This window comes from Enhydrobacter sp. (assembly GCA_025808875.1).
GTDB lineage: Bacteria > Pseudomonadota > Alphaproteobacteria > Reyranellales > Reyranellaceae > Reyranella.
This window is the reverse complement of record CP075528.1, coordinates 1-111852: the sequence shown is the minus strand read 5'-3', so window position 1 is coordinate 111852 and position 111852 is coordinate 1. Positions and strand designations below refer to the sequence as shown.

The following is a 111852-nucleotide window of genomic DNA, read 5'->3' as shown; positions in this document are numbered from 1 at the left end:
TGCGCTGATCAGGACATTGGCCATCAGGTCGTCTCCTCGAGGCAGGCCGCGAGGGTGACGATCACGTCGGCCTCGGCGCTCCAGAATTCGCCCGTCGAGGTCCGCGCAATGGCGACGATCTTCTGCGAATCGCCAAGCTTGATGCGTGTGCCGACCGTCGCCGTGCCGTTGCGCGGACCGAGCACGGCATTGAAGACGTGAGGCTGCGGGTTCTTCTCGTTGAAGACATGAATGGCGGTGACGTGATCGGCCTCGCTCATCGGGCCGTCGACCGTGACGGTGAGCGGCACCGTGTTGCCGTTCTCGACCAGCGGCGGCACGTCGATCCTGACCTTGCCGGCGCGCAACGGCGCTGCGCCGACCACATCCTTGATGGCCGCAGCCATCGTCTCGGGCGTCGCGCGGGCGGACAGCGGTAGCAGCGTGACCGCCGCCCCTGCCAGGAATATCCGTCTTCGCGTCATGCCTTCACTCCTTCAACGTGACCAGATAGGCCACGACGTCCTCGATCTGCTCGGCGGTCAGGATAGGCTTGCCCGCCGCGCTCCGCGCCACCCGTCGCAGATTTTCCGTTCGATAATAGGGCGGCATGATGGTGTCGGGATTGAGTCTCGACGCATCCATCAGGCGCAGCCGAAGCTCGCCCTCCGACCACCGCGCGCCGGTGCCGGCCAGATCCGGCGCCAGGTTGCCCTGGAACCGCTCCTCGGCGATCGGCGCGGTATGGCAGAGCAGACAGAGCCCGACGGTTCGATTGGCGACGATCGCCCGACCGCGCACAGCGTCGCCCGCGACGCCGGTGAGCGACGCCGGCAAGGACTGGGCGGCGCCCTCGCCCGCCATCAACGCCGCGATCGCGGCCAAGGCTGCCTGCTTCATCAGCCGAAGACCTCGGCAGTGAGCGTGCGGAACCAGCCCTCGGCGTAGAGCGCCTCCTGGGCGCGAAAGCCCGCGTCGGCGTCGAGCGGACTCACGCCGCCGGCCCCGGGAATGTCGGCGAGTTGGCCGTTGGTGGGCTTGTAGACGCCGGCCACGGTGATGCCGTAGTCGGGCGCCACCAGACTGTAGCAAGTGTTGATCAGCCGCGGCTCGATCGGCTCCTTGCCGGCGAGACGGGCGACGATGGCAGCGGCACACACCTTCGCCTGGGCGTTGGCGGAAAAGGCCGACTTGGGCATCGCCCCCATGATGGCGGCATCGCCCAGCACGTGGATGCCGGGCCGCAAACGCGATTCGAACGAGACCGGCTCCACCGGGCACCAGCCGCTGCGGTCGGCAGCGCCGGCCTGGCGCGTGATGGCGCCGGCCCTCTGCGGCGGAATCACGTTGGCGACGTCGGCCTTGTGGCGGGCGAAGTCGGTGACGAGCGTGTTGGTCGCGGCATCGACCGACGTCACCTTGCCGCCCTCGCCGAGCGGCACCCATTCGATCAGGCCGGGATAGAGTTGCGCCCAGGCGTTCTGGAAGAGGCGCTGCTTGGAAAAGGCGTCCTTGGCGTCGAGAATCAGCAGCTTGGACTTGGGCTTCCTCGTCTTGAGATAGTGCGCGATCAGGCTGGCGCGCTCGTAGGGACCCGGTGGACAGCGGAAGGGATTGGCGGGCGCCGACATCACGACAAGACCACCATCCTCCATCGCCTCGAGCTGGCGGCGCAGCAGCAGCGTCTGCGATCCCGCCTGCCAGGCATGCGGCATCCTCTCGGCGGCGTCCTCGCCGTAGCCCGGCAGGCCCTGCCAATCGATGTCGATGCCCGGCGCCAGCACGAGGCGGTCGAAGGCCAGGCGATTGCCGTCGGCGAGCGTGACCGACTTCGCCTCACCGTCGATCGACACCGCGGCGGTCTGCGCCACGACCACGCCGTCGCGCCGCACGCCGTCGTAGCCGAACTGCTGTGCCGAGAGCTCGCGCAGGCCGCCGATCACCGCGTTGCTGAACGGGCAGGCGGCGAAGGTCGGGTTGGGCTCGGCGAGGGTCACCGAAAGGCCGGACGCGAGCCTGCGCAACGCGCGCGCGCAGGTCGCGCCGGCGAAGCCGCCACCGACGACGACGATCCGCGCCGCGCTCCGAGCGGAGACGATCGAGGGGGCGGTGACCGGCGCGAGCGCCGCCGCGGCCGCGAGCTTGAGGATCGAGCGCCGGCGCGTCACGGCCGCGCTCCGAACCAGGCGGCGATGGCGTCGATCTCGGCGTCGCTGAACCCCTTGGCGATGCGGCCCATCACGGTGGCGTGCCGCGCACCCGACTTGAACTCACGCATCGCCGTCGCGAGTTCGACCGGCGGACGACCGTCGATCCGCGGCACGGCGGTATCGACGATCTTCGATGCGGCGTGGCAGCCGGTGCAAGCGCTCGCGCCGGGCGGTGCATCGGCCGCTCGCGCCGTCCCGGCCTGCAATGCCAGGCAGACCGCCGCCGGCCAGAGCCAGCGGCGCATGCTCATGCGCCCTTCAGCTCGTGATGCATCAGCGGCAGGTCGCGAATGCGCTTGCCCGTCGCCTTGGCGATGGCGTTCAGCACCGCCGGCGCCGCAACGGCGATGGTCGGCTCGCCGACGCCGCCCCAGAAATCGCCCGTCGGCACCAGCACTGTCTCGACCTTCGGCATCTCGTCGATGCGCATCAGGTTGTAGCTGTCGAAGTTGGTCTGCTCGACAGCGCCGTCCTTGACGGTGATCTCGCCGTAGAGCGCCGCCGACAGGCCATAGGCGAAGGAGCCGGCGACCTGGCGCTCGACCTGCGCAGGGTTGACGACGTGGCCGCAGTTGGTAGCCGCGGTGATCTTGTGGATCTTGAGCACACCGTCGGCGCTCACCGAAACCTCGGCGACGCCCGCGACATAAGAGCCGTAGCCCATCACCTGCGCGATGCCGTGGTAATGGCCCGCCGGCAGCGGCTGGCCGTAGCCGGCCTTGTCGCAGGCCGCCTTCAGCACGGCCGCCCATTTGGGCTTCAGCATCTTCAGGCGGAACTCGAGCGGGTCCTTGCCGGCCGCCTCGGCCAACTCGTCCATGAAACATTCCATATAGACCGCGTTCTGGTTGGTGTTCACGCCGCGCCAGAAGCCCGCCGTGACGTGCGGATTGCGCATCGCATGATCGATCAGCAGGTTCGGTACCTCGTAGCCGTAGGCGGCCTCGACACCCGAGGCCATGACGCCCTGGAAAACGACCGGGTCCATGCCGTCGCGTAGATTCTGGGGCAGCAGCGAGGCCAGGATCGACTGGCCGGAGATTCGCATGTGCAAGCCGACCAGGTTGCCTTGGGCGTCGAGACCGCCGACCAGCCTGCACATCGTCGTCGGGTGATACTGGCAGTGCGTCATGTCTTCCTCGCGCGACCAGATCATCTTGATCGGCGTGCCGGGCATCTGCTTGGCGATGAGCACCGCCTGCCGCACATAGTCCGAACGGCCGCGACGGCCGAAGCCGCCGCCCAGCAGCATCTTGTGCACGTCGCACTTCGCCACCGGATGACCGGAGGCCTCCGACGCGGCGGCCAGCGCCGCCTCGCCATTCTGCGTGCCGCACCACACCTCGCAATTATCGGAGGTGTAGAGCGCGGTGGCGTTCATCGGCTCCATGGTGGTGTGGTGCTGGTAGGGGAAGCTGTAGGTCGCCTCGACCTTCTTCGCGGCGCCCGCGAGCGCCGCCTTGGCGTCGCCCGCCTTGTTGCCGACGAACGCCTGCTCGGCCGTCAGTCCCTCCTTGAGCATCGCCATGATGTCGTCCTGCTGCACGTCGGCGAGCTTGCCGAAGTCCCAGCGCACCGGCAGCGCAGCGAGCGCCGTACGCGCCTGCCAGTAGGTGTCGGCGACCACGGCGACGGCATTACCGTCGACCGAGACGACCTTCTTCACGCCCGGCATCTTTTCTACGCGGGCGCCGTCGAAGCTCACGAGCCTGCCTCCGATCACCGGACTCGCCTGGATGGCAGCGATCAGCATGCCGGGCAGGCTGACATCGATGCCGTAGAGCTGCTTGCCAGTAACCTTGTCGAGCGTGTCGAGGCGCTTCACCGGCTTGCCGGCGACCTTCCAGTCCTTCGGGTCCTTGAGCTTCACCTCCCTGGGCGGTTCGAGCCGGGCCGCTGCCGCGGCGACCGCGCCGAACCTCACCGTGCGGCCGGACGGACGGTGCGTGATCGTGCTGTCGGCGGCGCTGCATTCGCCGGCCGGCACACTCCATTGCGCCGCCGCCGCCGCGATCAGCATCTCGCGGGCGATGGCGCCGCCCTCGCGCACATACTGGTTGCTCTCGCGGATGCCGCGGCTGCCGCCGGTCGAGAAATTGCGCCATACGCGATTGCGCGCGACGTTCTGGGCCGGCGTGGGATATTCCCAGCTCACCTTGCCCCAGTCGCACTCAAGCTCTTCGGCGACGAGCTGCACGAGTCCGGTAAGGGTGCCCTGTCCCATCTCCGAGCGGGCGATGCGCACCACCACCTTGTCGTCGGGATGGACCACGACCCAGGCGTTGAGTTCCTTCACCTCGGCCGCATGGGCCGCCTCGAAGGGAAAGGAGAAGCCGAGCGAATAGCCGCCGGCGACGGCGGAGGCGCTGACCAGGAACCTGCGGCGTCCCAGCGGAGAATGGATCGTCATGGCGCGTCCTCCCTCAGGCCTTGGCCGCGGCGTGGATCGCCTCGCGCACCTGCTGATAGGTGCCGCAACGGCAGATGTTGGTCATCGCCGCATCGATGTCGGCGTCGGTCGGCGACGGCTTGGCGGCGAGCAGCGCCGTCGCCGCCATGACCATGCCGGTCTGGCAATAGCCACACTGGGGCACGTCGTTGTCGACCCAAGCCTGCTGGATCTTGTTCAGCTTGCCGTCTGCCGCGAGACCCTCGATCGTTGTCACCTTGCGGTTGCCGACCGCGTTTAGCGGCACTTGGCAGGAGCGCGTGGCGACGCCGTCGATGTGCACGGTGCAGGAGCCGCACTGGGCGATGCCGCAGCCATATTTCGTGCCGGTCAGTCCGAGCGTGTCGCGCAGCACCCAGAGCAGCGGCGTGCGCGGATCGACGTTGGCCTGCACCGACTTTCCGTTGACGTTGAGGACGGACATGGCGGGACCCCTGTGTATGTGGGAGGCGCCGAGCCTATCGCGTGAGGGTCGGACCGCCCAGTGATCGAACCGCTCTCACGCAGGTGTGATGGCCTGCGCCGGACGCATGGTCATGCGAATTTGCCGTGGCGAATTTGCCGTGACGGTTCTGTGGCGCTTCAGCCGAGACGCGCCTCGACCACACGTCATACATTGCTGCCGAGCAGATTCGACGTCTCGTCGGCGTTGAATCTCGGCTGCAGGCTGCGACAGATCCTCCTGGCTCGGCCCCGCCATGCCGGCCAGCCTGCGATCTCCACCATCTTGCCGTCGGCCTTGTTGGCACGAACCGTCCCGAGATAGTTCAGGCGCATCGTCTCCCTACAGCCTGGCCGGCGGATAGTATGGGCGATCGCCCAGCGCCTGCACCCTCTTCCAGAAATCCGGGCCCGACGCCTTGCCGACCTCGTCGAGGTCCGCCGCCTGTCTCCACAGGCTCCATGCGTCCGGGTGCAGGCGACTTGCCTCGGCCAACTGGCGATCACCGTCCGCGATACGACCGCGGGCCCGCAGCCAGACACCGAGGCGGAAACGTGCACGCGCCTCGGCGATCTCGGGCGTGACTTTGGACAGCGCGGCGCGCGCCGCGTCGGCCGGCAGGGCGTGCCTGCCGCTTGTCACCCAAGCACGCACGGCGTCGAGATAGGCTTGGCGGGCGGCGAGCCGCGCCGCCTGATCCTCGGGCGACATGGTACGTGTCTTCAGATCCATGCGGCGGAAGTGGTCGGTCGAGCCCGCGGTCTCGGGCGGGCGCGCGATCCTGCCCTGCTCATCGATCCAGATGGCCTGCGGGACGTTGACCAGGTTGTAGAGGTCCTCGAGGCGGTGCTCGGCGTCGATCAGCTGCCAGTAGTCCGACTTGGCCGCCTCGATCCAGGGCCGCGCGTGTTCGGCGCCCCGGCTTTCCTCCGCGACCGCGACCACCATGAAGTTTCTGTCCTCGAGTTCGGCGTAGAGTTGCTGCCACACGGGCAAGTCGAACCGGCAGCCTCACCAACTGGCCCAGGTCGCGAGGAAGACCTTCTTGCCGCGAAGCTCCGACAGCCGCCGCGGCTTGCCATCGATGTCGGGCAGAGTGAAGTCGGGCGCGACCAGGCCTTCGAGCTGGGCGTTGCGTTCCTCGGCCGGCGCGCCGAGCGCGAAGACGGCACGCCCGTCGTCGGCGACGACGGGACCGCCGAGCCTCCTCCAGAATGCCTCGACGTTCACCTCCATGCCGCGCACGGCGTCGGCAGGCAGCGCCACGCACGCCTCCGCGCGGCACATGCCCTCGGGCTTCAAGGTCCAGCCGGTGACGCGCTCGGCGTCGGTGGCCGGCATCCAGAGCCCGTTGCTGGTCTCGACGTCGAACTCGTCGGTCGGGGTGAGGATCGTGGTCACTTCGGCACCGAGATCGTCGTTTCCTTGGAGGTGATGAACTCGAGCAGGACCGGCACGCCCTTCTTCGTCTGCTCGATGCCGCGCTTGATCGCCGGCACGATATCCTCGGGTTTGGTCACGCGTTCGCCGTAGCCTCCGAAGGCGCGCGCCATCGCCGCGTAGTCGCCCGAGATGTCGGTCGAGCGATACTTCTCGGTCGACACCTTCATGATGTGCAGCTCGATCGCCATCGAGAAGTTGTTGAGCAGGACCGACATGATGGGGATGCGCTCGCGCACCGCCGTCTCGAAATCCATGCCGGTGAAGCCGATGGCGGCGTCGCCCCAGACGTTGATGCAGAGCTTGTCCGGGCAGGCGAGCTTGGCGCCCATGGCGAGGCCGAGGCCGTAGCCGAGCTGGGTCGTCTTGCCCCAGCCGATATAGGTGTGCGGCGCCGTCGTCTTCCAGAACGGCGAGAGCTGGTCGCGCGGACTGCCGGCGTCGTGGGTGATGATGGTGTTGGCGACGTCGACGGTGCGCTGCAGATCCCACAGCACACGATAGGGATTGAGCGGCGCCTCGTTGTTGGTGAGCTTGGGCATCCACTCCTTGAGCCACTCGTCGGAGATCTGCTTGATCTCCGCGGCGACCGGGCCGTCGTCGCGTCTGGCAGTTCCCTTGCAGGCATCGAGCAGCGCGCGCAGCGTCAGCCGGGCATCGCCCACCAGGCCGTACTTGATCTTGATGTCCTTGTTGAGGTGCGCGGGATCGAGCGTGGCATGGATGATCGTCTTGCCGCCCGGCATGGAGATGCCGAAATTGGTCTCGGTGAAGGAGCAGCCGATTCCCAGGATGACGTCGGACTGGTCGAGGAAGTGGCGCACCGCCTTCGGGTAGGCGCGCCCGCCCGAGCCGAGCGACAGCGGATGGGTCTCGTCGAAGCAGCTTTTGCCCTCGAGGCTGGTACAGACCGGGATCGCCAGCAGCTCGGCGAGCTCCTTCAGTTCCGCATAGGCCTCGGCCCAGTGCACGCCCTGACCGGCGTAGATCACCGGCCGCTTGGCGGCCAGCAGCACCTTGGCCGCCTCGGCGACCGCCGCGGCGTCGGGCGCATACTTGGCGACGACCACCGGTTCGTAGACCAGAGGATCGGGCGCGTCCTCGGCGTAGGCATCGTTCGGCAGCTCGACGATCACCGGCGAGCCGCGACCGTTGCGCAGCAGGCTGAAGGCTCGCCGCATGATGTTGGCGATCTCCCGGCCGTTGGTGACCGGCTCGCAATGCTTGGCAACGTGCGCCATGGCGAGCGTCGAGTTGAAGTTGGGCGGCACGTGCGCGATCCGGCGCGGATAGCCCTGCGGGATCACCAAGAGCGGAACCGACTCGCCGAAGGCCTGCGCCACGCCGCCATAGGCGTTCTCCGAGCCGGGGCCGCTCTGCATGCAGAACACGCCCATCTTGCGGCCCTTGGTGAGGCGCGACATGGCATCGGCCATGTGCAGGCCGATGCGTTCCTGGCGGACGATGATGGGGCGGATGTCGATGGCCGCGCAGGCCTCGATCAGATGGTTCACCGGGTAGGCGAAGAGGTATTCGACCCCTTCCTTCTTGAGTATCTCGGCGATCGCCGGCCCGGTCTTCATCTGGTTCCCTCCTATTTGTTGAGCTCCCTCATTGCGCTGTCCAAACCGCCCAGGGTCAAGGGGAACATGCGGCTGGAGGTGAGCTGCTGCAGCAACTGGATCGAGGGTGTGTAGCTCCAGTGCCGCTCCGGAACGGGATTGAGCCACACCATCGATCTGTAGGTATCAGCCATGCGCTGGATCCAGACCTGGCCCGCCTCCTCGTTCCAGTGCTCGACCGAGCCGCCGGGGTAGGCGATCTCGTATGGGCTCATCGAGGCATCGCCGACAAAGATGATCTTGTAGTCGGGCGGAAAGGTGTTCATGAGCTGCGCCGTCGGATAGGTGTCGACGTGGCGCCGGCGGTTGTCCTTCCACAGCTTCTCGTAGAGGCAGTTGTGGAAGTAGAAGAACTCGAGGTGCTTGAACTCCGAGCGCGCCGCCGAGAACAGCTCCTCGCAGACGCGGATGTGCGCGTCCATCGAGCCGCCGATGTCGAACAGCAGCAGCAGCTTCACCTTGTTGCGCCGCTCCGGGATCATCTTGATGTCGAGGTAACCTGCATTGCGCGCCGTCGAGCGGATCGTGTCGGGCATGTCGAGCTCGACCTCGGCGCCCTCGCGCGCGAACTTGCGCAGGCGGCGCAGCGCAATCTTGATGTTGCGCGTGCCGATCTCGACCGTGTCGTCGAGGTTCTTGTACTCCCGCTTATCCCACACCTTGACGGCGCGGCCCTCGCGGTTCTTGTCCTGGCCGATGCGCACGCCCTCGGGGTTAAAGCCGTAGGCGCCGAACGGCGAGGTGCCGGCCGTGCCGATCCACTTGCTGCCCCCCTGGTGGCGCTTCTGCTGCTCCTCGAGACGCTTCTTCAGCGTCTCCATCAACTTCTCCCAGCCGCCCATCGCCTCGATCTGCTTCTTCTCCTCCTCGGTCAGAAGCTTCTCGGCGAGCTTGCGAAGCCACTCTTCGGGGATCTCGGCGGCGACGCCCTCGGCGCCGATCGATTCGAGGCCCTTGAAGACGTGCCCGAAGACCTTGTCGAACTTGTCGAGGTTGCGCTCGTCCTTCACCAGGATCGAGCGCGACAGATAGTAGAAGTCGTCGACGCTGTAGTCGGCGACGTGCTTGTCCATCGCCTCCATCAGGGCGAGGTACTCCTTGATGGAGACCGGCACCTTGGCCTGGCGTAGCTCGAGGAAGAAGTTGGTGAACATCCCAAGGGTCTCCCCTTACTGGCGCTGTTCCCTGCGCGCCATGAAGGCGAGCCGCTCGAACAGGTGCACGTCTTGCTCGTTCTTCAGGAGAGCGCCGTGCAGAGGCGGGATCAGCTGCTTGGAATCCTTGGAGCGCAGCGCGTCGGGCGGCATGTCCTCGACCATCAGGAGCTTCAGCCAATCCAGCAGCTCCGAGGTCGAGGGCTTCTTCTTGAGGCCGGGCACTTCGCGGATATCGTAGAAGATGTTCAACGCCTCACGCAGCAGATTGCGCTGCAGGTCGGGGAAATGGACGTCGACGATCTGCGTCATGATCTCGCGATCGGGGAAACGGATGTAGTGGAAGAAGCAGCGGCGCAGGAACGCGTCCGGCAGCTCCTTCTCGTTGTTCGAGGTGATCATGACGATCGGCCGCTGCGAGGCCTTCACGACCTCCTGCGTCTCGTAGACGTAGAATTCCATGCGATCGAGCTCAAGCAGCAGGTCGTTGGGGAACTCGATGTCGGCCTTGTCGATCTCGTCGATCAGCAGCACCGGCCGCTCGGAATGCGTGAAGGCGTCCCACAGCTTGCCGCGCTTGATGTAGTTGGCGATGTCCTTGACGCGGCCGTCGCCCAGCTGTGAATCGCGCAGTCGGGACACCGCGTCATACTCATAGAGGCCCTGCTGGGCCTTGGTCGTCGACTTGATGTGCCATTCGATGATCGGCGCCTTCAACGCCTTGGCAACCTCGTGCGCCAGTACAGTCTTGCCGGTGCCCGGCTCGCCCTTGATGAGCAGCGGCCGCTGCAGCGCGATCGAGGCATTCACCGCCACGCGCAGGTCGTCGCTGGCCACATACGAGTCGGTACCGGTAAATTTCATGGTGCAAAATCCAGGTTCACGAGAGTGTCGCCCCACCCTAGAGGCGCCCTACCCTGCCAGCAAGACCGGCCCTCGTCCGTCAGCGCACGACGAAATAGACGATCGCTGCCGCTACAATCAGCAGCGAGAGGGCGAGCCTGCCCGGGGCGAACCAAAGAACCGGCTCGGGCGCGTCGGGCGCCACGGCGTGGTGACGCGGCTTGCGACCGGTGAACATGGCGCCGATCAGGTTCTGCTTCTTCCAGACGAGATAGATCGCCGCAGCGAGCACATGGAGCGCCACCAGGACCAGGATCACATCGACCCAGAATTGGTGGAACGACGTCAGCCGGTCGACCCAGGCATCGGCGACCTTCAACGCGAGCGGCCCGTTGACCGTGCCCATGTCCGTGTCGGCCGAGAACAGGCCGCTGCCCGCCTGCAACAGGACAGCCAGCAACAGGGCGACGACCATCAGCCCGCCGAGCGGATTGTGCCCCACCTCGCGCGCAGGGCCGCGCAGTAGTTCGCGCAGATGGTGCAAGGCGGCCGCGGGGCCCTTGATGAAGTGGGCGAAGCGCGCGGTGGTGCTGCCGACGAAACCCCAGGCAATGCGAAACAACAACAGGGTGAGGATGGCGTAACCCGACCAGAAATGCAGATCCATCCAGTCGCCGCCGGCGCGTCCGCTGAAATATGAGGTGGCAAGAAGAACCACGAGCGCCCAGTGGAACAATCTGACGGGAAGATCCCAAACGCGAATCGTTCGCGGCTTGTCGTCGGCCATGTCGCTTTATCGTCCGCCCGGGATTGACTGACAACCCGCGCCACCACACGCAGTCGTGATGATGGATTTCGCATGCGGCCTGTTCGCTTCGGCCGCAAGCTCTGCGACAAATGCCGGACCGGGGGCCGCGCCCTTCGGTCCACGTGAACTCAACAGGGGATGGCTGATGAGGAAGAAATTTTGGGCAATCGCGGTGATCGGCGCCCTCGCCGCCGGTGGCATCGTCGGAGGAACGACGATGGCGCTGGCTCAAGGGGATGCCATCAAGCAACGGCAGGACAATCGCAAGCAGGCAGGCGCGCAGATGCGCGCCATCAAGGGCATCATCGACGCCAAGGGCAACGTGGCCCCCGTGGTGCAGCACGCCGCCAAGCTCAAGGAACTCGAGTTGGCGTTCGTGAAGATGTTCCCTGCCGGCTCCGACAAGGGCGAGACCAAGGCCCTGCCGGTGATCTGGACCAACCGGGCCGGCTTCGACGCCGCCAGCAAGGCGGCCGACGCGGCCTACGACAAGCTTGCCGTCGCGGCTGGCTCTGGCGACCTCGCGGCCGTGACCGCGGCCTATGCCGAGGTCGGCAAGCAGTGCGGCGCCTGCCACAACACGTTCCGCGCCAAGGCCAACTGAACCGCATCGCCCTCAAGGCAGACAGGCGGCGGGTCGACCCGCCGCCTTTTTCTTTGTCGAATTGGAAAGGCCGGTCGTGGGGAACGACCGGCCTTTCTGTTTCGCCCGTGGCTGGGGTGGGAAGGAATGCGACGAAGCCGTGGGGTTGTGGGAAGGGGCTTCGACGCAGGTGGCCGGTCAGGCCACCGCCACGGGCTGTGTGGGAACCGTGAGTGCTTGCTGCACGATCGCTTCGGCGGTGAAGCGCCAGGTCCGCGAGGCGTGCACCGGCGAGAGGCGAAGTTGCTCGCGCATGTTCATCCAGCTGTCGAGGCCGAAGGCGACATCGAGCGAATCGAGCACGAGATCGCGTGCCGACGGATCGAGATTGCCGAGCTCGGCGGCGAACCAGCCGGCGAGGCGTTCGCGCAGGAGCTTGCGAAGTTGCGATACGCCGAGCCCGACCGCCGGAGCAACCGAGCGCACGCGCTCGGCGAAGTGCCATACCGGCAGCCATTCCTCGAAGAGCTCGGACCGATCCGACACCAGCAATTCGATGCGGTTGGCCAGCGGCGCTTCGGAGTCGACCGGCCGGCTGCGGTCGAACGCACGGCTGACCGCCAGGTCGAAGGCCGCGGCGTAGAGATCGGCGAGATTGGTGAAATGTTGGAAGAGCGCCCGGCTGGACACACCCGCGATCGTGGCGATGGCGGCCGATGTCGGCTCGACATCGCCTGCCTGGATCAGGTCCAGCGTGGCCTGGATCAAAGCTTGACGGGTCCGCAGGCCGCGCACGATGCGGCCATCCTGCGACCGCGACACATCAATCGGGAATCCGACGATTTTCATATTAAAACCAATAGAATAAGAATTTCTTTAATGACGCTACTTTAGCATGCGAGGTTTCCGTCGTAATCTGCAAAATTGCATATCTCAGATCCCTTCACCCTCTGATTTCTCCTACATTTTTCTTTCGAGATAGGCATTTTTGGGAGATCTAAAACTGCACCGAGAACGCGACATGATGCCGACGTTTCCGTAACGCGAGTGATTTCCACGGTCAAACACCCGCCTGTGGATGACGGGCCGGCCAAGAATGCAAAGGAGCTGGAATACGAAAGGCCGGTCGCTTGGGGAACGACCGGCCTTCCTTAGGAGCCCGCCTGGGTGTGGGGTGTATCGAAGCCTTAGGGTGTGTGGGAAGGGGGCTTCGAAGTGCGGCTTGGGGGGCCGCTGGCGGGCTAGGGCGAACTTGGTGGGTTTAGGGCCTGCTCGAGTGGAAGCTGGCCAATCTCGCTGCAAAAACCTTCCAGCTATGAATTGCGATTACGAACGACGTCTCAATGTGGCGACCTTAGCAAAGAGCCTCGCCGTTCGTTATCTGCAAAAATGCATATCTCATTTAGAAGAAATCTTGTGATTCCTAGGAATTACCGGTCCTCTTTGAAACTAGATAGTCAAAAATGGGTATCCAACTGGTCGTCCAATCGTGTCATTCGGAGTAATTTATCGTTCTTTTACAACGGTTTACCAGCCCACTCTTCGCTATGGACCGGTATCGGAAAGTGCAAATTCCACCGTCGAGGATCCTTCGCCCGCTGTACTCCTTTGGAAGGCGGCACCAGCCTCACCTTTGAAAGGCGGCGCCAGCCTCACCGCGCACGAGGGGTGGCACTCGGCGGCCTCCTTGGGAACGCCCCATTTTCCATGCTAGACGGTGCGCGCCTTTCGGCTCTTCCTTCACGAACGGGAGTTCATCAGTGTCGTTCTTTCGCCGTGGTCCCGTTGCCATCTCCCTCGCGCTCGCGCTGCTCTTGTCGTCCACGTTGCCGGCCAGCGCAGGCCTCGAGGAAGGCGTCAAGGCATTGCAGGCAAACGATGCCGCGACTGCCGAAAAGGAGTTGCAGCCGCTCGCCAAGGAACGCGACCCTCGCGCCCAGTTCCTCCTTGGCCTCTATGTCTACGGCAATCCCCAATCCAAGCTGTTCGATCTCGGCAAGGCCGCGCCGTTGCTTCTCGATGCATCCGAGCGCGGCTACACGCCGGCGATGATCCCGCTCGCGGGCATCTACGCCGAGGGCAAGGGCGTTCCGAAGAGCCTGACCGAATCCTACAAGTGGCTCGCCATAGCTGACCGCTGGAACGTACAGAACGCCGCGCAACTCGCCGAGCAGGTGGCCAGAGAACTGAAGCCCGACGAGGTCGAGAAGGCAAAGGCGGCGGCTGTCGCCTACCGCTTCAAGACGAAATGACCCGTCTCCGCGCGGCGCTGACTGCGGCCCTTCTGGCTGCAAGCTCGCTCGCGCACGCACAGTCGGACGACGCAAACGACGTTGCCGCATCGCTGCGCCTCGGCGTTAGCGCCTATCGGACGGGCGACATCGCCGCCGCCGAAGCCGCCTTCCGCAGCCTGGCGCCAGGCAATCCCGACGCCGAGGCGTGGTTGGCCGTCGTACTGCTCGACCGTGGCGATCGGCAGGAGGGGTTGCGACGTTTGCAGAGTTCGGTGGATGCCGGCTCGAGCGAAGGCACACACAGGCTCGGCCTCGTCTTCGCCCAGGGGCTTGCCGGCATACCGCGCAACGACCAGCGCGCAGCCGAACTCTTCGAGCTGGCGGCCAATGCCGGCCATCGCCGCGCCCAGGTCAATATCGGCATCCTCTACCTGCGCGGCCAAGGCGTACCGCGCGATCTCGTCCAGGCTCGGGCCTGGCTCGAGAAGGCCGCGACCGACGGTGATCCCACTGCCCAGTACGCGCTCGGTCGTGCCATGGAGGAAAGCCAAGGCGCCGCCGCTGCCGACTCGATTCGGGCAACGGACCTCTACCGCCGCGCCGCCGAACAAGGACACGCGCTGGCGGCACTGCGTTATGCGCTGGCCTTGGCCGACGGCGTCGGCATCAAGCGCGATCTCGCCAAGGCCCAGGAACTTCTCGTCCGGGCATACGAGAGCGGCGTGCCGGAAGCCGCACTGGCGCTCGGCGACATAGCCGCACGAACGCCGCTGTCGCGCGACAAGGACGCCAACGCGAATCTCCTGCAGGCCGCCGTCAGCTGGTATCGGCTCGCGGCCCACGCCGGCGTGCCATCCGCCCAGTTCAAGCTCGGCACCGCCTATCTCGGGGGGGCGGGTATCGAGCGCGACCCGATGCAGGCGCAGCTCTGGTACGGCCGCGCCGCCCTTCAGGGCTTGCCGGCAGCCCAACACGGACTCGGCATGCTGCTGCTGGGCGGCGTAACGGGAGTGCAGGATCCGGTCGAAGGTTACAAGTGGCTGATGCTCGCCGAGCGCAACGGTTATCTCGAAGCGGGTACCGTGCGCCAAAAGGCGAGCGAGCGGATTTCCGTGTCCGATCGCGAGCGTGCCGCAGCCCTTGCTCAGGCGTTCGTGCCGTCCTACGAGCGCACCGCCGACGACATCGCCCCGCGCCTCACTCCCGCCAAACCCTAGGACCCGCCGCGATGGAGCCTCTGGCCCCCGCCCGGCCGCCGCGGCCGGAAACGACTTTGGCCGTCTGCCGCGGCGCCTGTCGGCTGATGCGCCAGGCCGGCCATTCCGTCCTGCTCGAAATGCCGCTGCCCGACGGCCGACGGGCCGACATCTTCGCGGTGAGCCGTGGCGGCGACTTGACGATCGTCGAAGTCAAGTCGTCGGTCGACGACTGGCAGGTCGACACGAAATGGCCGGACTACCTCAGCTGGTGCGACTTGCTCTATGTCGCGGTGCCGGTCGCGTTTCCTCAAGTCCTCATCCCGCAAGAGCTCGGCCTCATCGTCGCCGACGCCTATGGCGGCGAGATCGTCCGAGCGCCGCCGCGCCGGCCGATCGTCGCGGCACGGCGAAAGTCGCTTTTGATCGATTGCGCCCGACTCGCGTCCGAACGGCTGGCGCGGTTGAGCGACCGCGATTTCGACGACGTCACTTGAGGCGGCTGGCCTCGGACATGCGGATGCGCGCATAGGCCATCACCTCGGCGGGTGGCCCGACGCGTTCGACGCGCCCATCCATCACCAAGGCGATACGATCGGCGATCGACAACGGTGCCAGTCGATGGGTGATCATGACGACGGTGCGGCCGCGGGCATTGGCCTTGAGCTGCCGCAGGAGCCGTTCCTCCGTACCGGGATCGAGCGCGCTGGTCGCCTCGTCGAGGATGAGGATGCGCGGGTTGCGGATCAGCGCGCGGGCGATGCAGATCAATTGGCGCTGCCCGGTCGACAGGCGGCCGCCGCGTTCGCCCACTTGGGTATTATAACCCTCCGGCAGGCGCTCGATGAAGCCGTGCGCGCCGACAAACTTGGCCACTGCGACGACGCGCCCGGGATCCTTCTCGGTCACGCCGATGGCGATGTTGTCGCGCACCGACCCGGTGAACAGCTGCAGCTCCTGCGGCACGATACCGAGCTGAGCGCGCAACTGGGCCGGCGGTATGTGCCGGATGTCCGTGCCGTCGAACAGGACTCGGCCCGCCGACGGCGGCACCAACCCCTGAAGCAGATGGGCGACGGTCGTCTTGCCGGAACCCGACGGGCCGACGATGCCGAGCACCTCACCGGCCGCGATCTCGAGATCGATGCCGTCGACGATCGGCGGCGAACGCCCGTCCGGCCGATAGCCGACCCGTTCGAAACGTACGTGCCCGGCCAGCGGCGGCATCGGCGCGAGGGCCCCGGGCGCGCTCTCCACCTCCTCCGCCATCAACTCGTCGACCCGCTGGAAAGCCGCGCGCACGGCCTGCAGCTGATGCCAGGCGCCGACGAGCTGGCGCATCGGCGTGAGCGTGCGCATCGCCAGCATGTTGACGGCGACCAACCCGCCGACCGCCAGCTTGCCCTCGTCGATCTCCGATACGCCGACCACGATCACGGCGAGCGAGACGATGAGCTGCATGGCACCCGACGCGCTCGCCGCGACATTGGCGAGATGGCCGGCGCGGAAGCTGGTCCGGGCCGACTGGTCCACGCGCGCGCGCCAGCGGCGTTCGACCTCGGTCTCGAGCCCCAGCGCCTTGATGGTGACGGCGTTGTTGACGGTCTCGCCGAGGGTCGAGGCCTTGGCGGCCAGGGCCAGGAAACTGTCGTCGGCGAGGCGGCGCTGCGCGCGATGGCCGGCGAGGGAAACGGCGATCAGCAGTGGCAATGCCAAAGCGACGATCATACCCAGCGTCGCGCTCAGCGCGAAGGCGGCGGTGAGGAAGAGGAAGACGAAGGCGAGGTCGATGGCGAGGACCGGCACTTGGCCGGCAAAGAAGCCGCGCAACACATCGAGCTGGCGCAGGCGCTCGGCGATAATGCCCGACGGTGTGTTCTGGAAGTGGCGGTACGGCAGCTGCACGAGGTGGTGCACCACCTCGCCGCTCATCACCATGTCGAGCTCGGCGCCGGTGCGCGCCGACAGCCAGCCGCGGCCGACCCGCAGGCCAAAGTCGAGCGCATAGGCGGCGAGCATGCCACCGCACAATGCGGCCATCAGCGTGCCGAAACCCGGGAGCCCGCCGTCACCAACCAGCCGATTTACGACCAGCATCATGAACAGCGGCGTCGCGAGGCCGAGCAGGTTGATGAGGAACGACAGGCCGGCGAGCTTCAGCATTACCGGCCTGAGACGCGCCCATAGCGGCGCGTACCACGTCGCCGGGCCGCGTTCGACGACCGGCTCGCGCGCCGTGAGGGCGCGCGAGCCGAGCGCTTTGATCTCGTCCTCACTCAGTACGGAAACCCGCCCTTCGACGACGTCGAGCACCGTCCAGCCGGACGGCGCGCGGGCGACCACGACGTGGGCGGGACGGCCCGTGCCCCAGACGGCGAACGGCGTCGGAAGCCGATCGAGCCGGACGAGATCGACGGCGGCGGCGTCCAGACCGAGACGGCCGACCGCCGCGACAAAGGCAGCTTCGTCAAGGAGACGGTCTGGCGTGGCGGCGAGCCGACGTACGTCGGCCTCGCTCACGGGATGACCGATCTGCTGGGCGATGTATAGCAGCGCCCGCATCAAGGAATCGATCGGAGGTAAGCGGGTCGGCCGGCCCGGGCCGAGCCCGCTGTCTTCGAGAGGGGCCATCCGTCGTCTGCTTTGGACGGCGTTGTTGCCGACCGCAGCAGACTATCAGAATTTCCCTTAGATTCAATCGTTTAGAGGAAGACTCTCAGCGAGCACCGAAGGCGCGCTTCAGTTCGGGCACCAGATCGAGGCGCTCCCAAGAGAACCCGCCGTCGCGATCAGGCTTGCGGCCGAAATGGCCGTAGGCCGCCGTACGCTTGTAGATCGGCTTGTTGAGCTGCAGGCCGCGACGGATGTTGGTCGGCCGCAGTGGGAAGATGTCGGAAAGCACCTTCTCGAGCTTGCGCTCGTCGACCTTTCCCGTGCCCTCGGTGTTGACATAGAGCGACATCGGATCGGCGACGCCGATGGCGTAGGCGACTTGGATGAGGCAACGGTCGGCGAGGCCCGCCGCCACGACGTTCTTGGCGAGGTAGCGCGCGGCATAGGCCGCCGAGCGATCGACTTTCGTCGGGTCCTTGCCCGAGAAGGCGCCGCCGCCATGCGGGGCGTAGCCGCCGTAGGTGTCCACGATGATCTTGCGGCCGGTCAGGCCGCAATCGCCGTCGGGACCGCCGACGACGAAGTTGCCGGTCGGATTGACGAAGAAGTCCGCGGCCTTCTTCGGCATCCAGCCCTGCGGTAGCGACTTCACGACGTGGCCGGCGATCATCTCCTTGACCATGCCGGAGTTGTATTTCCTGCCCTTGGCCGTGGCCTCCTTGTGCTGGGTCGAGACGACGACCTTGGTGGCACCGACCGCCTTGCCGTTGGCGTAGCGCACGGTCACCTGGCTCTTGGCGTCGGGCAGCAGGTCGGGCAGCTCGCCCGAGCGACGCGCCTGACTCAGCACTTCGAGGATCCTGTGGCTGAAGTAGATCGGCGCCGGCATGAAGGAGTTCTTCTCATACTCCTCCGAGTCGCGGCAGGCGAAGCCGAACATCAGGCCCTGGTCGCCCGCGCCTTCCTGCTCGCCGAGATTGCCGCCCTTTTTCTTGGCGTTGACGCCCATCGCGATGTCGGGCGACTGCCCGTGCAGCAGCACCTCGATGTCGGCGCCGTCGTAGGAGAAGCCATCCTGCTCGTAGCCGATGTCGCGCACCACGTCGCGCGCCACATTGGCGATCAGCTCGCGGTTCATCACCGTCTGGCCGCGATACTTGCGCATGAACGGATCCTGGCCGCGGCACTCGCCGGCGATGACGATCTTGTTCGTCGTGGCGAGCGTCTCGCAGCCCAGCCGCGTGTTGACCAGGCTCTGGTCCTCGATGCCGAGCTTGATGTCGTTCGCAATGAACGCATCCAGGATCGCATCCGAGATCTGGTCGCAGACCTTGTCCGGATGACCTTCGGAAACCGACTCAGACGTAAAAATGTAGTCTTTGAGCGCCACTGCACCCCTCCACAGATGTCACTGGACCTCCGGGCAGGGCGGCAGGGCCACCAACGTCCGGCTTAGCCTTTGTTTTCGCGGTGGCAAGTCGTCCAAATCCATCCGCGGCAATACCGGGATATCGGTATCGCGTCGGCTAAAAACTCCAAAAGGCGATGGAAATCAAGCGTCCTGAGGACGCTGGCCGGAACCTTCATCGACCCTTGCGGCCGCCCAGGACCTCGGCATGGCTGGCGGCACCGACCGCCTTTACCATCTCAAAGATGCGCTTGCGCACGCGACCTTCGCGGATCTTGTAGTAGGCGCGGACGAGCTCCAGCGTCTCTCGCTTGATCAGCGGATCCTTCTCCTGCTCGAACGGCGTGGCGGCCTCTCCGAAGCCACCCTTGCGGCCGCGCCCCGACATCGGCCGCCCAGCCAGCACATTCGACGGCATCTCGTCGAAGAAATAGGAGACCGGCACGTCGAGCACCTTGGCGAACTCGAACAACCGGCTCGACCCGATGCGGTTCGAACCGCGCTCGTATTTCTGAATCTGCTGAAAGGTGAGGCCGACCGCAGTGCCAAGCTTTTCCTGGCTCATCCCGAGAAGCGTGCGCCGCTGACGCATCCTGGCTCCGACGTGGACATCGACGGGATGAGATCTTGCCATGTTGTGGGATCCTTTTCGGTCTTGGTTTTCTTACTACGTCGCCGTTGAGCAGGTCAGATGTCCGACATCTTCAGATTGTGTCGGCGTGACTTCCGCAGCTCTGCAAAAATGCATATCTACACGCCAGACTTGCATAGGACATTAGCCGCTCCTCCAGTGAATGCAAGCTGAACCTCATGCCCTTGAAATCGTTTGCAGAACACAAACGAAAAAGATCAGGCGCGTGGCCTTCCGGCGACCATCGCCAATGCAAAAACCACAAGGACCGCCAGCAGCATGCCGTCGCCCCAGCGGCTGTAGGGCGTGGCGGCCCGCGCGGCGGGGAGGCGGTGGTCGATGACACCCTCGACCTCCATGGCAAGCGAGGCCAACACCCGGCCATAGCCGTCGATCATCGCTGACACGCCGGTATTGGCCGCGCGCACCATCGGCAACCCTTCTTCGATCGCCCGCAGGCGTGCACTGGCCAGATGCTGGTAGGGACCACTCGACACGCCGAACCAGGCGTCGTTGGTCACGTTCAGCAGCCAGTCCGGTCGTGTGCCGGCCTTGGTGACGGCTGCGGGAAAGATCGCCTCGTAGCAGATCAGCGGCGAAAAGGGCGGCAGCCCCGGCAGGACGACCAGCGCGAAATCCTCGCCGGCCTCGAACGAGCCGCGACCGATCATGCCGCTGATCGGCGGCAGTTCCTTGTGGAAGGGGATGTACTCCCCGAATGGAACGAGATGGACCTTGTCGTAGTACGCGACAATGCGGCCTGCGGTGTCGACCGCGATCAGCGAATTCCATACCGCCTCCGACGGCGGCCCCGCCGTGCGCGGCACGCCGGTCAGCAGATAGCCTCCCGGCGGCGCGGCGGTCGCCAGCATGGGCAGGACGGAGGATCGGGGCGAGACGCCAAACGGCACGGCGGTCTCCGGCCAGATGACGGCGGCAACCCCTTCGAAACCGGGGCCACGACTGAGTTCGACCAGCAGAGTGAGCTGCCTGTTTCGGGATTCCGGCCGCCATTTTTCCGCTTGCTGGATGTTGGGTTGGACGATGCGCAGCAGCGGGCCATCGGCTGCAACGTTGGCATCGATCATCGCCATCTGGCCGGCGAAACCGGCCAGACTGGCGAAGGCCAGCGCTCCGACCGAGGCCCGCCATCCAGCCGCAGGCGCCGCCAGCAGCAGGAAGGTGAAGGCGCCGAGACCGTACACGCCGAACAGCGACGCACCCTGTAGCAAAGGTGTGGCGAACGCCCATACATGGGCCAGTGGGTTCCACGGATAGCCCGTGAAGACATGCCCGCGCAGCCATTCGGCCACCGCCCAGCAGATCGCCAGCAGCAACAAGCGCCGGTAGCGTCCCGCGAGACCCGGCCAACGCACGATCAAGGCGCGCGCGCCGGCGGCCGCAATCGCAGGAAAGAAGCCGAGGATGACGGCAAGGCCGAGCACCATGGGCGGCCCGAGCGCGGCAAAATCCGCCGGCGGCACGAAGAAGGCCTCGACGATCCAGTAGGAGCCGACGACGAAGTGGCCGAGCCCCCAGGCCCAGCCGCGCATCAGTGCCGCCTGCCAAGTCGGCGCGGAGTCCCAGAGCCAGACGAAGCCGACGATGCCCAGCACAGCCAACGGCAGCCAGAAGAGGGGCGGCATCGCCAGGGCCGCGAGTGCGCCGGCAAGGGCGCCCGCACCCAAGGCCCATCCTCCTTGGAGCTTCATCGGCCCGACCGACGATCAGGTCGCGACCGGCGAGACCGTCGCGGGTCTTACGCGCAGGCGGCGAATACGGCGCGGGTCGACGTCGAGCACCTCGAACTCCACGCCCGACGGATGGCTCACGACCTCGCCGCGCTCGGGGATACGGCCCAGCAGCGAGAAGATCAGGCCGCCCACCGTATCGACCTCACGCCGCTCGTCTTCCGACAGCACACGGCCGATTTCCTGCTCCAGCAGTTCGACGGGTGTGCGGCCGTTGACATCGATCGTGCCGTCGGGCCGGCGCGCCAGGGTTGGAGGCTGGGCGACATCGTGCTCGTCCTCGATCTCGCCCACGATCTCCTCGACCAGATCCTCGATGGTAAGCAGGCCGTCGGTGCCGCCGAACTCGTCGACCACCAGCGCCATGTGCGTGCGCTGACGACGCATGTCGAGCAGCATGTCGAGCACCGGCAGGGTCGGCGCCACGAACACGACGCGGCGTAATATGTCGCGCAGGTTGAACTTCTTCGACGTGCCCCAGTAGGCCAGCACGTCCTTGATGTGGATCATGCCGATCACGTCGTCGAGCGATTCGCGGTAGACGGGATAGCGCGAATGGGCCTCGGTCTGGATGAGCCGCACGACGTCGTCGAGGGAGGTGTTGGCGGCGATGCCGACGATGTCCACCCTCGGCACCATGACATCGCGCACCGTCTTGTCGCGCAGCTTCAGGATATTGGCGAGCAGGATGCGCTGGTCGTCGCTGATCGGCGTGTCGCTCTCGGGCGTCCCCTCGATCAGCTCTTCGATCGCTTCGCGTACCGCCTCGTTCTTGTCCCGCCGCCGCAACCGCCGCAACAGGGCACGCAACAGGCCGCCCGTTGAGGGAACGTCGCCGGCGTCCGGCCGGGCTGGTTGGTGCGGTTCACCCTGGGTCGCCGGGCCTTCGGAGCCCGGCTGCGTACCTCGCGATGTGGAATCCAGCATGACTGCTAGGATAGGCTAACGGCCCCGTGATGCAATCGCCCATGTTCCCGATGTGTTCCCATAAATTGCCCTCAGGGGCAGTCATGCCCCTCCTCGGTTTGGGGACCTGGCGCATGGGTGAGATCAGCCGCAAGCGGGCGCAGGAACTCGACGCCATCCGCCATGGCCTGGATCTCGGCTACGCGATGATCGACACGGCCGAGATGTATGGCGAGGGCGGCGCCGAGGAGATCGTCGGCGAGGCGATCGCCGGCCGCGCGGTACGACCCTTCATTGTCAGCAAGGTCTATCCGCACAACGCCACCCGCGGCGGTACGGTCGCGGCCTGCGAACGCAGCCTCCGGCGCATGCGCGTCGAGCGAATCGACCTCTACCTCCTGCATTGGCGCGGCGGGGCCCGGCTCGAGGAAGCCTTCGAGGCGTTCCACCGGTTGCGCGAGGCTGGAAAGATCGGCGATTTCGGCGTCAGCAACTTCGACGTCGGCGACATGGAGGATGCCGCCCGCCTCGACAGGGGGCTGAACGGGTCTAACCAAGTGCTCTATTGCCTGAGCCGGCGCGGCCCCGAGTTCGACCTGCTGCCCTGGATGCGCGACCGATCGATCCCGCTGATGGCCTATTCGCCGCTCGACCAGGGCGCCCTGCTGGGCAAGCCGGCGCTGAGGAAAATTGCCGCCGACGTCGGCTGCACGCCGGCCCAGCTGGCGCTTGCCTGGCTGTTCGCCCAGCCGGGGGTCGTGACCATCCCCAAATCGGCGACCCGCGCGCGCGTGACAGAAAACTTCGAGGCGCTGCGGGTCGAGCTGTCGGCCGAAACCCTGGCCGAGCTCGACCGGGCCTTTCCGCCGCCCCGGCGCAAGCAGGCGCTGGAGATGCTCTGAGCGCCGTCAGGCGTTACCGCCCTCGCGCAGGACGGCGGTGATGTCGGCGGGATCCTCCTTGATCGTCACCCCTGCCCGCTCCTTCTGCAGGATCATGGACGAGCGTGAATCGCGGGTTTCCCAGCCGCGGGCCAGCGCCTCGGTCATCTCCTCGAGCGTGAGGTTGGCCAGCCGCATCGGTACGCCCAGCTCGCGCCCGACCTGGGTGGCGAGCGACACGTCCTTGTGCGCGAGCTTGAGCGCAAAGCGCGCCGGATCGTAGATGTCGGGCAGGAAGTGCTCGGCGAGCCCGTCGAAGGTGCGGCGACGGCCGGTGACGCCGTTGCGCACGGCCTTCCACAAGGTCAACGGATCGACCCCGGCCTTCACGCCCATGGTGAAGGCTTCGGCAAGCGCCGTCTGAATCATGTAGCCGCTGAGATTATGCACCAGCTTGGCGACCGACGCAGCGCCGATCGGACCGATATAGGCGACCTGGTCGCCGGCGCCGTCGAGCACGGGGCGGTAGCGCTTGAACACCGCTTCGTCGCCGCCGACCCAGATCGCCATCTTGCCCGAGGCGGCACCCGCCGGCCCACCGCTCACCGGACTGTCGAGCAGGAACGCGCTGCGCTCGGCGAACTGCGGCGCCAACGCACGCACCAGGTTGGGCGAGTTCGTCGAGAGGTCGAACAGCGGTTGACCACGTTGCATGCCGGCGAGCACGCCATCCTGCCCTTTCACAACGGCTTCGAACTGCGGCGGCCCGGGCAGCGATGTGAAGACGATCTCCGTCGCCGCGGCCACCTGGCGTGGCGTGTCGGCCCATTCGGCGCCCGCCGCGCAGATCTTCTCGGCCGCCTGCCGGCGCGCGTCGTGTACCACCATCTCGTGGCCGGCCTTCTTCAGGTTGGCCGAGATGCCCGAGCCCATCATGCCAAGGCCAATGAATCCCACACGCATTGCTTTCCTCCCTAGTAGGGGTCGGCGATCCCCATCCTCGCGAGGATGCGCCGCTCCAGCGCCTCCATGCGCTCGGCTTCCCCATTCTCCTCATGATCATAGCCCAGCAGATGCAAGGTGCCGTGCACCACGAGATGGCTGACATGCGCCCGCGGCGTCTTCTTCTGCTGGCGCGCCTCGCGCAGCACGGTTTGGCGCGCCAGCACGATGTCGCCCAGGAAGACGCGTTCGCCCGACGGATAGGACAGCACGTTGGTCGGCTTGTTTTTCCGGCGGTCGCGGGCGTTCAGGAGCTGCACGCGCCGGTCGTCGGCCAGGGCCACGGTCAACGACACCTTGCCGCGGCCAGCGGCCGTTCGCGCCGCCTTGCGCACGATGCGCTCGACATCGGGCACGGCCTCGAGCCATCTGCTGTCGAGCACGACGACGTCAACGCGCGTCGGGCTTGGTCTTTTTGTCGCGTAGGTCATAGGCCTCGACGATGCGAGTCACCAGATCGTGCCGCACCACGTCCTGCGAAGAAAGCCGAACGAAGCGCACGCCCTCGACGTTCTTCAGCGTGTCGACCGCGTCGAGCAGCCCCGATCGCTGCCCGCCTGGCAGATCGGTCTGGCTGGGATCGCCGGTGATCACCATGCGCGAGCCCTCGCCGAGCCGCGTCAGGAACATGCGCATCTGCATCGGCGTCGTGTTCTGCGCTTCGTCCAGGATGACGAAGCAGTGTGCCAGCGTGCGCCCGCGCATGAAGGCGAGTGGCGCGATCTCGATCTCGCCCGATTCGAGCCGATTGGCGATCTGCTCCGCCGGCAGCATGTCGTGCAGCGCGTCGTAGAGCGGCCGCAGATAGGGATCGATCTTCTCCTTCATGTCGCCGGGCAGGAAGCCCAGCCGCTCGCCGGCCTCGACGGCAGGCCGCGACAGCACGATGCGTTCGACCTTGCCGGCCAGCAGCAGCGACACGCCCATGGCGACGGCGAGATAGGTCTTGCCGCTGCCGGCCGGCCCCAGGGCGAACACCATGTCGCGTTCGCGCAGCGCCTGCAGGTAGCCGCGCTGGCCGGGTGAGCGCGCCTGCACGGTGCGGCGGCGGGTGCGGATGCCCTCGCCGTCGCCGCTCTCGGCGCCGCTCCGCGCGAACCGCACGGCGGCATCGACATCGGCGGCCTCGACCGACAGCCCGCGCTTCAGCCGCTCGTAGAGGCTGGCGATCGCCTTGTGTGCGATCGCGGCGTCGTCCGGCGTCCCGGAAATCGCGAGCTGGTTGCCGCGCGCGCCGAGCTGCACGTTGGCGAGTTGTTCCAGGCGCACCAGGTTGCGGTCGTGATTGCCGTAGAGCGCCGCCGTGAGCGCGTTGTCGTCGAACGTCATGCGGCGCACGTCGGTCGGGCGGCCCGCGACCCCGGTACCTGCGTCGCTCACGCCGCCGCCTCGAGTGCAGACACGATCTCGCCCGCCAGGCTGTTGGCGTGGCCCTCGACCAGCCGCGTCTCGACGATGCGGCCGATAAACCGAGGCGTGCCGTCGGCATAGACCGATTGCAGCCAAGGTGTCTTGCCGACCACCTGGCCGGGCTTGCGTCCGGCTTCGGCGAACAGGACCGGCACCGTTTGCCCGACCTTGGAGTCGTTGAACGCCCGGGCTTGGCGCCCGAGCAACGCCTGCAATGCCGCCAGCCGCGCCGACTTCACGATCTCGGGCAGCTGGTCCGGCAGCGCCGCGCCCGGAGTGCCGGGGCGGCGGCTGTACTTGAACGAGAAGGCCGCGGCAAAACCGACCTCCTCGACCAGGCGCATCGTGTCGTCGAAATCGGCATCGCTCTCGCCGGGAAAGCCGACAATGAAGTCAGACGACAGGGCGAGATCAGGGCGGACTGCGCGCAGGCGGTCGACGAGGCGGCGGAAGAGGTCGCGGCCATGCCCGCGATTCATCGCCTCGAGAATGCGGTCCGAGCCCGACTGCACTGGCAGGTGCAGATAGGGCATGAGCTGCGGCACCTCGCCGTGGGCGGCGATCAGCTCGCCGTCCATGTCGCGCGGGTGGGAGGTGGTGTAGCGGATGCGCATCAAGCCATCGATGTCGGCCAACTCGCGAATCAAACGCGCCAGCGACCAGATCGATCCACCGACGGAACCCGGCGGCGCCTCTCCGTGGTAGGCGTTGACGTTCTGGCCGAGCAGCGTGATCTCGAGAGCGCCGGCGGCCACGAGATGGCGCGCCTCCGTCAGCACCGCCGCCGCCGGCCGCGAATACTCGGCGCCGCGCGTGTAGGGCACGACACAGAAGGTGCAGAACTTGTCGCAACCCTCCTGGATCGACAGGAACGCCGAGCCGGCCCGGATTCCGGCCGGCGCCGGGAGATGGTCGAACTTGCTCTCGGCGGGAAACTCGGTGTCGAGCACGCCGGCGCCCGGCAAACGCTTGCCGGCGCGGCGCAGCGCCGCCTTGCGCTCGGCCTCGGCCAAGAGCTGGGGCAGGCGATGATAGGCCTGCGGGCCGACGACGATGTCGACGGCGGGCTGGCGCTTCACGATCTCCTCGCCTTCGGCCTGGGCGACGCAGCCGGCCACGGCGATGGTGAGGTCGCGGCCCGCGGCGCGGCGCGCCTGCTTCTCGTTGCGCAGGCGACCGAGCTCGGAATAGACCTTCTCCGAGGCATGCTCGCGGATGTGGCAGGTGTTCAGCACGACGAGATCGGCCTGCTCCGGGCGATCCGCCAGCGCATAGCCGAGGGGCCGCAGGACGTCGGTCATGCGGTCGGAGTCGTAGACGTTCATCTGGCACCCGTAGGTGCGGATGAACACGCGCTTGCGCTGCCCGGTCATCGGGGCATTGCTCATCTATCCTCGTTGCTGGAACGGCGCGGTTTTATCACCGTCTCACGACCGGCGCCAGACCGGCGGCCGCTTGGCCAGGAAGGCCTCTACGCCCTCGGCGAAGTCCGCGCCGTCGGCCAGGCCAGCCACCGCCTCCAGCTCGTAGGCCAGCCCTTCCTCGAAGGTCATGCCACCCCCCAAGGTCACCGTACGCCGGATGGCGGCGAGCGCCTCAGGCGACTTGGCGGCGAGTTCCTCGCCGTAGGCCTGGACCCGCGCACGCAGGCCGGCAGGCTCCACCAACTCGTCGACCAGGCCCCATTGCAACGCCTCGGCCGCCGGAACGAGGCCGCCGTCATAGAGATAGCGGATTGCCCGCGGCCGGCCGATCAGCCGTGCCAGAGCCTGTGTCGTGGCGATCGGCGGAATGAAGCCGAGCTTGATCTCGGGCTGGCCGAGCTGGGCATCGGCGGCGGCGAAGCGCTGGTCGCAGTGCAGCGTCATCTCCAGCCCGCCGCCGACGGCCGTGCCGTGGATCGCCGCCAGCAACGGCTTGGGCGAATGGCGCAGCAGGCGGACGATGTCGTGGCAGCGCAGCGCCCAGGCACGCATGCCGTCGCCCTTCATGCCGCGGAAGGCGTGAAGGTCGGCGCCGGCGCTGAAATAGCCCGTCACGGCGCTGGCCAGCACCAGGACACGCACATCCGGATCGGCAAGGCACGCGGCGATGGCGTCGTGCGTGCGGTCGACCATCTCGCGCGTGAAGGCGTTGACCGGCGGCCGGTCGAACTCGACCCAGCCGACGTGGCGTGCGACGGAGGCGCGGATCACGTCAGGCTGCCCTCGCCGGTGGGGGCAGCAATTCCGGCCGCCCGGAATTGGCGGCCTGCACACCCGACGACACCTGCCGGAAACAATACTCGGCGAGCTTCTTGCGGTCGCCGAGCTGGTCGATGTCGACGGGTGGGAAGAACGTGATGACCGCCTCGGTCTCGCCCAGGCACACCATCTGCCAAAGGTGCGGCACCAGATCGAGGTCGCCGAACCAGGCGAACAGCGGCCGCCAGTAGCGGCCGAGCGGGATGCCGTCGAGGCGCGTGTAGGCGATCGACACCGACTGCACGACGATCGGCTTGCCGTCGCGCCTGAGCTGGGCGACGCCGAACAGCGCGCTGCGGAACGGCAGCACGCGCGTACCGTCGCTGCTGGTCCCCTCGGGGAAGAGCAGCAGGTTGTCGCCGGTATCGAGTCGCCGCATCATCTCGTCCCGGCTGGCGCTGGCGCGGCCCGAGCTACGCTCGACGAAGATCGTGCGCTGCGCCTTGGCGAGTGTCGAGAAGAACGGCCAGGTCGCGACCTCCGCCTTGGCGACGAAGCTGCCCGGCACCAGCCCGCCCATCACCTCGATGTCGAGATAGGAGACGTGGTTGCAGACGAACAGCGTCGGCGTGACCACCGACGGCTTGCCGTTCACGCGCACCCGGATGCCGAGGATGACGCAGACGATCCGGTGGTAGACGACCGGCATCCAGCGCACGATCGGCGTGATGCGCAGCGGCAGCAGCGCAAGGTAGACCGGCACCATGACCACGGTGAGCAGCAAATAGCTCAGCAGCCGGAAGGCGCCGCGCAGGGGAGACCCGATCCACATCGTGCGAAGATACGGCCCGAAGCCTACTCGTGCATTCCGCGTTCGTAGTGGCGGATGTACTTCTCCGTCACCAGCTCGGTCTTGACGATGATGAAAACATCCGTCGTGTTGAACTCGGAGTCGATCACGGCACCGTCGCCGACGAAGCCGCCGAGCCGCAGGTAGCCCTTGATGAGCGGCGGCACGCGCGCCATCGCCCTGCGCTCGTCGTAGCTGCCGCGCTCGAGCACATCCATCTTGACGTAGCGGTGGTCGAGGGCGCGCACGCGGATCTCGGGCGGCGCGAGATGATGGTGATGAAGGTAGCTCAATGCCTGGGCGTGCTGGGCCGGATCGGTGCCCGGCAGACTGGCGCAGCCGAACATCACCTTGATATTGTAATGGTAGGCATAGAGCGCGATGCCGCGCCACAGCATCTGCATTGTCGCGGTGTTGCGCGCATCCTTGGCAATGCAGGAACGACCGAGTTCGAGTACCTCGCCGGGGTAGTCAATCATCTTCCGGATGTCGTACTCGGCGGACGAATAGAAACGGCCCATCCGCGCCGCGGCGGCGCGACGGATCAGGCGATAGGTGCCGACGATTCCCTCCGGGCCCTCGCCGCGACGGCGATCGAGAACCAGAAGATGGTCGCACACGTCGTCGAAGGCGTCGAAGTCGCGCTGACGCGCCGCCACTTCCGGCGACGGCTGCGCCTTCATCTCCTCGTAGAACACGCGATAGCGCAAAGCCTGGGCGGCATCGATCTCGGCCGCCGTCGCGGCCAATCGAACCTCGAAGTCGCCGGCGACAACCTTGACGATCTCCCGATTGGAGACGGGAGGGCCAAGCAGTTCGGCTTCGCTGTCAGCGCGGTCTATGCGCATGATTCATCCGCAGGGGGCCGCCCCGATCATTCGCCCATTATCGGGTTGGCGCCGGTGGCGTCCACTCATTTTTGGCGATCGGATTTGCCGGTCAACGGTATGCCGTACAACTCGAGCCGATGGCCGACCAGGCGATAGCCGGCCTTCTCGGCGATCTTGCGCTGCAGTTCCTCGATTTCGGCGTTGTGGAATTCCACGACCTTGCCGCTCTGCATGTCGATCAGATGGTCGTGGTGCTCGTCGGGTGTTTCCTCGTAGCGCGCCCGGCCATCGCCGAAATCGTGCTTGGCGAGAATGCCCGCCTCCTCGAACAGCCGCACCGTGCGATACACGGTGGCGATCGAGATGTTGGAATCGATCGCCGTGGCGCGCCTGTGCAATGCCTCGACATCGGGATGATCCGACGATTCCGACAGGACCCGCGCGATGACTCGACGCTGCTCGGTCATCTTCAGGCCGCGCTCGGCGCACAGCATTTCGAGTTTGGATTTCTGGTCGGGCATGCCGCGCCACCCTACACCGGCTGGCGAAAGCGGTATAGTTGGGGACATGTCCATGGCCCCACACCAGGAAATCGACATCACCGCGGAAGTGTGCCCGATGACGTTCGTGCGCACCAAGCTCAGGCTCGAGCGCATGCAGTCGGGCGATGTGTTGAAGGTTCGCCTGCGCGGCGTCGAGCCGTTGCGCAACGTGCCGAAAGCGGCGCGCGAGGAGGGCCACATCATTTTGGGTATTGAAGCGCAGGGCGATGACCATATCGTGACGATCCGCCGGGGTTGAGCGTCAGCTGAGAGCGAATCGCATCACGACGGCGTCGGCGGGCGGCGCATCGCCGCGCCGATAGTAGCCAGGCCGCCGACCCGCATCGGCAAAGCCCCTCCGGCGATAGAGGTGTTGTGCCGCGAGGTTGTCGGCACCAACCTCGAGATAGAGCGTGCGCACCCCGGCGGCCCGCACCCAAGCGAGGACGGCGTCGAGCAACGCGCGTCCGGCGCCGCGGCGGCGCCAGCGGGGATCGACGGCGAGCGTCAGTAGTTCCGCCTCGTCCGCAGCGAGCCTCGCCAACACGAAACCCGTCGCCTCGCCGTCCTCCATCGCCACGAATCCACTCACGCCAGGCGTCGCCAGCAGCCCGGCGAAGTCGCCGCGCGCCCAGCCGCGCTCGCCCATTGGCTCGAATGCCTGTCGATGCAGGCGTTCAGCAAGGTCGAGATCGCGATCACCCAGCGGCCGCAGCACCAGGGACATCGCGGATTCACTCCACGGTCTGGCGAGCGCCATCGGGCAGCGTGATGTTCACACCGCGAAGATAGAGCGGCCGCGGCAGGCCGTCGGCGCGGTTGCGCGCGCGCCAGGTCTCGGCGCCCTCGGCCTCGGCCAGCGCGGCGAGCACCATCGGGTCGCAATCGACCTCGTGCGCCTGCGCATCGGCGAGTCGGGACGCGAGTGCACCCGCCTGCGGGCCGACGATCAGGCCGGGGCGCCCGGCGAGGCGGCCCGCCACGTCGTCCGACGTCGCCACGAACGGCCGGTGCGGATCGTCCTGCGCGGCGACGAACCAGTCGCCGAGGCGGCTGTCGATCGCGGCGATGACGAAACGCTCGGTGGACGGCGCCTGCGCGAGAAGGAGCCGCGTCGTGGCGACACCCGCCAGCGGTACGCCGAGGCCGGCGGCGAGGCCGCGCGCCGCCGCCAGCCCGACGCGCACGCCGGTGAAGCTGCCGGGGCCGACCGTGACGGCGATCATCGCGAGGGTGTCGCGCGCCACGCCGGCCTCGTGCAACGCCGTGACGACGGCGGGCAGCAGCGTGGCGGCCTGGTCCCGCCCCGCTTCGCGGTGGCGCGCGAGGCAGACGCCGTCGCGCGCCACCGCGACGTGCAGTCCGGCGATCGCGCAGTCGAACGCCAGCACCAGGCTCATGCGCGGCTGGCGCGGCGGCGATCGGCTCGGCATTGTGCGGTCATGGTACTCGATCTGGTTGCGATCCGGCCACCCGACTTCGACGTCGATGTGGCGCTGGCCTATGCGACGGATGCCAATCTAACGGGCAAACCGGTGTACCGGAACGCCGAATGCTGGCTGCATCGCGAGGCGGCGGACAAGTTGCGCGCCGCCGTCGCGCACGCGCGGCCGCTCGGCTATCGCCTGAAGATCTTCGACGGCCTGCGGCCGGTGGAGGCGCAATGGGCGCTGTGGAACGCGCGGCCCGACCCCGATTTCCTCGCCGATCCGAGGCGAGGCTCGCCGCATTCGCGCGGCGTCGCGGTCGATCTCACGCTGGTCGACGGCAGCGGCCGCGAACTCGACATGGGCACCGCCTTCGATGCCTTCACGCCGCTGTCCCATCACGGCCGAACCGACGTTTCCGTCGAGGCTCAGCGCAATCGCCTGCTGCTGATGGGACTGATGACGACCGCGGGCTGGGATTTCTACGGCAACGAATGGTGGCACTATCAGCTGTTCGACGCGCGGCGCTTCCCGCTAGTGAGCGACGGTGATCTGCCACGTCGGATGATGTAGCACCTCGACGTCCGAGAGCCTCGCGTCGTCGAAATCCGCCAGGCTGTTCTCGCGCATGATCCGCCGTACGAAGCGAACATATTCCTGGCCGAGTTCCGAGTAGCGCAGCAGCGTGCCGATCAGGCGGTAACCGTCGGGCGACTTGCCCAGCTCGCGCATCGCTGCGCGTTCGGCCCGGAAGCCGGCATAGGCGGCATGCGTATTGAGGTTGTACACGTAGGCTGCGGCCGCCTCGCCTACGCTCTCGAACGGCTGCGGCATGGCCGGGCCGGGCTTCCATGGCACCTTCACGGCATGATGGCCGATCGACTGAATCTGCCCGAACAACGCGTTGCCCATGCGGGCGGCGAAGGACGTGCCCCAGCCCGATTCGACGCCGGCCTGCGCGATGGCCATCGACGGCGGCACGATGTCGACGCGATTGAGGAGCTCGTCGAGCTGGTCGGCAGAGACCTGGTAGCGCTCGGCGAGTTGCTCGAGCCAGATCGTCTCGAACGGCAGGAGGCCGTAGCCCGAATCCAGCTTGGAGCGCAGGTCGAGCAGGTGTTCACGGTCCTCGATCACCCGTTGATTGGCCTCGAGCACAACCGGCAGCAGGGCGGTGATGAAAAGCGTCTTGCGCTCGTTGCCTTCCTTGTTGACGAGATCGGCCGGCACGCGCTCGACCTTGATGGGCGGAACCGCTTCGCCCAGCCGCACGTCGGTGAGGGTGTAGGAAACCTCGCGGAAGAAGCCCGCGAGTTCGTCGGCTGTGACGGGATTGATGGCGCGCAGCTTGACGCGCCGCGCCGCGTTGCCCGGCGCGGCGAATCGGCCATGCCCCTGCACGCTTGAGTTGACCTGCAATATCGCTTCGGGCACCGGCAGGATGTCGTCGGCGACGAACACCAGCGCCGGCGGTTCGGGATCGAGCGACGGCGACGCCTCGGCCCTCAGCGTAAAGAACTCGGCGATGTCGACCGGTGCGGCCGGCTCGTGCAGGCTCACGCCGGCCGCGAGCATGAGCGTCAGGGTGGTCGGAAAAGCGTATCTACGTCCGCTATCGATGACAGTCGAAATCGGCAAACTCGATCCTGGTCTGGTTGCTCGAACGAAACGTCCCGCCGTGCGCGGCCACGAGGGCCGCGACGCTACACCCACGCATTACGCTTGAGCGTCAGGCCGCCTACTGGGCGGCCTGTACCTCCACGACTTCCGGCACGTAGTGCTTCAGAAGATTCTCGATTCCCATCTTCAGCGTGGCGGTCGAGCTGGGACAGCCCGAGCAGGAGCCCTGCATGTGCAGGTAGACCACGCCGTCACGGAAGTCCTGGAACACGATATCGCCGCCGTCCTGGGCCACCGCCGGACGCACGCGCGTTTCGAGCAACTCTTTGATCTGCGCGACGACCTCGTCGTCGTCATCCGCCTCGGCTTCGGCACTGCCTTCGCCAGCGGCCACGACGGGCTCGCCGGATGTGTAGTGCTCCATGATGCCGCCCAGAATGGAGGGCTTCAGCACCTGCCAGTCGCGATCGGCAGATTTGGTCACGGTGACGAAGTCGGCGCCGAAGAACACCCGTTCGACACCCTCGATCGAGAACAGGCGCCGGGCCAACGGCGAGGTATGCGCGGTGTCGGGTCCGGCGAAATCCAGCGTGCCCCTCTCCATCACCACCCGGCCGGGCAGGAACTTCAGGGTCGATGGATTGGGCGTCTGCTCGGTCTGGATGAACAAACCTGCCTCCTTGGTCGGAGCTGCGCCAAAGCGGGCGAGCCCTCTCGAAGTTCGGAACGGGACGTCGCCGTCCCCTGAAGCGGGAATTCAGGTAGGAACCGGCGTCGAGTCGATCAAGACGATTTTTGTGTCGCTCTGTATAGATATTATGGAATATACAGTTATATGAGCTTAGTGGGAACAGTTTACGGCAGATTCGGCGGGTCAGAGACGAATTCGCAGAGCACGATGCAAAGCGCGGTTCCCCCACATCTCTTTGAAAAAGCGCCGCACCCTGTCGGTGCACGGGTCATGAAATGGCGTCGATCTCGGCCTCGTTGAGGGCGCCCGGGACGATGGTGAGGGGCACGCGCAGCTGGCCGCCGAACTTGCCGGTGAGCGCCGTCACCAAGGGCCCCGGCCCCTCGCTGCCCGAGGCCGATCCCAGCACGAGGACGGAGATCGAGCGGTCCTCGGCGATGAGCTTCAGCAACTCCTCCCGGCTCTTGCCCTCGCGGATATAGATGGCTGGCGGATGGCCGGTGAGCGACGACGCGACCTCGGCGTAGCGCGCCACCACTTCTTCCGCATGCTGGCGGGCCTCCTGCCGCATCAGGTCGACGACGGCACCCCATTGCTGCCCCTCGGGCGGCTCGGTCACGAAAAGCATGGCGACCCGTCCGCCCGTGCGCTTGGCGCGCCGGCAAGCATAGCGCAGGGCATTGCGCAGCTCCGGGCTCTCGTCGACCACCACCAGGAAGACGCGTTCGCCGCTCGCCACAGCTTGTTCGCTCATGGTGGATGTCCTCCCGTTCCTAGAGTCGTCGCATCACGGCGCCGCCGATCCACCCGACCAGCAGCGCCATCAGGATGGCGCCCAGCCCGTAGAGCGCACCGTCGTGGCTCGCCCAGCCGGCGAGCTGGGCACTGAACCCGACCTTGCCGACCGGCAGGGGGCGGGAGACCGCCGCGACGATCTTGCCGTCGCGCAGCAGGTAGGTCCGCACCTCGTAGATGCCTTCGGGCAGCCGAGACGGAAACGGCAATTCGACCCGGAACAGGCGGTTGGCCTGTACGGTCACCTGGCCGATGGCGGCGGGATAGAGCCCCTCTCGCCGCTTGACCTCGACGAGGCCGCTGCGAAACCGGGACATCTCGTCCTGCGGCCGCGCGCCGACCGAGCGCACCGTCGACATACGGTCTTCGAGCGACAGGATCTCGCCTCCCACGCCGCGGGCCAGCAGGCGCTGCAGCGGCTGGCTGGCGGCGATGAAATAGTAGGCCGGGACTTCGTCGAAGGCTTGCCGGCCCGTGTTGAGCCACAGGCCGAGCACGCGCTGCTTGCGCAACACGGTCTCGCGCGCCGCCGGGCCCTGAACCACCACCACCACTTCGCCCGGCGGATCGAACATGCCGAACAGCAGAATCCTGGCGCCCTGGAAGGCCTCGGTGATGGCGACCCGGGGCTGGCTGAAATCGACGATGAGGTCGGGCGTCGCGGGCGTGATCGGAACGGACGGCGGCAGGCCGGGGAGAACGGCGCCTGGCGGCTCGGCGATCGGACCGCGCGCCTGCCCCAGCGCCGCGCCCGTAGCGAGCACGACGCCGAACACGGCCGCGAGGACGACCGAGAGCGCGGCGGCAGCCCGGATCACGGCAGCACCTCCCTCTCGCCGAGCGAATAGGGCGACGCCGGCGTGCGCAGCAATTCGGTGAGCAGCTCGACCGCCACGCCCAGGATCAGGACCGCCATCAGCCCGCGCAGCGCCACGCCCGGCAGCTTGGCCGCCACCCGCGCGCCGATGGGCGCGCCAACCACGCCACCCAGGATCAGCAGCAGCGCCAGCACGACGTCGACCGTGCCGTTGGTGGCGGCCTGCAGGAAGGTGACGTTGGCGGCGACGAACAGGATCTGGAAGTTGGAGGTGCCGATCACGACGCTGGTCGGCATCCCCAACAGGTAGATCATGGCCGGCACGAGCACGAAGCCGCCGCCCACGCCGAGGATCGCCGACAAGATGCCGATCAGGAAGCCAAGTCCCAGCGGCAGCAACGCACTGATGTAGAGCTTGGACTTGTAGAAGCGCAGCTTGAGCGGCAGGCGATGCACCAGATAATGCTGGTGCAACTTGCCGCGCGGCGCCTCGGGGTTGCGTCGGCGACTGAGCCAGGTGCGCAGGCTCTCGACCATCATCAGCAAGCCGATGGCCGACAGCATGACCACGTAGAGCACGGCGATGACGAAGTCGATCTGGCCGATCTTCTTGAGGTAGGTGAAGAGGCTGACGCCGGCCGACGAGCCGATCATGCCGCCCAGCAACAGCACCAGCCCCATGCGCAGGTCGACGTTGCCGCGCCGCCACTGCACCTGCAGCGAGGAGATCGAGTTGGACACCACCTGGTTGGCCTGGCTGGCGACGGCGACGGCGGGCGGGATGCCGACGAAAATCAGGAGCGGCGTCGCCAGGAAGCCGCCGCCGACGCCGAACATGCCGGCCAGCAGGCCGGCCGCCGCGCCCAGCCCCAGCAGCACGAAGATGTTCATCGACTGCTCGGCGATGGGTAGGTAGATCTCCACTTCGCGTCCTATTTCAGCAGGATCGAGCTGATTTCGCGTAGCTGGGTGCGCGCGCGTAGCAGGTAGAAGCCCTGCGCCGCGAGGTGATTGGGGATCAGCAGCGCATCCGGCCAGCCGTTCCACACCACCCACGGATCGAGTGCCGAGGCGACACGGAAGGTCTCGACCATGCCGTTCCAGGCGTTGCCGAGCCCGCGGTCGCGGATCACCGCCTCGAAATCGCGCCCGAGTTCGCGCAGCAGCAGGTAGTTGGCGTAGAGCCGACCCTTGTTGAAATAGAAGATGTCGTCGCAGCGGCCGTCGAACAAGTCGCCGGCGCGTTCGACGATCTGCTGGTCGATGACCGCCGAGTCGGAGCCGTGGTCGTTGGCGATGCGGTCGATCAGGGCCTGCAGATTGTCGGCGCGACGCTCGAACACCGCCTGTCCCGAGGCCAGGCGTTTGTTGTAGGCAATCAGCCGGTCGCGGCCGGCGCGATATTTCTGCGCCGAGGTCGTGGTCGGCAGCAGCGAGACGCTGGGCTGCCAGATCCAGAGATTGGGCTGCTCGTTGAGGAAGCCGCGCGCCTGCTCGAGGTCGCGATCGACCTGGCTCGAGCCGCGGGTGCGGCCGATCTGGTCCATCAGCTCGGTCGAGAAGCGGCCGAGCGCAGCGACGATGCCGCGCTGGAAGTTGGGCATGTTGTCGAGGATTCCGGCCGGCATGAAGAACGGCTGCATCGGCGTCCAGGTGTTGACGTCGACCTCGCGCGTGATGAGGTCCGCCATCGTCGCCACGGCGTAGCTTTCGCCCGGTGCCACGTTGCGCGGGCCGAATTGGGGATCGTCGTCGATATTCTCGACCACCATCGCGCCCACTGGATAGTAGAGCAGCAGCAGCACGACGACGACTTTCCAGCCCCAGCTCCAGGCCGTCGCGACCTTGCCGCGCGACGGGGCGGGCGCGCCCGCGCGACCGAAGTGCGGAACGCGAATCCTGCGCCACCATGGCGGCCGCACCGACGGCCCCGCGCCCTCGTCCGGATCGAATGTCATGGATGGACAGTAGCACGGTGTCATCCCGAGGCCGAAGGCCGAGGGACCTTTGCCGGTTCAGAAAGGTCCCTCGCTGCGCTCGAGATGACACACCCGTTGGTCACCGACGGCGGAGTGCTACAGTGTGCCCATGGCACTCGATCCCGAATCCCGACGACTCCTCGATCTGATGGCGGCGGCCAACCGACCGGCCTGGAACACGCTGACGCCCAAGGCGGCGCGCGACCTTTATCTCTCGCTGCGTCCCAACGCGCAGGGGCCGCGACCGAAGGACGTGGCGGTCGTCGACCGCACCATTCCCGGTCCTGCCGGTGAGATCCCGGTGCGGCTCTATCGTCCGTCCGACCGGCCCGAGGGCGAGAAGCTGCCGGCGCTGGTGTTCGCCCACGGCGGCGGCTGGGTGTTCGGCAATCTCGACAGCCACGACGTGCTGGCCGCCCAGCTCGCCCTCGAGGCGGGCATCGCCGTGTTCGCCGTCGACTACCGCCTGGCACCCGAGGCGCGCTTCCCCGGTGCCTTCGACGACGTCGTGGCGGCGCTGCAATGGGTGGCGAACAACGGCGCCTCGGTCGGCATCGACGCGACCAAGCTCGCGATCGGCGGCGACAGCGCCGGCGGCAATCTCTCGGCCGCGGTGGCACTCTGGGCACGCGATCACGACGGCCCCAAGCTCCGCCTGCAGCTCCTCTGCTACCCGGTGACCGATGCGGTGGCGCGCTCGGACTCCTACCGCGCCTTTCACACCGGCTACGGGCTCGATGCACCCACCATGGAATGGTTCTTCGACCACTACACGCCCGACAAGAGCGCGCGTGCCGACTGGCGCATCTCGCCGCTGCGCGCCACGTCGCTCGCCAATCTGCCGCCCGCGCTGGTGATCACGGCGGGCTATGACACGCTCCGCGACGAAGGCCGCGCCTACGCCTTCCGCCTGCAGCAGGAAGGCACGCTCGCCGACCTCGTGGAGTTCGGCGGCATGCTGCACGGTTTCCTCTCCTCGCCGATGCTGCTGCACGGCGCGAGGCGCGGCACCAGCCTCGCCGCCGCCGCGCTCAGAGAAGCGCTGGTGCTGCGCGCGCTGTGAGCGCGGCCGTCCCGTCGCCGATCGCCTCGCGCCGCACCGTAGCGCTGTCGGGGGCGGTGATCGGAGTCGGCCTGCTGGGCGACACGCTGATCTACGCCGTCCTGCCGCTCTACCATGTCGAGCTCGGCCTCAGCCTCGCCATGGTCGGCCTGTTGTTGTCGCTCAATCGCTGGACCCGCCTGATCGCCAATTCGGCGATGGCCCATCTCGGCGAACGCGTCGGCGCGCGCAAGCTCATGATCGGCGCGGCGATCGGGTCGGTGATATCGACGACCTGTTATGGCCTCGATGGCGGCGCGGCAGTTCAGATCGCCGCCCGCATCCTGTGGGGCATCTCGTTCGCAGCGCTCAATCTCGGCTCTCTCGCCTACGCCATCGCCGACCGCGCCAATGCCGGCAAGCGAGTGGGAACGAGTCGCGCCATCATCGGGCTCGCCCAGACGAGTTGCTTCGTCGGCGGCGCGCTCCTGGTCCTGGCGGTCGGTCCCCGCCACGTGTTCCTGATTCTGGGCGCGTTGACGACGCTCGCCATAGTCGCGGCCGCGGTGCTGCCGACCTTGCCGCGCGAGCCTTCGGGACAGCGCGGCTTCCGCCTGCCCCGACCGCACCGGCTGGAGATCTGGGGTTTCCTGCTCGGCTTCTCGGGCGACGGCGTTTTCCTGCTCACGCTCGCTTTCCTGCTCAAGGACTCGGTGACGTCGGTCGAACCGATCGTGGCGACGTGCCTGGTGCTGGCATTGCGCTGCGCCGTCGAGGCGGGCGGCGGGCCGGTGGGAGGCTGGATGAGCGACCGCTTCGGCGCGCGGCCTGTCGCCGTCGCCACCGGCGCTGCCCTCGTCCTGGGCTACACTCTCATCTCCTGCCGGATCGACCTGATCGGCAGCATCGTGATCGTGCTGGCGCGCGGACTGTTCAACACCCTGATCCCGGTCATGGTGATGGAGCGCGCCTCGGCGGCCTACCTGAGCTCTCAGGCCTCCTACTCGACCTGGCGGGATTTCGGCGCGGCGGTGGGTCCCCTGACCGCACCCTGGCTGTTCCTCAACCTGTCGCAGGACTGGTTGTTCGGCGCGCTGGCGGCGATGATGGCGGCCGGCGTGATCTCATGCCTGCACCGGAAAACGGTTGCCTGAACGAACTCTGGGCTTGTTCATGTAGTACATTTACTATGCAAACACCCGCGTTTTCCGTCAATGTGTTACGACTCGAAATGCCGGAAAATTTGGACTAAATTGTACAAACCGCATGGGGCTCGCCTCACACGCGGCTCGTCACCGGAACACGTCCTTGCGATGGCGCACCTCGGCGAACACCGCAACCGGGTCGGCGCCGGCCATCCCAACGGCCTTCTGCACGCCCGGCTGGTCGGCGCGCAGGAAGGGGTTGGTCTGCTTCTCCTCGCCGAGCAGCGAGGGCACCGTCGCTTCGCCGCGGGCGCGGGCGGCGTCGATGCTGGCCGAGCGCGCCATCAGCTGCTTGTTGTCGGTCTCGATGGTGACGGCGAAGCGGGCATTGGATTGGGTGTATTCATGCGCGCAGTAGACGCGCATGTCGTCGGGCAGCGCGCGCAGGCGGCTCAGCGAGGTCCAGAATTGCTGCGGCGTGCCCTCGAACATCCTGCCGCAGCCCAGCGCGAAGATGGTGTCGCCGCAGAACAGCGCGCGCTGCTCGCGGAAGGCGTAGGCGATGTGGCCGGAAGTGTGTCCGGGGATGAAGAAGATCTCCGCCTCGGCCTCGCCGAAGCGGTAGCGCTCGCCATCGTCGACCTCGACGTCGATGCCGGGGATGCGCGCCTTGTCGCGCCGCGGGCCGACGATGATGCAGCCGGTAGCCGCCTTGATCTCGCGGTTGCCGCCGACATGGTCGCCGTGATGGTGGGTGTTCAGGATGTGCGTGATCTTCCAGCGCCGCTTTTCGGCCTCGGCCAGCACCGGCGCTGCCACGGCCGGATCGACTACGCCGACCGCACCGCTCTGCGGCTCACGCATCAGCCAAACGTAATTGTCGCTGAGAACGGGGATGCGGACGATTTCCAGGATGGTGCTCATGGGGCTTCCTTCAGGGGGACCGTAACACCGGGGGCGGGTTTCTGCTAACATTGCCATATGTGGACCGACGTCCTCGACCTCAACGAATTCTACCGCAGTACGCTGGGTCAGACGGCTGTGCGGCTGTTGCGCGCGCGGCTGCGCGAGGTTTGGCCGAACGTGCGCGGCGAGCGCGTGCTGGGGCTGGGCTACGCCACGCCCTTCCTGCGGCCCTTCATGGAGGAGGCCGACCGCGTCATGGCCTTCATGCCGGCGCCGCAGGGCGTGACGCGCTGGCCGCGCGAGGGCATGAGCAAGACGGCCTTCGTCGAGGAGGTCGACCTGCCACTCGCCGACCGCTCGATCGACCGGGTGTTGCTCGTCCACGCGATCGAGTGCACCGAGCAGGTGAGGCCGTTCCTGCGCGAGATCTGGCGGGTCATGGCCGATGGCGGCAAGCTCGTCGTGGTGGCGCCGGCGCGTGCCGGCCTCTGGTCGCAGCTCGACCGCTCGCCCTTCTATCACGGCCATCCCTACTCGGCGTCGCAGCTCGCCGGCCTACTGCGCGCCAACATGTTCGCGCCGATGTGCCAGATGCGCGCGCTCTACATGCCGCCGACGCGCTCGCGGATGATGCTGCGCATGGCACCGGCGGTCGAACGCTTCGGAAGGCGCTGGCTCGGCCGCTTCGCCGGCGTCAACGTCATCGAGGCGGGCAAGCAGCTCTATGCCGGCATCGCCGAACGCAGCGCGCCAGAGATTGCCGTGGTGCGGCCGCGTCTGCGCATCGCCAGCTCGCGCGACGGCAACCAGCTGCCCGGCGCCGCGCGCAAGCGCGGGGACGGCGAGGCGCCGGCATCCTGATCCGGGTTCCCTGATGTCCATCGCTCCACGTGTCATCGCCCTGCTGGGATTCGGCGAGGCCGGTTCGGCCATTGCGCGCGGCCTCGCCGCCGAGAGTGGCTGGCGTGGCGTGGCGAAGCCCGGCGACAACGATGCGCGCCGGCTGATCGCCATCGACACCGCGCTCGACAGGGACGCGCGCGGCACGGCGCTCGGCAAGGAGGCACGGCGGCTCGATGTGGCGATTTCCGGCCGCTACACCGCGGCACTCGGCGAGGCCGACCTGGTAATCTCGGCCGTGCAGGGCGAGCATGCACTGGCGGCGGCGACCTCGGCGGCGGCGCTGATCAAGAAGGGCGCGTACTTCCTCGATCTTTGCACCGTGACCGGCCGGATGGCAGACGAGGACCGCGCGGCGATCGAGGCCGGCGGCGGCCGCTACATCGACATCGCCGTGATGGGCGGCTTCTTCAAGCAGGGCATCAAGGCGCCGATGCTGGTGTCCGGCGAGGACGCCGAGTCGATGGTGGCGTGGATGAACGCCAACGGATTCGTCGCGACCTGTCTCGGGCCGAAGCCCGGCTCCGCCTCCGCGGTGAAGATGATGCGTTCGGTGATCGTCAAGGGCATCGAGGCGCTGGCCGTCGAATCGTTCGTTGCCGCCGAGCGGCAAGGCATCCTGAAGGAGGTGATGGATTGCCTGGGCGACATCGATTCGATGACCTTCAGCGGTGCGCTCGCCATGCTGGTGCAAACCCACATCGTGCATGCCGAGCGGCGCTGGGAGGAGATGGGTTTGGTGGCCCGGACCCTGCGGGAGACCGGCGTCGAGCCGCTGATGACCGAGACGATCGAGAAGAGCCACCGCCGCACCGTCGATGCGGCGATCGCGCCGGCCGACGGCAAGGTGCCGTCGCTCGACGAGGCGCTGAGGCTGTTGTCCGAAAAGGTCGTTCGTGGCCGCTGACGTCTTCGAGCGGTTGACGGCGATGCTGGCGAGCGCCAACGCCAGGTTCCGCGTGATCGAGCACGAGGCGGAGGGACGCTCGGAAAGGATCAGCGTCATTCGCGGCAACCGGCCCGAGCAGGCGGCCAAGGCGATGGTCCTGGACCTGCGCGGCGGCGGCGCGGGCAGGCGCCATGTGCTCGCCATCCTCCCGGGCAACCGCAAACTCGATTTCGGCGCCGTCGCGACGCTCTTCGAGGCGAGGAAGTGCGGCTTCGCCTCGCCCGAAACGGCACGGCAGTTGACCGGCTGCGTCATGGGTTCCGTCCCGCCGTTTTCCCTGAACCCGGCGCTGAGCGTCGTCGTCGACGAGGATCTGCTGCGGAACGAGACGTTGTTCTTCAACGCCGGCCGGCTCGATCGCTCGATGGAACTCGACACCAGGGACTGGGTCGCCGTCGCCCGGCCGCGCATCGCCAAGATCGCTGCCGGTGCGTGAGTCCTGGTCGTTCGGCACGCCGGTCGAGGCCGACTTCGAGCCCCTGCTCGCCATCCGCATCGAGGTGATGCGTGAGCACCTCGAGCGCGTATTCCGTTACAAGCCGTCGCGCGCGCGGCGCGTCTTTCGCGAGAGCTTCGACGAATCCGGCCTGCGCACCATCCTGATCGACGGCGCGCTGGCGGGCTGCGTGGGACTGCGCCGCCGCCCCGCGGAAACATACATCGATTCCTTCTACCTGGCACGCCGCCATCACAATCGCGGCCTGGGCGCGGCGATCCTCGTGGTGTTGCTGGAGGAAGCCGACGCACTGGGCCAGCCGGTGCGCCTCGACGTCCTGCAAGGCAGTCCCGCCGGCCGCTTCTACGAACGCCACGGCTTCGTGAAGACCGGCGAGGACGAAATCGAAGTGCACTACGAGCGGCGTGCCGCCGCCGTCAGTCGTCGCGGCGCAGCATGAACACCGCCTGCTCGCCGAACAGGTTGGCGAGCAACGGCGGCATGTGGATGGGGCGGCTCCTGGAATTGAGCACGATGGCACGCTCGACCATCACGCCCATGTCGCGGCAGAGCGCGCGGAAATCGTCGATGCTGCAGAGATGGATATTGGGCGTACTGTACCATTTGTGCGGCAGGGTCGGCGTCTCGGGCATGCGCCCGCCGAACACCAGGCGCAGGCGGACCTGCCAATGCGCGAAGTTGGGGAAGGAGACGATGGCGCGCTTGCCGACGCGCAGCATCTGCCGGAGCACTTCGCGCGGCTCGCGCGTGGCCTGCAGGGTCTGGCTGAGGATCACGTAGTCGAAGGCGTTTTCCGGATAGTCGCGCAGGTCGGTGTCGGCATCGCCCTGGATCACCGAGAGGCCCGAGGCGACGCAGGCATTGACCCCGGCCTGGCTGAGTTCCATGCCACGCGCATCGACGCGCTTGAAGTTGACGAGATAGGCCAGCAGCGCGCCGTCGCCGCAGCCGACGTCGAGCGCGCGGCCACCCGGCTCGACCATGTCGGCGATAAGCTGCAGGTCGACGCGGATGGCGCGATTGCCGGAGGCGACGGCGCTCATGGCAGGCCTCGCACCGTAGCAGCGCCCTTGAGGAAGCCCGCCAGCGTGCGGAACATCTCGGGCTCGTCGAGCAGGAAGGCATCATGGCCCTTGTCGGTTTCCACCTCGACGAAGGAAACGTTGGCGGCGGCGGCGTTCAGTGCGTGGACGATGGCGCGGTTCTCGCGCGTCGGGAACAGCCAGTCGCTGGTGAAGGAGATCGAGCAGAAGCGTGTCGGCGATCCCCTGAAGGCGTTGGCCAGGACGCCACCATGAGCCCCGGCGAGATCGAAATAGTCCATGGCGCGCGTGATGTAGAGATAGGAATTGGCGTCGAAGCGCTGCACGAAGGTCGAGCCCTGGTAGCGGAGGTAGCTCTCGACCTGGAAGTCGGCGTCGAAACCGAAGCCGAGCGCGTTGCGATCCTGCAGCGCGCGGCCGAACTTGCGCTGCAGCGCCTGCTCCGAGAGATAGGTGATGTGCGCCGTCATGCGCGCTACGGCCAAGCCCCGCACCGGCGACGTGCCGTGCAATCGATAGTCGCCGCCCTTCCATTCCGGATCGGCCATGATCGCCTGGCGGCCGACCTCGTGGAATGCGATGTTCTGCGCCGAATGCCGCGCGGCGCAGGCGATGGGCACCGCCGAGAAGACGCGCTCGGGATAGCTCGCCGCCCATTGCAGCACCTGCATGCCGCCCATCGACCCGCCGATCACGCAGAATAGATCCGGGATGCCGAGGTGATCGATCAGGGCGGCTTGGGCGCGCACCATGTCGGCGACGGTGACGACGGGGAAGCGCAGATTCCACGACCGGCCCGTCGCCGGGTCGCGCGCCAGGGGACCGGTCGTGCCCAGACAGGCGCCCAGCACGTTGCTGCAGATGATGAAGTAGCGGGCCGGATCCAGCACCTTGCCCGGCCCGACCATGGTGTCCCACCAACCCTCCTTGCCGGTCACGGGATTGCGGTCGGCAACGAACTGATCGCCCGTCAGCGCATGGCAGATCAGGACCGCATTGCTCTTGTCGGCGTTCAGCGTGCCGTAGGTCTGGTACGCGACACGATAAGGACCCAGTTCGACTCCGCAGTCGAGCCGGAGCGGTCGCTCGACACCCAGGATCGCGTGGCGACACTGGGCGAGCGCCTTGCTTTCGGCTTCGGTGAGATCGTCGAGCAATTGCCACTCCAACGAAAAAGCCCCCGACCGGAAGGGCGGGGGCTTTTTTCGAAGCGCTCCGACCTTTTAGCGGGGTTTAACGTGGCCGCAAGCCGGTCGGCTCAAATTCCACGGAGAAGCTTCTATAAGGAGGCAGCGCAAAGGACGCAAGCGCCATCGCGCAGTTTGCCTTTACGCCGAGTGCCCGGACGTAGTATCGCCTCGCGCTCACAGGGTTCTAGCGGGGTCATGGACGCACCCGGTCTCGAAAAGCTGCGGCAGGACATCGACGTCATCGACGGCGAACTGCACGACCTCATCCGCCGCCGCGCCTCGCTGGTCGACCGGATCTCGGCCACCAAGCCGAAGGGCGGGCTGGCGCTGAGGCCGGGCCGCGAGGCGCTGGTCATGCGCCAGCGGCTGGCCGCCCATGACGGTCCCTTCCCGGCCGCCGCGGTCTACCGGATGTGGCGCGAGATGATGACGGCCTTCACCCTGCTGCAGACGCCGGGCCTCAGGATCGCCATCTGCCGTCCGGCCGACCAGCCGGGCTATTGGGACCTCGCGCGCGATCATTTCGGTTGCCAGGTGCCCTTGTCGGCGCACGACACGCCGGCGCAGGTGCTGGCCGAGGTGCGCGCCAGCGAGACCACGATCGGTGTCGTGCCGGCGCCGATCGAGGCCGACACGGCGCCGTGGTGGCCGCTGCTCGCGAGCGGCGAACAGACGCTGCCCAACGTCGTGGCCCGTCTGCCCTTCCTGCCGATGCCGAACGCCCGCGCCCGCGGCGCCACCGCCTTCGTGCTGGCACGCATCGAGCCCGAGGCGAGCGGCGACGACAGCGCGCTGATCTCGGTCGAAACGCCCCATGGCTTCAGCCGCAACCGCATCTCCGGTGCCCTCGCCAAGGCCGGCCTGCCAGCATTCACCTCGGCGCTGGACCATGTCGTCGCCGGCGTGCATCACTACCTGGTCGAGCTGCCGGGCGTGATCGTCGACGACGATGAACGCCTGCGCCGGCTCGAGGCGGCGCTCGAGCTGCCGGCCGGCCGTGTCGCCGCCATCGGCGCCTACGCCGTGCCGGCGGAACCGCGCCACTGACCGAACGGGAGACAGCCATGTCGGCGCTCATGCCGCGTCCGGGCATCATGGACATTGCGCCCTACGTGCCGGGCAAGGATTCGGTCGAGGGCAAGGAGACAATCGCCAAGCTGTCCTCCAACGAGGGTGCTCTCGGCCCATCGCCCAAGGCCATGGCAGCGTATGCCAAGGCGGCCGCCGAGCTCCATCGCTATCCCGACGGAGCATCGGACAAGCTGCGGGCCGCGATCGGCCGCCACTACGGCCTCGACGCCGGACGCATCGTCTGTGGCACGGGCTCTGACGAGCTGATCAACCTTCTGGTCCGGGCCTATGCCGGTCCGGGCGACGAATTGCTCTACAGCCAGTTCGGCTTCCTGATGTACCCGATCAACGCGCTCGGCGTCGGCGCCACGCCCGTTGCCGCGCCGGAGAAGGACTATCGCGCCGACGTCGACGCCCTGCTTGCCAAGGTCACGAGCAAGACCCGCATCGTCTGCCTTGCCAATCCGAACAATCCGACCGGCACTTATGTCACCAAGGACGACGTGCGCCGCCTGCAGGCCAGCCTGCCGAAGGACGTGCTGCTGGTGATCGACGCGGCCTACGCCGAGTACGTCAGCCGCAACGACTACGAATCGGGCGTCGAGTTGGTCGACCAAGCCGACAACGTCGTGATGACCCGGACCTTCTCCAAGATCTACGGCCTCGGTGGACTGCGCCTCGGTTGGATGTACGGCCCGGCCGGGATCGTCGACACGATCAATCGCCTGCGCCAGCCGTTCAACGTCAACCTGGCCGCGCAGATGGCCGGCATCGCCGCGCTCGAGGACATCGCCCACACCGACGCCAGCCGCACCAACAACGACATCTGGCTGCCCTGGCTCGCGACCGAGCTCGGCAAGCTCGGGCTGAAACCGCTGCCCAGTGTCGGCAACTTCGTCACCGTGGGCTTCGGTTCGAAGGAGCGCGCCGCCGCAGCCAACGACTGGATGATGAACGACGGGCTGATCCCGCGCATGATCGGCGGTTACGGGCTGCCGGAGTTTCTGCGCATCACCATCGGCACCGAGGCCGAGGTGAAAGCCGTGCGCGACTCGCTCGCCCGCTTCGTCGCGACGAACAAATGAGTGCGGTATTGTTCGACAAGATCGCGCTGATCGGCATCGGCCTGATCGGCGGCTCGATCGCGCTCGAAGCGCGCAAGCGCGGCCTCGCCGGATCGATCGTGGCGGCCACGCGGCGCACCGAGACGGCGGCGACGGCGACCCGGCTCAAGCTCGTCGATCATTGCGGCACCGACCTCGCGGCCGCCTGCAAGGGCGCCGATCTTGTGATCGTCTGCACGCCGGTCGGCGCCTGCGGCGAGGCCGCCAAGGCGATCGCCCCGGCGCTCAAGCCGGGCTGCATCGTGTCCGACGTCGGCTCGGTCAAGCAGACGGTGATCGCAGACATGGCGCCTCACCTGCCCGGCAACGTGCATTTCGTGCCGGCTCATCCCGTCGCGGGCACGGAGAATTCCGGCCCCGAAGCCGCGCTGCTCGACCTGTTCCAGGGCCGCTGGTGCATCCTGACGCCATTGCCCGAAAGCAATCCGGCCGCCGTCGACAGGCTCGAGGCGTTCTGGCGCGCGCTGGGCAGCGAGGTCAACCGGCTCGATCCCGCCAGCCACGACCGCATCCTCGCCATCACCTCTCATCTGCCGCACCTGATCGCCTACACCATCGTCGGCACGGCCGACGATCTTGGCGGCCATCTCAACAGCGAGGTGCTGAAGTACGCCGCCGGTGGTTTTCGCGACTTCACCCGCATCGCCGCCTCGGATCCGACGATGTGGCGCGACGTGTTCCTGAACAATCGGGAGGCCGTGCTCGAGGTGCTGCAGCGCTTCCAGGAAGACCTGTTCTACCTGCAGCGCGCCATCCGTTGGGGCGAGGGCGACAAGCTGTTCGAACTCTTCGCGCGCACCCGCGAGATCCGGCGCACGCTGATCCATCTCAACCAGGCGTGAGCGCTTCCGACCCACGCTGGGTCTTCGCCTACGGCTCGCTGATGTGGCGCCCGGGTTTCGCCACGCCCGAGACGAGGCCAGCCCGCCTGCACGGCTTCCATCGCGCCTTCTGCGTCTACTCCGAGCACTATCGCGGCACGCCGCAGATGCCGGGCCTGATCCTCGGGCTGCTGGCCGGCGGTTCATGCCGCGGCCTCGCCCACCGCCTGCCCGCGGATCGCTACGACGCGGTGCGCCGCTATCTGTGGCGCCGCGAGATCGAGCATGACGGCGTCTACGAAGAGGTCGTGCGCCCGATCCACCTCGCCGACGGGCGTGCCGTGCCGGCCCTGGTTTATCTCGCCGACCGCAAGCACCGGCAGTTCGCCGGCAAGCTGCCCTTGTCGAAGGCGATAGGCCTGGTGCGCAACGGCATCGGCGCGACGGGATCGAACCGCGCCTACGTCAGGAACACGGTGGAGCATCTGCGCGCGCTCGGCCTGCGCGACCAGGTCGTCGAGGAGATCGCCATCCGGTCCGGGGCGCTCGGCCCCGCGTCCGACTAGTGGTCGGCCTGGTCGCTGAAGATGGAGTCGGCGACGAAACGCCACTCCTCGCGCGCCTGATCGACGGTCATGCCGAGTCGCTCGCGCAACACCACCCAGCCTTCGGGCGACAACACGAGCGCCAGGGCGTTGAGCGCGTTCTTGCCGCGCTCGGCCGGCATTGCCGAAAGTTCGGGCCCGAACCCGTTGGCGAGCTGGTCGCGGTTGGAGGAGTACATCTCGAGGACCTTGTCCGATGCCTCGGACGAACGGCGCTGCAGATTGGAAACGAAGGTCCACATCGGCCGAAGCTGCTCGAAATTCGTCGAGCGATGGCTGATGACCGCGCCCAGACGCTGGTCGAGCGGGGCTTGCGGATTGATCTCCGGCGCAGCGCCGACATGCGTGAGCATGCGGTTGAGCGCGGCGACATAGAGCTCCGCGGTATCGGCGAAGTGCTGGAAGACGGTCCGCGCCGAGACCCCGGCGGCCTTGGCGATGTCGCGCACGATGGGCGAGACTTCGCCCTCCTGGGCGAGATTCAGCGTCGAGGCGACGATGGCCTCGCGCGTGCGGGCGACCCGGTCACCGCGGCCGGCGGTGGCGAGAGGAGGCTGTTGGGCCACCGTTTCGACGTTCATTTTCAGTTCCCCTGGGAGCAGTCTTGCAATCGCACAAGCTGCCCCATCTCATAGCGCTTGTCGGCATGATTTCCCACTACCAACCGACTGCAAAAGCCAATCCGGTCCATTTCGGAGCGGACCTCGCTCAAGCCAAGGGCACCCGGTGACGACATGACGAAGAAAGACCTCGCAGCCGCCTCGCTCGCCGCGCAGGCCATGGGCTGGATCGACCCGGTAACCAAAGCCGTGGTCCCCCCCATCCACATGTCGAGCACTTACGTTCGCGACGAGGACAACTCGTATCGCTCCGGGCGAATCTACGCAAGGGCGGACAACCCGACCTTCGATCAGGTCGAGGCGACACTGGCCGCTCTCGAGGGCGGGGCCAGGGCGCTGGTCTTCTCGTCGGGCATGAGCGCCGCCACGGCCTGCTTCTTCGCCCTGTCGCCCGGCGATCATGTCGTGGTGCCGAAGGTCATGTACTGGGCGTTGCGGAGCTGGCTGGCGGGCTTCGGCACGCAATGGGGCCTGCAGGTCGATTTCGTCGACGCCGACAGCCTCGATGCCATCGCCGCGGCAGTACGGCCAGGCGTTACCCGGCTGGTCTGGATCGAGACCCCGGCCAACCCGACCTGGTGCCTCACCGACATCGCGGCGGCGGCCGAGATCGCGCACCGGGCAGGCGCCCTCCTCGGGGTCGATTCGACCGTGGCGACACCGGTGCTGACCCGCCCCCTGGCGCTCGGCGCCGACATCGTCATGCACTCTGCGACCAAATATCTCAACGGGCACTCCGACATCATCGCGGGAGCCCTGGTCGGGGCTCGCGACGACGGGCACTGGGCGCGGCTGCGAGCCATTCGCGCCCAGTTCGGCACGATCCCCGGCCAGACCGAGGCATGGTTGTTGATGCGAGGCATGCGCACCCTGTTCCCCCGAATGGCATGGGCGTGCCGCTCGGCGGAGGATTTGGCACACCGACTCGCCTCCCATCCGATGGTCGAGAAGGCGCTCTATCCGGGCCTGCCGGACTTTCCCGGCCACGCCGTTGCTCGCCGCCAGATGAAAGGCGGCTTCGGCGGCATGCTGTCGATCCGGGTGAAGGGTGGCGAGCGCGCCGCCGTCGCCACCGCCGCACGGGTCGAGCTGTGGAAGCGCGCGACCTCGCTGGGCGGTGTCGAGAGTCTGATCGAGCATCGCGCCAGTATCGAGGGACCGGGCACACCATGCCCGACCGACCTGTTGCGCCTGTCGGTCGGCGTCGAGGATGCCGATGACCTGTTCGATGATCTCGACCGGGCGCTGAAGCGCGCCCACAACGCCTAGAGACCGAGCGAGAAGCCCTCGCGCAGCGGATCGTCGGCATCGAAGCGGAAGCGACATTCGCCGATCTGGTGCGCCTTGCCCCCGACTTCGACGACGACCGAGCGCCGCGGCCCGACGGCCGGTGCCTCGCGCACCGCCCTGCCGGTGAAGACGTCGCCGGTGCAGCTCTCGAACCGCCGCTCCTCGCCCAGTCGCACCTGCCGTCGCGCGACCTGCAGGGCGATGCGGGCCGAGACGCCGCTTCCCGTCGGGCTTCGGTCGACCTGCCGCCCGGCGAAGACGCACACGTTGCGGCTCGGCCGATCGGATCGATCGCCGCCATCGGTCAGGATCGTGCCGTACAGAAAAGCGAGATCAGGTTCGTCGGGGTGCTCGATCGGAATCGCCCGGGCGGTCGCCGTCGCGATTTCCTCTCCGGCATCAACGATCACGCGCATCGCCGACGATCGCAGGTCGAGCCCGATCGAATCCGCCGACAGGATGGCATAGAACGCCCCGCCATAGGCGATATCGACGGCGACCGGCCCCCAGGTGCGGGTCGGCGCGAGACGGTCAAGTGCGTAGACGAAGGACGCCACGTTTTCGAAGGTCACCGCGCCGTCGACGCCGACCCGTGCCGTCACCAGGCCGCACGGGCATTGCAGGCGCACGACAGGGCCCTTCACGCGTCCGCTCTCCACCGCCCAGCGCGCCAGCGCGATCGTCGCGTGGCCGCACATGGTGCTGTAGCCCTGGTTGTGCATGAACAGCACGGCGAGATCGGCCTCGGGATGATCCGGCTCGACCAGCAGCGCGCCGTACATGCCGTCGTGGCCGCGCGGCTCGAGCATCAGGCCGCGCCGCAGGTGATCGTGCCGCTCCCTGGCCTCGCGTCGCTTGTCGAGCAGCGTGCGGCCGGAGAAGGCCGGCCATCCGTCGATGATGATGCGGGTCGGCTCGCCGCCCGTATGCATCTCGACGGTCGAGACGATCATCCGAAGACCTGGCCGAGGCCGGCACCGATGCGCTCGTTCATCATCTCGATCGAGCCGTCGGTGTAGGCCGCGATCTTGGCGCAGGCGAGATGGCGCGCCAGCGGGTAGTCGGCGCGCAGGCCATTGGCGCCCATCGCCTGTATGCAGTCGCCGATTCGCCGCAGCGCCATCTCGGTGGCGAACTTCTTGGCATGCGCGGCCGGCAGCACGGCATCGGCGCCCTCGTCGATCAGGCGCGCCGCGCGATAGGCGAGCAGGCGCGCGGCTTCCAGGTCGGTCGCGGCATCGACCAGTTTCCAGCGCACGCCCTGGTGCTCGATGACCGGCCGGCCGAACGTCTTGCGCTGCTGCGTGTAGCGAACCGCCGTCTCGAGGCTCGCCTGCAGCATGCCGCAGCACATGGCGGCGACGTAGGCGCGCGCGCCGTTGATGCCGGCCAGCGCCGCCTTGAAGCCCTCGCCCGGCGGCTTGAGAACCGCCTCGTCGGGAGCGAAATAGTCCGTCAACTCGAACCCGCCGACGCCGATCGCGTGGCCGCCGTGCAGTTCGAACGGCGTCTCGCGATGGAAGCCGGGCCGGTCGGCCTCGATCGCGAAGCAGGCGATGCCGCGATAGCCCTTGGACCTGTCCGTCTGGGCATAGGCGATCGAAAGCCCGGCCACCGCCGCATTGGTGATCCAGGCCTTGGCGCCGTTCAGCCTCCAGCCGCCATCGACCCGCTCGGCCCGCATCTCCAGCCCGCCGAAATCGCTGCCGACGCCGGGCTCGCTCAACCCGGCGCAGCCGATCACCTCGGCCGCGATCATGCGCGGCAGCAGGCGCGCGACATGCGGCGGCTGGCCGTCGCGCGCGAAGCGCGCCATGGCGTTATGATGGTTGATGAGCGCGAAGGCGAAGGCGAAGTCGTGCCGGGCGATTTCCTCGAAGGCGCGCAGCTTGCACGAGAAGCTGAGCCCCTGCCCGCCGTGCCGCTTGCCGAGCTCGATCGTGTGCAGGCCAGCCGCGCAGGCGGCCTTGATTGTTTCCAACGGGTAGTGCCGCTGCCATTCCCAGCGCGCGGCGTTGGGCGCAACGTGCGCCTCGGCGAATTCCCGCGCGCGGGCGACGACGGCCCGCTCCTCGGGAGCAAGGATCTCATCGAGCATCGCATTCCAGATACACGAATGGACCTTCGCTGCGCCAGCGGTCTAGAATGATGGCAAGGCGGGTGTAGCTCAGGGGTAGAGCGTCGGCTTCCCAAGCCGTAGGTCGCGGGTTCAAATCCCGTCGCCCGCTCCAAGATTTTGCAGGCAGGAACGGCGTTCATGAATTCGGTCGTCGCGATGCCGATTGCAGCCGGGGGCGACTTCGCCGCAGACCGCGCCAAGTTCGCCGCTTACTGGCAGCAATCCGCCGAACGCCTGTCCCGCCTGCCACCCAAGTCACGACGCGACGCCGCCGCGCACGACATCGCCGAGATCATCAAGCAGGCGGCGCGCGACGCGCGCTTCGTTTTCCTGCGCCGCCACGCCCGGGCGCTGTACGACCGACTGACCGACAATCGCCGCAAGTTCGTCCGCCTCGAGCGCCTCGTCTACGACGCCGCGGAAGTCGTGCCGGGACTCGTGCCGACGCGCCCCGAAGTCGACGCCGAGGCGTCGCTCAGGCAGGCGGACAAGGAGGCCCGGGAGATCGACCAAGGCATCCTGGTCAACCAGCTGCTGGCCGACCCCGAGTGCGGCATGCACCTCTGCCACGCCATGCTGCTGCCGCGCGAGGAATCGGCCGACGCGCTGGCGAAGTTGCTGCGCGACGGCCGGCTCGATCTCGGCGGCGCCAGGGTCGAGCGCCACGGCAAATGCGCCGTCTTGCTGCTGTCGAACCCGCGCTTCCTGAACTCGGAGGACAACGCGACGCAGGTCGCCACCGAGATCGGTGCCGATGTCTGCATTCTCGATCCCGAGAGCAAGGTCGCCGTGCTGCGCGGCGACGTGGTGCCCGAGGGCAAGTATGCCGGCCGGCGCGTCTTCAACGCCGGCATCAACCTCACGCATCTCTACCACGGGCGCATCCCGTTCCTGTGGTTCCTCATCCGCGACATGGGCTTCGTCAACAAGATGACGCGCGGGCTGGCGCGACCGGAGGTGACGCCCGACGAGGTGTCGGGCGATTCGATCGAGAAGATCTGGATCTCGGCGGTCGAGACCTTCGCCATCGGCGGCGGCTGCCAGATCCTGCTCGCGACCGACTTCAACATCGCCGCGCGCGATGCCTACATGACCCTGCCGGCGCGCAAGGAGGGCATCATTCCGGCGATGGCGAACCTGCGCCTGGCGCGGTTCGTCGGCGACCGGCTGGCGCGTCAGGCGATCATGTACGAGCGCCGCTTCGAGTGCGATTCCGTCGAGGGCCGCATGATCTGCGACGAGGTGGTCGCGCCCGAGGACGTGGAAGCCGCCATCGATCGCGTCGCCGACCGGCTGACCGGTTCGGGCGTGGTCGGCGCGATCGGCAATCGCCGCGCGCTGCGCTTCTCGGTCGAGCCGCTCGACACGTTCCGCCGTTACGCCGCGCTCTATGCGCGCGAGCAGGCCTACTGCCATTTCAGCCCGGCGCTGATCAGTAACCTCGAGCACTACTGGAACGCCCAGAACCGGCAGGCCTGACGTTCCGCCGGGGCGACTTGGAACGCACCGAGTCCCCGACATGTCCACTCCCGCTGGACGGCTCGGATGTCAATGGCATCGGCATCCGAGGCGATTCGTCCACGAATCCTCGCTGTCTTCTGGAGTCCGCCGAATCCACTCGTCCACAGGCCCATGTCCCACCGACGTCTCACCCGGTGAGACATGGCAAACCGTTGATACGATTGGATATTCGCCCGAATGTCTCACTGACACATCGAAGGGGTGGCGGGGACTCTAACCGCCCATCAGCCGCGGCAGGTCGGGATCGGCCAGCAACGCCGCGGCCGATCCCGTGCGCGCCACCTTGCCGCTTCTCAGGATCAGGCCGCGCGTGGCCACGCCCAGGGCAAGAGCGGCGCGCTGTTCCGCCAGCACGATCGCCGTGCCTTCGTCGGCCATCGTGCGCAGTCGGCGCAGGAGATCGCCGATCGCGGCGGGAGCCAGGCCAAGCGTGGGTTCGTCCATCAGCAGGAGGCGCGGCCGGTTCACCAGGGCGCGCGCCAGCGCCAGCATCTGCTGCTGTCCGCCCGACAGCAGCCAGGCACGGGCGCGGGGCCGCTCGCCCAGCATGGGAAAGAGCGCCAGCATCTCGTCGACGCGCGTTCGTCGCTCCGCCGCCGGCAGATGGCATGACGCCTCCAGGTTCTCGCGCACGGTCAGTCCGGCGAACACGCGCCGCCCTGCCGGCACGTAGCCCAGCCCGAGACGCACGCGCTTCTCGACCGGCAGGCCGGATACGTCCCGGCCGAAGAGGCTCACGGTGCCGGCGCGAAGACCGAGCACCGTCTCGAGGAGCTCGGTCTTGCCGGCGCCGTTGCCGCCCAGCACCGCGACGACCTCGCCCGCGGCCAGCTCCAGCGACCCGACGACGAGAACCGGCGCGCTCACGGCACCGCCTCGACGCCGAGAAAGCTCGCCCGCACCCGCGCATCGGCACGCACGTCGTCGGGCCGACCAGCTGCGATCACGGCGCCACGCTCGAGACAGATCAACCTGTCGCAGAGCGACGCCAGCAGATCGACGTCGTGATCGACCACGAGCACGCCGCGGCCGGAGTCGCGCAGGCGGCGCAGCAGTGCGATCAGGACCTGCCGCTCGCGCTCGTCGGCACCCGCCGCCGGCTCGTCGAGCAGCAGAAAGGCCGCGCCGCTGGCGATCGCGCGTTCCAGATCGCCTGGCTGTCGCGCCTGGAACGTGCGGGCCACGCCGGCGCGCGCGATGCGGTGCGCCGGCAGGCGTTCGACGGCGAGCGCATCGAGGCGGATCGTGCCGGTGTCGGCGCGCTCCAGACCGCTCACGACGTTGAGCAGGGTGGTCTTGCCCGAGCCGTTCGGCCCGACCAGACCGACGATCTCGCCGCGCGACAGGGACATCGACACGCCGCGCAAGGCCTCCACGCCGCCGAAGCGCTTGCCGACATCCTCGAGCGCGAGTTGCCTGGCGCCTTGCGCCGGGGGAAGCCGCTCGGGGAGCCGCGGCGCGGGCGGTGCCGGCGGACGATCGACCAGGCTTGCCAGGCCCTCCGGCAACCACAGCACAACGGCAAGCGTGGCAATGGCATAGGCCAGCAGCCAGGCGCCGCTCAGACCGCGAAACAATTCGGGCAGGCACACGGCCAGTGCCGCGCCCAGCACCGCGCCCATCGGATGGCGCGAACCGCCGAGCACCACCAACGTGAGACACAGGATCATCACCGGGAACCCCGTCGCTTCGGGCGAGACGACCCCGCTCAACGACGCCGCGCCGGCGCCGGCGAGACCCGCGAGCGCGCCGCCCGCGGCGAAGGCGATCAATCGCCAGCGATTGGCGTCGATGCCGCTGGCGGCGGCGGCGAGCGGCGATTCGCGCAGCAGCCGCGCCGCCTCGCCGAGCGGACCGGCGAACAGATGGGCCTGCACCGCGACGGCGGCGATCAGGCAGAACCAGACCACGGCCAGCAAAGTCGTGCCACGCGGCAGTTCACCGGCAAATCCCGTCAATCCATTGGCGCCGCCCGTCAATCCCTCGGCATGCACTGCGACGAGGTTGACCAGCGCGGCGAGCGCGAGGGTGGCCAGCGCGAAATAGTGCGATCGCAGGCGCAGAGTCGGCAGCGCAGCGAGAGCGGCGACGGTCGCCGATGCCAGCATCGCCAGCACCAAAGCCAGCGGCCCGGTGGACGGCGCCAGCAACGCCGCCGCATAGGCGCCGACTCCGTAGAGCGCGCCTTGCGCCAGATTGAGCGCGCCGAGCTGGCCGAACACGAGCTGATAGCCCACGCCCAGCAGAGCGTAGATCCCGATCAGCGTGACGAGGCGCTGCTCGAACGACGGCAGCGCCAGAAGCGCCACCACCGGCGGCGCGACGAGCAGGAGCCACCAGAAGCGTCGCATGTCAGGCCCTGCGGCCCACCGGTTCGCCGAGCAGGCCGTTCGGCCTCACCGTCAACAGTGCCAGCACGAAGGCGTAGAGCGCGGCCGACGCCCAGGCATCGCCGACCGCCGCCGACACGAAGGTCTCGAAGGCGCCGATCGCCAACGCGCCGACAAGAGCCCCAGGCACGCTGCCCCAGCCGCCGAGAGCCACGGCGATGTAGGCCCGCAGCATGTGGCCGCTGCCCTGCGTGGGCGACACGAGGAACTGGTGACCGAGCAACAGGCCGGCGACGCCGGCCAGCGCCCCGGCGAGGGCGAACGACAGCACGACGTAGCGGCCGACCGGGATGCCGATGGCGTGCGCCATGGTGCGATCCGAGGCGACGGCGCGCATGCGGCGCCCGACCTGCGTATGCTCGAGCAGGAACCAGACCGCGACCACCAATGCCGCGCCGACGACGATGATCGCCAGCGGCTGCCGGCCGATCACGACGCCGGCGATCTCGAAGGCGCCGGAGCCGGCGATCGCCGGTGCGGAGCGCGGCGCGGCGCCCAAACCGACCGTGAGGCCCTGCTCGACGACGGCGGCGAGCGCAATGGTGGCGACGAACGTCGCCTCGGGCGGACGGCGCACCAACGGCAGAATGGCGATGCGCGCGGCAAGGACGCCGGCGAGTCCGAGGGCCAGCGCCACCAGCGGCAGGAGCACCGGTGCCGGCAGGCCGATCGTCAGGCCCACGACGGCGGCGAAGGCACCGCCCAGGGTCACGAGGTCGCCATGCGCGAAGTTGACGGCGCCGGCCGCGTTGAGCGCCAGCACGAAGCCGAGCGCCACCAACGCATAGGCCATGCCCAGCGCCAGCGCGTTCAGGACGAGTTGGACGGTGATCAGCGCGGAGGCTTCAGTGTTCGCGCGGCGCGTGCTTGCCGAGGATGCGCTGCAACGTGCGCCGATGCATGTTGAGGCGGCGCGCCGTCTCCGAGACGTTGCGATCGCACTGCTCGAAGACGCGCTGGATGTGCTCCCATCGCACGCGGTCGGCCGACATGGGGTTGCTCGGCGGTGGCGGCAGCTTGCGGCCGTGCGCCATCAAGGCTTGCTCGATGGCGTCGGCGTCGGCCGGTTTGGCGAGATAGTCGACCGCGCCTTCCTTCACCGCCGCGACCGCCGTCGCGATGTTGCCGTAGCCGGTGAGCACGACGATGCGGATGTCGGGCCGCGCCTGGCGCAGCGGGCCGACCAGTTCGAGTCCGTTGCCGTCGCCGAGCCGCAGATCGAGCACGGCGAAGGCCGGCGGCTTGGCGGTCTGCGCCAGCGCCTCGGCCACAGAACCCACCGCGATGACGATGAAGCCGCGCAGCTCGAGGGCGCGCGCAATGCGATTGCGAAAGGCGGCGTCGTCGTCGGCGAGCAACAACGTGCGATCCTTGCTCGTCGTCGTGCCGGCGAGGGCGGGCGACAGGGGGCGATTGACACCTGTGTCCTGGCTCATGGCGGTTCCTTCGATGTGGCGCGCTATGTAGCCTTGAAGACTGGATTTGGCCAGCGTACCGCCACCGCCGCGCCGCCGCCACCGGAACTTCGGTTGCCGAACGTGACCGTGGCCCCGGTGCGTTCCAATAGCGTCTTGGCGATGAAGACGCCCAATCCCATGTGGCCCTCCTCGCCCTGCCGGGTCGAAATGAAGGGGGTCCCCAGTTCGTCGAGCAGCGCTTCCGAAAAGCCGGGTCCATCGTCGGACACCTCGACCTCGCACCACTCCGTCGTCCAGTGCGTGCCGATATGGACTTCCCCGCGGGCAAACGAAACCGCGTTCTGGACGATGTTGCCGATGCCTTGCATCAACTCGGGACTGCGCACCTGGATCGGCGCCGTCTGCGGAACGCCTTCGCCGCGCGGCCCCGCCTCGAAGGTGATCGTCACGCCGTCCCGTCGGTAGGCCTGTGCTGCAGCCTCGATCAGCGCCGGCAGCGGCACGAGCGTATAGGCGTCCGACACGTCGCCCACCGGATCGACGGAGAGTCGCGCCAGGATCGAACGGCAACGGTCCGACTCGCTAGCCAGCAATTCGACGTCCTCGCGCAGCGGATCGTCCGGCTCGACCTCCCGCAGCATCTCCTTGGCCACGACCGTGATGGTCGAGAGCGGCGTGCCGAGCTCGTGCGCCGCCGCCGCCGCCAGCGCGCCCAGCGCCGACATGCGCTGCTCCTGCGACAGCGCCGCCTGCGCGGCCGCAAGAGCATCCGTCATCTGGCGCGCTTCCTCGGCGAGCCGCCAGCCGTAGAGCGTGATGAGCAAGGTCGTGAGCGTCAGGCCGACCCACACACCTGTCTCGTAGATCTCGGGCAACTCCGGTGGCGGGCCATCCCACGGCAGCGGCTGGTGCATCACTCCCAACACCGCGATGCTGGCGATGGTAAGGAACGAGAGGGCGATGTTGCCGGCAAGCGACAGGATGGTGGCGCCGATCGCCACGGGCGCCAGCAGCAGCAGCGAGAAGGGGTTGTTCAAGCCGCCGGTCAGATAGAGCAGCAAGGCAAGCTGCAGGATGTCGAAAGCCAGGAAGATCGCGGCTTCGCGGTCGTCGATGCGCGCCGACGCCGGGCGGCCGAGGCTGACGGCGAGGTTGAGCAGCGCCGACAGGGCGATGGTGCCGCCGACCGCCAGCAGCGGCAGCGCGAAACCCAGGCCCCAGTGCACCACGGCCACGGTGAAGAGCTGGCCGGCGACCGCGGCCCAGCGGATGAGCACCAGGGCGCGCAGGCGAACGCCGCCGCGCGGCGGCAGGCCGGTGGCCGCGAGCGGCGCGGCCTCGGGCGTGGCGGCGGTTCGACCGAAGCCACGCAGCGCCATCGCTACTCCTCGATCATCAGGTGCTTGCGATGCACCGTCACGAACAGCGGGATCTTGCGCTGCTTCCGGCGATCGGGCGGCTCCTTCACCAACCGACCGATCTCGCCCAGGATCAGGCCGGTGATGGTCGGCAGCGGCAGCTCGCGCGCCTCATCGAGCCTCACCCAGCGCACGTCGCCCATTTCGCTCGAGTGACGAATCTCGCCCATCGCATCCTCGGCGCGCGCCATGAAGAAGCGCGCGTTGAACCGGCGCGGGCGGCCGGGCGGCGTGACGGCGCGCGCGATCAGGTCGAGACAATCGAGGGCGGGACCGAAGCCCTTGTCGAGAAAGCCCTTCCAGTGTTCGCCATGGTCGCCGTCGGGCGGTCCGTTCGTGAACGGCTTGGCGAGCATCAGGCCGGTCTCCTCGAACGTCTCGCGCACCGCGGCGACGCCCAGCGCCCGCGCCCGCAGCGCGGTGGCCGCCTTCTGCAGCCGCGCATCGACATGGCGATCGAGCGACGTGGCGACGGGAACACGCGCATCGGCACGATCGACGCGGCCACCGGGGAAAACGTAGCGATTGGGCATGAAGGCGTGCTTGGCATCGCGGCAGCCCATCAGCACCTCGGGGATCCTGCCGCGCTGGCGGACCAGGATCAGCGTCGCCGCATCGCGCGGCCGCATATAGGGATATTGCTGCTCGACCTTCTCGACCGGCCGTTCACCGCCGGGCTTGAGATCGCCATGGACGTAGCCCTTGTCGGTGCCGCGCACGACGGCGCCGGCCGGGATCGCTTTCCTGCTCATCTTTCAAGGATAGCACCAACCCACCGGCGTATCGGGACGGAAAACGACGATGCTCTTGTTGGCTCCCGGAACATCTATCCGTTCCGGCGCGGCGAGCGCCTTGGCCTGCAGCGTGATTCGGTCCTGGTTGGGTGGCAGTCCGTAGAAGGCCGGTCCGTTCAGCGAGGCGAACGCCTCCAGTCGGTCGAGGGCCCCCTCCTCGGCGAACACCTGGGCGTAGACCTGCATGGCCACCGGTGCATTGAAAATCCCGGCGCAGCCGCAGGCGCATTCCTTGGTGTCGGCGGTATGCGGCGCGGTGTCGGTGCCGAGAAAGAACGGCGCCGCTCCCGAGGTTGCCGCACGCCGCAGCGCGACACGGTGCTCCTCGCGCTTGGCGATCGGTAGGCAATAGAAATGGGGGCGGATGCCGCCCTTGAAGATCGCATTGCGGTTGTAGCTGAGGTGGTGCGGCGTGATGGTGCCGCCAACCCGGGGGGCGTTGGCCTCGACGAAGGCCACGCCCTCCTTGGTCGTGATGTGCTCGAGCACCACCTTGAGGCCCTGATGGCGGGCCAGCAGGGGCGCCAGCACTTTGTCGAGGAAGACCGCCTCGCGGTCGAAGATGTCGACCTCGGCGTCGGTGACCTCGCCATGCACCAGAAGCGGCATACCGACCCGTTCCATGGCCTCGAGGGCCGGCGCGATGGTGTCGATCGACGTGACGCCGTGCGCCGCGTTGGTGGTGGCATGCGCCGGATAGAGCTTGGCCGCGACCCACACGCCCTCTTTCTTGCCACGCGCCAGCTCGACCGGGTCGGCGCCGTCGGTGAGGTAGCAGGTCATCAGCGGCTCGAATGCCAGGCCATCCGGTACCGCTCTGCGGATGCGATCGCGATACGATGCGGCCTGTGCCACCGTGATCACCGGCGGCACGAGGTTCGGCATGATGATCGCACGCGCGAACTGACGGGCCGTGTGGATCGCACATGCCGCAAGCAGCGGCCCGTCGCGCAGATGGACGTGCCAGTCATCGGGGCGGCGCAACGTGATCGAGGCAGGCGAAGGCATGAGCGCTTTCTACGCTTGCTCCGGCGCGGGCTCCAATGTTGATTGCGCGCATGACCGATCTCGACGACGCCGTCGCCTTCGCCCGGGAAGCCGAATCATCCTGGCCCGCCTCCATGCACATGCCGGACGGACAGTTCGTCATGACCCACGATTCCGGCGAGAGACCGCCCGACAACGAAGTCCTCGGCCCGGTGACACCGCGCGGCGGTGCGTCGGGTCTGGTCTATCGCGGCGGCCGGTTGGTCGCCGAATGGGGCGACACGGCGCGCGCGGACATGACCTTCAGCGTCGCCAAGAGCTACCTCGCGCTGCTGGCCGGCCTGGCGCTGGGCGACGGCCTGATCAAGAGCCTCGACGACAAGGTGGCGCCCTATGCGCTGGATGACGGCTTTGCCGGCGCGCAGAACAGGGACATCACCTGGCGTCACCTGCTGACGCAGACCAGCGAATGGCAGGGCTTCGTGTTCGGCAAGGAGGACCGCATCGACCACAACCGCGTGGTCGGGCTCGCCGTCGCCGATGCGCCCAAGGGGACGCGGCGTGCACTCAAGGCGCCCGGGACCTTCTACGAATACAACGACGTGCGCGTGAACCGGCTGTCGCTGTCGCTGCTGCATGTCTTCAGGGAACCGCTGCCGTCGGTGCTCAAGCGCCGCATCATGGACCCGATCGGCGCCTCCGCCGACTGGCGCTGGGACGGCTATCGCAATTCGACGGTGACCATCGACGGCAAGCCGATGATCTCGGTGCCGGGCGGCGGCCACTGGGGCGGCGGCATCGTCATCTCGGCGCGCGACCTCGCGCTGATGGGGCTGCTGGTCGCGCGAGGCGGTGTCTGGGACGACCGCACCATCCTGCCCACCGGGTGGACGGCGGAGCTGGTGAAGCCCTGCCCCGTCGCGCCGTTCTACGGCCTGATGTGGTGGCTCAACACCGACCGCCGCCAGTTCGCGGCCGCCTCGGAGAAGAGCTACTTCGCTCTCGGCTGGGGCAGCCATATCGTCTGGATCGATCCCGAGCACGATCTCGTCGTCGTGCTGCGCTGGATCGACCGCAAGAAGGCGTCCGGCTTCGTCGAACGCCTGATCGGCGCCCTCGAGACATGACCCTCGACTACTCGGCCGTGCCGCGCATGCCCGACGGGCGCACGGCACTCGAACACATCGAGGAGATCGCCGGCCGGTCGACGGCGGTCCGCCTGCCGATGGGCAACGGCGGCCGGATGATGTGGCATGTCTGGGGCGATGCCCCGGGCAAGCCCGCGCTGCTGCTGTTCCATGGCGGCTCGGGCTCGTGGATCCACTGGATCCGCAACGTCCTGCCGTTGTCCGAGCGTTTTGCCGTCTACGCCGCCGACCTGCCCGGCCTCGGCGACAGCGATCCGCCGAACGACGTTCGCGACATCTGGTCGGTGACCCATTGCGTGAAGACGGCGGTCGACGCCCTGCTGCCGGCGGCCGAGCGTTTCGCCCTCACCGGCTTCTCGTTCGGCGGCATGGTGTCGGGCCACCTCGCCACGCTGATGCCCGAGCGCATCTCGCGCATCGTGCTGGTCGGCGCGGGTGGTCTCAAGGCGAAACGCAAGCCGACCGAGAAGCTGCGCAAGCTCGTGCCGGAAATGCCGGCGGCGGTGCTGGCGGCCGAGGCACGACGCAACCTCGAACTCCTGATGCTGCACGACCCGGCCAAGGTCGACGGCGTCGCCATCCATATGCAGATCCTGAACTCGACGCGTGCCCGGACGCGCAGCCGCGACATGAGCATCGCCGGCCGGCTGAGCGAAGTGCTGCCGCGCGTGACGACTCCGCTCGCCGGCCTGTGGGGCGAGTTCGATTCGACGACCTATCCCTATATCGAGGAACGCATCGACCTCTTTCGCGCGCTGCAGCCCGATTTTCGCATGCACGTCGTGCCGGGCGCCGGACACTGGGTTGCCTACGAGGCGGCCGAGGCGTTCAATTCGAGGCTGATCGAGATCCTACGGAGCCCGCCATGAAGACCGACGTCGCCGAGATCGCCGACCGGATCTATCGCCTCTCCACCTTCGTGCCGAACGTCGGACCCCGGGGCTTCACCTTCAATCAGTTCCTGATCGACGCCGACCAGCCGGCGTTGTTCCACTACGGCCAGCGTTCGCTGTTCCCGCTGATCGTCGAGGCGGTGAAGAGCGTGATCCCTCTCGACAGGCTGCGCTGGACCTTGTGCAGCCATGTCGAGGCCGACGAATCGGGCGCGCTCAACCAGTGGCTGGCGGCGGCACCCAACGCGACGCCGGCGCACGGACTGGTCGGCTGCAACATATGGCTGCGCGACATGGCCGACCGCGAGCCGCGCGTCCTCGGAGACGACGAGGTGCTCGACCTCGGCGGCAAGAAGGTACGCTGGCTCGACACACCACACGTGCCGCACAACTGGGACGCCGGCGTGATTTACGAGGAAACCACCGGCACGCTGTTCTCGAGCGACCTCTTCACCCAGTTCGGCGCCTGCCCGGCGACGACCGAGGGCGACATCGTCGAGCCCGCTATCGCCACCGGCAAGGCCGTGCCCTTCATGCCGGTGACGCCCCAGGCTGCGCCCACCCTGCGTCGGCTGGCCGAGCTGAAGCCCGGCACCATCGCGCTGATGCACGGCCCGACCTTCAAGGGCAACGGCGCGGCTGCGCTCGGCCTGCTGGCCGACCACTATGACGGGTGACGGATCGGCGGCGGAGACGACATTCGATGCCCGCGGCTCACTGGGACCGCAACCCCAACGACTCGAGGTAGCCTCGGCGCACGACGCCGTTCCTGAACTCGATGCCGTCGAGATACTGGGCGATGGCGCGGTCGACGGTCTCGGCGGCGGGCCTGTCGCGCCGCCTGCCGTCGGCAAAGGCGACGATCTCGTTCCAGCCCTGCGGCCGCGGGATCGAGACGACGGTCGAGGACGTGTCGAGGTTCTTGTAGGTCCAGAACGACCAGCCGATGCCGTGCGCCTCGTGCAGCTTGCGGAACTCGGCATTCCACTCGTCGGTCAGCTCGCCGGTCTCGCCCAGGAACAGGGGCACGTTGTGGCGATTGGCGAAGTTCAGGTGCCGCTGGATGGAGTCGCGCTTCGTGCTCGCCCAGAACGAGTGATAGGTGTAGGCGAGATTGTCGGCGAAGGGCGGGCCGAGCATGTCGAAGCTCGAACTCCACTGCCCGGCCGCCAGGATCACGACACGGCGCGGATCGACCGCGCGAATCGCCGCCGTCACCTGCCTGTAGAACGGCTCGAGCCGCGGGTTGAGCGTCGCCACGTCGTGATAGGGCGCGATCGGCTCGTTGAGCACGTCGTAGCCGAGGATCGTCGGGTCGCCGGCGTACCGTTCGGCGATGGCGCGCCACAATTTCACCGTGAGAGCACGGTGCCGCGGCACGTAGAACATCAGCGGATAGCCCGGCCCGTCGTCGTGGTTGATGCCGGTCTGGCCGCCCGGCGCGGCGTGCAGGTCGGGAATGACGTAGAGGCCCGCGGCGCGCGCCCAGCCGACGACCCGGTCGAGCAGCGTCCAACCCTCGCCCTCGATGGTGCCGTCCTCGGTCATGAACAGGCGCCAGTGCAGCGGGACGCGCACCATGTTGAAGCCGACCGACTTGATGAAGCGGATATCTTCCTCGGTAATATAGCTGTCGCGATAGGTCCGCCAGAACGCCGCCGCCCGCTCCGCGCCAAGCAGGCGCTCGAACGCGCCGTGGATCAGCCGCGGCGACTTGGCGACCTCGAACTTGAACATGTAGCCCTCGGGCATCAGCCAGTTGCCGAGGCTGATGCCCTTGAGCCGGAGCACGCTGCCGTCCGACGCGACGAAGTTCCTGCCCTCGGTGCGGACCAACCCCTCGGCGCCGGCCGACTGGACCCACGCCAGCAGCGTGAAGCCAACGATCAACAGCAACCGCATGACGGGACTCTAGCAGACGCATAAGGTCGCGCTCGATGATTCTCGCCGCCCTGCTGCTGCCGCTCGCGCTCGCCCTCGTCGTCCTGCTCGTCCAGCGCTTCAGGCTGCCCGCCTTTCTCGCCCTGATGGCGACCGTCGTCGCCTACGGCGTCGCCGCCGACATGACCTTCCACTCGATCGGCAAGGCGTTCGGGCTGGGCTTCGTCGCCGCCCTCGAGCAAGTCGGCCTGCTGGTGGTTGCGGGCGCGCTCGCCGGCGCGCTGCTCCTCAGGCAGCCGCTGCCCGTGGCGGGCACGGCGGTTGCCGGCGTCCTGGCGGGGCTGGGGGGCACGGCGGCGGGCGGGCTCGCCCTGTTGCAGCCGGCCGGCCGCGCCGTGGGACTCGCCCTCACCATCCTCGTCGTCCACGGCCTCGTCGCACCCTCGCCGCTCGCCGTGGCATCGGCCGCCGTGATGAAGGCCGAGCTCGCCCCGATGCTGTGGCTCGCCGTTCCCACGGCGGCCGTCGTCGTCGCCGGGATCTGGTTTCACCAGGCGCGGCGGCAGGCGCGCGACGGCGTCGCCTCGTGGGCCTGGCTGGCACTCGCCGCGCCGATCGCGCTGTTGATCGTGCAGGCCGTAGCGCAAATGCCGACCGAGCCGCTCGGCAAGGGTGGCGCGCGCGAGTTCTACACCGGCATCAGCCGGCCCCTGATCCTGCTGGCTCTCGTCGTCGTGCTGGCACTGGCGCTGTCGCGGCGCTGGCAGCCGGAGGTGCTCGCCGACACACGCTGGGCGCCGCTGCTGCTCGCGGTCGGCGCCGCCGGCGGCTTCGCGCGCGTACTGGACGAGACCGGGATGGCCGAGCTGTGGGCCGAGCGCCTGGCCGATCCGCGCCTCGGCTTGTTGGCGCCCTTTCTCGCCGCGGCGACGGTCAAGACGCTGCAGGGCAACTCGCTCAGCGCCGTGCTCACCGCTTCCGGCATCGTCGAGCCGATGCTGCCGGCCCTCGGGTTCGACGATCCCTCCGGCCGCGCGCTGGCCGCCGCCGCCGTCGGCGCCGGCTCGATCGCGATCTGCCACTTGAACGACCCGCTGTTCTGGATCGCCGCGCACATGGCCGGCCTGACACCCGGCAGGGCGCTGCGCCTGATCTCGCTCGGCAGCCTGGGGGCCGCCCTCGCCTGTCTCGTCCTGCTGTTCCTGGTCAGTCGAGTTTGACGTTCGGCGAAGCATTTCCAGGTGTCGGGCAATGCGAGGACCTCGGCGATCGCCGGCATCGCAAGCCTGGCTGCTGAACCGCGCAACACGCAACGACGCTTCGAGCGCTCCTTCCTGTTTTCGCTTTCCGCCGCGACAGCGGCGGCGCTAGCGTGACGATCCCATGAAATCGCCGGACGAAGCCGATCCCGAACACCGGTCCGCCCTGCGAGAATTGCTGGGCCATGCCGACTTCCTGCGATTGTGGCTGGTTGGCGCCTTCGCCAACGCGATGCGCTGGCTGGAATTGCTGGCCTCGGGTCTGTTCGCCTACGAGGTGACGGGCTCGGCGCTGGCCGTGACCGGCGTCGTGGCGGCCCGCCAGCTGCCGCAGCTGTTGTTCGGCGCCTTCGCCGGCGCGGTTTCCGAGGCGGTGAATCGCAAGCTGATCGTCATGCTGGCGCTGCTCGTTCCGGCGGTGGTCTCGACCCTGCTCGCGACGTTGGCAACGACCGGACATCTCGCGCTCTGGCATGTGGCACTCGGCAACCTGGTCTCCGGAACGATGTGGGCCACCGAGATGTCGACCCGCCGCCGCATGGTCGGCGAGATCGCCGGCCCCCATCGCATCGTGCCGGCGATCGCCCTCGATTCGGCGACGTCGGCGGCGACCCGCATGGTCGGTCCACTGCTGGGCGGCCTCGCCTACCAGTGGCTCCACATGAAGGGCGCCTATTGCCTCACGGCATTGGTCCAGTTCGCCGGCGCCGTCGCGATGGCGGGCCTCGTCCATCCGCAGGTGACGCGGCGGCTGGCGCTCAGCCGCATCCCGGCGGAAATCACCGAGGGCCTGGCCTTCGCGCGGACCAAGCCCACCATCCTGCTGGTGTTCGGCGTCACCATCGTCACCAACGCCTTCGCCTTCGCCTACGCCGGCCTCGTGGCCCCCCTCGGCCAGGGCGAGTTCGACGTCTCGCCCGCCTTGGTGGGCTTGCTCGCCGCCGGCGAACCGCTGGGCGCCCTGATCGGCGGCGCGCTCATTGCCGCCGGCGTGGTGCGCATGGACCGCCGGCTGACCTTTGCCGGCGGCGCCGCGCTGTTCATGGTCATGCTGATCGTGATGGCGGTCTCGCCTTCCTACTGGGTCGCGCTGGCGGCGCTGGTGATCGGCGGCTTCGGGACGGCGGGCTTCGGCAACATGCAGTCCACGCTCATGCTCACCGAGGCGCCGTCGGAAATGCGCTCGCGGCTGATGGGCATCGTCACCGTCTGCATCGGCACCGGGCCATTGGGCGTGCTGCTGGCCGGAGTTCTCTCCGACGCCTACGGCCCGCGCGGCGCGGTGGTGACGATCGCGACGGTCGGGCTGATCGCGACGGCGGCGCTGGTCGTTCTCCTGCGCCGCCGCTGATCAACCACCCACGCGCAACAGGAGCTTGCCGGCGACGTGGCGCGATTCGAGGCGACGGTGCATCTCCGGCGCGTCGGCCAGCGCGAAGCTGCCCTCGATCGGCACCTTCAACCAACCTTCCATGATGCCGTCGAGCACGTGGTTGACGCCTTCGCGCCATGCCGAGGAGTTCCGGTCGACATGCCCCAGATGCAGGCGCGTGAAAGTCTGGGAACGCGGCAGGATGCGCTCGCGGATGTTCTTGAAGGGCTGCCCTTCGGCCTCGCCGATGCTGATGATGTGGCCGAGCTTGCGCACGACGGCGAAGGTCCGGTCGAGCATGGTGGCGCCGTAGGAGTCGATCGCCAGATCGACGCCCTGCCCGCGCGTGAAGTCGAGCACGGCCTTCTCGAAATCCTCTCGTGGCATGACGACCACGTGCTGGGCGCCATACTCGAGAGCACGCTTCTCCTTGCCCGGTGTGCCCACCGTGCCCATGACACGCGCGCCCGCCCGAACCGCGAGTTGCGTGCACTGCAGGCCGACGCCGCCGCCGATGGCGTTGACCAGCACCGAATCGCCCGCCTCGATCGCGAACACGGTATGCAGCATGTGATAGGCGGTGAGCGCCTGGATCGGGAAGGCCGCCGCGACGTCGAACGGCACCGCGTCAGGCAGGCGGATCAGGCCGGCGGCGGCGGCGACGCATTTCTCGGCGTAGGCGCCGCCCGCTTCCGGAAACGCCGCCACGCGATCGCCGACCCGGACGCTCGTCACGCCCGTTCCGAGCGCCGCCACGGTGCCGGCGACTTCGAAGCCCAGCACCATCGGATAGGTCATGGGATGCGGATAGATGCCGAGCCGCACCTGCGTGTCGGCCCAGTTGCAGCCGGCGAACGCCACGTCGATCAACACCTCGCCCGGCCCGGCAACAGGATCGGGCACGTCGGCGACCTTGAGTTGATCGGGGCCGCCAGTCGCGTGAATGACCACTGCCTTCATCCCTGCCTCCCTGCGGAACTGGCCCTCGGGCCCGTGCAACTTTGACACCAGACGGCCGGCTGCCTAAAGCCAAACTTGAGGAGGAAGGGCTGCAATGGAGAGTTTCGACTACGTCATCGTCGGCGCCGGCTCGGCCGGCAGCGTGCTGGCCAATCGCCTGAGCGAGGACGGCAATGCCACGGTGTGCGTGCTCGAGGCCGGCCCGCGCGACTGGCATCCCTTCATCCACATCCCGGCCGGCTTCATGTACACCCTGGTGAATCCCACGGTGAACTGGCTCTACACCAGCGAGGCCAGCGAATGGACCGGCGGCCGCCGGATCGCGGCACCGCGCGGCAAGACGCTGGGCGGCTCGAGCTCGATCAACGGCCACATCTACAATCGCGGCCAGCGTCTCGACTTCGACGGCTGGGCACAGCGCGGCAACCGCAGCTGGGGCTATTGCGACGTGCTGCCCTACTTCCGGCGCACCGAGCGGCGCCTGGCGGCGGATGCCGACGACGTCTTCCGCGGCCGCGACGGCAACCTGCCGATCAACGATCTCGCCACCGACTGGCGCGACCCGCTGTGCGACGCCTTCATCGAAGGCGCGGTGGAGATGGGCATTCCGCGCAACCGCGACTACAACGGCGCCACCCAGGCGGGCGTCAGCTACGTGCAGCGCATCGTGCAGAACGGCCGGCGCGTCAGCGCCGCACGCGGATACCTGCATCCGGCAATGAAGCGGTCCAACCTCACGGTCCGCACCGGCGCCCACGCGACCGAAATCGTGCTCGAGGGCAGGCGCGCGGTCGGCGTGCGCTACCGCGCCGGCGGCCGCGACGGCGCTGCCGCCGAGGTGCGCGCTCGCCGCGAAGTGATCCTGAGTGGTGGCGCGGTCAACTCGCCGCAGCTGCTGCAGATCTCGGGCATCGGCCCGGCGCCCCTGCTGCGATCGCTCGGCATCGAGGTGAAGCATGCCCTTGCCGGGGTCGGCGAGAATCTGCGCGACCACTACGCGCCGCGCTTCGTCGCGCGCGTGAAGAACGCCGAGACCATCAACGAGAAATCGCACGGCCTGAGGCTGGTCGGCGAGGTGCTGAAGTACGCCCTGACGCGCCGCGGCATCCTCTCGCTCAATCCGACGCTGGTGTACGTCTTCTGGAAATCCGACGAGCGCGTCGACAACTACGACCTGCAACTCACCTTCACGCCGGCGAGCTACAAGGAGGGCGTGCAGTCCACGCTCGACGATTTCCCCGGCATGACCATCGCCTCCTGGCAGCAGCGGCCCGACAGCGTCGGCTACGTGCGCGCCAAGTCGGCCGACCCGTTCGTTCACCCGATCATCCAGCCGAACTACCTGGCCGCCGAGAGCGACCGGCAGGTTCTTCTGGCCGGCATGAAGCTGGCACGCAGGCTGCTCGCGTCTAAGGCGCTCAGCCCCTATTACGATCGCGAGGAGTTTCCCGGCGCTCACGTCCAGTCGGACGACGAGCTGATGTCGGCGGCCAAGCAGCGCGGCACGACGACCTTCCATCTCATGGGCACCTGCCGCATGGGGCCGGACGGCGATCCGACCTCGGTGGTCGACGACGAGCTTCGCGTGCGCGGCATGGACGCCCTGCGCGTGGTCGACGCCTCCATCATGCCGACCATGCCGTCGGCCAATCTCAACGCCTCGGTGCTGATGATCGCCGAGAAGGCCGCCGACATGATCCGCGGCAGGCCGCCGCTCGACTCCGTCGTCCTCCGGGAGTGAGCATGGCGGAACCCGGCAGCGAGAGCGAAGCGGCGATCGAGGCGATCGCCCGCCTGGTGCCCGCGGTGCTGCGCGGCCTGCATGCGCTCGAATTCGCCGGCCGCAACCTCTCGCCGGCCAACCTGCCGCGCCTCGTCGAGGCCCTGAAGGGCCGCGACGACGATCTGGCGCCGGCTCTCGAAGCGTCGCGCGCGGTCGCCTGGCCCGAGCACCTCGGGCCGGCGCGCGATTGCATCGAGCGCGCCGCCGCGGCCGTCGCCGGCGGCACCGCCGATCTTGTCGCCGCGCTTGAGGCGCCCGAACCTCTGCGCGCGGCATACCGGGCCTTGCGACGCCACGCCGAGGCCGCCGCCGCCATCTACCCGATGGCGGCGCATCTCGAGCCGGTGAGCCACTTCTTCCTGGAGGCGCCGGCACGTGGCGACGCTGCCTTGGCGGCGCGTCTTGCGGCGTCGAACCCGATGCGCAAGGACACCGGGGTCATTCATGTCGGCGGCCCGCCCGGAGCGCGCGGCGCCTTCTCGCTCTACGTGCCGGAGTACTACGACGCGGCGCGTCCCTGGCCGCTGGTCGCGGCGTTGCACGGCGGCAGCGGCAACGGCGGCGCCTTCCTGTGGAGCTGGCTGCGCGAGGCGCGCACCCGCGGCGCGATCGTGCTGTCGCCGACGGCGGCCGGATCGACATGGTCGCTGATGGAGCCCGAGATCGACGGTGCCAACATCGAGCGCATGCTGACCGAGGTCTCGAATCACTGGAACGTCGATCCGGCACGGCGGCTGCTGACGGGCATGAGCGATGGCGGCACATTCGCCTACGTCTACGGCCTGCGTGGCGATTGCCCCTTCACTCATCTGGCACCCGTCGCCGCGAGCTTTCATCCGCTGATCATGGAAATGGCCGATGGCGTGCGGCTGCGCGGTTTGCCGGTCCGCATCGTGCACGGCACCCAGGACTGGATGTTTCCGCCCGAGATGGCGCAGATGGCGCATCGCGTGCTGGAGTCGGCGGGTGCCGCCGTCGTCTATCGCGAGATCGGCGATCTCTCCCATACCTATCCGCGCGACGAGAACGGCCCGATGCTGGAGTGGTTTCTTTCCTGAGCCGGCTGTGGCTATGATGCCGGCCAACGACAAGACTGAAGAGTAGTTGCGTAGCGCCCCAGGCTGGGAGGAGCCGTGTACAGCTACATCGCGCGGAGGCTGGCGTTCGGCGCGCTGACCGTGATCGTCGTGTCGATCATCGTCTTCGTCATCATGCGCATCCTGCCCGGGGACCCGCTGGCCGCCATCTTCGGCCCGGAGGGCCTGACCAAGCTCACGGAGGAGCAACGCGCCAGCTACATGCGCGAACTGGGACTCGCCGATCCCCTGTGGGTCCAGTACGGCCGCTGGGTGGGCGACATCCTCAGCGGCAATTTCGGCCGCTCCTTCTTCCGCTCCGAGAGCGTCGCCGAGATGATCGCGCGGCGCGGCCCGCTGACCGCCGAGATCGCCCTCATTTCGGTGATCATCTCCTGGCTGGTCGGCATCCCGGTGGCGATCGTGAGCGCCCTTCGCCCCAATTCCGTGGCCGACAGCGTGGTGCGCTTCCTCAGCATCCTGTTCCTGGCCGTGCCGGGCTTCTGGATCGGCATGCTGATCGTGCTGGGCCTGTTGCTCTGGTTCGGCTATCGCGCGCCGATGGCCGGCGTCGGCTTCTTCACCGATCCGATCGGCAATCTGCAGATCGTCATCGGACCGGCCATCGTGCTCGGCCTCGGCCAGGCCGCCTACATCGCGCGCATGGGCCGCTCGAGCCTGCGGGAGGTGATCCGCGAGGACTATGTCCGCACCGCCCGCGCCAAGGGATTGAACAGTCGCCTGGTGATCGCGCTGCATGCCTTGCCCAACGCCCTGCTGCCGGTGATCACCCTTTCCGGCGTCCTGCTCGGCCTGGTGCTCGCCGGATCGATCCCGGTCGAGCGCGCTTTCGGCACGCCCGGGCTGGGCAACTCGATGTTCCAGGCGGTGAGCGAACGCGACGTCTTCGTCATGCAGAACCTCGTGTTCCTCTATGCCGTGGTGTTCGTCGTCCTGAACATCGTGGTCGACATCACCATCGCCCTGCTCGATCCCAGGATACGACTGCGATGACCGTCATCACGCCCGGCCAGACCGCCGTCGCTCCTCCCGGCCGCCTGCGCGCCATCGGGAGAGGATTGCGCACTTTCGCGCGCCGCTCGCCGCTATCGGCCTTCTGGGGCGTCGTCGCAGCGCTGATCGTGGTCATGGCGGTCGCCGCGCCCGCGATCGCGCCCTACCCGCCGCTCAAGTCCGACTTCCGGGCGATGCAGAAGCCGCCGAGCGAAGCGCACTGGTTCGGCACCGACCAGATCGGACGCGACACGCTCTCCCGGGTGATCCACGGCAGCCGGACCTCGCTCACGGTGGCGCTGGGGGCGGTGCTGTTCGGCACGACCGTCGGCGCGCTGTGGGGGCTTGCCTGCGGCTATTTCGGCGGCCGCTTCGACATGGTCAGTCAGCGCATCATCGAATTCCTGCAATCCTTCCCCGATCTCATACTGGCGATGGCCATTGCCATGGCGCTGGGCGGCGGGCTCGGCACGGTGATCGTGGCGATCGCCGTCACGCGCATCCCGTTCGGGGGCCGCGTCATCCGCTCGGTCGTGCTGTCGCTCAAGGAGATGCAGTATGTCGAGGCCGCGCGCGGCATCGGCGCCTCGCATGCGCGGCTGATGTTCCGCCACATCCTGCCGCAATGCGTGGCCCCCTACCTGATCCTCGCCACCACGCATCTCGGCGTCGCCATCGTCATCGAGGCGTCGCTCGGCTTCCTCGGCGTCGGCATCCCGCCACCCAATCCGACCTGGGGCAACATGCTGTCCGACGCGCTGAATGCCGGGCTCGTGCCGCCGTGGTGGCTGGTGTTCTTTCCCGGGGCCGCCATCACGCTCACCGTGCTGGCCTTCAACCTGCTGGGCGACGGCATCCGCGACATGCTCGATCCCAGGCTGCGCGGCTCGGTCTGATCACCTTCATGTTCCCCCCCTTGGGGGCGAGGCCAGGTGAGAGGGTGTGAACGTCCTTACCTCGGCTTCCACTCCTTCGCCTGTCTCTCTGCCTCCGCGATCTGGGCTTGCGTCATCTTCGCGGCGATCTCGTTGCGGCTCTTGAGGGTGATATCGCGTCGCTCGCGCTGGGACGCCTGGAAGCGCGCAGCCGCGAGGGTCCACCACTTGTAGGCCTGCACGTAGTCCCGCGGCACACCGAGACCTTGCGCGTACAGGGCGCCGAGGTTGCCCTGGGCGCTGGCCCAGCCCTTGTCGGCGGCCTTGCGGTACCACTCCGCCGCCACCGCGCCGTTCTTCGACACGCCCTGGCCGAGTTCGTGCATCATGCCGACATAGATCTGGGCGCCGCCATTGCCCTGGTCGGCGAGCGGGCGCAATAGACGCATCGCCGTCGCGTAGTCGCTCCGCGAATAGGCGGCTGTGCCATCCTCGTAGGGGCCAGCGGACACGGGCGATGCGGTACAAAGGAACACCAGCAGCAGCGAGGTCAGAAGGCGCATGGCAGTTCTCCTCACGGGCAGCCTACACCGGAGCGCAGTGTCGCGCCCCGACCGGAACCTGGCTCAGCCGACATTCCCCGGATGAACCCGCGGAACGGAGGGTCAAGCAGTACCCCCCTCACCTGGCCTCTCGCCGAAGGGGGGGAGAGGAACATGAGCTTCATCCATAATTCGTAGGTCCCAGCGGGAAGGTCACGCCGCCGTCGTGCAGATGGCAGGCGGCCAGATGCCCGGGGGCGACTTCGCGCAGGGCGGGCGCCTCCCGACGGCAGCGCGGCATGGCGTAGGGACAGCGCGTGTGGAAGTGGCAGCCGGACGGCGGGTTGATCGGGCTCGGCACGTCGCCCGTCAGAATGACGCGCTTGCGCCCGCGCGAACTCGACTTGGGAATCGGCACGGCCGACAGCAGGGCCTCGCTGTAGGGATGCAGCGGCATCTCGAACAGGCTCTTGCGGTCGGTCATCTCGACGATGCGGCCGAGATACATCACCGCCACGCGGTGGCTGATGTGCTCGACCACGGCCAGGTCGTGGGCGACGAACAGGTAGGACAGCCCGAACTCTTCCTGCAGATCCATCAGCAGGTTGATGATCTGCGCCTGGATCGACACGTCGAGCGCCGACACCGGTTCGTCGCCGACGATCAGCTCGGGATTGAGCGACAGCGCGCGGGCGATGCCGATCCTCTGGCGCTGGCCGCCGGAGAATTCGTGCGGATAGGAGTGGACCGCCTCGGGACGCAGGCCGACGCGCTCGAACAGCGCCGCCACGCGGTCGTGTCGTTCGGCCGGGGAGCCGAGTTGGTGCACGATCAGCGGCTCGCCGACGATCTCGCCCGCCGACATGCGCGGATTGAGCGAGGCATAGGGGTCCTGGTAGATCATCTGCATGCGCCGCCGGTAGGGCAGCATGGCATCGGGTTCGAGATGGGTGATGTCGTCGCCGCCGACCTTGATCGTCCCGTCGGTCGGCTCGAGCAGCTTGAGCAGCGTGCGACCGACAGTGGACTTGCCGCAGCCGCTTTCGCCCACCAGACCCAGCGTTTCGCCGGGCGCGATGGTGAACGACACGCCGTCGACCGCATGGACGTGGCCCGACACGCGCGAGAACAGGCCCTGACGGATCGGAAAGTGCTTCTTGAGGCCGGAGACCTCGAGCAGGGGCGGCGCACTCATGCCGCCGCTCCGGGATGCCAGCAGGCGACCCAGTGGCCGGGGCGGCGCTGTTCGAGCGGCGGAACGGTCGTGCGGCAACGATCGCTGGCAGCGGCGCAGCGCGGCGCGAAGCTGCATCCCGCCGGCAGGTTGAACAGCGACGGCACCATGCCCTTGATCTCGTTCAAACGCTCCCGCCGCCCGCCGTTCTTCGCCGCCGAGTCGAGATGCGGGATCGAACCCAGCAATCCGCGAGTGTAGGGATGGGCCGGATTGTCGAACAGCTCGGTCGCCGGCGCCTCCTCGACCTTGCGGCCGGCATACATCACGACCACGCGGTCGGCGTTCTCCGCGACCACGCCCATGTCGTGGGTGATCAGGACGATCGCCGTGCCGAAGGTCTCCTGCAGTTCGCGCATCAGGTCGAGGATCTGGGCCTGGATGGTGACGTCGAGCGCGGTGGTCGGCTCGTCGGCGATGAGGACCTTGGGGTTACACGACAGCGCCATGGCGATCATCACGCGCTGGCGCATGCCGCCGGAAAGCTGATGCGGATAAGCGTGGGACCTGCGCTCCGGTTCGGGAATGGAGACGCGACGCAGCATCTCGACCGCACGCTGCCACGCTTCGCGCTTGCTCAATCCCTGGTGCAGTGCAACAGCCTCGGCGATCTGGTGGCCGACCGTGTAGAGCGGATTGAGCGAGGTCATCGGCTCCTGGAAGATCATCGAGATCTCGTTGCCGCGGATGCGCTCCATCTCCGCGTCCGACAGATCGAAGAGGTTCCTGCCCTCGAAGCGCACCGAACCACCGACGATGCGGCCGGGAGGATTGGCGACAAGGCGAAGGATCGACAATGCCGTCACGCTCTTGCCGCAGCCCGATTCGCCGACCACGCCGAGCGTCTCGCCGGCCTTCACCGAATATGAAACGCCGTCGACGGCGCGCACGGTGCCAACGGCGGTGAAGAAGTGGGTCTGGAGATCCTCGACTTGCAGAATCGTGCGGGCTGGCATCGGCACCAGTTCTCCGACCGGGCCGGGCCGCGGCTGGCGAGGATTCAAGCGATGACTCCCTGAGAAAGGTCGTGTTAGCTTTTTGGTCGCACAAGAGAGGCCGGCCATCAGAGCATACCGTGCTCGAAAAGGAAAAGGCCAATCGGGAGGAAACGCGATGTCCAGCAATCACTCCAAGCGTTCCCGCGTAAACCGTCGACAGTTCGTGAAGGGCGCCGCCGCGATGGGCGGAGCGATGGCCTTTCCGTCGTGGCCCGTCCTGGCGCAGGGCGTGCCCAACGAGTTCGACGGCTCGAAGTTCCAGCTCGCCGCGCCCGAGCCCAATCCGAAATCCGGCGGCGTGCTGCGCTATGGCATCACGATGCGGCCGCCGCACTTCGACTTCCATCAATCCGGCACGATCAACAGTCTGGGCAGCCAGGGCTGCATGTTCGACAACCTGGTCCGTCGCGATCCGCGCGACAGTGGCAAGACCATCATCCCCGACCTCGCCCACAGCTGGCAGATCTCGAAGGACGGCAAGACCTACACCTTCCACCTGCGCAAGGGCGTGCAGTTCCACGACGGTGCGGAGCTCACGTCGGAGGACGTGAAGGCGACCTTCGATCGCATCCGCAAGCCGCCCGAGGGCATCAACATGCCGCGCGGCAAGCTGTTCGCCGCCGTCGAGGAGATCGCCACGCCCGACAAGTACATCGTCGAGTTCAAGCTCTCCGCGCCGCGGCCGGCGAGCTTCATCATGGGCGCCATTGCCAGCGGCTGGAACGGCATCGTCCGCAAGAAGACGCTGGAGGACAACGGCTACAACCTCCGTCGCGTCGTCGACATCCCGGGCACCGGGCCGTTCAAGAGCAAGCGGCGGGTCGAGAACGAGGTTTGGGTGATGGAGAAGCACCCGAACTACTGGAACAAGGCCGGCGGCCTGCCCTATCTCGACGGCGTCGAGTTCTACCACGCCCTGCCGTTCTCGCCGGAGCTCGGCTCCAGCCTTCTCTCGGGCCGCGTCGACTATGCGCGCCTGCTCGATCCCGGCTCGCTGCGACGCGTGAAGTCGACGCAGGGCATGTCGGGCACCGACTTCTATCAAAGCGTCATCCAGGCGACTTGGATGAACAACAGGAAGAAGCCGTTCGACGATCCGCGGGTGCGCCGCGCCTTCCACCTCGTGCTCGACAAGCCCGTGCTGGTCGACGTGGTGAAGGACATCGCGCCGATGATGGTCGGCGGCTTCATCTATCCGTTCTCCGATTTCGCCACGCCGCTGCCCGAGCTCAGCAAGCGGCTCGGCTACCAGGCCGATCCGGCCGCCTCGATCAAGGAGGCGCGCGCGCTGATGAAGGCGGCCGGCCACGAGAAGGGCATCTCCGGCCTCGACTACCTCGTGCGCGAGGTGGCCTCGTTCAAGCTGTGGTCGCAGGCTATCCAGGCCATGCTGCAGCAGACCCTGAACGTCCAGTCGACGATCCGCACGACGGTGGAGTCGGTGTGGTTCGACGACATCCGCACCGGCAAGTTCGACCTCGCCATCGGCGCGATCGTGTCGACGCTGATCGACCCGTCGGACTACTTCAACGCCTGGTACAGCAAGGACGGGCCGCAGAACTACTCGGCGTGGAACAACGCCAAGTTCAACGAGCTGCTGCCCAAGATCGACACCGAGGTCGACGCCAAGAAGCGGCTCGAGTACATCCGGCAGGCCGAGATGATCATGGAAGAAGACCCGCCGCTGCTCCCCATGTCGTGGGAGAAGATCAACGACGGCTGGTACAACTACGTGAAGGGCCATCGGCCGAACGACTATTTCGGCATCTACGACGTGGTGCGCCTCGACACGTTCTGGCTCGACAAGTAGCCGGCCGACACGCCATCACCGGAGGATGCTGACCTTCTATTTCTCCCCCGGTTCGAGCTCGATGGCGGTGCACATCGCCCTGCACGAAACGGGCGCGCCCTTCGAGGCGCGTCCGCTGTCGCTCGCCGGCAAGGACACGCGCAAGCCCGACTTCCTCGCCGTCAATCCGGTCGGCAAGGTGCCGACCCTGGTGATCGACGGCCGGCCGCTCACCGAGGTGGCGGGCTGCCTGTTCTATCTGGCGCGCACCCATCCCGCGGCGGAGCTGCTGCCCGTGAACGACCCCGAGCGCGAGGCCCAGGTCGTGTCGTGGATGTCCTACATCGCCTCGACCCTCCATCCGGCCCGGCGCGAGGGGCTCGAGCACGCACGCGAGGTCTACAAGGTCGCCGACCGCAAGCTCGGCCGGCCGGACTGGATCGTCGGCCAGTACTCGATCGCCGACATCCACCTCTTCCGCCTGTTCTGGCGCTTCCGCAATTCGCTCGAGCCCAAGCCTGGCGACTTCCCCAACATCGAGGCCCACTACGAGCGCATGATGGCGCGTCCCGCGGTGAGGAAGACGATCGGGATCGAGGAGAAGATCGGCTACTCGCTGCCGCGCTGACCGTTCAGGATCCGCCACACCTTCTCGGGCGTCACCGGCATGTCGATGTGGTGGATGCCGTACTCCGAAAGCGCATCGATCACGGCATTCATCACCGACGGCAAGGCGCCGGCACAGCCGGCCTCGCCGCAGCCCTTCACGCCGAGCAGGTTGGTCTTGCACGGGACCGAATGGTTCTCGATGGAGAAATCGGGCGCGTCGGAGGCCCGCGGCAGGGCGTAGTCCATGTAGGTGCCGGCGACCGGCTGGCCCTGCGGGTCGTAGAGCGTGCGCTCCATCAACGCCTGGCCGATGCCCTGCACCACGCCGCCATGCGCCTGGCCCGCAACCAGCATCGGATTGATGACCGTGCCGAAGTCGTTGACCATGAAGTAGCGCACCACCTCGACGATGCCGGTGTCACGGTCGATCTCGACCTCGGCCACGTGGCAGCCGTTGGGGAACGAGAAGGGCGGATTGTCGGAGACATGGCTGACGTCGAGCGACTGCGGCACGTCGGGCGGCAGCTTCAGCCCGCTGCGCAGCCGCTCCGCCAGTTCCATGACGCCGATGCCGCGGTCGGTACCGGCGATGGTGAAACGCCCGCGCGAAAACTCGATGTCGACGGCCGACGCCTCGAGCACGTGAGCCGCGATCTGCCTGCCCTGCTCGATCAGCCTGTCGGCCGCCTCGATGAAGGCCTGACTGCCGACCAGCGCCGACTTGGAGCCGCCGGTGCCGCCGCCGACCTCGAGCTGGTCCGAATCGCCCTGCAGCAGGCGGAAACGCTCGAACGGGATGCCGGTGCGCTCGCTCAGCACCTGGGCGAAGGGCGTGGCGTGGCCCTGGCCGTAGTCGAGCGTGCCGCTCAGCATGGTGACCGTACCGTCGTCCTCGAAGCGGATGCCGCCATATTCCTTGCTCGGCGGTCCGGTGACCTCGAGATAGGAGCCGATGCCGCGGCCGCGCAGCTTGTTGCGCGCCGCGCTCTGCCGGCGCCGCGCCTCGAAGCCGTCCCAGTCGGCGGCGGCGAGCGCCTTGTCGAGGATCGCGGTGAAGTCGCCCGAATCGTAGTTCATGCCCGATGGCGCCTTGTAGGGCATCTGCTCCGGCGCGATGTGGTTGCGACGACGCAGTTCGACCTTGTCGATGCCCATCTCGCGCGCGGCGGCGTCGATCAGCCGTTCCATGTAGTAGTTGCCCTCGGGACGGCCGGCGCCGCGATAGGCGGCGACCGGCGTGGTGTTGGTGAACACCACCTTTGAGTTCACCTCCATGGCCGGCGTCTTGTAGACGTCGATGATGTTCTTCACCGCATTGGTCGTGGCCGGCATCGGCGGATAGATGTAGGCGCCGGCGTTGCCGGTGCCGCTCAGCCGCACGGCGAGGAAGTTGCCGTCCCTGTCCAGCGCCAGCTCGGCGACGCGCTGATGATCGCGGCCGTGGTGGTCGCTCAGGAAGCTTTCCGAGCGCTCGTCGGTCCACTTGACCGGCCGGCCCAGGAGCTTCGAGGCGAGCAGCAGCGGCCCGTACTCGGGATAGACCTGGCTCTTCATGCCGAACGAGCCGCCGACATTGCCGGTGAGCACGCGCACCTTCGCCGGCGGCACGTTCAACAGATCCTTGGCGAGGCCGCCGCGGATGCCCATCACGCCCTGGCAGCCGACATGCAGGGTCCAGCGATCGGCCCCGGCATCGTAGCTGCCGATCGCCGAGCGCGGCTCCATCGGGCTGACGACGACCCGGTTGGAAACGATCTCGAGCCGCGTGACGTGAGCGGCCGCGGCAAAGGCCTTCTTCACCGCGTCGGCATCGCCGTAGTGGAAGTCGAGGACGAGGTTGCCCGGCGCCTCGTCGTGAATTTGCGGCGCATCGGGCCGCAACGCCTCGGCCGGGCTGGTGACGGCCGGCAGTTCGTCGATGTCGAGCTCGACGGCCTCGGCGGCGTCCCTGGCCTGGATCGCGTTCTCGGCGACGACGCAGGCGACCGGCTCGCCGACGAAGCGCACGCGGTCGCGGGCAAGCGAATGCCGCGGCGGCGTCTTCATCGGCTTGCCGTCGCGATCGGGGATGTTCATGCCGCAGCGCAGTGGGCCGAAGCCCGCCGATTCGAGATCGGCGTGCGTCAGAACCGCGAGCACGCCCGGCATGGCGCGGGCCGCCGCGGCGTCGATGCCCTTCAGGACGCCGTGCGCGATCCGGCTGCGCACCATGACGGCATGGACCTGGCCCGGAAGATCGATGTCGTCGGTGTAGCGGCCCTGGCCGCGCAGGAGCGTCGGATCCTCCTTGCGCGGCACCGGTTGGCCGACCCCGAACTTTACCAGCGCCAACTCGTCGTCGGTCAAGGCATCCATGTACGCGGACTCCTCAGGGGAGTGCGCCATCGCAGTGGCGCGCTCCGACGATCACTTGAGCGGCGAATAGTTCGTCGGCAGCAGCAGGGTCGAATGCATCTCGGCGAGATTCGGCGGACCCTTCGCGAGATAGGCCTGCCATTCGGGATCCTTCATCGCCGCGCCGCGGGCCTGGAAGCGTTCCTCGAGGTTCTTGTAGCGCCACAGGTGGATCCATTCGTTGGGCTGCGGAAACTCGCCCGTCCAGGCGCCCCAGATCCTGGAGTACTTGTCGCGCGCGGCGCGGACCTTCCTGAAATTCTCGGCATATTGCTGGGCGCCGCCCAGCACGGTGCGGTAGATGCGCAGCTCGTAGACATTGCCCGTCGTGCCGTCGTCCGGAAGGATATCGACCACCGCATTCATCAGGCGGAGATCCTGGCGCTCGATCAGCGGACGGATCACCGGCACGTAACCCTCGGTCCACGGCTTGTGCTTGGCGAGCTCGCCGCGCAGGCGGGTGCGCTCCTCGTAGCTGTCGTACTTCCACAGATGCCAGATCTGGTTCAGCGCGCCGAACTCGGACGTCCAGTAACCGTGATTGACGCCGTAGTTCTGGCCGCGTGCCGGCCGGCCGATCGTCTCGGCGGCCTTGAGATACTCCGGCATCTTGCCGGGCTTGAGCGTGTAGCAGCGCAGTTCGTAGACCATGTTTCCTCCGTTGGCGGCGCATTCTGGAGCAGGGTTCCCGCAGGCGCCAGCGTCCATTCGGCCGCGACGGGCGGGCGAGCGACAGCAGACCTTTCCCCAGATGTCGGGCCGCGAGAATTAAAAACGGCAATCAATTCACTCCTCCTCAATGTGCGGTGGTCGGCGCGGCCATCCCCCAGGTGCCTCGAGTGGAGGCCGGCCCGATCGGACGAGATCGCATGCACACGAGCAAAAACGCCGGCCGGAGTTGCCGGAGTTTCCCTGTCTCACTTTTGGGGCGCACCCCGTCGCGCAAATCGCGGAAATCGATCTCGGAAACCTCGGAAACCTCCGGCGGGGTGTCGCCGGACAATCGACGTCGCGGGCACCCGCCCGAGATGCCCTCAGGGTGGTGTGCCTGCTCTCCGCCGGAATGCGTTGCGCAAACTGCGGGAACTGCGGAAACCTCCGGTCACGGGTCGGGAGGACGGGTCGGCGGGCGGTTCGCGAAACAGAACGTCGATACGGGAAATCCCGCGCGGCCCTCGCGGCCGGAAGTGGTCATGGTGCTCATGGGCGCATTTTACCTCGACGCGCCCTCACGGACCTAATCGGGTCGATGGATTCCGTCCGATGCCGATGGCGTCTGCATCGGAAGGCGATTCGACCCCCCGATTCCGGCGTCTCGCGCGAATCCGACTCTCCGAAGCGTGTCAGGGATGCGGATTCCTGGGTGGGTGCGCGCGCACCGCTTCCTCGTTGACGTCGGCGCCCCAACCCGGACGGGTCGGCACGATCAGCTCGCCCTTCTCGATGACGGGGGGATGGGTGACGAGATCGTCTTTCCAGGGCACGTCGTCGATGTCGATCTCCATGACGCGGAAGTTGGGCATGGTGGCGCACAGATGCGCGCTCATCAGCGTCGACATGTGGCCGTAGAAGTTGTGCGGCGCGCAGTTGATCTCGTAGGCCTCGGCCATTGCCGCGATCTTGAGGCCTTCCATGAGGCCGTTCCACGGCACGTCGATGATCGCCACGTCGATCGAGCGGTTCTCGAAGAACGGCCGGAACTGGCGGCGCGTGAACAGCGATTCGCAGGAGGCGACGGCCATTGGCGCACGGTCGCGGATCAGCCGAAGGCCCTCGGGATCGTAGGAATCGATCTCGAGCCAGAAGAGATCGTAGGGCTCGCAGAGCCGCGCCACCTTTATGTAGCCCTCGGTCTTGAAGTTGAAATTGGTGTCGAGAAGGATGCCCATGTCCGGCCCAGCGCCCTGGCGAAAGGCCGCGAGGCCGTCGGCGATGGCCGCCAAGGTGGCGCCGTCCGGATTGAGCTCGGGATAGCCCGCCGTGCGCGCGAAGCCCGGCTGGTGCATGTCGGGCGGATCGAGATCGAAGCGGAAGATATTGGTCTTCAGCGCCTTGAAGCCCCTTTCCTTCACGTGCCGGCCGAGCTTCACCAGGTCGTCGAGCGAGCGCACCGGATCGACGCCCATCGCGGCGGCATGGCGGAAGCGATAGCTGCCGCAATGCGACCAGTAGAGCGGCAGGCGCGTGCGCACCGGCCCGCCGAACAGCTCGTAAACCGGCACGCCCAGCCCCTTGGCCTTGACGTCGAGCAGTGCGTTCTCGATGGCAGCCATCGCCTGCTGGTTGATGCCATAGGGCGCCTGGCGGATCTGGGCGTAGATCGTCTGCATGATGCGCTCGATCGGCCGCGGATCCTGGCCGATCAGACCCTGCGCCATGCGGCGGATGACGGCGGTGATGCCGGCGCTGCCGTAGCCCTCGTTGTATTCGGACCAGCCGACGATGCCGCCGTCGGTGGTGATCTTGACGAACGAAAAGTCGCGCCAGCCGGCGTTGCAGTGCAAATCCTCGATCTTGGCGATCTTCATCTGTTTCCTCCCGCGCAGACCGCATAGACTAAGGCCATGTCTCTGCGCGGCAAGGGAATGCTGGCTGTGTTCGCCGAGGTCAAACCGCGGGACGAACGCGACCTCAACGAATGGTACAACCGCGAGCACATCGACGAGCGGATCGGCATGCCGGGCTTCCACCGCGCCCGCCGCTACGTCGCCGTGCGCGGCTCGCCCAGGTACCTGGCGACCTACGAATGCAACAAGGTCGGCGACCTCGCCGATCCGCGCTACCTCGAGATGCTCGCCAAGCCGACGCCGTGGACCGCGTCGGTCACCGGCCGCTTCACGCAGTTCAGGCGCATGACGCTGCGGGCCCATGTCGACCTGACGCACGGTGTCGGCGGCGCGCTGACGGCGGTGCGCTTCGTGCCCGACCCCGGTCGCTCGCGGCCCTTGATCGAGTGGTTGAGGGACGATGCCCTGCCGCGCGCGATCGCGCGGCCCGGCCTGGTCGGCGCGGCGGCCCTCGAGGACGATCTCGAAACCGCCAATGCGCCGGTGCAGCAGAAGAGCATGGACCATCCCAGGACCGAACAGATCGAATGGCTGGTGCTGCTCGAGGGTTCGGATGCCGCCGCCACGGGCGCGGCGGCGCGGCTGCTGTTCAAGTCCTCGTCGCTGAAGCCCTTCGGTGCGACCCAGCCGCCGACCATCGGCACCTATCGTCTGCTCTTCGGCAACGAACGCTGACGCAAGTTTGACCGGCGCTCGAGCCGCCCCGCCCCTAGATTGGCCCGGTGACCACGCGACGAACCGTCTTCCTGCTGCGCCTCGCCACGCTGATCGGGCTCTGCCTGCCGGCGCTCGAGCTCGCGTGGCGCTGGCGGGCCGACGCGCTGGGAGCGCGCCCGGTCACCGACGCCACGCACGTGACGGGCGATTGGGCCGTCGTCTTCCTGCTGCTGTCGCTCGCCCTCACGCCGGCACGCGGCACCTTCGACTGGGCGCCGCTGGTGCAGGTCCGCCGGCGCATCGGCGTGGCGGCGGCGCTCTACGCCGTCGCCCACTTCCTGCTCTACGTGCTCGACCAGAAGTGGGACCTGCTCGTCGTCGCGACGGAGATCGTCAAGCGCTTCTACCTCGCCATCGGCTTCGTCGGCCTGCTGATGCTGGTGGCGCTCGCCGTCACCTCGACCGACGGCTGGCAGCGCCGGCTGAAGCGCAACTGGAAGCGCCTGCACCGGCTGGCCTATCCGGCGGCGTTGCTGGCGATCCTGCACTTCTTCGTCCAGTCCAAGATCAACATCGGCGAGGCGGCGGTCGCCGCGGGCCTCTTCGCCTGGCTGATGGCGTGGCGCATCCTGCCGCCGCGCCTGCGCACGCGCTATCTCGGCCTGGCGCTGCTCGCCCTCGCCGCGACGGCCTGCACCGTCGGCTTCGAGGTCGGCTGGTACGGTCTCGTCAACAAGCTCGGCGCGGAGCGCCTGCTGGCCGTGCTGTCGGCCAACCTCGATCCCGACCTGTTCCCAAGGCCGGCGCACAAGGTGCTGCTGGCCTCACTGGCGGCGATCGCGCTGGTGGCGCTGCGCCGCCTCGCCGGAACCCTCTGGACGAAGCGCTATTTCCAGTCGACTATAGCGCGCTCCTGAGGGGAAGGCCGTGCTGAGGAGACGACAATGGACCGGGCTGGCGTTCGCGCTGGCCTTCGTGCCGGGCATCGCGCGGGCGCAGGACGATGTCGTCGTGTTCGCCGCCGCCAGCCTGAAGAACGCGCTCGACGAGATCGCGACCAACTGGTCGAAGGACACGGGCAAGAGGATGCCCAGGATCTCCTATGCCGCCAGCCCGGCCCTCGCCCGGCAGATCGAGGCCGGCGCGCCGGCCGACCTGTTCATCTCCGCCGACCTCGCCTGGATGGACCATGTCGACGACAGGAAGCTGATCGCCGCGGGCACGCGCTTCGACCTGGTGGGCAACAGCATCGTTGTGATCGCGCCGAAGGACTCGAAGGTGACCTCGGTCGCGATCACGGGAGCGAACCTCGCGAAGGCGCTCGACGGCGGCCGCCTGGCGATGGCCAATGTCGCGGCGGTGCCGGCCGGCAAGTACGGCAAGGCGGCGCTGGAAAAACTCGGCGCCTGGAACGACGTCAGGGACCGCCTCGCCCAGGCCGACAACGTGCGCGCCGCGCTGCTGCTGGTGGCGCGCGGCGAGGCGCCGCTCGGCATCGTCTACGGCACCGACGCCGCGGCCGAACCCAACGTCAGGATCGTCGCCACCTTCCCGGCCGGCTCCCATCCGCCGATCGTCTATCCGGCGGCGCTGACCAGGGACAGCAAGAAGGCCGACGCCAGGGCTTTCCTCGACTACCTGCGCGGCGCCAGGGCGCGCCTGTCGTTCGAGAAGCAGGGCTTCACCGTCCTCGTCCGCTCCGGTTCGTCGACGTGACCGCGGAAGAGTGGGCAGCGGTCAGGCTGAGCCTGCTGGTCGCCACCACGGCGACCCTGGCCAGCCTGCCGCTCGGCGTCGCGGTAGCGTGGTTGCTGGCGCGCGGGCGGTTCTGGGGCAAAGGCGTGCTCGACACGGTCGTGCACCTGCCGCTGATCCTGCCGCCCGTGGTCACCGGCTACCTGCTGCTGATCTCCTTCGGCCGGCGCGGCCCGGTCGGCGAGTTCCTCGCCGACAATTTCGGCATCGTCCTCTCCTTCCGCTGGACCGGCGCGGCGCTGGCCTGTGCCGTCATGGGCTTTCCGCTGATGGTGCGGGCGATCCGCCTGTCGATCGAGGCGGTCGACACGAAGCTCGAGGCGGCGGCCGGCACGCTCGGCGCCAACCCGGCGATGGTGTTCGCCACCGTCACCCTGCCGCTCTGCCTGCCCGGCATCATCGCCGGCGCCATCCTGTGCTTCGCCAAGTCGATGGGCGAGTTCGGCGCGACGATCACCTTCGTCTCCAACATCCCGGGCGAGACCCAGACCCTGCCCTCGCTCATCTACACCTTCACCCAGGTTCCCGGCGGCGATGCCGGCGCGATGCGCCTGACGCTCGTCTCCGTCGCCATCTCCATGCTGGCCCTGCTGGCCTCGGAGCTGCTGGCGCGCCGCGCCCGGACGGCGACATGAGCCTGGACATCGACATCGACCACGCCCGCGACGCGTTCCGGCTGAGCGTGCGCTTCGCCGCGCCGCCCGGGTTGACCGCGCTGTTCGGCCGCTCGGGATCGGGCAAGACCACCCTGGTCGACATCGTCGGCGGCCTGATCCGGCCCGACCGCGGCCGGATCGCCGTCGATGGCGAGGTGCTGGTCGACACGGCGCGCCGCGCCTTCGTCGCCCGGCATCGTCGCCGTGTCGGCTACGTCTTCCAGGACAGCCGGCTGTTCCCTCATCTCAGCGTGCGGCGCAACCTGCTTTACGGCCGCTGGTTCAATCGCGGGGTCGGCGGCGCCGACCTCGCCGGAGTCGTCGAACTGCTGGGCATCGGCCATCTGCTGGAACGGCGCCCCGACTCGCTCTCCGGCGGCGAGAAGCAGCGGGTCGCGATCGGCCGGGCGCTGCTGGCCCATCCGAGGCTCTTGCTGATGGACGAACCGCTGGCCTCGCTCGACGAGGCGCGGCGCGGCGAGATCCTGCCCTACATCGAGCGGCTGCGCGACGAGATGGGCCTGCCCATCCTCTATGTCAGCCACTCGGTGGCCGAGGTGGCACGGCTCGCCACGACGGTGGTGATGCTGGCCGACGGCAGGGTGACGGCGGTCGGGTCGGTGGCCGACATCCTGCCGCTCGCCGACGACCGCGACAGCGGCAGTGTCGTGGAGGCCCGCGTCCTGCGGCACGACGAGACGTTCGGCCTCACCGTGCTCGCCTCGGCCGCGGGCGAACTGCAGGTGCCGCGACTCGCGGCGCCCGCAGGGACGGCGGTGCGTGCCTATATCCGCGCCCGCGACGTCATGCTCTCGCTGCGGCCACCCGAGGAGATCAGCGCCCTCAATGTGCTGCCGGGCCGGGTCAGCCGAATCACCCCGCAGGGCGTGCAGGCCGAGGTGCGTCTCGACTGCGGCGGGACGATGCTGGCCGCCCGACTGACGGCCAAATCGGTGCAGCGTCTGGCGCTGGCGCCGGGCCGCGATGTCTATGCTGTCATCAAGAGCATCTCGCTGGAACGCAGCTAGGGAGGGCCAATGCCGCGGCTGAGCATTCGCATCGACTTCGAGCCCGAGGGCCGACTCGGGCCCGGCAAGGTGGCGTTGCTCGAGCACATCGGCCGCGAGGGTTCCATAGCCGCCGCTGGCCGCGCCATGGGCATGTCCTACAAGCGCGCCTGGCAGCTCGTGTCGGAGATCAACGCCGATTTCGCCGAGCCGCTGGTGGCGGCGCAGACCGGCGGCAGGGCCGGAGGTGGTGCCGCGCTGACGATGCGTGGCCGCGAGCTCGTCCGCCGCTACCGCACCATCGAGCGCAAGGCATTGTCGGCAACGGTCCGCCATCTGCAAGCGTTGCAGGCCATCTGCCGAACGACCAGGGGACGATAGGAGGAGCGCCATGCCGGGTGCGAACGTCCGCAAGGGAATGCCGAGCGTGCAGCTCGACAGGCAGGAGTTCGCCCGTCGCCTGCGCGCCCGCTTCGCCGATCCCGCCTTCGACGCGGTCGCCGACGAGATCGAGAAGATCATCGACGTCGCCTGGTCCGGCTACGACGAGTACCGCAAGTCGCCGCGCACGCGGCCCGCCGGCGCCGGCCACGCCGACCCCATGCATGAACTGCCCGTCGAGTGGCTCGAGGCGCGCGATGCGATCCGGCACGCCGAGGCGCGGCAGAAGTCGGCCGGGGCGCGATCGCGCATCCTGCTCGTCAACGGCTCGCCGCGCTCCGACCAGACCTGCCCGGGCGAAATGTCGAAGACCTGGCGCCTCGCCCAGATGGCGCGCGAGATCGTCGAGGCGGAGAAGGGATTCGACTGCGAGGTGCTCGATCTCAGTCGTCTCGCCTCCGAGTACGGGCGCGTCATCCATCCCTGCAAGGCCTGCGTGTCGACGGCCATGCCGCTCTGTCACTGGCCATGCTCCTGCTACCCCAACCACGCGATGGGCCAGACCGGCGACTGGATGAACGAGATCTACCCCCTGTGGGCGGCGGCGCACGGCGTGATGATCGTCACGCCGGTGCACTGGTATCAGGCGCCCACGGCGCTGAAGTCGATGATCGACCGGCTGGTCTGCGCCGACGGCGGCAATCCCGATCCGACCTCGACCGGCGGCAAGGATCCGGCGAAGGCCAAGCAGGTCGAATTGGCGGGTTGGGACTATCCGCGCCATCTCGCCGGCCGGGTCTTCTCCGTGATCGTCCACGGCGATGCGGCGGGCGCCGAGACGCTGCGCCGGTCGCTGGCCGACTGGCTGTCGGACATGGGATTGGTCGCAGCGGGGCACGCCTCGGCGCTCGACCGCTACGTCGGCTACTACGAGCCCTATGCCTCGAGCCACGACGCGCTCGACGCCGACGCGGCGCTCCACGAGGAAACACGCAACGCCGCGCGGGCGCTCGTACGCGCCGTCGCGCTGATGCGCGACGGCAAGCTGCCGCAACCCGACGCGAAGCTGCGAGCGCCCCGGCCGAAATAGCCGCCGCCCGCCGCCCGAGCGTGTTCCTCGCCGGCGTAAACTGGTATCAGGCTCGCGGAGACCGGAGTTCGTCGTGGGGGGAGACTCGTGTCCTATCTGACGCTGCCGTTCCAGATCCGGCTGGTGCCGTTCGTGCTGGCGATCCTCGCCGTGTTGTGCCTCGGCGTCGCGCTGGTCGAGGAGCCCGAATCCTTCTGGTTGATCGTCTGCTTCGCGGTGGCGATCGTGCTGGTCGTCGTCGGCATCCACGACCTTGTGCAGAAGAAGCACTCGATCCTGCGCAACTACCCGATCGCCGCGCACCTGCGCTTCCTGTTCGAGGCGATCCGCCCGGAGATGCGGCAGTACTTCTTCGAGAGCGACAAGGACGGCGTGCCGTTCAGCCGCGACCGCCGCGCCGTCGTCTACCAGCGCGCCAAGATGGTGCTCGACGTGCGGCCGTTCGGCACTCACTACGACGTCTACGGCGAGGGCTACGAGTGGATGCACCATTCGGTGGCACCGCGGCCGGTGTCGAAGGAGCCGTTTCGCGTCCCGATCGGCGGGCCCGACTGCGCGCGGCCCTATTCGGCCTCCGTGTTCAACATCTCGGCCATGAGCTTCGGCGCGCTGAGCGCCAACGCCATCCGCGCCCTGAACGGCGGCGCCCGGCGCGGCGGCTTCGCGCACGACACCGGCGAGGGCGGCTACAGCCCCTACCATCGCGAGGGCGGTGGCGACGTCATCTGGGAGATCGGCTCGGGCTATTTCGGCTGCCGCAACCCCGACGGCACCTTCAGCCCCGAGAAGTTCGCCGCGGCGGCGTCGAACGAGCAGATCAAGATGGTCGAGCTCAAGCTCAGCCAGGGCGCCAAGCCGGGCCATGGCGGCGTGCTGCCCGCGCCCAAGGTGAGCGCCGAGATCTCACGGACGCGCGGCGTGCCGATGGGCGTCGATTGCGTCTCGCCGTCCTGCCATTCGGCGTTCTCGACGCCGGTCGAGATGATGCGCTTCATCGCCGAGATGCGCCGGCTGTCGGGCGGCAAGCCGGCCGGCTTCAAGCTCTGCGTCGGCCACGAATGGGAGTTCCTCGCCATCTGCAAGGCGATGCTGGAGACCGGCATCTATCCCGACTTCATCGTCGTCGACGGCAAGGAGGGCGGCACCGGGGCGGCGCCGATGGAGTTCATCGACCACATCGGCAAGCCGATGCGCCAGGGCCTCTACTTCGTGCACAACGCGCTGATCGGCATCGGCGTGCGCGACCGCATCCGCATTGGCGCCTCGGGCAAGATCATCACCGCCTTCGACATCGTGCGGGCGATGGCGCTCGGCGCCGACTGGTGCAACTCGGCGCGCGGCTTCATGTTCGCGGTCGGCTGCATCCAGTCGCAATCGTGCCACACCGACCGCTGCCCGACCGGCGTGGCAACCCAGGATCCGTTCCGCCAGCGTGCGCTGGTGGTGCCGGACAAGGCGGAACGCGTCCACAATTTCCATCGCGCCACGCTGCACGAGCTCGCCGAGCTCACCGCCGCGGCCGGGCTGGACCATCCGCAGCAGTTCGCGCCCATCCACATCAGCCGGCGCATCTCGGCGAGCGAGGTGGCGACCTTCGCCGATCTCTACCCGCCGCTCGGCGCCGGCGAGCTGCTCAGCGGCTCGGACAAGCCGCGCTGGACGCAGCCCTGGGCGATGGCCGACGCGCACTCGTTCCGCCCCAAGGTCTGAGCCGCCTCACCACGGCGCGACGCCGAAGATGTCGGCGAAGGTTTCGCGCGACACCTCTAGGGGCGGTGAAGCCGGGCCCGGCCGGAAGCGCATCGTCCACGCCGAGAAGCCCGACATGAAGAACCGCGCCTCGCCGCCGGCCAGGGTGTCGCCGTCCTCGGGCCCGAGCCCGATGACCTGCGGATACCAGCTGCCGTGGCGCACGATCTGCAGCGGTTCGCTTCAACCGTCGGGATCGGCGAGGTCGGTGTTGAAAGAGACGAAGACGCCGCGCTGGACCATGTCGGCGTTTCCCTCGGTCGTCCAGTTCAGCAGCATGACGAAGCGGTCGAGCGCGCGATTGTAGTGGATGGCCGGGCCCCAGAAGGCGTCGGGGTCGCGGTGACGCCAGCCGCGCCGCGCCGGGAAAACGGGCGTCGCGTCCTCCCCGGTCCGGCGGGCGCGCCAGGCGCCGTCGCGCCACAGCTCGAGACGCCGCGGCGCAGCGCGATCGGCGACGCGGTAGCGGGCGACCGCCACGCCCTGGCGGGTTTCGTCGGGCACGTAGGACGAATAGCAAAGGTAGAACCACTCGGCGGCGCGATCGGGCACGACGCAGAAATCGCCGTAGCCGCCGGCGAGGAAGCCGTTGGCATAGGCCGGATCGACGTCCGAATCGGCCGCGCGCAGCAGTTCGCCGAGAAACGACCAGGTCAGGCCGTCGTCGTCCGAGACGAGCGCGCCGACATGGGGCACGAACAGCCGGCTCGCCTCGAGGAAGACCTCGCCGTGATACCAGCCGAACAGGCGGCGATCGGGCGCGCGCCACACCGACTGGATCCACTTGCCGACGTCGGGCGAGGCGTCGTGCATCAGGCGGACCGGCGCGCAGGGTCCGGCCGGCCAGTCGCCCCCGGTCTCGCAGCGCAGCGTGTGGCCGCGCGGCAGATAGTGCGACACGAAGGCAAGCGTGCGGCCGCCGGCGCGGCGCAGCGGCGAGTTGGAATCGGTGCGCCGCAGCGGCGGCCGGTGGAGCAGCAGTGGAGGCGCCGGCGCGAAGTCGACGGCGAACGGGCAAGGCGGGCGCATCGATCGAGTATCGGGCGCCGGCGCGCATGGCTCCCTGACCTGAATCAAGGTTGCCAATCCGGCCGTCTTGGCCCAGCAATGGCGCAAAGACGGAGAGACGAGGAACCGCCGATGACCGCACCGTTCGATTTCGCACCGCTGCTGGCGCCCAACGCGCCGGCGCCTGCCGTCAAGTGGAACGGCTTTCCGAAGTACAATTTCATCGGCGGCCACAACGACCCCCGGCATGTCCCGGTCGAGGCGCTGGTCGAGGCGGCGACGGCGGTGCTCAAGCGCGAAGGCGCCACCCTGGCCACCTACGGCCTCAACAGCGGCCCGCTCGGCTACCGGCCGCTGCGCGAGTTCCTCGCCGGCAAGTTCAAGGGCCACGCCGGCATCTCCTGCTCGCCCGACGAGATCCTGATCACGTCGGGGTCGATGCAGGGCCTCGACCTGATCAACAGCCTGCTGGTCGCGCCGGGCGACACGGTGATCGTCGAACAGGAGACCTACGGCGGCGCGCTCACCAAGCTCGCCCGCTTCGGCGCCAAGGTGATCGGCATCCCGCTCGACGGGGAGGGGCTCAGGCTCGATCTCCTCGGGCAGAAGCTCGAGGAACTGAAGAAGCAGGGCATCAAGCCGAAATACATCTACACCATCCCGACGGTGCAGAACCCGACCGGTGCCATCATGGGCGAGGCGCGGCGTGCCGGGCTGATCGCGCTCGCCGCTGAGCACGGCGTGATGATCTTCGAGGACGAGTGCTATTCCGACCTGGTGTGGAGCGGCAAGCGGCCGCGCGCGCTCTACGCCATGGCGAACGGCGAGGGCGTGATCCATATCGGCTCGTTCTCCAAGTCGATCGCGCCGGCGCTGCGGGTCGGCTACATCGTCGCCAAGTGGGAGGTGCTGTCGCGCATCCTGGCGCTGAAGCAGGACGCGGGCTCGGGCGCGCTCGAGCAGATGGTGCTGGCCGAGTTCTGCACGAGGCACTTCGCCGACCACGTGCCGAAGCTCTCCAAGGCGCTGCACCTCAAGCTGCAGACGCTGCGCGAGGCGCTGGCCGAGCAGTTCGGCACGGCCGCCGAGTTCGGCGATCCGCCGGGCGGCATCTATCTCTGGATCAAGCTGCCCGACAACGTCGACACGGTGAAGCTCGGCCAGGCCGCGCTGGCCGCCGGCGTGTCGCTCAATCCGGGGCCGGAATGGTCGACCGACAAGGGCTACGCGCGCTCGCGCCTCAGGCTGTGCTTCGCCAATCCCGAGCCGGAGACGATCCGGCAGGGCGTCGCCGTGCTGGCCGAGGTCTGCCGGCGCGAGTTCGGCGTGCCGCTGCGCAGCTCCAACGTGGAGAAGAAGTAGCCGCCCAGGCCACAGGGCGCGTCAGCCGCGCCGCGCGGCCTCGATCGCGGCGACGTCGATCTTCCGCATGTCCATCATCGCCTCGAAGGCGCGCCGCGCCTGGTCGCCGCCGGCGGCCAGCGCCTCGGTCAGCACGCGCGGCGTGATCTGCCACGAGATGCCCCACCTGTCCTTGCACCAGCCGCACGCGCTCTCCTCGCCGCCGTTGCCGACGATGGCGTTCCAGTAGCGGTCGGTCTCGGCCTGGTCGTCGGTGGCGATCTGGAACGAGAAGGCCTCGTTGTGCTTGAACAGGGGACCACCGTTGAGGCCGAGACAGGCGACGCCGGCCACCGTGAACTCCACCGTCAGCACGTCGCCCTTCTTGCCGGAGGGGTAGTCGCTGGGCGCGCGGTGGACGGCGCTCACCCGGCTGTCCGGAAAGGTCGCAGCGTAGAAGCGCGCGGCGGCCTCGGCATCCTTGTCGTACCACAGGCAGATCGTGTTCTTGGCAATTGCCATGGCTGGTCCTTTCGCTTGCACGCCCTAGAGCAGTGTTCATCCAAGTTGGCGCATCTTTCCCTCCCCATCGCACATGCGATGGGGAGGTGGCCGCGTCCTACGCGGACGGAGGGGTCATGACTCGCTGACCCCTCCGTCGTCGTAAGACGACGACACCTCCCCAACTTCGTTGGGGAGGAATCGATTCGAGGTGCGCGGACTATGCTCTAGTCCGGCGTCTTTTCCGCCAGCACCATCCAGCTCACGCCGAACTTGTCGGCGACCATGCCGAAGCGGCTGGCGAAGAAGGTCTCGGCCAGCGGCATCTGCACCTGGCCGCCGTCCCGGCCGAGCGTCGCGAACAGCTTCTCGGCCTCGGCGTCGCTGCCGACGTTGATGGTCAGGGTGAAGCCCTGGAAGCTCGGCTTGCCCATGCAGTGGCCGTCCGAGGCCATGATTTGCGTGTCGCCGACCTTGAAGGCGGCGTGCATGACCTTGTTCTCGGAGCCGGCCGGGATCATGCCCGGCTTGCTCGCCTCCGGATGCTCCTTGAAGCGCATCAGGGCGTCGACCCTGGCGCCGATCGCGCTCTTGTAGAATTCCAGCGCCTCCTCGCACTTGCCGTCGAAGAACAAATAGGGCTGCACGTTCATCGTTCTCTCCTTCAGTCCCTCAGGAATCCGGCCAGGCGCTCGAGGGCGCCGGTCCAGCCGCCGCTGTGGCTCGCGCCCGCCTCCTCCGACCGGAAGGCGGCGTGGCTGAGCGTAAGGCGCGTTCCGCCGTCCAGATCCTCGAACGTCACGGTGACCAGCGTCTCGGGATCGACCGTGCCGTCGCCATACTGCGTGACGTAGGTGAAGACGAGGCGCTCGGGCGCCACGACTTCGCGATACTCGCCCCACTTGGTGATGATGCCGCGGTCGGCCCAGCGCATGCGCCGATGCCAGCCGCCGCCCGGGCGCACGTCCATGCGGCACGACACCAGGGTGCAGTCGCGCGGCACCCACCAGCGCGCGGCCAGCGCCGGATCGGTCCAGGCCGCGAACACGCGCTCGCGCGGCGCCCTGAACTCGCGCACCAGGACGAGTTCGTGCTCCTGCGGCCTGGCCATGACGTTCATGGCGCCCGCGCGAATTCGGTGTCGGCCACGATCTCGATCGGATCGCTGAAGATCGGCGGGAATCCATAGTCCTGCGGGTCGATCCAGGCACGGGCATGGACACCGAGGCGCGGGCTGCCGCCGAAGCCCTTGCCGGCGCCGATCAGCTCGACGTCGAACGTCACCGGCCGCGTCCGGCCCATCAGGGTGAACCGGCCCGCGACCTTGCCGCGCAGGGCGTCGCTGCGGATGAAGGACGTCGAGACGAAGGTGGCATCCGGGAAGGTCGCCGACTTCAGGAACGGCTCGCCCGCCAGGGTCTCTGCGAAGCCCTTGACGTTCGACGTGATCGACGCCGTCTTGATCGTGATCGAGAGCGTCGACTTGTCCGGTGCCGCCGGATCCCAGCCGAGCCGGCCCTCGGCGGTGTCGAAGCGCAAGACGCTGTAGGAGTAGCCGAGGTGCGAGACGCGGGCGAGCACCGAGGTATGGAAGGGATCGAGCGCGTAGGTGCCCGCCGTCGCCTCGCCCGCATCCTTGCCGGCGACGAAGACGCCGGGCGGCAGATCCGCCGTCTGCGCGAGCGCCGCGCCGCTTGCCGCGAGCGACAGGGCGAGGACGACTGCCTTCCGGATGGGTGCCTTCCGGATGGGGGCCTTCCAGACGGGTGCCTTCGACATGCGCGATCCCTGCAGGAAACAGTTAACCTATGGGTTAACGGTTATGGCGCCCGCGCCGCCCTGTCAACCGGACTCGAAACGACCTAAGAACTTCTCATGATCGACATACATGCCGGGCGTGTGCCCACCCGAGCGAGCAACGGCCTGGTGACGTCGCCCCACGCGCGCGCGAGCGAGGCGGGCGTTGACGTGCTGCGCGCCGGCGGCACCGCCGTCGATGCCGCGCTGGCGACCAGCGCGGCGCTGTCGGTGCTCTATCCGCACATGACCGGGATCGGCGGCGACGCCTTCTGGCTGATCTGGGACGCCCGCGCGAAGCAGGTGCGCTACATCGACGGCGGCGGCCGCGCCACGTCGCTCGGCACGATCGAGTCCTTCGCGCGCCGCGGCCTCGCCGAGGTGCCCTATCGCGGGGCCCTGCCGGGCACGCTGACCGTGCCGGGCGCCGTCGCGAGCTGGTGTGAGGCGCATGCCGCGCACGGCCGCCTGCCGCTGGCGCGCTGCCTGGAGAGCGCCATCGGCTACGCGCGCGACGGCTTCCCGATGACGGCGCGACTCACGCACTGGCGCGACACCGCGCGCGAGGAGCTGGCGAAGACCCCCGAGGCGGCGGCGATCTTCCTGAAGGACGGCGCCACGCTCGCCAACCCCGATCTGGCGCGCACCCTGCAGGCGATCGCGAGCGACGGCTGGTACGGCTTCTACGACGGCGAGGTGGCGCGCGAGCTGGTGCGCTGGTCGCAGGCCAACGACGGCTTCTTCGCGGCCGACGATCTCAGGGCGCAGCTCGCGCGCTGGGGCGAGCCGATCAAGGGGAGCTACAAGGGCGTGACGATCTACGAGACGCCGCCACCGACCCAGGGCTTCGCCGTGCTGGAGATGCTGAACCTGCTCGAGCCGCTCGACCTGGCGAACCGGCCGTTCCTCGGGCCCGACCACGTCCATCTCCTGGTGCAGGCCAAGCAGATCGCCTACCACGACCGCGACCGTCACATGGCCGATCCGCGCTTCGCCGACGTGCCGACCGCGCGCCTGATCTCCAAGCCCTACGCCGACGAGCGGCGGCGCCTGATGGATCCCGGGCGCGCGCTGCCGTGGGACCGCATCCCGTCCTACGGCAGCCTGTCGGGCGACACCGTCTACGTCGCCGCCGTCGATCGCGAGGGCAACGCGGTGTCGCTGATCCAGTCGCTCTACGGCGTGTTCGGCGCCGCCGTGGTCGCCGGCCGCACCGGCGTGGTGCTGCAGAACCGCGCGGCCTATTTCTCGCTCGATCCGGGGAGTCCGAACCGGGTCGAGCCGGGCAAGACGCCGCTGCACACGCTGATCGCCTCGCTCGCCTTCCGCGACGATCGATTCTGGGCCGCCGTCGGCTGCATGGGCGCCGACGGCCAGCCGCAGATCCACCTGCAGGCCTACCTCGCCATGATCGACCACGGGCTCGACATCCAGCAGGCGGTGGAGGCGCCGCGCTTCCTGTCCGGCCGCTTCGGCCTGCTCGAGGCGCGCGACACCCTGCACATCGAGGGTCGCTTCGCGCCCGCGACGATCGCCGAGCTGGAGCGCCGCGGCCATCTGGTCGACCGCTGGCCCGACTGGCACGAATCGGCCGGCCACGCGCACGGCATCGTGCGCGACCCCGCGACCGGCGACTGGCTGGGCGGCGCCGATCCGCGCAGCGACGGCGAGGCGATCGGGTACTGATGCATCTGACACGAATCTGACAGGGATCTGACAGCGAGGCGACGGCAGCGGACCGCGTCCCCCAATCCGGTGCCGCTCATGTTTGACAAGCATCGAATCAAACATGCCGGCACCAGCGTTGTGTTCCGGCACGAGCGTCGACTCACCTCTTCGATCTCCCGCCTGTAGCCAGACCACCTCACCCTGAGGAGCGCCCCTGTGGGGCGCGTCTCGAAGGGTGAGAACGAGCACTGTGTCTGTTGCCCACCCTTCGAGACGCATTGCTGCGCAATGCTCCTCAGGGTGAGGTGGTTTGGTGAAGCGGAGTCTGCTCCAGATGTTGTGCCGATCGCGCCGGTCTGGCGGTGCCTGACGGCGAGCCGATCAAGATCTTGCGGACGCAATTTCGTTTCAAACAAACAGGAAAATAACAGCAGTGATCCTCGCCTTGCGTAAACGTGAGGCCGGCCTGAACGCGCACCCGAAGCGTCGATCGTCGTTGTCATGCGGCGGACGCTACGCGCGTCGTCTTGCGATTTCCAATCTGGTTCACCGGGTCGGATTCGTGCCTTGATTCTCCACGCGAATTTTCGGGGCGGTGAACCAAATTCGATTCTCCGTTCGGGTTCTGCCACTTCTGTCACGCGCGCAGTCTAGGCGCACGGGATCGAGAATTCGAACCTGGTCAACGAAATCGGAATCGCCCTTTGAATCTCCACGGAAATCTTCGAGATGCTTGACCAAAATCGATTCTCCTCCCGCGCCCTGCCATTCCTGTGCGCGCTCGCACTTTCCGCGAGCAACCAACGGAGTGAGTCGAGTCATGAGTAACGAGGGATTGTTCACCAAGGGCGGACCCGGCGGTCCGGGTCGTCCCAAAGGCAGCCGGAACAAGGAAATGCACTATGCGCGCCGGCTCCACAGCGAGCACGGCCGCGAGGCGCTGCAGCGCGTGGTCGACAACATGCGCGACACCGACAAGCGGGTCAGCCAGCGCGCCAGCGAGTTCGTCCTGATGCAGGGCCCGCGGGTCGCCGAGGAGCCGATCCAGGTCGAGCTGCCGGAGGTCAACTCGCTGGCCGACGCCAAGCGCGCCCTCAACGCGCTGAACCAGGCGATGGGCGCCGGCGAGATCACGCCCGAGAAGGCCGATGTCGCCATGCGCGTGATCGAGCGCCAGTGGCGCATGCTGGTCGCGACCGAGCTCGAGCGGGAGGTCGAGGAGCTGCGCGAGGTCGCCGACGAGTTCCTCAAGCTCAAGCGCGCCGTCGAGGAGGCGGGCAAGTCATGATGCGTGCCTTGCGGCGGCGGGTGCGGCGGCTCCGGCTGGAGCTGATGGTCGATCGGCCGGCGCAGGAGCGCAATCTGATCATCCTCGCGGGCCTTGGCCTGACGGGCAGCGAGGAGGTGCGGGCCTCGCTCCGCGACATGGTCGCGGAGGAAGCGCGGCGGCGTGACGCCCTGCGGTCACCTCCGCCGGCCCCTTCTCCGGCGGCCCCTTCACGAGCGATGCCCGAGGAGGCGCCGACGGACGAGGAGCGGCCGGCCTATTGGGACCTCAAGGTCACGGGGCCCGCGCCGCCGATCATGTCCCCCGAGCAGATCGCGAAATTCTGGGACGGCGTCGAAGCGGAATACAGGCGCCATGACGCCGAGATCATGAACATGACCGCCCAGGCCGCCGAGACTCGCGCGGCGGGCGCGGCGCCTGAAGCGAAACCTCCCCGCCCCTGGCCGCCCCGCGGTCCGGCGCAGGGACTGGACTTCGATGAAATGTACCGCTGGCGGCCGCGCGGCGAGCCCGAACTCTATCCCGATCCGCCGGAGAAGCCCGACCCCGACGATCCGTTCTGATTGCAGGATGGCCAGTATTATTGAGGAGACTTCGCCATGAGCTTCGACTTCGACGGCACGGCAGCCGCCGAAAGCCAACAGGCCGATCGCCAGCGCAGGCAGCTGAGCGACGAGGCGTTCCGATGGCTGATGGACGATCCGCGCGGGCGACTGCTGGTGTGGGAACGACTGAGCGACGCCGGGCTGTTCCGAACGAGCTTCAACACGGACCCGTGCGTTACCGCCTTCGCCGAAGGCCGGCGCGACCTGGCCCTGCGCGATCTCAACCGCATCCAGCGGCTCTGCCCCACCCTGTGGGCCCGCATGATGGTAGAGGCAGCCGCGAGGGATGCGGCGCTGGGAGGGACGGCACCGCAACCTGGTTAAAGTCTTTCCGTCGAACTCTGAAGCGTGGAACCAGAGAACAACCTCATCCTGAGGAGCCGCACGAAGTGCGGCGTCTCGAAGGATGGCAACAGTGAAGCTGCTCGTGCCCACCCTTCGAGACGCGTCGCTGCGCGCCGCTCCTCAGGGTGAGGTGTTTCCGTTTCGGCCGGAAAGACTCTAGGAGCGAGCAAAGGCGGCAAGCGGCTCGAGATCATGATTGTCGGCGGCGTGCAACGCGTCGATGTAGGCACGCCTTGCATCGCCCGATGCTTGCAGATTGGCGGAACCCCATGTGAAGCGCTTGCCGCCCTGCTGTACGGCAAGAAGGTCCGCAGCCAGTCGCGACCAGCGGCCATTGCCGTTCGGAAACGGATGCACCGACACGATGCGATGATGAAAGCGCACCGCCAACTCGTCAGGGGAGTACGTCTTGTTCTCCAGCCAATATCGGGCGTCGCCAATGACCTGCATCAGGTCCGCTTGTATCCGGTAGGGAGTGACGCCGAGATTGCGCCCGGTCGTCCGATAGTCGCCGGCCCACTTCCAGACGCGATTGAACATGCGGCGGTGAAGGCCGCGCAGGAATGCCTCATCGAGAACATTGCGTTTGCGAGAGAATGCCCAGTTGTCCGCTGCGGCGATGTTCGCTTGTTCGAGCTCGTTGAGCTCGCTGCGCAGGGCGATGTGGGTGGGGATCAGTCCGTGGCGTTCTTCGGCAGCAAGGGGAGTCGCATCGTTGTCTGCCTCGAACGGACTGGTCATTTCTCATCCCAGAGGCGCGCAGGTCTTCGCAGCAGGTCTTCCATGAATTGCCGACGAAGCTCCTTGTTGGCTTGCTTGTCCCGTACGGCCTGATCCTCGAGACTCATGGTGTGGTGCACCGAGGCCAATTGCTTGTCGGCCAGTTGCTCGGCACGATCGTGCACGACCTGGGCCAACGGACGAATGGGAACGAGGGCATAGACGACCCGACAGCCCAAAGCCTCCGCCGCCCGCTGCAACGAGTTGAGCGTTACGGTCCCGCCCACCTCGGCTTTTTCGAGTTCAATAATGCGCGGTTGGGTGACACCTATACGGCGCGCCAGTTGCGCCGTCGTCATGCCGAGCGCATCGCGCACGGCGCGGAGCCAGCCCTTTGGAGGCCGGGCACTCTTCACCAGAGGGCGTAAGGCGGACAGGCGCTTGTCGAGGTGGCGGATAGCGTCTTTCATGCGATAAGTTATATCTTATAAATTCTCTAAATATCAATAAGATATATCTTATTGTAATTGTTCAAATATATAAGATATATCCAATCATTCTCCCGAGCAGATCGCGAAATTCCGGGACCGCGCGGAAGCGGAATACAGGCGCCATGACGCCGAGATCATGAGCATGACCGCCCAGGCCGTCGAAGCTCGTGCGGCCGAGGCACGCCCGGGCCCGGCGCCCGATCCAGAACCGCGCCGCTGGCCGCCCTGCGGTCCGGCGCAGGGACTGGACTTCGATCAGATGGTGCGCTGGCGGCCGCGCGGCGAGCCCGATCTCTATCCTGATCCGCCGCAGAAGCCGCCCCAACTCGACCGTCCGCTCTGACAGAAGGACGACCAAGTATTGAGGACAGTGCGCCATGAGCTTCGATTTCGAGGGCACTGCGGCGGCGGAAGGCCGACAGGTCGATCACCCGCGCAAGCAGCTGAGCGACGAGGCGTTCCGTTGGCTGATGGACGATCCGCGCGGGCGACTGCTGGTGTGGGAGCGGCTGAGCGACGCCGGGTTGTTCCGCACCAGCTTCAACACCGACCCCTGCGCCACCGCCTTCGCCGAAGGCCGGCGCGACATGGCCCTGCGCGATCTCAACCGGATCCAGCGGCTGTGCCCCACCCTGTGGGCACGCATGATGGTGGAAGCGGCCGCGAGAGACGCGGCATTCGGAGGGATGGTCGGCTCTGGTTGACTCGTCAGACTTCGACGTCAGTTCCGATAGTGACCGGTATGTCGACGACGGCCTTGATGGGCGTATATAGGTCCACGTCCACGTCTTTCGATTTGAACGTGATGATCAAAGAATATCGCGCCTGCTTGTTGACGTATTCTTTCCCGGCTCGATCGCGCCACCAGCCCAGAACGGGCTTGATGCAAAGCATATCTCGGCCGAGCAGTTCAATGGCCGGCCCGGACCACGAATCGCAATGCAGCGAGCCAGCGGACACGCTGTTTGGCCCAAGTCTCCACCGATCGTCATCCGGTTCAACGCGCGGACCTATACGTGGATCTTCTCGCTCCGCCGCATTTACCCGCTTTTTGAACGTGTCTAACGGCTCGCCTTTGCGGCGCAGATCAAATCGCAATCCGTGTGACTGGTAGCGTTGCGGTTCAATGTTCGCGGAAAGACCTGGGCTCGGCTCTATAAAGTAGGAAAGCGTAATTTTGAGCTCAACTTCATTGTTTTCGAGTCGCTCTAGGAGGTCGCGAGGAATTGGCAGCGTGTAGTAGTGGCACTCGTTGAATTTTCGACCTTTGTCCATCTTGAACGGCTGAATGCCCGCCTGCGCAAAGAGTGCAAGATGGTTATTGGCAGAGGCCGTTGCTCGGTCATAGTCAGGAACGCCGTATCCGAAGCGTCTGACAATCTCGTAGCTTTGCTTCTTGCCAGAAGATGCGTCGAATGCATCCAGCATCGGCTGCGTCCACTCGGCGCTATGAACGATGAGACCACGGATTGTCTCTGGCCAGTATTCTGGGTGATCAGCGGCAAGACGCGCTGCCAGTCGTGCCCCTTGAGCGGAAGCAGCGCTCGTTGCCTGAAAAGGCACCAAAGGCGCGCCCATGTCGCTTCCTGTCGAAAGCAAAGACACGGAACCAAACGTAAGTACTTCCGTCCTCGATTGGTTGATACCGCGATTGCCCGCTTCCATCACTATCTCAGGCTTGATTGGCGTACGTCCCTGCGGCCAGATAGCGCTTGTGCGGCTGTGCGGGCTTAGGGCACCAGCATCTGCAAGCGGTGTCCAATCTGCATATCCCTCTTCAGTGACATCAATTAGGTCAGTGTATCCGCCTACAGTGAGCGCATTCCAAGCCTGAGCGGGATCTTCAATCGGATATTCGTCTTGCGCCCGAATTCTTGTCGCATCAGTCTCAGCCGCAATATTTCCAGCTGCGACCACAATGAGCCGCTTGGGACCATCTTTCTCGTCGCCGATCATGGCACCAGCTGCCGCTTGATCAATCGCGGCACTCCAACTCGATGGTGTTGCTCCGGACACGTCAAGATTCGTGACGGCCATGCAGTACACACGTTGCCTGTCGGGGGCGGTGATCTCTGGAAGAGAGATAGCAGCCTGAGTTAACACGCCGTAACTTGCCGGGTCATTCACATCAAAACCATCCGGCGGCAAAAGCTTTACGGATTCCAGGCGGTGCTTAAGGGTGCGTTCTGCGGCGTCGCCAAGCGCCGCCGTCAGATCGCCGTGCAAAGCCATTCCTGCCATGGCCGTTCCGTGACCATCTTCGTGATGATCGTTAACACCCCATTCTGCTTTCAGAGCGTGCAAATCGCCGGTTGCCAGAGCGGGCTCAATTAACGTGTGCCCCCTATTTACGCCGGTATCGAATACGCAGACAGAAGGGGCGTCATTTCCTGGCCAGATAGTCCTTGCTGCCAGATCATCAGACCAAGGGTGCTGATCGCCCGTCACTTTGTCGATGAAAAATGTTGGATTGTCCGTTGCGCGCCGGATTTCTGCGATAGCGCCGGTCATGAAGAGCATGAGTTCGATAGCAACGCGCGGCGCCAAGACGGGTAGGACGGTCACGTCCGGAAAATAGAGCCGCCGGTCTCGACCTGCCGCCCGCACACCCAACCGTTCGCAAACCTCTTCGATGTTGGCTTCCGACTCAGACCAGCACCACAACGCCCACCACACTTGATGCTGGGGATCTGTGGGAAGCGAATCTGGCGTGTCTGTCCATACGGTCTCAAGCCGCGCAGTCCGAAATGCCTGAATAGCTTCGACAAGGGATTTATGCGGTGGGTTCCCGGCAACCTCCGTGAGCGGACCGCTTCTATACTCATCGAGGATCTTCGCAAGCACCTCGCGTGATGCGTCCGGAACGAACACAGCGACAGTAGGCGCTTCCCGATCGTCGACCTTGGATGCGCCGGGCCGTATGCCAGCTCTCTTTCGCTCAAGAATCTCCGGGTCTGTGCCGCGCCTTAGCTCGACTTCCAAAATTGTGGTCGTAGCTGCCGGCAGCCTTTCGTCTTTCGGCCTTAGCTCCTCGGCGAGCTTCAAGGCCGCATCAAGCTCGCTCTGAAGGCGCCGGCCGTGCTCCTCACGTATTCGGACGGTAGAGCCTCCGCCCGATCCGAGTCCTAAGTAACTTTGTTGGGATTTGAACCGCGATATTTCAATGTGAGGAAGAGTAAACCTCGACGGCATTCACTTATGCGCCTTTCGTCTCCAAGAACGCATTGCGCATGGAATGACGCTCGCGTAGACGCTCGAGCAAGTCTTCCGTACTCATGGTGTTACGCTGGTCCAATATGGCGGTCTTCACGGCATCGTCGCTTGCGCGAACGATTTCTGACTGGCTCAAACCTTGAGCTTCCTGCAAGATCTTTTTCCAACTCGCTTTGACGATTTGCAACCGACCCACATGGGCCGTGATTAGCTTGCGGATCTGCACGGCTGTTGGCGCGTCGAATTGGAGCACCTGATCGTACCGGCGTATCAGAGCACGATCGAGCAACTTTGGATGGTTCGTTGAGCAGACAATGACGCTATCCGTAGCGCTCGTCTCCTCCATGAATTGGAGGAACGAGTTCAAGACGCGGCGCATTTCGGCCACGTCATTGGTGGCAGTCCTATGACCGCCAACCGCGTCAAACTCGTCGAATAGATAAACACCACGACGCTTTGCTGTTTCGTCGAAGATCATTCGTAGCTTCGAAGCCGTCTCACCCATGTATCTCGTAATCAAGGAGTCGAGACGGATCACATACAGCGGTAGGTGCAATTCACCAGCCAAGGCCTCAGCCGACATCGTCTTGCCTGAACCAGGCGGTCCCACAAACAGCAGCCGGCGATTCGGCGTCTTTCCATGCTCTCGAAGCCAATCGCGCTTTCGTTGCTGCCGCAGCACATCGTTGATGCGTGCGACTAGCTGATCCTTGAGAACAACGTCTTTGAGATTGAAACGCGGATTCCTAAGCTCAAGAAGACCTTCAAGGTTGCCGCGAGGACTCGCAAATTGAATTGGAACTGACTGGCCACGGCTGGAGCTCGCGCGTGCCTTGTCCACCTCGGCGCGTAGTTCTTCTGCGACTTGGCGGTGCCCCTGACGCGCCTCAGCCGCCGCAACTTGAAGCGCGATCGAAAAAAAGGTCTCGTCGTCGCCTTCTGCGCGACTCCGCATCAAAGCCAAGATTTGCTTTACGTTGGACAAGTGGAGCCTTTCACCACCGATAGTGTACAACATTTTGCGCGCGTGCGTATGCATCGCCGACGGTGTTAGACCACATCCATGCGCCGCAGGCTTGGGGCGGCCTTGTGTATTCGGTCAGTTGCGGGGATAGCCTGGGCGTTTGGCCCATTTCACGGCTTTTCCTGCGGAAAATCGCGCTCGCCCTCATCTGGAAGGCGCGCGTTCCGAAAGAAGCGGCTCAGCTAGCGACCTTCGATGCTCTGGGGTTTCTGAAAGCCAAGGGCGAAGACGACTAGGACGGCGCTCGGCGCGAGATGTATCAAAGACGGTCGATATCCTCTTGCGTGGCAGCTTTGCCGGTGTGGGGCACGAAGCCCTGATGCTGATGCCGATGCCTGGACACCTTCGAGTCCGAGGTATCGTAGGAGACGTGATGTATTCGATGCACGGCGACGTCCCCTGTATCCACTTCAAGCGTCTCGTCCCGGTTGTCCCCATTGGGGTCGTACCATGGTCCGCGTATGAATTCCGGCAGTGAGAAGTCTGGTTTGCTCTTGGGAGGCGGAACTTCTTCGTGAACACGGTAGTCGATCGAGGCTATGCCGTCTGAGTAGTCCATGAGGGATGTCCGAAGCTTGGTACCGTCCGGCAAATCGAGCGGTTTGACTCTCGCAGCTTTCTGAAAAAGGACGACGTTTAGCGAGTCACTCTTCGTTTGCGCTGAGGGAAACAGGATTCCGTCGATTGCAGGATCAGCCCGGGAGGCCAGGAAGTCAGCGACAGCCTGCGTTGCCAGATAGGCGAATGCCTCGTCGGTCGGCAACACGGGCTGAGTCATTATGCTGCTCAACGAGCGCAAGAACGCAACACGCTCGAATGTCGGCGCAAATGTCGGATCGAACAGGCTTCCGGCAATCTCCACCGACCGCAAAATTGTAAGATCGAGGAGCCGCAGCGGGCGGATCACGCGAAATTTGGCTGTGACGACGTTTGCGCCGACGGGCGGGCGCACTTCAGCGAGCGCAGTCTTTGTATCGCCAGACCCGTAGAAGACTGAAATACCTCGCGCGTTCATCCTGCCGTCCTTTGCGAGCTGCGGCGGCGGCGGACCAATATGCCGGTCCGGCCTCTCAAGTGCTTGCTTGAGCGCGTCGTCACCTTCGATCACACGCGCACGGTAGAAGGCGTCGATACCGGTCCCGGGCCCTCCATCGACAATGAGGGTCTTTTGATCCTTCGTCTTCATCGCCTCAATACCAGCGAAGACGTCCTTGAGACGGCTTTCGCAGGTCTGGCTGAAGTACCGAGCTTCTGTCTTCAGAGTTTTTTCGAATTCGCGCCATCGTTCATGCCAATAGGCACCGTCGTCCGAATGCTCTGCGTAGAACAGCTCTGAATTGAACTCGCTTTCTTCTCCTTCGATGTAGTCGCCCGGAGCAGGCTCGTGCTCGTATTCCAGAACCTGCTGAATGTCCTCAGCCGCAGCCTCGGGAATGTCAGCCGCACCCATGATGGCGTAGACGGTCGACTCCCCTTCGCCTTCCGAGGAGCGGGCAAAGTTCTGCTCGAACGCAGTCTCGACGCGTTCGCTGACTTGGCCGATCGTGAACGTCGTTCCGTCTTTGTAACAGTAGTGGCAGCGGCCAGGCTGTCCGTGCGTGGCTACCTCATTCTTCAGATAAGACTCGCCGATACAGCCTGAGCATATCAGGCGAGCCTTCACTTGTTGGCAGTCTGAATAGTCGATGTCCATGCGCGTGATCCCGCTCTCGGATTGCTTACCAGATCGTTCGGGATTGCCAATGGCTTGTTTGCCGACACCGGGCCATCGCCTTTGATGGCCGCCCCTGGATATGCACCCTGCTTTTGCATGCAGCCACCTTTGGTGCAGCCCAACGATTCTTCATGCGGGGCGCCGGCTTCTCACGCACGCGACTTCAGAAGAGGCGATGGGCAGCTGACCCGATCCTGCTGCGAGCGCTAGATCCTTCGCTTAAGCGCGGGGGTTACCCCGCGCGACTCAAGATGACAGGGAAAACCCCTCGTAGCCCGCCTTCACCACCGCCTCGCAGCGTTCGATGTAGGCCGGGAAGCCGCCGATATAAGGCATGAACACCCGCGGCTTGCCCGGGATGTTGGCGCCGACATACCAGGAGCTGCAGGTCGAGCGCAGGGTGTTGTCGGCGGCCTGGCCGACATGGCCGACCCAGGCTTCCTGCGCCGCCTCCAGCGGCTCGATCATCGTCTTGCCCTGCTTGCGCATCGCCTCGAGGCAGTCGGCGATGAAATCGACATGCTGCTCGATCGACGGAAGCATGTTGGTCAGCACCGAGGGGCTGCCGGGACCGGTGATGGTGAAGAGGTTGGGGAAGCCCGCGATGGTGAGGCCGAGATAGGTCTTGGGTCCCTCGCTCCAGCGCTGCTTCAGGGTCACGCCGCCACGGCCGCGGAAATCGACGCGCAGCAGCGCGCCGGTCATGGCGTCGAAGCCGGTCGCCAGCACCAGGCAGTCGAACGCGTAGTCCCTGCCTCCGGCGCGCAGGCCGGCGGGCGTGATGCGCTCGATCGGCCCATGGCTGCCCTCGTCACCGATGTCGACCAGGGTGACGTTGGGCCGGTTGAAGGTCTCCCAGTAGCCTGAATCGACGCAGAGCCGCTTGCAGCCGATGATGTTCTTCGGGCTCAGCCTCCCGGCGACCTCGGGATCCTTCACCACCTCGCGGATCTTGCCGCGCACGAAATCCGCCGCGGTCCGGTTGGACCGATCGTTCAGCAGCAGGTCGGAGAAGGCCGCCATGAAGCCCAGCCCGCCATAGGCCCAGCGCTCCTCGAACTGACGGCGTCGCTCGGCCTCGGGCGTCTCGATGGCCGAGGCCCAGTTGATGGTGAAGTCGATGCCGGCCGGCAGGGTCCGGGCGCGCCGGCGCATCTCGGGATAGGTCGCCTTGACCCTGGCGACGTAGGCCGGATCGAGCGGCCCGTTGTGGGCCGGCACGGTGTAGTTGGCGGTGCGCTGGAACACCGTCAGGTGCTTCGCCTGCCGGGCGATGATCGGGATCGACTGGATGGCCGACGAGCCGGTGCCGATGACGCCGACCGTCCTGCCGGTGAAATCGACGCCCTCGTGCGGCCAGTTGCCGGTGTGATAGGTCGGGCCGGCGAAATCCGCGAGGCCGTCGATCCGGGGCGTGTTGGGCGAGGAGAGGCAGCCCATGGCGGTGATGACGAAGCGCGCGCGGACGCGATCGCCCCCTTTTCCATCCAAGCCTTCGGTCTCGACCAGCCAGGTGTTGTCGGCCTCGTCGAAGGTTGCCCGGGTCACGCGCGTCTCGAAGCGGATGTCGCGGCGCAGGTCGAAGCGGTCGGCGACGTGCTCGGCATAGCGCAGGATCTCGGGCTGGGTGGCGTAGCGCTCGGTCCACTCCCATTCCTGCTCGAGCTCGGGCGAGAACTGGTAGGAATACTGCACGCTCTCGACATCGCAGCGCGCGCCGGGATAGCGGTTCCAGTACCAGGTGCCGCCGACGCCCGTGCCGGTCTCGAACACGCGCGCACTGAAGCCCTTCCGGCGCAGGCGGTGCAGCATGTACATGCCGGCGAAACCCGCACCGACGATCACGGCATCGAAATCAATCGACATACGCCCTCCGAACGTCCGATCCTCGATACCCTAAGTGCGACAGGGGACGCCGGCCCGCAAGATGAACGACAGCGCCTATCCCGCCACATGGTATGCCGCCACGCGGCACGCGGCGCCGGAGTCCGTTCGCAAGGCAGCTGGTCCCCCGCAGCCGACCTGTAGACAGGCACGCAGGATCCCGCACGCTGAGGACCGGTCACTGGTCTCGGCAAGGCCGATGGAATGAGCCTCGGAATCATCGTGCAGGCCCTTGGCGGCCTCGCATTGTTTCTGTTCGCGATGCAACGGATGACCGAGGGACTGACGCTTTTCGCCGGCAGCGGGCTGAAGCGGCTTCTCGGCCGCTGGACCTCGACGCCGCTGCGCGGCGTGTTCGCGGGCATCCTCGTCACCGGCCTGGTGCAGTCCTCGAGCGCGGTGACGGTCGCGACGATCGGCTTCGTGAACGCCGGGCTGCTCACGCTACGCCAGGCACTGGGCGTGATTTTCGGCACCAACGTGGGCACCACGATGACCGGCTGGCTGGTGAGCCTGCTGGGCTTCGGCTTCAAGATCGAGGCCCTCGCGCTCCCGATCCTGACGGTCGGCGTCGTGCTTCGCCTCCTCGCTCCGGACCGGCGCCACCAGGGGCTCGGCGAGGCACTGGCCGGCTTCGGCTTGTTCTTCCTCGGGCTCGCGCTCCTCAAGGACGCGTTCGGCGGCATGGCCGATGCCTACGGCGCCAGCGTCGCGAGCGGTGGCGGTGGCGTGAGCTGGCCCGCGTTCGTGCTGGTGGGCTTCGTCGCCACGGTGCTCACGCAGTCCTCGAGCGCCGCGGTCGCCATCATCCTCACCGCGGCCGCAGGCGGTGTGATCGGCCTCGAGGCCGCGGCCGCCGCGGTGATCGGCGCGAACCTCGGCACGACCTCGACGGCGGCGATCGCGGTGCTCAAGGCCACGCCGGCCGCGAAGCGTCTCGCCATCGGGCACATCGCCTTCAACCTGGTTGCCGGTGTCGTGGCGCTCGCGCTGTTGCCGGTGATGCTCGCCGCCGTGGAGCGACTGGCCGACTGGCTCGACGTCGAGGGCAGTCCCGCGGCGATCCTGGCTCTGTTCCACACGGTGTTCAACGTGCTCGGCGTGCTGCTGACATTGCCGCTCGCGGAACGCCTCGCGACGATGCTCGAGCGCCTGTTCCGCAACCAGGCGGACGATCTCGCCCGGCCGCAGCATCTCGACGCCACGCTGACGGCCACGCCGGCACTCGCTGCCGCGGCGCTGCATCAGGAACTCGGACGCCTGCGCGGCATCGTCGCGACCGTGTCGCGGGCGGCGCTCACGCAATCCACGCCATTGCTGCAACGGCAGTCGGACGCGGTGCGAACCCTGGTCGAAGCCATCCAGCGCTTCGTCAGCTCGGTGCGTCTCGAAGGCCCCGCAGAAGACGTCGGCGCCGAGCTGGCCGACGCGCTCGCGACGGCCCGCTACCTGCAGGAAGTGGCCGTGCTGGCGCCGAGTGGAGTCGCACTGCGGGCACATACCGACTCGCTGAAGGACGTGGCTCTCCGTGCGGCGCTCGAGCAATTCGTCGCCGAGGCTGCCGGGACGGCTTCGCTCGCCGAAGCGGCCGTCGTCGAGCCCGATGACGACCGCCTCCACAGTGCGGCACTCGAGCGGCTGCGGGGTCGGTACCGCGAGACCAAGGAGGCGTTGCTCGTCGCCGCGGTGGACAGGCGGCTCTCGGTCGAAGACACCGATGCGCTGCTCGACGAACTGCGTGCGGCGCGTCGCCTCGTGGAGCAGTTGCTCAAGGCCGATCGGCTGCTGCGCGGCTCCGAACTCGCCAAGGAAATCCAGGGCGATGCAAGGCCAGATCCATAGCAGCAGCCGGGCGAGGCTCTCACCGCGCGGGCCGGGCGACCCGCTACCCCCGCTTGCGACAGGATCTCCAGCGTGTTCCGGCCCAGGTCATCGCTGACGAACGCGATGATCGCTTCGGCGTCCTTCGCGAGCACGGCCGTCTCGCCCGAAAGCCTCGCCCCCCCGGTGGATGAGCCCGTGCCCTCCTTCGATGTTGGCCGCGTCGAGGAATCTGCGATCATTGGGCCGGGCCGGCTCCGCTGCGCGGATGCGGCAAGCCATGTGGGACGATGCGTCAAATGACGGGAATGGTGCAGCGCATGTCGACCCGCGCCGGATGGACGCGCACCAGGATCGTCTGCACGCTCGGTCCGGCCACCGACGCGCCCGGAGTGCTGGAAGCGCTCGCGCGCTCCGGGATGAACGTCGCGCGCATCAACCTGTCGCACGGCGAGCACGCGGAGCACGCGCGACGCATCGCGCAGGTGCGCGAGACCACGCGGCGCCTGGGCGAGCCGCTCGCCGTCCTCGCCGACCTGCCGGGTCCCAAGTTTCGCGTCGGCGGGTTGCCCGCGGGCGGGCGCCGGCTGGAGGACGGCACACGCGTGGCGCTCGCGATCGGGTCCGATGGGCACGACGCCCTGCCGGTACGCGAACCGGAGCTGCTCGCGGCGCTGCGCGACGGCGAGCAGGTTTACCTCGCCGACGGCGCGATCGAGCTGCGCGTCGCACATACCGCCCCCGGACGCGCCGAGTGCGAGGTCGTGGCAGGCGGCATCGTGCGCTCCGGCTCCGGCATCAACGTTCCCGACTCCGAACTCGCCGCGCTCATTCCGACCGCGGCGGACCGGCGGCACCTCGAGTTTGCGCTGTCGCAGCAGGCGGACTGGGTCGGCGTGTCGTTCGTGCAGTCCGCCGACGACCTTGCGCGCGTGCGCGAGCTGCTGCCGCCGCGCGAAGCTCCGATGCTCATGGCGAAGATCGAGAAGCGCCGCGCGCTCGCCGCGCTCGATGCCATCGTCGCCGCCGCCGACGGCGTGATGGTGGCGCGCGGCGACCTCGGCGTCGAGACCAACCTCGCCGAGATCCCGCTGGTGCAAAAGCGCATCATTGCGGCGGCCAACGCGGCCGCGCGCCCGGTAATCACCGCGACGCAGATGCTCGAGTCGATGGTCGAGCACGAGCGCCCGACGCGCGCCGAGGTCACCGATGTGGCCAACTCACTGCTCGACGGCACCGACGCCGTGATGCTCTCGGCGGAAACCGCCATCGGACGTTTTCCCGTGGCCGCGGTGGGCATCCTGCAGCGCGTGCTGGCGGCCACGGAGTCCGAATACGCCGGGCGCATGGGGCTCGAGCGACTGCGCTCGGCGCCGGCGGCGCCCGCGGATGCGGTGAGCTTCGCCGCGTGCGAGCTCGCCGCGCGCCTGGACGCGCGCGCCATCGTCGCGCCGGTGAGCGACGCCGCAGCGGCCCTCGCGATCGCCCGCCTGCGGCCGCGCGCGCCGCTCGTGGCGATCGTCGGCACCGAGGCGCTGTGGCGCAGGCTCGCGATGGTGCGCGGCGTCGCGCCGCTGCTCGGCCCGGAGGCCACCGAGCCGGGCGCCGGCCGCGAGCAGGCGCGCGCCGGGCGGTTC

Annotated in this window: 116 protein-coding genes, 1 tRNA gene and 1 riboswitch (1 of these 118 only partly in view); of the genes, 48 read left to right on the top strand and 69 right to left on the bottom strand. The window is 67.4% G+C overall.

The genetic code is table 11. From position 1 onward, the window contains the following. From soxZ to KIT25_00520, 14 genes are all read right to left on the bottom strand, one after another. Positions 1-24 carry the beginning of a thiosulfate oxidation carrier complex protein SoxZ gene (soxZ, locus tag KIT25_00585; protein ID UYN95477.1) on the bottom strand. 297 nt of this gene lie to the left of the window's left edge, so the window shows 24 of its 321 coding nt (coding positions 1-24); it begins with the start codon at positions 22-24; its stop codon lies beyond the left edge, outside the window. After that, positions 24-464, bottom strand: coding sequence for a SoxY-related AACIE arm protein (locus tag KIT25_00580; protein UYN95476.1), 441 nt, complete (start codon positions 462-464; stop codon positions 24-26). Before KIT25_00580 ends, soxZ begins: the two co-directional genes overlap by 1 nt. A 4-nt stretch (positions 465-468) precedes the next feature. Continuing rightward, complete coding sequence (soxX, locus tag KIT25_00575; GenBank protein UYN95475.1) at positions 469-879, bottom strand: sulfur oxidation c-type cytochrome SoxX; 411 nt, start codon at positions 877-879, stop codon at positions 469-471. Further along, positions 879-2147: an FAD-dependent oxidoreductase gene (locus KIT25_00570; GenBank protein UYN95474.1), complete on the bottom strand. Its 1269-nt coding sequence runs from the start codon at positions 2145-2147 to the stop codon at positions 879-881. Before KIT25_00570 ends, soxX begins: the two co-directional genes overlap by 1 nt. Continuing rightward, positions 2144-2440 (bottom strand): hypothetical protein, encoded by a 297-nt coding sequence (locus tag KIT25_00565; GenBank protein UYN95473.1) that lies wholly within the window; start codon positions 2438-2440, stop codon positions 2144-2146. The genes KIT25_00570 and KIT25_00565 overlap by 4 nt, the downstream gene beginning before the upstream one ends. Then, entirely contained in the window at positions 2437-4599 is a 2163-nt protein-coding gene (locus KIT25_00560) for a xanthine dehydrogenase family protein molybdopterin-binding subunit (GenBank protein UYN95472.1), read from the bottom strand. Before KIT25_00560 ends, KIT25_00565 begins: the two co-directional genes overlap by 4 nt. 13 nt (positions 4600-4612) lie before the next feature. Continuing rightward, the gene (locus KIT25_00555; GenBank protein UYN95471.1) at positions 4613-5062 is read right to left on the bottom strand and encodes a (2Fe-2S)-binding protein; all 450 of its coding nucleotides are present in this window, start codon (positions 5060-5062) and stop codon (positions 4613-4615) included. A gap of 185 nt (positions 5063-5247) precedes the next feature. Next, positions 5248-5415, bottom strand: a complete 168-nt coding sequence (locus KIT25_00550; protein ID UYN95470.1) for a hypothetical protein — start codon at positions 5413-5415, stop codon at positions 5248-5250. A gap of 7 nt (positions 5416-5422) precedes the next feature. Beyond that, positions 5423-6070 (bottom strand): hypothetical protein, encoded by a 648-nt coding sequence (locus tag KIT25_00545; protein ID UYN95469.1) that lies wholly within the window; start codon positions 6068-6070, stop codon positions 5423-5425. Positions 6071-6091: 21 nt separating this feature from the next. Next, positions 6092-6481, bottom strand: coding sequence for a redoxin domain-containing protein (locus KIT25_00540; protein UYN95468.1), 390 nt, complete (start codon positions 6479-6481; stop codon positions 6092-6094). Continuing rightward, positions 6478-8103 (bottom strand): thiamine pyrophosphate-requiring protein, encoded by a 1626-nt coding sequence (locus KIT25_00535; protein ID UYN95467.1) that lies wholly within the window; start codon positions 8101-8103, stop codon positions 6478-6480. The genes KIT25_00540 and KIT25_00535 overlap by 4 nt, the downstream gene beginning before the upstream one ends. Positions 8104-8114: 11 nt before the next feature. Beyond that, positions 8115-9296: a VWA domain-containing protein gene (locus KIT25_00530; GenBank protein UYN95466.1), complete on the bottom strand. Its 1182-nt coding sequence runs from the start codon at positions 9294-9296 to the stop codon at positions 8115-8117. 15 nt (positions 9297-9311) lie between these two features. Next, the gene (locus tag KIT25_00525) at positions 9312-10160 is read right to left on the bottom strand and encodes a MoxR family ATPase (GenBank protein ID UYN95465.1); all 849 of its coding nucleotides are present in this window, start codon (positions 10158-10160) and stop codon (positions 9312-9314) included. Between the two features lie 79 nt (positions 10161-10239). Next, positions 10240-10926 (bottom strand): cytochrome b/b6 domain-containing protein, encoded by a 687-nt coding sequence (locus KIT25_00520; protein UYN95464.1) that lies wholly within the window; start codon positions 10924-10926, stop codon positions 10240-10242. Positions 10927-11092: 166 nt separating this feature from the next. Between KIT25_00520 and KIT25_00515 the strand changes: the two genes are divergently transcribed. Continuing rightward, positions 11093-11551 carry a cytochrome c gene (locus KIT25_00515; GenBank protein UYN95463.1) on the top strand — a complete coding sequence of 153 codons (459 nt, stop codon included), beginning with the start codon at positions 11093-11095 and terminating at the stop codon, positions 11549-11551. 177 nt (positions 11552-11728) lie between these two features. Here KIT25_00515 and KIT25_00510 read toward each other — a convergent pair whose 3' ends face one another. Continuing rightward, complete coding sequence (locus tag KIT25_00510; protein UYN95462.1) at positions 11729-12379, bottom strand: TetR/AcrR family transcriptional regulator; 651 nt, start codon at positions 12377-12379, stop codon at positions 11729-11731. Positions 12380-13290: 911 nt separating this feature from the next. On the opposite strand from KIT25_00510, the gene KIT25_00505 reads away from it, so the two are divergent. Genes KIT25_00505 through KIT25_00495 form a run of 3 tightly spaced genes read left to right on the top strand, consistent with a single transcriptional unit; the run spans position 13291 to position 15457 of the window. Continuing rightward, the gene (locus KIT25_00505; protein ID UYN95461.1) at positions 13291-13782 is read left to right on the top strand and encodes a sel1 repeat family protein; all 492 of its coding nucleotides are present in this window, start codon (positions 13291-13293) and stop codon (positions 13780-13782) included. Beyond that, complete coding sequence (locus KIT25_00500; protein UYN95460.1) at positions 13779-14981, top strand: SEL1-like repeat protein; 1203 nt, start codon at positions 13779-13781, stop codon at positions 14979-14981. The genes KIT25_00505 and KIT25_00500 overlap by 4 nt, the downstream gene beginning before the upstream one ends. Before the next feature lie 11 nt (positions 14982-14992). Continuing rightward, a complete protein-coding gene (locus KIT25_00495; protein UYN95459.1) occupies positions 14993-15457 on the top strand; it encodes an MmcB family DNA repair protein in 465 nt (154 codons plus the stop codon). On the opposite strand, the gene KIT25_00490 is transcribed toward KIT25_00495, so the two are convergent. The 5 genes from KIT25_00490 to KIT25_00470 form a co-directional block, all read right to left on the bottom strand. After that, the gene (locus tag KIT25_00490) at positions 15450-17522 is read right to left on the bottom strand and encodes a peptidase domain-containing ABC transporter (GenBank protein ID UYN95458.1); all 2073 of its coding nucleotides are present in this window, start codon (positions 17520-17522) and stop codon (positions 15450-15452) included. The genes KIT25_00495 and KIT25_00490 overlap by 8 nt on opposite strands. A gap of 154 nt (positions 17523-17676) precedes the next feature. After that, positions 17677-18963, bottom strand: coding sequence for a methionine adenosyltransferase (metK, locus tag KIT25_00485; protein UYN95457.1), 1287 nt, complete (start codon positions 18961-18963; stop codon positions 17677-17679). Between the two features lie 193 nt (positions 18964-19156). After that, positions 19157-19615 carry a helix-turn-helix transcriptional regulator gene (locus tag KIT25_00480; GenBank protein UYN95456.1) on the bottom strand — a complete coding sequence of 153 codons (459 nt, stop codon included), beginning with the start codon at positions 19613-19615 and terminating at the stop codon, positions 19157-19159. Between the two features lie 215 nt (positions 19616-19830). Beyond that, a complete protein-coding gene (gene lnt / locus KIT25_00475; protein ID UYN95455.1) occupies positions 19831-21300 on the bottom strand; it encodes an apolipoprotein N-acyltransferase in 1470 nt (489 codons plus the stop codon). Positions 21301-21339: 39 nt separating this feature from the next. Then, entirely contained in the window at positions 21340-22290 is a 951-nt protein-coding gene (locus KIT25_00470) for an HlyC/CorC family transporter (protein ID UYN95454.1), read from the bottom strand. A gap of 50 nt (positions 22291-22340) precedes the next feature. On the opposite strand from KIT25_00470, the gene KIT25_00465 reads away from it, so the two are divergent. Beyond that, on the top strand, positions 22341-23171 hold the full coding sequence (locus KIT25_00465) for an aldo/keto reductase (protein UYN95453.1): 831 nt from the start codon (positions 22341-22343) through the stop codon (positions 23169-23171). A 6-nt stretch (positions 23172-23177) separates the two neighbouring features. Here the strand turns inward: KIT25_00465 and KIT25_00460 are convergent, their stop codons facing one another. The 8 genes from KIT25_00460 to KIT25_00425 all read right to left on the bottom strand — a co-directional run bounded on the left by KIT25_00460 (position 23178) and on the right by KIT25_00425 (position 29946). After that, positions 23178-24113, bottom strand: a complete 936-nt coding sequence (locus KIT25_00460; GenBank protein ID UYN95452.1) for an NAD(P)-dependent oxidoreductase — start codon at positions 24111-24113, stop codon at positions 23178-23180. 11 nt (positions 24114-24124) lie between these two features. Then, positions 24125-24583, bottom strand: coding sequence for an rRNA maturation RNase YbeY (ybeY, locus tag KIT25_00455; protein ID UYN95451.1), 459 nt, complete (start codon positions 24581-24583; stop codon positions 24125-24127). Further along, on the bottom strand, positions 24543-25481 hold the full coding sequence (locus KIT25_00450) for a PhoH family protein (GenBank protein ID UYN97780.1): 939 nt from the start codon (positions 25479-25481) through the stop codon (positions 24543-24545). Before KIT25_00450 ends, ybeY begins: the two co-directional genes overlap by 41 nt. A gap of 47 nt (positions 25482-25528) precedes the next feature. Next, a complete protein-coding gene (gene miaB, locus KIT25_00445) occupies positions 25529-26950 on the bottom strand; it encodes a tRNA (N6-isopentenyl adenosine(37)-C2)-methylthiotransferase MiaB (GenBank protein UYN95450.1) in 1422 nt (473 codons plus the stop codon). A 39-nt stretch (positions 26951-26989) separates the two neighbouring features. Continuing rightward, complete coding sequence (locus KIT25_00440) at positions 26990-27757, bottom strand: enoyl-CoA hydratase/isomerase family protein (protein UYN95449.1); 768 nt, start codon at positions 27755-27757, stop codon at positions 26990-26992. Between the two features lies 1 nt (position 27758). Then, on the bottom strand, positions 27759-28577 hold the full coding sequence (locus tag KIT25_00435) for a 1-acyl-sn-glycerol-3-phosphate acyltransferase (protein ID UYN95448.1): 819 nt from the start codon (positions 28575-28577) through the stop codon (positions 27759-27761). 23 nt (positions 28578-28600) lie between these two features. Then, positions 28601-29443, bottom strand: coding sequence for a GNAT family N-acetyltransferase (locus tag KIT25_00430; protein ID UYN95447.1), 843 nt, complete (start codon positions 29441-29443; stop codon positions 28601-28603). A 65-nt stretch (positions 29444-29508) separates the two neighbouring features. Continuing rightward, positions 29509-29946, bottom strand: a complete 438-nt coding sequence (locus KIT25_00425; protein UYN95446.1) for a transcriptional repressor — start codon at positions 29944-29946, stop codon at positions 29509-29511. A 46-nt stretch (positions 29947-29992) separates the two neighbouring features. On the opposite strand from KIT25_00425, the gene KIT25_00420 reads away from it, so the two are divergent. After that, a complete protein-coding gene (locus KIT25_00420; protein UYN95445.1) occupies positions 29993-30226 on the top strand; it encodes a sulfurtransferase TusA family protein in 234 nt (77 codons plus the stop codon). 3 nt (positions 30227-30229) lie between these two features. Here the strand turns inward: KIT25_00420 and rimI are convergent, their stop codons facing one another. Together rimI and tsaB are read right to left on the bottom strand one after the other, a co-directional pair. Further along, on the bottom strand, positions 30230-30694 hold the full coding sequence (gene rimI, locus KIT25_00415) for a ribosomal protein S18-alanine N-acetyltransferase (GenBank protein UYN95444.1): 465 nt from the start codon (positions 30692-30694) through the stop codon (positions 30230-30232). 7 nt (positions 30695-30701) lie between these two features. Then, positions 30702-31400, bottom strand: a complete 699-nt coding sequence (gene tsaB / locus KIT25_00410) for a tRNA (adenosine(37)-N6)-threonylcarbamoyltransferase complex dimerization subunit type 1 TsaB (GenBank protein ID UYN95443.1) — start codon at positions 31398-31400, stop codon at positions 30702-30704. Between the two features lie 9 nt (positions 31401-31409). Here tsaB and ddpX point away from each other — a divergent pair, with 9 nt between their 5' ends. After that, entirely contained in the window at positions 31410-31967 is a 558-nt protein-coding gene (gene ddpX / locus KIT25_00405) for a D-alanyl-D-alanine dipeptidase (GenBank protein UYN95442.1), read from the top strand. Here the strand turns inward: ddpX and KIT25_00400 are convergent. The 6 genes from KIT25_00400 to KIT25_00375 all read right to left on the bottom strand — a co-directional run bounded on the left by KIT25_00400 (position 31929) and on the right by KIT25_00375 (position 37275). Beyond that, positions 31929-32969, bottom strand: coding sequence for a glucosaminidase domain-containing protein (locus tag KIT25_00400; protein UYN95441.1), 1041 nt, complete (start codon positions 32967-32969; stop codon positions 31929-31931). The genes ddpX and KIT25_00400 overlap by 39 nt on opposite strands. A gap of 163 nt (positions 32970-33132) precedes the next feature. After that, complete coding sequence (locus tag KIT25_00395) at positions 33133-33684, bottom strand: NifU family protein (protein UYN95440.1); 552 nt, start codon at positions 33682-33684, stop codon at positions 33133-33135. 289 nt (positions 33685-33973) lie between these two features. Continuing rightward, positions 33974-34459, bottom strand: a complete 486-nt coding sequence (locus KIT25_00390; protein ID UYN95439.1) for a universal stress protein — start codon at positions 34457-34459, stop codon at positions 33974-33976. Between the two features lie 19 nt (positions 34460-34478). Further along, the gene (locus tag KIT25_00385; protein UYN95438.1) at positions 34479-35318 is read right to left on the bottom strand and encodes a TIGR02186 family protein; all 840 of its coding nucleotides are present in this window, start codon (positions 35316-35318) and stop codon (positions 34479-34481) included. Next, positions 35315-36241, bottom strand: coding sequence for a sulfite exporter TauE/SafE family protein (locus KIT25_00380; GenBank protein UYN95437.1), 927 nt, complete (start codon positions 36239-36241; stop codon positions 35315-35317). The genes KIT25_00385 and KIT25_00380 overlap by 4 nt, the downstream gene beginning before the upstream one ends. Positions 36242-36249: 8 nt before the next feature. After that, positions 36250-37275 (bottom strand): DUF2333 family protein, encoded by a 1026-nt coding sequence (locus tag KIT25_00375; GenBank protein UYN95436.1) that lies wholly within the window; start codon positions 37273-37275, stop codon positions 36250-36252. A 130-nt stretch (positions 37276-37405) separates the two neighbouring features. On the opposite strand from KIT25_00375, the gene KIT25_00370 reads away from it, so the two are divergent. Together KIT25_00370 and KIT25_00365 are read left to right on the top strand one after the other, a co-directional pair. After that, positions 37406-38359 (top strand): alpha/beta hydrolase, encoded by a 954-nt coding sequence (locus KIT25_00370; GenBank protein UYN95435.1) that lies wholly within the window; start codon positions 37406-37408, stop codon positions 38357-38359. Continuing rightward, on the top strand, positions 38356-39492 hold the full coding sequence (locus tag KIT25_00365; protein ID UYN95434.1) for an MFS transporter: 1137 nt from the start codon (positions 38356-38358) through the stop codon (positions 39490-39492). The genes KIT25_00370 and KIT25_00365 overlap by 4 nt, the downstream gene beginning before the upstream one ends. Before the next feature lie 138 nt (positions 39493-39630). On the opposite strand, the gene gloB is transcribed toward KIT25_00365, so the two are convergent. Further along, complete coding sequence (gene gloB / locus KIT25_00360) at positions 39631-40407, bottom strand: hydroxyacylglutathione hydrolase (GenBank protein UYN95433.1); 777 nt, start codon at positions 40405-40407, stop codon at positions 39631-39633. A gap of 57 nt (positions 40408-40464) precedes the next feature. On the opposite strand from gloB, the gene KIT25_00355 reads away from it, so the two are divergent. The 4 genes from KIT25_00355 to KIT25_00340 are packed head-to-tail and all read left to right on the top strand — an operon-like array spanning position 40465 to position 43134. Then, entirely contained in the window at positions 40465-41250 is a 786-nt protein-coding gene (locus KIT25_00355) for a methyltransferase domain-containing protein (GenBank protein ID UYN95432.1), read from the top strand. A 13-nt stretch (positions 41251-41263) separates the two neighbouring features. After that, complete coding sequence (locus KIT25_00350; protein UYN95431.1) at positions 41264-42196, top strand: NAD(P)-dependent oxidoreductase; 933 nt, start codon at positions 41264-41266, stop codon at positions 42194-42196. After that, the gene (locus KIT25_00345) at positions 42186-42674 is read left to right on the top strand and encodes a hypothetical protein (protein ID UYN95430.1); all 489 of its coding nucleotides are present in this window, start codon (positions 42186-42188) and stop codon (positions 42672-42674) included. Before KIT25_00350 ends, KIT25_00345 begins: the two co-directional genes overlap by 11 nt. Then, positions 42667-43134 carry a GNAT family N-acetyltransferase gene (locus tag KIT25_00340; protein ID UYN95429.1) on the top strand — a complete coding sequence of 156 codons (468 nt, stop codon included), beginning with the start codon at positions 42667-42669 and terminating at the stop codon, positions 43132-43134. The genes KIT25_00345 and KIT25_00340 overlap by 8 nt, the downstream gene beginning before the upstream one ends. Here KIT25_00340 and metW read toward each other — a convergent pair. Both metW and KIT25_00330 read right to left on the bottom strand, forming a co-directional pair. Next, positions 43112-43738: a methionine biosynthesis protein MetW gene (gene metW / locus KIT25_00335; GenBank protein ID UYN95428.1), complete on the bottom strand. Its 627-nt coding sequence runs from the start codon at positions 43736-43738 to the stop codon at positions 43112-43114. The two genes, KIT25_00340 and metW, sit on opposite strands and share 23 nt — an antisense overlap. Then, positions 43735-44895: a homoserine O-acetyltransferase gene (locus KIT25_00330; GenBank protein UYN95427.1), complete on the bottom strand. Its 1161-nt coding sequence runs from the start codon at positions 44893-44895 to the stop codon at positions 43735-43737. Before KIT25_00330 ends, metW begins: the two co-directional genes overlap by 4 nt. A gap of 46 nt (positions 44896-44941) precedes the next feature. Next, positions 44942-45017: riboswitch (SAM riboswitch) on the bottom strand. 106 nt (positions 45018-45123) lie between these two features. Between KIT25_00330 and KIT25_00325 the strand changes: the two genes are divergently transcribed. Genes KIT25_00325 through KIT25_00310 form a run of 4 tightly spaced genes read left to right on the top strand, consistent with a single transcriptional unit; the run spans position 45124 to position 48510 of the window. Continuing rightward, positions 45124-45975, top strand: a complete 852-nt coding sequence (locus tag KIT25_00325) for a chorismate mutase (GenBank protein ID UYN95426.1) — start codon at positions 45124-45126, stop codon at positions 45973-45975. 17 nt (positions 45976-45992) lie between these two features. Next, positions 45993-47084 carry a histidinol-phosphate transaminase gene (locus tag KIT25_00320; GenBank protein ID UYN95425.1) on the top strand — a complete coding sequence of 364 codons (1092 nt, stop codon included), beginning with the start codon at positions 45993-45995 and terminating at the stop codon, positions 47082-47084. Continuing rightward, entirely contained in the window at positions 47081-47965 is an 885-nt protein-coding gene (locus KIT25_00315; GenBank protein ID UYN95424.1) for a prephenate/arogenate dehydrogenase family protein, read from the top strand. Before KIT25_00320 ends, KIT25_00315 begins: the two co-directional genes overlap by 4 nt. Further along, positions 47962-48510 (top strand): gamma-glutamylcyclotransferase, encoded by a 549-nt coding sequence (locus KIT25_00310; GenBank protein UYN95423.1) that lies wholly within the window; start codon positions 47962-47964, stop codon positions 48508-48510. The genes KIT25_00315 and KIT25_00310 overlap by 4 nt, the downstream gene beginning before the upstream one ends. Here KIT25_00310 and KIT25_00305 read toward each other — a convergent pair. Further along, entirely contained in the window at positions 48507-49130 is a 624-nt protein-coding gene (locus KIT25_00305; protein ID UYN95422.1) for a TetR/AcrR family transcriptional regulator, read from the bottom strand. The genes KIT25_00310 and KIT25_00305 overlap by 4 nt on opposite strands. A 153-nt stretch (positions 49131-49283) precedes the next feature. Here KIT25_00305 and KIT25_00300 point away from each other — a divergent pair, with 153 nt between their 5' ends. After that, entirely contained in the window at positions 49284-50438 is a 1155-nt protein-coding gene (locus tag KIT25_00300; protein ID UYN95421.1) for an aminotransferase class V-fold PLP-dependent enzyme, read from the top strand. On the opposite strand, the gene KIT25_00295 is transcribed toward KIT25_00300, so the two are convergent. Together KIT25_00295 and KIT25_00290 are read right to left on the bottom strand one after the other, a co-directional pair. Next, positions 50435-51391: a proline racemase family protein gene (locus KIT25_00295; protein ID UYN97779.1), complete on the bottom strand. Its 957-nt coding sequence runs from the start codon at positions 51389-51391 to the stop codon at positions 50435-50437. The genes KIT25_00300 and KIT25_00295 overlap by 4 nt on opposite strands. Before the next feature lie 17 nt (positions 51392-51408). Further along, entirely contained in the window at positions 51409-52557 is a 1149-nt protein-coding gene (locus KIT25_00290; GenBank protein UYN95420.1) for an acyl-CoA/acyl-ACP dehydrogenase, read from the bottom strand. 58 nt (positions 52558-52615) lie between these two features. On the opposite strand from KIT25_00290, the gene KIT25_00285 reads away from it, so the two are divergent. Together KIT25_00285 and KIT25_00280 are read left to right on the top strand one after the other, a co-directional pair. Continuing rightward, positions 52616-52690 (top strand) — tRNA-Gly (locus KIT25_00285). Positions 52691-52716: 26 nt separating this feature from the next. Then, the gene (locus KIT25_00280) at positions 52717-54057 is read left to right on the top strand and encodes an enoyl-CoA hydratase/isomerase family protein (protein UYN95419.1); all 1341 of its coding nucleotides are present in this window, start codon (positions 52717-52719) and stop codon (positions 54055-54057) included. A 255-nt stretch (positions 54058-54312) separates the two neighbouring features. Here the strand turns inward: KIT25_00280 and KIT25_00275 are convergent, their stop codons facing one another. From KIT25_00275 to pyrC, 7 genes are read right to left on the bottom strand one after another with little or no spacing between them, the layout of a single operon-like run. Beyond that, on the bottom strand, positions 54313-54966 hold the full coding sequence (locus tag KIT25_00275) for an ABC transporter ATP-binding protein (protein UYN95418.1): 654 nt from the start codon (positions 54964-54966) through the stop codon (positions 54313-54315). Continuing rightward, positions 54963-56450 carry an ATP-binding cassette domain-containing protein gene (locus KIT25_00270; GenBank protein UYN95417.1) on the bottom strand — a complete coding sequence of 496 codons (1488 nt, stop codon included), beginning with the start codon at positions 56448-56450 and terminating at the stop codon, positions 54963-54965. The genes KIT25_00275 and KIT25_00270 overlap by 4 nt, the downstream gene beginning before the upstream one ends. Before the next feature lies 1 nt (position 56451). Next, positions 56452-57324, bottom strand: a complete 873-nt coding sequence (locus tag KIT25_00265; GenBank protein ID UYN97778.1) for a branched-chain amino acid ABC transporter permease — start codon at positions 57322-57324, stop codon at positions 56452-56454. 10 nt (positions 57325-57334) lie between these two features. Further along, entirely contained in the window at positions 57335-57925 is a 591-nt protein-coding gene (locus tag KIT25_00260) for an ActR/PrrA/RegA family redox response regulator transcription factor (protein ID UYN95416.1), read from the bottom strand. 23 nt (positions 57926-57948) lie between these two features. Then, a complete protein-coding gene (locus KIT25_00255; protein ID UYN95415.1) occupies positions 57949-59286 on the bottom strand; it encodes an ActS/PrrB/RegB family redox-sensitive histidine kinase in 1338 nt (445 codons plus the stop codon). A gap of 2 nt (positions 59287-59288) precedes the next feature. Further along, positions 59289-60077, bottom strand: a complete 789-nt coding sequence (locus KIT25_00250) for an NUDIX domain-containing protein (protein UYN95414.1) — start codon at positions 60075-60077, stop codon at positions 59289-59291. A gap of 3 nt (positions 60078-60080) precedes the next feature. Further along, the gene (gene pyrC, locus KIT25_00245) at positions 60081-61127 is read right to left on the bottom strand and encodes a dihydroorotase (protein UYN95413.1); all 1047 of its coding nucleotides are present in this window, start codon (positions 61125-61127) and stop codon (positions 60081-60083) included. Positions 61128-61162: 35 nt separating this feature from the next. Between pyrC and KIT25_00240 the strand changes: the two genes are divergently transcribed. Genes KIT25_00240 through KIT25_00230 form a run of 3 tightly spaced genes read left to right on the top strand, consistent with a single transcriptional unit; the run spans position 61163 to position 63824 of the window. Beyond that, entirely contained in the window at positions 61163-62233 is a 1071-nt protein-coding gene (locus KIT25_00240) for a serine hydrolase (GenBank protein ID UYN95412.1), read from the top strand. Continuing rightward, positions 62230-63123: an alpha/beta hydrolase gene (locus KIT25_00235; GenBank protein ID UYN95411.1), complete on the top strand. Its 894-nt coding sequence runs from the start codon at positions 62230-62232 to the stop codon at positions 63121-63123. Before KIT25_00240 ends, KIT25_00235 begins: the two co-directional genes overlap by 4 nt. Beyond that, a complete protein-coding gene (locus KIT25_00230; protein UYN95410.1) occupies positions 63120-63824 on the top strand; it encodes an MBL fold metallo-hydrolase in 705 nt (234 codons plus the stop codon). Before KIT25_00235 ends, KIT25_00230 begins: the two co-directional genes overlap by 4 nt. A gap of 37 nt (positions 63825-63861) precedes the next feature. Here the strand turns inward: KIT25_00230 and KIT25_00225 are convergent, their stop codons facing one another. Then, a complete protein-coding gene (locus KIT25_00225) occupies positions 63862-65049 on the bottom strand; it encodes a glycoside hydrolase family 5 protein (protein UYN95409.1) in 1188 nt (395 codons plus the stop codon). A 35-nt stretch (positions 65050-65084) separates the two neighbouring features. On the opposite strand from KIT25_00225, the gene KIT25_00220 reads away from it, so the two are divergent. Together KIT25_00220 and KIT25_00215 are read left to right on the top strand one after the other, a co-directional pair. Beyond that, on the top strand, positions 65085-66248 hold the full coding sequence (locus tag KIT25_00220) for a hypothetical protein (GenBank protein UYN95408.1): 1164 nt from the start codon (positions 65085-65087) through the stop codon (positions 66246-66248). Between the two features lie 163 nt (positions 66249-66411). Further along, positions 66412-67638: an MFS transporter gene (locus KIT25_00215; protein UYN95407.1), complete on the top strand. Its 1227-nt coding sequence runs from the start codon at positions 66412-66414 to the stop codon at positions 67636-67638. On the opposite strand, the gene KIT25_00210 is transcribed toward KIT25_00215, so the two are convergent. Next, positions 67639-68619, bottom strand: coding sequence for a zinc-binding dehydrogenase (locus tag KIT25_00210; protein ID UYN95406.1), 981 nt, complete (start codon positions 68617-68619; stop codon positions 67639-67641). 94 nt (positions 68620-68713) lie between these two features. Here KIT25_00210 and KIT25_00205 point away from each other — a divergent pair, with 94 nt between their 5' ends. From KIT25_00205 to KIT25_00190, 4 genes are all read left to right on the top strand, one after another. Beyond that, positions 68714-70360, top strand: a complete 1647-nt coding sequence (locus tag KIT25_00205) for a GMC family oxidoreductase N-terminal domain-containing protein (protein UYN95405.1) — start codon at positions 68714-68716, stop codon at positions 70358-70360. A 2-nt stretch (positions 70361-70362) separates the two neighbouring features. Further along, on the top strand, positions 70363-71460 hold the full coding sequence (locus KIT25_00200; GenBank protein ID UYN95404.1) for a hypothetical protein: 1098 nt from the start codon (positions 70363-70365) through the stop codon (positions 71458-71460). A 75-nt stretch (positions 71461-71535) separates the two neighbouring features. Then, a complete protein-coding gene (locus tag KIT25_00195) occupies positions 71536-72492 on the top strand; it encodes an ABC transporter permease (GenBank protein ID UYN95403.1) in 957 nt (318 codons plus the stop codon). Then, on the top strand, positions 72489-73388 hold the full coding sequence (locus KIT25_00190; GenBank protein ID UYN95402.1) for an ABC transporter permease: 900 nt from the start codon (positions 72489-72491) through the stop codon (positions 73386-73388). Before KIT25_00195 ends, KIT25_00190 begins: the two co-directional genes overlap by 4 nt. A gap of 56 nt (positions 73389-73444) precedes the next feature. Here the strand turns inward: KIT25_00190 and KIT25_00185 are convergent, their stop codons facing one another. The 3 genes from KIT25_00185 to KIT25_00175 form a co-directional block, all read right to left on the bottom strand. Next, complete coding sequence (locus KIT25_00185; protein ID UYN95401.1) at positions 73445-73930, bottom strand: sel1 repeat family protein; 486 nt, start codon at positions 73928-73930, stop codon at positions 73445-73447. Between the two features lie 160 nt (positions 73931-74090). Next, the gene (locus KIT25_00180) at positions 74091-75104 is read right to left on the bottom strand and encodes a dipeptide ABC transporter ATP-binding protein (protein UYN95400.1); all 1014 of its coding nucleotides are present in this window, start codon (positions 75102-75104) and stop codon (positions 74091-74093) included. Beyond that, the gene (locus KIT25_00175) at positions 75101-76099 is read right to left on the bottom strand and encodes an ABC transporter ATP-binding protein (GenBank protein UYN97777.1); all 999 of its coding nucleotides are present in this window, start codon (positions 76097-76099) and stop codon (positions 75101-75103) included. Before KIT25_00175 ends, KIT25_00180 begins: the two co-directional genes overlap by 4 nt. Positions 76100-76256: 157 nt before the next feature. On the opposite strand from KIT25_00175, the gene KIT25_00170 reads away from it, so the two are divergent. Together KIT25_00170 and KIT25_00165 are read left to right on the top strand one after the other, a co-directional pair. Beyond that, positions 76257-77951 (top strand): ABC transporter substrate-binding protein, encoded by a 1695-nt coding sequence (locus KIT25_00170; protein ID UYN97776.1) that lies wholly within the window; start codon positions 76257-76259, stop codon positions 77949-77951. A gap of 25 nt (positions 77952-77976) precedes the next feature. Next, positions 77977-78558 carry a glutathione S-transferase family protein gene (locus KIT25_00165; protein ID UYN95399.1) on the top strand — a complete coding sequence of 194 codons (582 nt, stop codon included), beginning with the start codon at positions 77977-77979 and terminating at the stop codon, positions 78556-78558. Here the strand turns inward: KIT25_00165 and KIT25_00160 are convergent. The 3 genes from KIT25_00160 to KIT25_00150 form a co-directional block, all read right to left on the bottom strand. Then, positions 78540-80894, bottom strand: a complete 2355-nt coding sequence (locus KIT25_00160) for a xanthine dehydrogenase family protein molybdopterin-binding subunit (GenBank protein ID UYN95398.1) — start codon at positions 80892-80894, stop codon at positions 78540-78542. The two genes, KIT25_00165 and KIT25_00160, sit on opposite strands and share 19 nt — an antisense overlap. A 51-nt stretch (positions 80895-80945) precedes the next feature. Next, positions 80946-81584, bottom strand: a complete 639-nt coding sequence (locus KIT25_00155) for an NIPSNAP family protein (protein UYN95397.1) — start codon at positions 81582-81584, stop codon at positions 80946-80948. A 692-nt stretch (positions 81585-82276) separates the two neighbouring features. Then, positions 82277-83461, bottom strand: a complete 1185-nt coding sequence (locus tag KIT25_00150; GenBank protein UYN95396.1) for a mandelate racemase/muconate lactonizing enzyme family protein — start codon at positions 83459-83461, stop codon at positions 82277-82279. Positions 83462-83497: 36 nt separating this feature from the next. Here KIT25_00150 and KIT25_00145 point away from each other — a divergent pair, with 36 nt between their 5' ends. From KIT25_00145 to KIT25_00110, 8 genes are all read left to right on the top strand, one after another. Beyond that, on the top strand, positions 83498-84175 hold the full coding sequence (locus KIT25_00145; protein ID UYN95395.1) for a hypothetical protein: 678 nt from the start codon (positions 83498-83500) through the stop codon (positions 84173-84175). A 47-nt stretch (positions 84176-84222) separates the two neighbouring features. After that, positions 84223-85074 (top strand): sulfoxide reductase heme-binding subunit YedZ, encoded by an 852-nt coding sequence (locus KIT25_00140; protein ID UYN95394.1) that lies wholly within the window; start codon positions 84223-84225, stop codon positions 85072-85074. 13 nt (positions 85075-85087) lie between these two features. Next, a complete protein-coding gene (modA, locus tag KIT25_00135) occupies positions 85088-85873 on the top strand; it encodes a molybdate ABC transporter substrate-binding protein (protein UYN97775.1) in 786 nt (261 codons plus the stop codon). Further along, positions 85870-86547: a molybdate ABC transporter permease subunit gene (gene modB, locus KIT25_00130; protein UYN95393.1), complete on the top strand. Its 678-nt coding sequence runs from the start codon at positions 85870-85872 to the stop codon at positions 86545-86547. The genes modA and modB overlap by 4 nt, the downstream gene beginning before the upstream one ends. Beyond that, entirely contained in the window at positions 86544-87596 is a 1053-nt protein-coding gene (gene modC / locus KIT25_00125; GenBank protein ID UYN95392.1) for a molybdenum ABC transporter ATP-binding protein, read from the top strand. Before modB ends, modC begins: the two co-directional genes overlap by 4 nt. 9 nt (positions 87597-87605) lie before the next feature. Further along, positions 87606-87956 (top strand): LysR family transcriptional regulator, encoded by a 351-nt coding sequence (locus KIT25_00120; protein ID UYN95391.1) that lies wholly within the window; start codon positions 87606-87608, stop codon positions 87954-87956. A gap of 10 nt (positions 87957-87966) precedes the next feature. Then, positions 87967-89046: a flavodoxin family protein gene (locus KIT25_00115; GenBank protein ID UYN95390.1), complete on the top strand. Its 1080-nt coding sequence runs from the start codon at positions 87967-87969 to the stop codon at positions 89044-89046. Positions 89047-89148: 102 nt separating this feature from the next. After that, positions 89149-90756 carry an FMN-binding glutamate synthase family protein gene (locus tag KIT25_00110; protein ID UYN97774.1) on the top strand — a complete coding sequence of 536 codons (1608 nt, stop codon included), beginning with the start codon at positions 89149-89151 and terminating at the stop codon, positions 90754-90756. Positions 90757-90762: 6 nt separating this feature from the next. Here the strand turns inward: KIT25_00110 and KIT25_00105 are convergent, their stop codons facing one another. Further along, positions 90763-90960 (bottom strand): hypothetical protein, encoded by a 198-nt coding sequence (locus tag KIT25_00105; GenBank protein UYN95389.1) that lies wholly within the window; start codon positions 90958-90960, stop codon positions 90763-90765. An 18-nt stretch (positions 90961-90978) separates the two neighbouring features. Next, positions 90979-91824 (bottom strand): hypothetical protein, encoded by an 846-nt coding sequence (locus KIT25_00100; protein UYN95388.1) that lies wholly within the window; start codon positions 91822-91824, stop codon positions 90979-90981. 111 nt (positions 91825-91935) lie between these two features. On the opposite strand from KIT25_00100, the gene KIT25_00095 reads away from it, so the two are divergent. Beyond that, positions 91936-93165 (top strand): PLP-dependent aminotransferase family protein, encoded by a 1230-nt coding sequence (locus KIT25_00095; protein UYN95387.1) that lies wholly within the window; start codon positions 91936-91938, stop codon positions 93163-93165. Between the two features lie 21 nt (positions 93166-93186). On the opposite strand, the gene KIT25_00090 is transcribed toward KIT25_00095, so the two are convergent. The 4 genes from KIT25_00090 to KIT25_00075 form a co-directional block, all read right to left on the bottom strand. Continuing rightward, positions 93187-93660 (bottom strand): VOC family protein, encoded by a 474-nt coding sequence (locus KIT25_00090; protein UYN97773.1) that lies wholly within the window; start codon positions 93658-93660, stop codon positions 93187-93189. A gap of 212 nt (positions 93661-93872) precedes the next feature. Further along, entirely contained in the window at positions 93873-94298 is a 426-nt protein-coding gene (locus KIT25_00085; GenBank protein ID UYN95386.1) for a VOC family protein, read from the bottom strand. Positions 94299-94309: 11 nt separating this feature from the next. Continuing rightward, entirely contained in the window at positions 94310-94765 is a 456-nt protein-coding gene (locus KIT25_00080; GenBank protein ID UYN95385.1) for an SRPBCC domain-containing protein, read from the bottom strand. After that, positions 94762-95424 carry a YceI family protein gene (locus KIT25_00075; protein UYN95384.1) on the bottom strand — a complete coding sequence of 221 codons (663 nt, stop codon included), beginning with the start codon at positions 95422-95424 and terminating at the stop codon, positions 94762-94764. The genes KIT25_00080 and KIT25_00075 overlap by 4 nt, the downstream gene beginning before the upstream one ends. A 96-nt stretch (positions 95425-95520) precedes the next feature. Here KIT25_00075 and ggt point away from each other — a divergent pair, with 96 nt between their 5' ends. From ggt to KIT25_00055, 4 genes are all read left to right on the top strand, one after another. After that, positions 95521-97128, top strand: a complete 1608-nt coding sequence (gene ggt, locus KIT25_00070) for a gamma-glutamyltransferase (protein ID UYN95383.1) — start codon at positions 95521-95523, stop codon at positions 97126-97128. 802 nt (positions 97129-97930) lie between these two features. Continuing rightward, entirely contained in the window at positions 97931-98398 is a 468-nt protein-coding gene (locus KIT25_00065; GenBank protein ID UYN95382.1) for a hypothetical protein, read from the top strand. Continuing rightward, positions 98395-98961 carry a hypothetical protein gene (locus tag KIT25_00060; GenBank protein UYN95381.1) on the top strand — a complete coding sequence of 189 codons (567 nt, stop codon included), beginning with the start codon at positions 98395-98397 and terminating at the stop codon, positions 98959-98961. Before KIT25_00065 ends, KIT25_00060 begins: the two co-directional genes overlap by 4 nt. Positions 98962-98997: 36 nt before the next feature. Beyond that, entirely contained in the window at positions 98998-99327 is a 330-nt protein-coding gene (locus KIT25_00055; protein ID UYN95380.1) for a hypothetical protein, read from the top strand. A 177-nt stretch (positions 99328-99504) separates the two neighbouring features. Here the strand turns inward: KIT25_00055 and KIT25_00050 are convergent, their stop codons facing one another. Together KIT25_00050 and KIT25_00045 are read right to left on the bottom strand one after the other, a co-directional pair. Further along, entirely contained in the window at positions 99505-100089 is a 585-nt protein-coding gene (locus KIT25_00050; protein ID UYN95379.1) for a mobile mystery protein B, read from the bottom strand. Further along, the gene (locus KIT25_00045; protein UYN95378.1) at positions 100086-100538 is read right to left on the bottom strand and encodes a mobile mystery protein A; all 453 of its coding nucleotides are present in this window, start codon (positions 100536-100538) and stop codon (positions 100086-100088) included. The genes KIT25_00050 and KIT25_00045 overlap by 4 nt, the downstream gene beginning before the upstream one ends. Before the next feature lie 157 nt (positions 100539-100695). On the opposite strand from KIT25_00045, the gene KIT25_00040 reads away from it, so the two are divergent. Beyond that, on the top strand, positions 100696-100902 hold the full coding sequence (locus tag KIT25_00040; GenBank protein ID UYN95377.1) for a hypothetical protein: 207 nt from the start codon (positions 100696-100698) through the stop codon (positions 100900-100902). A 34-nt stretch (positions 100903-100936) separates the two neighbouring features. Continuing rightward, positions 100937-101263, top strand: a complete 327-nt coding sequence (locus KIT25_00035) for a hypothetical protein (protein UYN95376.1) — start codon at positions 100937-100939, stop codon at positions 101261-101263. 4 nt (positions 101264-101267) lie between these two features. Here KIT25_00035 and KIT25_00030 read toward each other — a convergent pair whose 3' ends face one another. From KIT25_00030 to KIT25_00015, 4 genes are all read right to left on the bottom strand, one after another. After that, positions 101268-103604, bottom strand: coding sequence for a S8 family peptidase (locus tag KIT25_00030; protein UYN95375.1), 2337 nt, complete (start codon positions 103602-103604; stop codon positions 101268-101270). Between the two features lie 151 nt (positions 103605-103755). Continuing rightward, positions 103756-104757: an ATP-binding protein gene (locus KIT25_00025; protein UYN95374.1), complete on the bottom strand. Its 1002-nt coding sequence runs from the start codon at positions 104755-104757 to the stop codon at positions 103756-103758. Between the two features lie 298 nt (positions 104758-105055). Beyond that, entirely contained in the window at positions 105056-106489 is a 1434-nt protein-coding gene (locus KIT25_00020) for an RES family NAD+ phosphorylase (protein UYN95373.1), read from the bottom strand. A 267-nt stretch (positions 106490-106756) separates the two neighbouring features. After that, entirely contained in the window at positions 106757-108376 is a 1620-nt protein-coding gene (locus KIT25_00015; GenBank protein ID UYN95372.1) for an NAD(P)/FAD-dependent oxidoreductase, read from the bottom strand. 222 nt (positions 108377-108598) lie between these two features. Between KIT25_00015 and KIT25_00010 the strand changes: the two genes are divergently transcribed. Further along, positions 108599-110236, top strand: a complete 1638-nt coding sequence (locus tag KIT25_00010) for a Na/Pi cotransporter family protein (GenBank protein UYN95371.1) — start codon at positions 108599-108601, stop codon at positions 110234-110236. Between the two features lie 287 nt (positions 110237-110523). Further along, the coding region (pyk, locus tag KIT25_00005; GenBank protein UYN95370.1) for a pyruvate kinase at positions 110524-111852 on the top strand (1329 nt) is incomplete at its 3' end.

Bases quoted from the DNA above. Each gene is read 5' to 3' on its own strand.
- KIT25_00580 (UYN95476.1), bottom strand. From the start codon at position 464: ATGACGCGAAGACGGATATTCCTGGCAGGGGCGGCGGTCACGCTGCTA.
- soxX (UYN95475.1), bottom strand. From the start codon at position 879: ATGAAGCAGGCAGCCTTGGCCGCGATCGCGGCGTTGATGGCGGGCGAG.
- KIT25_00565 (UYN95473.1), bottom strand. From the start codon at position 2,440: ATGAGCATGCGCCGCTGGCTCTGGCCGGCGGCGGTCTGCCTGGCATTG.
- KIT25_00560 (UYN95472.1), bottom strand. From the start codon at position 4,599: ATGACGATCCATTCTCCGCTGGGACGCCGCAGGTTCCTGGTCAGCGCC.
- KIT25_00555 (UYN95471.1), bottom strand. From the start codon at position 5,062: ATGTCCGTCCTCAACGTCAACGGAAAGTCGGTGCAGGCCAACGTCGAT.
- KIT25_00550 (UYN95470.1), bottom strand. From the start codon at position 5,415: ATGCGCCTGAACTATCTCGGGACGGTTCGTGCCAACAAGGCCGACGGC.
- KIT25_00535 (UYN95467.1), bottom strand. From the start codon at position 8,103: ATGAAGACCGGGCCGGCGATCGCCGAGATACTCAAGAAGGAAGGGGTC.
- KIT25_00530 (UYN95466.1), bottom strand. From the start codon at position 9,296: ATGTTCACCAACTTCTTCCTCGAGCTACGCCAGGCCAAGGTGCCGGTC.
- KIT25_00525 (UYN95465.1), bottom strand. From the start codon at position 10,160: ATGAAATTTACCGGTACCGACTCGTATGTGGCCAGCGACGACCTGCGC.
- KIT25_00520 (UYN95464.1), bottom strand. From the start codon at position 10,926: ATGGCCGACGACAAGCCGCGAACGATTCGCGTTTGGGATCTTCCCGTC.
- KIT25_00515 (UYN95463.1), top strand. From the start codon at position 11,093: ATGAGGAAGAAATTTTGGGCAATCGCGGTGATCGGCGCCCTCGCCGCC.
- KIT25_00510 (UYN95462.1), bottom strand. From the start codon at position 12,379: ATGAAAATCGTCGGATTCCCGATTGATGTGTCGCGGTCGCAGGATGGC.
- KIT25_00500 (UYN95460.1), top strand. From the start codon at position 13,779: ATGACCCGTCTCCGCGCGGCGCTGACTGCGGCCCTTCTGGCTGCAAGC.
- KIT25_00495 (UYN95459.1), top strand. From the start codon at position 14,993: ATGGAGCCTCTGGCCCCCGCCCGGCCGCCGCGGCCGGAAACGACTTTG.
- KIT25_00490 (UYN95458.1), bottom strand. From the start codon at position 17,522: ATGCGGGCGCTGCTATACATCGCCCAGCAGATCGGTCATCCCGTGAGC.
- KIT25_00480 (UYN95456.1), bottom strand. From the start codon at position 19,615: ATGGCAAGATCTCATCCCGTCGATGTCCACGTCGGAGCCAGGATGCGT.
- KIT25_00470 (UYN95454.1), bottom strand. From the start codon at position 22,290: ATGCTGGATTCCACATCGCGAGGTACGCAGCCGGGCTCCGAAGGCCCG.
- KIT25_00465 (UYN95453.1), top strand. From the start codon at position 22,341: ATGTGTTCCCATAAATTGCCCTCAGGGGCAGTCATGCCCCTCCTCGGT.
- KIT25_00460 (UYN95452.1), bottom strand. From the start codon at position 24,113: ATGCGTGTGGGATTCATTGGCCTTGGCATGATGGGCTCGGGCATCTCG.
- ybeY (UYN95451.1), bottom strand. From the start codon at position 24,583: ATGACCTACGCGACAAAAAGACCAAGCCCGACGCGCGTTGACGTCGTC.
- KIT25_00450 (UYN97780.1), bottom strand. From the start codon at position 25,481: ATGACGTTCGACGACAACGCGCTCACGGCGGCGCTCTACGGCAATCAC.
- miaB (UYN95450.1), bottom strand. From the start codon at position 26,950: ATGAGCAATGCCCCGATGACCGGGCAGCGCAAGCGCGTGTTCATCCGC.
- KIT25_00435 (UYN95448.1), bottom strand. From the start codon at position 28,577: ATGTGGATCGGGTCTCCCCTGCGCGGCGCCTTCCGGCTGCTGAGCTAT.
- KIT25_00430 (UYN95447.1), bottom strand. From the start codon at position 29,443: ATGCGCATAGACCGCGCTGACAGCGAAGCCGAACTGCTTGGCCCTCCC.
- KIT25_00425 (UYN95446.1), bottom strand. From the start codon at position 29,946: ATGCCCGACCAGAAATCCAAACTCGAAATGCTGTGCGCCGAGCGCGGC.
- KIT25_00420 (UYN95445.1), top strand. From the start codon at position 29,993: ATGTCCATGGCCCCACACCAGGAAATCGACATCACCGCGGAAGTGTGC.
- rimI (UYN95444.1), bottom strand. From the start codon at position 30,694: ATGTCCCTGGTGCTGCGGCCGCTGGGTGATCGCGATCTCGACCTTGCT.
- tsaB (UYN95443.1), bottom strand. From the start codon at position 31,400: ATGCCGAGCCGATCGCCGCCGCGCCAGCCGCGCATGAGCCTGGTGCTG.
- ddpX (UYN95442.1), top strand. From the start codon at position 31,410: ATGGTACTCGATCTGGTTGCGATCCGGCCACCCGACTTCGACGTCGAT.
- KIT25_00400 (UYN95441.1), bottom strand. From the start codon at position 32,969: ATGCTCGCGGCCGGCGTGAGCCTGCACGAGCCGGCCGCACCGGTCGAC.
- KIT25_00390 (UYN95439.1), bottom strand. From the start codon at position 34,459: ATGAGCGAACAAGCTGTGGCGAGCGGCGAACGCGTCTTCCTGGTGGTG.
- KIT25_00375 (UYN95436.1), bottom strand. From the start codon at position 37,275: ATGACATTCGATCCGGACGAGGGCGCGGGGCCGTCGGTGCGGCCGCCA.
- KIT25_00370 (UYN95435.1), top strand. From the start codon at position 37,406: ATGGCACTCGATCCCGAATCCCGACGACTCCTCGATCTGATGGCGGCG.
- gloB (UYN95433.1), bottom strand. From the start codon at position 40,407: ATGAGCACCATCCTGGAAATCGTCCGCATCCCCGTTCTCAGCGACAAT.
- KIT25_00355 (UYN95432.1), top strand. From the start codon at position 40,465: ATGTGGACCGACGTCCTCGACCTCAACGAATTCTACCGCAGTACGCTG.
- KIT25_00350 (UYN95431.1), top strand. From the start codon at position 41,264: ATGTCCATCGCTCCACGTGTCATCGCCCTGCTGGGATTCGGCGAGGCC.
- metW (UYN95428.1), bottom strand. From the start codon at position 43,738: ATGAGCGCCGTCGCCTCCGGCAATCGCGCCATCCGCGTCGACCTGCAG.
- KIT25_00325 (UYN95426.1), top strand. From the start codon at position 45,124: ATGGACGCACCCGGTCTCGAAAAGCTGCGGCAGGACATCGACGTCATC.
- KIT25_00320 (UYN95425.1), top strand. From the start codon at position 45,993: ATGTCGGCGCTCATGCCGCGTCCGGGCATCATGGACATTGCGCCCTAC.
- KIT25_00315 (UYN95424.1), top strand. From the start codon at position 47,081: ATGAGTGCGGTATTGTTCGACAAGATCGCGCTGATCGGCATCGGCCTG.
- KIT25_00305 (UYN95422.1), bottom strand. From the start codon at position 49,130: ATGAACGTCGAAACGGTGGCCCAACAGCCTCCTCTCGCCACCGCCGGC.
- KIT25_00300 (UYN95421.1), top strand. From the start codon at position 49,284: ATGACGAAGAAAGACCTCGCAGCCGCCTCGCTCGCCGCGCAGGCCATG.
- KIT25_00295 (UYN97779.1), bottom strand. From the start codon at position 51,391: ATGCATACGGGCGGCGAGCCGACCCGCATCATCATCGACGGATGGCCG.
- KIT25_00290 (UYN95420.1), bottom strand. From the start codon at position 52,557: ATGCTCGATGAGATCCTTGCTCCCGAGGAGCGGGCCGTCGTCGCCCGC.
- KIT25_00280 (UYN95419.1), top strand. From the start codon at position 52,717: ATGAATTCGGTCGTCGCGATGCCGATTGCAGCCGGGGGCGACTTCGCC.
- KIT25_00270 (UYN95417.1), bottom strand. From the start codon at position 56,450: ATGCGACGCTTCTGGTGGCTCCTGCTCGTCGCGCCGCCGGTGGTGGCG.
- KIT25_00260 (UYN95416.1), bottom strand. From the start codon at position 57,925: ATGAGCCAGGACACAGGTGTCAATCGCCCCCTGTCGCCCGCCCTCGCC.
- KIT25_00255 (UYN95415.1), bottom strand. From the start codon at position 59,286: ATGGCGCTGCGTGGCTTCGGTCGAACCGCCGCCACGCCCGAGGCCGCG.
- KIT25_00250 (UYN95414.1), bottom strand. From the start codon at position 60,077: ATGAGCAGGAAAGCGATCCCGGCCGGCGCCGTCGTGCGCGGCACCGAC.
- pyrC (UYN95413.1), bottom strand. From the start codon at position 61,127: ATGCCTTCGCCTGCCTCGATCACGTTGCGCCGCCCCGATGACTGGCAC.
- KIT25_00240 (UYN95412.1), top strand. From the start codon at position 61,163: ATGTTGATTGCGCGCATGACCGATCTCGACGACGCCGTCGCCTTCGCC.
- KIT25_00235 (UYN95411.1), top strand. From the start codon at position 62,230: ATGACCCTCGACTACTCGGCCGTGCCGCGCATGCCCGACGGGCGCACG.
- KIT25_00230 (UYN95410.1), top strand. From the start codon at position 63,120: ATGAAGACCGACGTCGCCGAGATCGCCGACCGGATCTATCGCCTCTCC.
- KIT25_00225 (UYN95409.1), bottom strand. From the start codon at position 65,049: ATGCGGTTGCTGTTGATCGTTGGCTTCACGCTGCTGGCGTGGGTCCAG.
- KIT25_00220 (UYN95408.1), top strand. From the start codon at position 65,085: ATGATTCTCGCCGCCCTGCTGCTGCCGCTCGCGCTCGCCCTCGTCGTC.
- KIT25_00215 (UYN95407.1), top strand. From the start codon at position 66,412: ATGAAATCGCCGGACGAAGCCGATCCCGAACACCGGTCCGCCCTGCGA.
- KIT25_00210 (UYN95406.1), bottom strand. From the start codon at position 68,619: ATGAAGGCAGTGGTCATTCACGCGACTGGCGGCCCCGATCAACTCAAG.
- KIT25_00205 (UYN95405.1), top strand. From the start codon at position 68,714: ATGGAGAGTTTCGACTACGTCATCGTCGGCGCCGGCTCGGCCGGCAGC.
- KIT25_00200 (UYN95404.1), top strand. From the start codon at position 70,363: ATGGCGGAACCCGGCAGCGAGAGCGAAGCGGCGATCGAGGCGATCGCC.
- KIT25_00190 (UYN95402.1), top strand. From the start codon at position 72,489: ATGACCGTCATCACGCCCGGCCAGACCGCCGTCGCTCCTCCCGGCCGC.
- KIT25_00185 (UYN95401.1), bottom strand. From the start codon at position 73,930: ATGCGCCTTCTGACCTCGCTGCTGCTGGTGTTCCTTTGTACCGCATCG.
- KIT25_00180 (UYN95400.1), bottom strand. From the start codon at position 75,104: ATGAGTGCGCCGCCCCTGCTCGAGGTCTCCGGCCTCAAGAAGCACTTT.
- KIT25_00175 (UYN97777.1), bottom strand. From the start codon at position 76,099: ATGCCAGCCCGCACGATTCTGCAAGTCGAGGATCTCCAGACCCACTTC.
- KIT25_00170 (UYN97776.1), top strand. From the start codon at position 76,257: ATGTCCAGCAATCACTCCAAGCGTTCCCGCGTAAACCGTCGACAGTTC.
- KIT25_00165 (UYN95399.1), top strand. From the start codon at position 77,977: ATGCTGACCTTCTATTTCTCCCCCGGTTCGAGCTCGATGGCGGTGCAC.
- KIT25_00160 (UYN95398.1), bottom strand. From the start codon at position 80,894: ATGGATGCCTTGACCGACGACGAGTTGGCGCTGGTAAAGTTCGGGGTC.
- KIT25_00155 (UYN95397.1), bottom strand. From the start codon at position 81,584: ATGGTCTACGAACTGCGCTGCTACACGCTCAAGCCCGGCAAGATGCCG.
- KIT25_00150 (UYN95396.1), bottom strand. From the start codon at position 83,461: ATGAAGATCGCCAAGATCGAGGATTTGCACTGCAACGCCGGCTGGCGC.
- KIT25_00145 (UYN95395.1), top strand. From the start codon at position 83,498: ATGTCTCTGCGCGGCAAGGGAATGCTGGCTGTGTTCGCCGAGGTCAAA.
- modC (UYN95392.1), top strand. From the start codon at position 86,544: ATGAGCCTGGACATCGACATCGACCACGCCCGCGACGCGTTCCGGCTG.
- KIT25_00120 (UYN95391.1), top strand. From the start codon at position 87,606: ATGCCGCGGCTGAGCATTCGCATCGACTTCGAGCCCGAGGGCCGACTC.
- KIT25_00115 (UYN95390.1), top strand. From the start codon at position 87,967: ATGCCGGGTGCGAACGTCCGCAAGGGAATGCCGAGCGTGCAGCTCGAC.
- KIT25_00100 (UYN95388.1), bottom strand. From the start codon at position 91,824: ATGCGCCCGCCTTGCCCGTTCGCCGTCGACTTCGCGCCGGCGCCTCCA.
- KIT25_00095 (UYN95387.1), top strand. From the start codon at position 91,936: ATGACCGCACCGTTCGATTTCGCACCGCTGCTGGCGCCCAACGCGCCG.
- KIT25_00085 (UYN95386.1), bottom strand. From the start codon at position 94,298: ATGAACGTGCAGCCCTATTTGTTCTTCGACGGCAAGTGCGAGGAGGCG.
- KIT25_00080 (UYN95385.1), bottom strand. From the start codon at position 94,765: ATGAACGTCATGGCCAGGCCGCAGGAGCACGAACTCGTCCTGGTGCGC.
- KIT25_00075 (UYN95384.1), bottom strand. From the start codon at position 95,424: ATGTCGAAGGCACCCGTCTGGAAGGCCCCCATCCGGAAGGCACCCATC.
- ggt (UYN95383.1), top strand. From the start codon at position 95,521: ATGATCGACATACATGCCGGGCGTGTGCCCACCCGAGCGAGCAACGGC.
- KIT25_00065 (UYN95382.1), top strand. From the start codon at position 97,931: ATGAGTAACGAGGGATTGTTCACCAAGGGCGGACCCGGCGGTCCGGGT.
- KIT25_00060 (UYN95381.1), top strand. From the start codon at position 98,395: ATGATGCGTGCCTTGCGGCGGCGGGTGCGGCGGCTCCGGCTGGAGCTG.
- KIT25_00055 (UYN95380.1), top strand. From the start codon at position 98,998: ATGAGCTTCGACTTCGACGGCACGGCAGCCGCCGAAAGCCAACAGGCC.
- KIT25_00050 (UYN95379.1), bottom strand. From the start codon at position 100,089: ATGACCAGTCCGTTCGAGGCAGACAACGATGCGACTCCCCTTGCTGCC.
- KIT25_00045 (UYN95378.1), bottom strand. From the start codon at position 100,538: ATGAAAGACGCTATCCGCCACCTCGACAAGCGCCTGTCCGCCTTACGC.
- KIT25_00040 (UYN95377.1), top strand. From the start codon at position 100,696: ATGAGCATGACCGCCCAGGCCGTCGAAGCTCGTGCGGCCGAGGCACGC.
- KIT25_00035 (UYN95376.1), top strand. From the start codon at position 100,937: ATGAGCTTCGATTTCGAGGGCACTGCGGCGGCGGAAGGCCGACAGGTC.
- KIT25_00020 (UYN95373.1), bottom strand. From the start codon at position 106,489: ATGGACATCGACTATTCAGACTGCCAACAAGTGAAGGCTCGCCTGATA.
- KIT25_00015 (UYN95372.1), bottom strand. From the start codon at position 108,376: ATGTCGATTGATTTCGATGCCGTGATCGTCGGTGCGGGTTTCGCCGGC.
- KIT25_00010 (UYN95371.1), top strand. From the start codon at position 108,599: ATGAGCCTCGGAATCATCGTGCAGGCCCTTGGCGGCCTCGCATTGTTT.